Source organism: Ruegeria sp. HKCCA4812 (genome assembly GCF_013034245.1).
Lineage (GTDB): Bacteria > Pseudomonadota > Alphaproteobacteria > Rhodobacterales > Rhodobacteraceae > Ruegeria.
Map to the genome: position 1 here is coordinate 225161 of NZ_WQFQ01000003.1, position 112177 is coordinate 337337.

Annotated in this window: 122 protein-coding genes and 1 riboswitch (2 of these 123 cut by a window edge); of the genes, 54 read left to right on the plus strand and 68 right to left on the minus strand. The window is 58.7% G+C overall.

Annotation, left to right across the window (positions count from 1 at the left end; all coding sequences use genetic code 11):
• The 8 genes from GOW04_RS11395 to GOW04_RS11430 form a co-directional block, all read right to left on the minus strand.
• Positions 1–96: the 5' portion of a hypothetical protein gene (locus GOW04_RS11395; RefSeq protein ID WP_171232623.1), read on the minus strand. The gene continues 240 nt to the left of window position 1, outside the view; 96 of the gene's 336 nt are visible here — the first part of the coding sequence; its start codon is at positions 94–96; its stop codon lies off the left edge, out of view.
• A gap of 47 nt (positions 97–143) precedes the next feature.
• Positions 144–785: a phosphoribosylanthranilate isomerase gene (locus GOW04_RS11400; RefSeq protein WP_171232624.1), complete on the minus strand. Its 642-nt coding sequence runs from the start codon at positions 783–785 to the stop codon at positions 144–146.
• An 11-nt stretch (positions 786–796) separates the two neighbouring features.
• A complete protein-coding gene (locus GOW04_RS11405; protein ID WP_171205601.1) occupies positions 797–1147 on the minus strand; it encodes a lipopolysaccharide assembly protein LapA domain-containing protein in 351 nt (116 codons plus the stop codon).
• A 7-nt stretch (positions 1148–1154) separates the two neighbouring features.
• On the minus strand, positions 1155–1439 hold the full coding sequence (gene ihfB, locus GOW04_RS11410; RefSeq protein WP_050603110.1) for an integration host factor subunit beta: 285 nt from the start codon (positions 1437–1439) through the stop codon (positions 1155–1157).
• 270 nt (positions 1440–1709) lie between these two features.
• Positions 1710–3386 (minus strand): 30S ribosomal protein S1, encoded by a 1677-nt coding sequence (gene rpsA / locus GOW04_RS11415; protein ID WP_068337749.1) that lies wholly within the window; start codon positions 3384–3386, stop codon positions 1710–1712.
• A gap of 279 nt (positions 3387–3665) precedes the next feature.
• A complete protein-coding gene (locus GOW04_RS11420) occupies positions 3666–3935 on the minus strand; it encodes a DUF6525 family protein (RefSeq protein ID WP_371814395.1) in 270 nt (89 codons plus the stop codon).
• A 128-nt stretch (positions 3936–4063) separates the two neighbouring features.
• Positions 4064–5749 carry a tryptophan halogenase family protein gene (locus tag GOW04_RS11425; RefSeq protein WP_171232626.1) on the minus strand — a complete coding sequence of 562 codons (1686 nt, stop codon included), beginning with the start codon at positions 5747–5749 and terminating at the stop codon, positions 4064–4066.
• Positions 5750–5955: 206 nt separating this feature from the next.
• Positions 5956–6492 (minus strand): hypothetical protein, encoded by a 537-nt coding sequence (locus tag GOW04_RS11430; protein ID WP_171232627.1) that lies wholly within the window; start codon positions 6490–6492, stop codon positions 5956–5958.
• Between the two features lie 217 nt (positions 6493–6709).
• Here GOW04_RS11430 and GOW04_RS11435 point away from each other — a divergent pair, with 217 nt between their 5' ends.
• Positions 6710–7186: a YHS domain-containing (seleno)protein gene (locus GOW04_RS11435; protein WP_152457172.1), complete on the plus strand. Its 477-nt coding sequence runs from the start codon at positions 6710–6712 to the stop codon at positions 7184–7186.
• A gap of 21 nt (positions 7187–7207) precedes the next feature.
• Here the strand turns inward: GOW04_RS11435 and cmk are convergent, their stop codons facing one another.
• The 10 genes from cmk to miaB all read right to left on the minus strand — a co-directional run bounded on the left by cmk (position 7208) and on the right by miaB (position 17695).
• Entirely contained in the window at positions 7208–7825 is a 618-nt protein-coding gene (cmk, locus tag GOW04_RS11440; RefSeq protein WP_171232628.1) for a (d)CMP kinase, read from the minus strand.
• The gene (gene aroA / locus GOW04_RS11445) at positions 7822–9168 is read right to left on the minus strand and encodes a 3-phosphoshikimate 1-carboxyvinyltransferase (protein WP_171205597.1); all 1347 of its coding nucleotides are present in this window, start codon (positions 9166–9168) and stop codon (positions 7822–7824) included. The genes cmk and aroA overlap by 4 nt, the downstream gene beginning before the upstream one ends.
• A gap of 68 nt (positions 9169–9236) precedes the next feature.
• Positions 9237–9947: a tRNA (guanosine(46)-N7)-methyltransferase TrmB gene (gene trmB / locus GOW04_RS11450; RefSeq protein WP_171117401.1), complete on the minus strand. Its 711-nt coding sequence runs from the start codon at positions 9945–9947 to the stop codon at positions 9237–9239.
• Positions 9948–10044: 97 nt separating this feature from the next.
• Positions 10045–11226: a methionine adenosyltransferase gene (gene metK / locus GOW04_RS11455; RefSeq protein WP_171229546.1), complete on the minus strand. Its 1182-nt coding sequence runs from the start codon at positions 11224–11226 to the stop codon at positions 10045–10047.
• A gap of 5 nt (positions 11227–11231) precedes the next feature.
• Positions 11232–11281, minus strand: a riboswitch (SAM-SAH riboswitch).
• 41 nt (positions 11282–11322) lie between these two features.
• Positions 11323–12798: an apolipoprotein N-acyltransferase gene (lnt, locus tag GOW04_RS11460; protein ID WP_254430127.1), complete on the minus strand. Its 1476-nt coding sequence runs from the start codon at positions 12796–12798 to the stop codon at positions 11323–11325.
• Positions 12799–12824: 26 nt separating this feature from the next.
• Positions 12825–13712: a hemolysin family protein gene (locus tag GOW04_RS11465; protein WP_171232630.1), complete on the minus strand. Its 888-nt coding sequence runs from the start codon at positions 13710–13712 to the stop codon at positions 12825–12827.
• Between the two features lie 36 nt (positions 13713–13748).
• Positions 13749–14243: an rRNA maturation RNase YbeY gene (gene ybeY, locus GOW04_RS11470; RefSeq protein ID WP_171117393.1), complete on the minus strand. Its 495-nt coding sequence runs from the start codon at positions 14241–14243 to the stop codon at positions 13749–13751.
• A 36-nt stretch (positions 14244–14279) separates the two neighbouring features.
• The gene (locus GOW04_RS11475) at positions 14280–15302 is read right to left on the minus strand and encodes a PhoH family protein (RefSeq protein ID WP_171232631.1); all 1023 of its coding nucleotides are present in this window, start codon (positions 15300–15302) and stop codon (positions 14280–14282) included.
• Positions 15303–15438: 136 nt separating this feature from the next.
• Positions 15439–16203, minus strand: a complete 765-nt coding sequence (locus GOW04_RS11480; RefSeq protein ID WP_371814396.1) for an outer membrane protein — start codon at positions 16201–16203, stop codon at positions 15439–15441.
• Between the two features lie 172 nt (positions 16204–16375).
• Positions 16376–17695, minus strand: coding sequence for a tRNA (N6-isopentenyl adenosine(37)-C2)-methylthiotransferase MiaB (miaB, locus tag GOW04_RS11485; protein ID WP_171232632.1), 1320 nt, complete (start codon positions 17693–17695; stop codon positions 16376–16378).
• 123 nt (positions 17696–17818) lie between these two features.
• Here miaB and GOW04_RS11490 point away from each other — a divergent pair, with 123 nt between their 5' ends.
• The gene (locus GOW04_RS11490; RefSeq protein WP_171232633.1) at positions 17819–18682 is read left to right on the plus strand and encodes a hypothetical protein; all 864 of its coding nucleotides are present in this window, start codon (positions 17819–17821) and stop codon (positions 18680–18682) included.
• Here GOW04_RS11490 and GOW04_RS11495 read toward each other — a convergent pair.
• Positions 18665–19486 (minus strand): phytanoyl-CoA dioxygenase family protein, encoded by an 822-nt coding sequence (locus GOW04_RS11495; protein WP_171232634.1) that lies wholly within the window; start codon positions 19484–19486, stop codon positions 18665–18667. The genes GOW04_RS11490 and GOW04_RS11495 overlap by 18 nt on opposite strands.
• 84 nt (positions 19487–19570) lie before the next feature.
• Between GOW04_RS11495 and GOW04_RS11500 the strand changes: the two genes are divergently transcribed.
• Positions 19571–20467: a LysR substrate-binding domain-containing protein gene (locus tag GOW04_RS11500; RefSeq protein ID WP_171232635.1), complete on the plus strand. Its 897-nt coding sequence runs from the start codon at positions 19571–19573 to the stop codon at positions 20465–20467.
• A 6-nt stretch (positions 20468–20473) separates the two neighbouring features.
• Here the strand turns inward: GOW04_RS11500 and irrA are convergent, their stop codons facing one another.
• Positions 20474–20890, minus strand: a complete 417-nt coding sequence (gene irrA / locus GOW04_RS11505; RefSeq protein ID WP_171232636.1) for an iron response transcriptional regulator IrrA — start codon at positions 20888–20890, stop codon at positions 20474–20476.
• Between the two features lie 186 nt (positions 20891–21076).
• Here irrA and fabA point away from each other — a divergent pair, with 186 nt between their 5' ends.
• The 3 genes from fabA to GOW04_RS11520 are packed head-to-tail and all read left to right on the plus strand — an operon-like array spanning position 21077 to position 23644.
• The gene (gene fabA, locus GOW04_RS11510; RefSeq protein WP_152457158.1) at positions 21077–21586 is read left to right on the plus strand and encodes a bifunctional 3-hydroxydecanoyl-ACP dehydratase/trans-2-decenoyl-ACP isomerase; all 510 of its coding nucleotides are present in this window, start codon (positions 21077–21079) and stop codon (positions 21584–21586) included.
• Positions 21587–21617: 31 nt separating this feature from the next.
• Positions 21618–22847, plus strand: a complete 1230-nt coding sequence (gene fabB, locus GOW04_RS11515) for a beta-ketoacyl-ACP synthase I (protein ID WP_171117367.1) — start codon at positions 21618–21620, stop codon at positions 22845–22847.
• 5 nt (positions 22848–22852) lie between these two features.
• Positions 22853–23644 (plus strand): enoyl-ACP reductase, encoded by a 792-nt coding sequence (locus GOW04_RS11520; protein WP_171117365.1) that lies wholly within the window; start codon positions 22853–22855, stop codon positions 23642–23644.
• Positions 23645–23915: 271 nt separating this feature from the next.
• Here the strand turns inward: GOW04_RS11520 and GOW04_RS11525 are convergent, their stop codons facing one another.
• Complete coding sequence (locus tag GOW04_RS11525; protein ID WP_171117363.1) at positions 23916–24344, minus strand: peptidylprolyl isomerase; 429 nt, start codon at positions 24342–24344, stop codon at positions 23916–23918.
• Positions 24345–24470: 126 nt separating this feature from the next.
• Here GOW04_RS11525 and GOW04_RS11530 point away from each other — a divergent pair, with 126 nt between their 5' ends.
• The 9 genes from GOW04_RS11530 to GOW04_RS11570 all read left to right on the plus strand — a co-directional run bounded on the left by GOW04_RS11530 (position 24471) and on the right by GOW04_RS11570 (position 32660).
• Complete coding sequence (locus tag GOW04_RS11530) at positions 24471–25157, plus strand: haloacid dehalogenase type II (RefSeq protein WP_171232637.1); 687 nt, start codon at positions 24471–24473, stop codon at positions 25155–25157.
• Complete coding sequence (locus GOW04_RS11535; RefSeq protein WP_171232638.1) at positions 25157–25987, plus strand: alpha/beta fold hydrolase; 831 nt, start codon at positions 25157–25159, stop codon at positions 25985–25987. Before GOW04_RS11530 ends, GOW04_RS11535 begins: the two co-directional genes overlap by 1 nt.
• Positions 25984–26958 (plus strand): threonine/serine dehydratase, encoded by a 975-nt coding sequence (locus GOW04_RS11540; RefSeq protein WP_171232639.1) that lies wholly within the window; start codon positions 25984–25986, stop codon positions 26956–26958. The genes GOW04_RS11535 and GOW04_RS11540 overlap by 4 nt, the downstream gene beginning before the upstream one ends.
• A 59-nt stretch (positions 26959–27017) precedes the next feature.
• Positions 27018–27806 (plus strand): 3-oxoadipate enol-lactonase, encoded by a 789-nt coding sequence (gene pcaD / locus GOW04_RS11545; RefSeq protein WP_171232760.1) that lies wholly within the window; start codon positions 27018–27020, stop codon positions 27804–27806.
• A 12-nt stretch (positions 27807–27818) separates the two neighbouring features.
• Positions 27819–28532, plus strand: a complete 714-nt coding sequence (locus tag GOW04_RS11550; RefSeq protein ID WP_171232640.1) for an alpha/beta fold hydrolase — start codon at positions 27819–27821, stop codon at positions 28530–28532.
• Between the two features lie 100 nt (positions 28533–28632).
• A complete protein-coding gene (locus GOW04_RS11555) occupies positions 28633–29832 on the plus strand; it encodes a TCR/Tet family MFS transporter (protein WP_171232641.1) in 1200 nt (399 codons plus the stop codon).
• A gap of 82 nt (positions 29833–29914) precedes the next feature.
• Positions 29915–31009, plus strand: coding sequence for a Zn-dependent alcohol dehydrogenase (locus tag GOW04_RS11560; protein ID WP_171232642.1), 1095 nt, complete (start codon positions 29915–29917; stop codon positions 31007–31009).
• A 19-nt stretch (positions 31010–31028) separates the two neighbouring features.
• Complete coding sequence (locus tag GOW04_RS11565; protein WP_171232643.1) at positions 31029–32261, plus strand: mandelate racemase/muconate lactonizing enzyme family protein; 1233 nt, start codon at positions 31029–31031, stop codon at positions 32259–32261.
• A 111-nt stretch (positions 32262–32372) separates the two neighbouring features.
• Positions 32373–32660, plus strand: coding sequence for a helix-turn-helix transcriptional regulator (locus tag GOW04_RS11570; protein WP_170345119.1), 288 nt, complete (start codon positions 32373–32375; stop codon positions 32658–32660).
• A 3-nt stretch (positions 32661–32663) separates the two neighbouring features.
• On the opposite strand, the gene GOW04_RS11575 is transcribed toward GOW04_RS11570, so the two are convergent.
• Positions 32664–35660, minus strand: coding sequence for a cyclic nucleotide-binding domain-containing protein (locus tag GOW04_RS11575; RefSeq protein ID WP_171232761.1), 2997 nt, complete (start codon positions 35658–35660; stop codon positions 32664–32666).
• 244 nt (positions 35661–35904) lie between these two features.
• On the opposite strand from GOW04_RS11575, the gene GOW04_RS11580 reads away from it, so the two are divergent.
• Positions 35905–36267, plus strand: a complete 363-nt coding sequence (locus GOW04_RS11580) for a DUF3307 domain-containing protein (protein ID WP_371814399.1) — start codon at positions 35905–35907, stop codon at positions 36265–36267.
• Between the two features lie 5 nt (positions 36268–36272).
• Here the strand turns inward: GOW04_RS11580 and GOW04_RS11585 are convergent, their stop codons facing one another.
• The 7 genes from GOW04_RS11585 to GOW04_RS11615 form a co-directional block, all read right to left on the minus strand.
• Positions 36273–37004, minus strand: a complete 732-nt coding sequence (locus tag GOW04_RS11585; RefSeq protein ID WP_171232645.1) for a hypothetical protein — start codon at positions 37002–37004, stop codon at positions 36273–36275.
• A 56-nt stretch (positions 37005–37060) separates the two neighbouring features.
• Positions 37061–38365 carry an FAD-binding oxidoreductase gene (locus tag GOW04_RS11590; RefSeq protein WP_171232646.1) on the minus strand — a complete coding sequence of 435 codons (1305 nt, stop codon included), beginning with the start codon at positions 38363–38365 and terminating at the stop codon, positions 37061–37063.
• Entirely contained in the window at positions 38362–39036 is a 675-nt protein-coding gene (locus GOW04_RS11595; protein WP_152457143.1) for a TetR/AcrR family transcriptional regulator, read from the minus strand. The genes GOW04_RS11590 and GOW04_RS11595 overlap by 4 nt, the downstream gene beginning before the upstream one ends.
• Positions 39037–40581, minus strand: coding sequence for a trimethylamine methyltransferase family protein (locus GOW04_RS11600; RefSeq protein ID WP_171232647.1), 1545 nt, complete (start codon positions 40579–40581; stop codon positions 39037–39039).
• Between the two features lie 2 nt (positions 40582–40583).
• Complete coding sequence (locus GOW04_RS11605) at positions 40584–42986, minus strand: FAD-dependent oxidoreductase (RefSeq protein WP_171232648.1); 2403 nt, start codon at positions 42984–42986, stop codon at positions 40584–40586.
• Positions 42987–43097: 111 nt separating this feature from the next.
• On the minus strand, positions 43098–43727 hold the full coding sequence (locus GOW04_RS11610; RefSeq protein WP_171232649.1) for a glutathione S-transferase family protein: 630 nt from the start codon (positions 43725–43727) through the stop codon (positions 43098–43100).
• A gap of 18 nt (positions 43728–43745) precedes the next feature.
• A complete protein-coding gene (locus GOW04_RS11615; RefSeq protein ID WP_171232650.1) occupies positions 43746–44267 on the minus strand; it encodes a class I SAM-dependent methyltransferase in 522 nt (173 codons plus the stop codon).
• Between the two features lie 209 nt (positions 44268–44476).
• Here GOW04_RS11615 and GOW04_RS11620 point away from each other — a divergent pair, with 209 nt between their 5' ends.
• From GOW04_RS11620 to GOW04_RS11640, 5 genes are read left to right on the plus strand one after another with little or no spacing between them, the layout of a single operon-like run.
• A complete protein-coding gene (locus GOW04_RS11620; RefSeq protein WP_171117332.1) occupies positions 44477–46249 on the plus strand; it encodes an ABC transporter ATP-binding protein in 1773 nt (590 codons plus the stop codon).
• Positions 46242–48155 carry an ABC transporter substrate-binding protein gene (locus GOW04_RS11625; protein WP_171232651.1) on the plus strand — a complete coding sequence of 638 codons (1914 nt, stop codon included), beginning with the start codon at positions 46242–46244 and terminating at the stop codon, positions 48153–48155. Before GOW04_RS11620 ends, GOW04_RS11625 begins: the two co-directional genes overlap by 8 nt.
• Before the next feature lie 14 nt (positions 48156–48169).
• Entirely contained in the window at positions 48170–49198 is a 1029-nt protein-coding gene (locus tag GOW04_RS11630) for an ABC transporter permease (RefSeq protein ID WP_171232652.1), read from the plus strand.
• Entirely contained in the window at positions 49195–50349 is a 1155-nt protein-coding gene (locus GOW04_RS11635; RefSeq protein WP_171232653.1) for an ABC transporter permease, read from the plus strand. The genes GOW04_RS11630 and GOW04_RS11635 overlap by 4 nt, the downstream gene beginning before the upstream one ends.
• The gene (locus GOW04_RS11640; protein ID WP_171232654.1) at positions 50346–51701 is read left to right on the plus strand and encodes a CoA transferase; all 1356 of its coding nucleotides are present in this window, start codon (positions 50346–50348) and stop codon (positions 51699–51701) included. Before GOW04_RS11635 ends, GOW04_RS11640 begins: the two co-directional genes overlap by 4 nt.
• 23 nt (positions 51702–51724) lie before the next feature.
• On the opposite strand, the gene GOW04_RS11645 is transcribed toward GOW04_RS11640, so the two are convergent.
• The gene (locus GOW04_RS11645) at positions 51725–54100 is read right to left on the minus strand and encodes a mechanosensitive ion channel family protein (RefSeq protein ID WP_171232655.1); all 2376 of its coding nucleotides are present in this window, start codon (positions 54098–54100) and stop codon (positions 51725–51727) included.
• 386 nt (positions 54101–54486) lie between these two features.
• On the opposite strand from GOW04_RS11645, the gene GOW04_RS11650 reads away from it, so the two are divergent.
• From GOW04_RS11650 to GOW04_RS11680, 7 genes are read left to right on the plus strand one after another with little or no spacing between them, the layout of a single operon-like run.
• Positions 54487–55701: a glycosyltransferase family protein gene (locus tag GOW04_RS11650; RefSeq protein WP_171232656.1), complete on the plus strand. Its 1215-nt coding sequence runs from the start codon at positions 54487–54489 to the stop codon at positions 55699–55701.
• A complete protein-coding gene (locus GOW04_RS11655; protein WP_171232657.1) occupies positions 55698–56945 on the plus strand; it encodes a glycosyltransferase family 4 protein in 1248 nt (415 codons plus the stop codon). Before GOW04_RS11650 ends, GOW04_RS11655 begins: the two co-directional genes overlap by 4 nt.
• A complete protein-coding gene (locus tag GOW04_RS11660) occupies positions 56945–58021 on the plus strand; it encodes a glycosyltransferase family 4 protein (RefSeq protein WP_171232658.1) in 1077 nt (358 codons plus the stop codon). The genes GOW04_RS11655 and GOW04_RS11660 overlap by 1 nt, the downstream gene beginning before the upstream one ends.
• Positions 58018–58602: a histidine phosphatase family protein gene (locus GOW04_RS11665; RefSeq protein ID WP_171232659.1), complete on the plus strand. Its 585-nt coding sequence runs from the start codon at positions 58018–58020 to the stop codon at positions 58600–58602. Before GOW04_RS11660 ends, GOW04_RS11665 begins: the two co-directional genes overlap by 4 nt.
• A complete protein-coding gene (locus GOW04_RS11670) occupies positions 58599–59741 on the plus strand; it encodes a glycosyltransferase family protein (RefSeq protein ID WP_171232660.1) in 1143 nt (380 codons plus the stop codon). Before GOW04_RS11665 ends, GOW04_RS11670 begins: the two co-directional genes overlap by 4 nt.
• The gene (locus tag GOW04_RS11675; protein ID WP_171232661.1) at positions 59738–60493 is read left to right on the plus strand and encodes a polysaccharide deacetylase family protein; all 756 of its coding nucleotides are present in this window, start codon (positions 59738–59740) and stop codon (positions 60491–60493) included. The genes GOW04_RS11670 and GOW04_RS11675 overlap by 4 nt, the downstream gene beginning before the upstream one ends.
• A gap of 10 nt (positions 60494–60503) precedes the next feature.
• Positions 60504–60980 (plus strand): class I SAM-dependent methyltransferase, encoded by a 477-nt coding sequence (locus GOW04_RS11680; protein ID WP_152457128.1) that lies wholly within the window; start codon positions 60504–60506, stop codon positions 60978–60980.
• On the opposite strand, the gene GOW04_RS11685 is transcribed toward GOW04_RS11680, so the two are convergent.
• Positions 60981–62123 carry an alpha-D-ribose 1-methylphosphonate 5-triphosphate diphosphatase gene (locus tag GOW04_RS11685; protein WP_171232762.1) on the minus strand — a complete coding sequence of 381 codons (1143 nt, stop codon included), beginning with the start codon at positions 62121–62123 and terminating at the stop codon, positions 60981–60983.
• 52 nt (positions 62124–62175) lie between these two features.
• Here GOW04_RS11685 and GOW04_RS11690 point away from each other — a divergent pair, with 52 nt between their 5' ends.
• Positions 62176–62859: a DUF1045 domain-containing protein gene (locus tag GOW04_RS11690; RefSeq protein WP_171232662.1), complete on the plus strand. Its 684-nt coding sequence runs from the start codon at positions 62176–62178 to the stop codon at positions 62857–62859.
• Here GOW04_RS11690 and phnN read toward each other — a convergent pair.
• Genes phnN through phnG form a run of 8 tightly spaced genes read right to left on the minus strand, consistent with a single transcriptional unit; the run spans position 62841 to position 68434 of the window.
• Positions 62841–63389, minus strand: coding sequence for a phosphonate metabolism protein/1,5-bisphosphokinase (PRPP-forming) PhnN (gene phnN / locus GOW04_RS11695; RefSeq protein ID WP_171232663.1), 549 nt, complete (start codon positions 63387–63389; stop codon positions 62841–62843). The genes GOW04_RS11690 and phnN overlap by 19 nt on opposite strands.
• Entirely contained in the window at positions 63386–64069 is a 684-nt protein-coding gene (gene phnL, locus GOW04_RS11700; RefSeq protein WP_152457124.1) for a phosphonate C-P lyase system protein PhnL, read from the minus strand. The genes phnN and phnL overlap by 4 nt, the downstream gene beginning before the upstream one ends.
• Before the next feature lie 22 nt (positions 64070–64091).
• Complete coding sequence (phnK, locus tag GOW04_RS11705) at positions 64092–64862, minus strand: phosphonate C-P lyase system protein PhnK (protein ID WP_171232664.1); 771 nt, start codon at positions 64860–64862, stop codon at positions 64092–64094.
• A complete protein-coding gene (locus GOW04_RS11710; protein ID WP_171117299.1) occupies positions 64859–65719 on the minus strand; it encodes an alpha-D-ribose 1-methylphosphonate 5-phosphate C-P-lyase PhnJ in 861 nt (286 codons plus the stop codon). Before GOW04_RS11710 ends, phnK begins: the two co-directional genes overlap by 4 nt.
• Complete coding sequence (locus tag GOW04_RS11715; protein ID WP_171232665.1) at positions 65716–66312, minus strand: HAD family phosphatase; 597 nt, start codon at positions 66310–66312, stop codon at positions 65716–65718. Before GOW04_RS11715 ends, GOW04_RS11710 begins: the two co-directional genes overlap by 4 nt.
• Positions 66309–67397 (minus strand): carbon-phosphorus lyase complex subunit PhnI, encoded by a 1089-nt coding sequence (locus GOW04_RS11720; RefSeq protein ID WP_171117295.1) that lies wholly within the window; start codon positions 67395–67397, stop codon positions 66309–66311. The genes GOW04_RS11715 and GOW04_RS11720 overlap by 4 nt, the downstream gene beginning before the upstream one ends.
• 3 nt (positions 67398–67400) lie before the next feature.
• Positions 67401–67976, minus strand: coding sequence for a phosphonate C-P lyase system protein PhnH (phnH, locus tag GOW04_RS11725; protein WP_171232666.1), 576 nt, complete (start codon positions 67974–67976; stop codon positions 67401–67403).
• On the minus strand, positions 67976–68434 hold the full coding sequence (gene phnG / locus GOW04_RS11730; RefSeq protein WP_171232667.1) for a phosphonate C-P lyase system protein PhnG: 459 nt from the start codon (positions 68432–68434) through the stop codon (positions 67976–67978). The genes phnH and phnG overlap by 1 nt, the downstream gene beginning before the upstream one ends.
• 103 nt (positions 68435–68537) lie before the next feature.
• On the opposite strand from phnG, the gene phnF reads away from it, so the two are divergent.
• Positions 68538–69248, plus strand: coding sequence for a phosphonate metabolism transcriptional regulator PhnF (gene phnF, locus GOW04_RS11735; RefSeq protein ID WP_171232668.1), 711 nt, complete (start codon positions 68538–68540; stop codon positions 69246–69248).
• Positions 69249–69417: 169 nt separating this feature from the next.
• Positions 69418–70107: a ribulose-phosphate 3-epimerase gene (rpe, locus tag GOW04_RS11740; protein WP_171232669.1), complete on the plus strand. Its 690-nt coding sequence runs from the start codon at positions 69418–69420 to the stop codon at positions 70105–70107.
• 332 nt (positions 70108–70439) lie between these two features.
• On the opposite strand, the gene GOW04_RS11745 is transcribed toward rpe, so the two are convergent.
• From GOW04_RS11745 to GOW04_RS11760, 4 genes are all read right to left on the minus strand, one after another.
• Positions 70440–71387 carry an aldo/keto reductase gene (locus GOW04_RS11745; protein ID WP_171232670.1) on the minus strand — a complete coding sequence of 316 codons (948 nt, stop codon included), beginning with the start codon at positions 71385–71387 and terminating at the stop codon, positions 70440–70442.
• Between the two features lie 177 nt (positions 71388–71564).
• Entirely contained in the window at positions 71565–72740 is a 1176-nt protein-coding gene (gene tuf, locus GOW04_RS11750) for an elongation factor Tu (RefSeq protein WP_152457114.1), read from the minus strand.
• 115 nt (positions 72741–72855) lie between these two features.
• On the minus strand, positions 72856–73446 hold the full coding sequence (locus tag GOW04_RS11755) for a hypothetical protein (RefSeq protein WP_171232671.1): 591 nt from the start codon (positions 73444–73446) through the stop codon (positions 72856–72858).
• Positions 73447–73542: 96 nt separating this feature from the next.
• Positions 73543–75891, minus strand: a complete 2349-nt coding sequence (locus tag GOW04_RS11760; RefSeq protein WP_171232672.1) for a DNA topoisomerase IV subunit A — start codon at positions 75889–75891, stop codon at positions 73543–73545.
• A 203-nt stretch (positions 75892–76094) separates the two neighbouring features.
• Here GOW04_RS11760 and GOW04_RS11765 point away from each other — a divergent pair, with 203 nt between their 5' ends.
• The 6 genes from GOW04_RS11765 to GOW04_RS11790 all read left to right on the plus strand — a co-directional run bounded on the left by GOW04_RS11765 (position 76095) and on the right by GOW04_RS11790 (position 80354).
• Positions 76095–76724, plus strand: coding sequence for an SH3 domain-containing protein (locus GOW04_RS11765; RefSeq protein ID WP_253282630.1), 630 nt, complete (start codon positions 76095–76097; stop codon positions 76722–76724).
• 69 nt (positions 76725–76793) lie between these two features.
• The gene (locus tag GOW04_RS11770; protein ID WP_171232673.1) at positions 76794–77621 is read left to right on the plus strand and encodes an SDR family NAD(P)-dependent oxidoreductase; all 828 of its coding nucleotides are present in this window, start codon (positions 76794–76796) and stop codon (positions 77619–77621) included.
• A 77-nt stretch (positions 77622–77698) separates the two neighbouring features.
• Positions 77699–77902: a twin transmembrane helix small protein gene (locus tag GOW04_RS11775; RefSeq protein WP_152457110.1), complete on the plus strand. Its 204-nt coding sequence runs from the start codon at positions 77699–77701 to the stop codon at positions 77900–77902.
• On the plus strand, positions 77903–78475 hold the full coding sequence (locus GOW04_RS11780; RefSeq protein WP_171120232.1) for a cob(I)yrinic acid a,c-diamide adenosyltransferase: 573 nt from the start codon (positions 77903–77905) through the stop codon (positions 78473–78475).
• A 191-nt stretch (positions 78476–78666) separates the two neighbouring features.
• Positions 78667–79425, plus strand: a complete 759-nt coding sequence (locus tag GOW04_RS11785) for an electron transfer flavoprotein subunit beta/FixA family protein (protein WP_171232674.1) — start codon at positions 78667–78669, stop codon at positions 79423–79425.
• On the plus strand, positions 79425–80354 hold the full coding sequence (locus GOW04_RS11790) for an electron transfer flavoprotein subunit alpha/FixB family protein (RefSeq protein WP_152457107.1): 930 nt from the start codon (positions 79425–79427) through the stop codon (positions 80352–80354). The genes GOW04_RS11785 and GOW04_RS11790 overlap by 1 nt, the downstream gene beginning before the upstream one ends.
• 50 nt (positions 80355–80404) lie before the next feature.
• Here the strand turns inward: GOW04_RS11790 and GOW04_RS11795 are convergent, their stop codons facing one another.
• Positions 80405–81208: a DUF6473 family protein gene (locus GOW04_RS11795; RefSeq protein ID WP_254430128.1), complete on the minus strand. Its 804-nt coding sequence runs from the start codon at positions 81206–81208 to the stop codon at positions 80405–80407.
• Positions 81209–81371: 163 nt separating this feature from the next.
• On the opposite strand from GOW04_RS11795, the gene GOW04_RS11800 reads away from it, so the two are divergent.
• On the plus strand, positions 81372–82247 hold the full coding sequence (locus tag GOW04_RS11800) for a 3-hydroxybutyryl-CoA dehydrogenase (RefSeq protein ID WP_152457106.1): 876 nt from the start codon (positions 81372–81374) through the stop codon (positions 82245–82247).
• A 73-nt stretch (positions 82248–82320) separates the two neighbouring features.
• On the opposite strand, the gene GOW04_RS11805 is transcribed toward GOW04_RS11800, so the two are convergent.
• Genes GOW04_RS11805 through GOW04_RS11840 form a run of 8 tightly spaced genes read right to left on the minus strand, consistent with a single transcriptional unit; the run spans position 82321 to position 88088 of the window.
• Positions 82321–83220 carry a lysophospholipid acyltransferase family protein gene (locus tag GOW04_RS11805; protein WP_171120236.1) on the minus strand — a complete coding sequence of 300 codons (900 nt, stop codon included), beginning with the start codon at positions 83218–83220 and terminating at the stop codon, positions 82321–82323.
• 39 nt (positions 83221–83259) lie between these two features.
• The gene (locus tag GOW04_RS11810; RefSeq protein ID WP_152457104.1) at positions 83260–83529 is read right to left on the minus strand and encodes an HPr family phosphocarrier protein; all 270 of its coding nucleotides are present in this window, start codon (positions 83527–83529) and stop codon (positions 83260–83262) included.
• Positions 83530–83545: 16 nt separating this feature from the next.
• The gene (locus tag GOW04_RS11815; RefSeq protein ID WP_152457103.1) at positions 83546–83938 is read right to left on the minus strand and encodes a PTS sugar transporter subunit IIA; all 393 of its coding nucleotides are present in this window, start codon (positions 83936–83938) and stop codon (positions 83546–83548) included.
• Positions 83935–84816, minus strand: a complete 882-nt coding sequence (rapZ, locus tag GOW04_RS11820; RefSeq protein WP_152457102.1) for an RNase adapter RapZ — start codon at positions 84814–84816, stop codon at positions 83935–83937. Before rapZ ends, GOW04_RS11815 begins: the two co-directional genes overlap by 4 nt.
• Positions 84813–85283: an HPr kinase/phosphorylase gene (locus GOW04_RS11825; protein ID WP_171232675.1), complete on the minus strand. Its 471-nt coding sequence runs from the start codon at positions 85281–85283 to the stop codon at positions 84813–84815. The genes rapZ and GOW04_RS11825 overlap by 4 nt, the downstream gene beginning before the upstream one ends.
• Positions 85284–85287: 4 nt before the next feature.
• A complete protein-coding gene (locus GOW04_RS11830; protein ID WP_152457100.1) occupies positions 85288–87006 on the minus strand; it encodes a sensor histidine kinase in 1719 nt (572 codons plus the stop codon).
• Positions 87007–87038: 32 nt separating this feature from the next.
• Positions 87039–87743, minus strand: coding sequence for a response regulator transcription factor (locus GOW04_RS11835; RefSeq protein ID WP_171169148.1), 705 nt, complete (start codon positions 87741–87743; stop codon positions 87039–87041).
• Between the two features lie 21 nt (positions 87744–87764).
• A complete protein-coding gene (locus tag GOW04_RS11840) occupies positions 87765–88088 on the minus strand; it encodes a hypothetical protein (protein WP_171169149.1) in 324 nt (107 codons plus the stop codon).
• Here GOW04_RS11840 and GOW04_RS11845 point away from each other — a divergent pair.
• From GOW04_RS11845 to GOW04_RS11855, 3 genes are all read left to right on the plus strand, one after another.
• Positions 88087–89685 (plus strand): phosphoenolpyruvate carboxykinase, encoded by a 1599-nt coding sequence (locus GOW04_RS11845; protein ID WP_152457097.1) that lies wholly within the window; start codon positions 88087–88089, stop codon positions 89683–89685. The genes GOW04_RS11840 and GOW04_RS11845 overlap by 2 nt on opposite strands.
• 358 nt (positions 89686–90043) lie before the next feature.
• Positions 90044–90334: a hypothetical protein gene (locus GOW04_RS11850; RefSeq protein WP_152457096.1), complete on the plus strand. Its 291-nt coding sequence runs from the start codon at positions 90044–90046 to the stop codon at positions 90332–90334.
• A 24-nt stretch (positions 90335–90358) separates the two neighbouring features.
• Positions 90359–90913 carry a hypothetical protein gene (locus tag GOW04_RS11855; RefSeq protein ID WP_371814397.1) on the plus strand — a complete coding sequence of 185 codons (555 nt, stop codon included), beginning with the start codon at positions 90359–90361 and terminating at the stop codon, positions 90911–90913.
• A 4-nt stretch (positions 90914–90917) separates the two neighbouring features.
• On the opposite strand, the gene GOW04_RS11860 is transcribed toward GOW04_RS11855, so the two are convergent.
• Positions 90918–91682 (minus strand): sulfite exporter TauE/SafE family protein, encoded by a 765-nt coding sequence (locus tag GOW04_RS11860; RefSeq protein ID WP_152457095.1) that lies wholly within the window; start codon positions 91680–91682, stop codon positions 90918–90920.
• Between the two features lie 144 nt (positions 91683–91826).
• Here GOW04_RS11860 and GOW04_RS11865 point away from each other — a divergent pair, with 144 nt between their 5' ends.
• From GOW04_RS11865 to GOW04_RS11875, 3 genes are all read left to right on the plus strand, one after another.
• A complete protein-coding gene (locus tag GOW04_RS11865) occupies positions 91827–93518 on the plus strand; it encodes an acyl-CoA dehydrogenase family protein (protein ID WP_171232676.1) in 1692 nt (563 codons plus the stop codon).
• Between the two features lie 249 nt (positions 93519–93767).
• Positions 93768–94322 (plus strand): hypothetical protein, encoded by a 555-nt coding sequence (locus GOW04_RS11870; protein ID WP_171232677.1) that lies wholly within the window; start codon positions 93768–93770, stop codon positions 94320–94322.
• A gap of 40 nt (positions 94323–94362) precedes the next feature.
• Positions 94363–94755, plus strand: coding sequence for an META domain-containing protein (locus GOW04_RS11875; protein ID WP_171232678.1), 393 nt, complete (start codon positions 94363–94365; stop codon positions 94753–94755).
• Here the strand turns inward: GOW04_RS11875 and recO are convergent.
• On the minus strand, positions 94739–95464 hold the full coding sequence (gene recO / locus GOW04_RS11880; protein WP_171205770.1) for a DNA repair protein RecO: 726 nt from the start codon (positions 95462–95464) through the stop codon (positions 94739–94741). The genes GOW04_RS11875 and recO overlap by 17 nt on opposite strands.
• Positions 95465–95658: 194 nt before the next feature.
• Here recO and GOW04_RS11885 point away from each other — a divergent pair, with 194 nt between their 5' ends.
• Complete coding sequence (locus GOW04_RS11885) at positions 95659–95910, plus strand: hypothetical protein (RefSeq protein ID WP_152457090.1); 252 nt, start codon at positions 95659–95661, stop codon at positions 95908–95910.
• Positions 95911–96268: 358 nt separating this feature from the next.
• Positions 96269–96589 (plus strand): VOC family protein, encoded by a 321-nt coding sequence (locus GOW04_RS11890; protein ID WP_254430129.1) that lies wholly within the window; start codon positions 96269–96271, stop codon positions 96587–96589.
• Between the two features lie 56 nt (positions 96590–96645).
• Here GOW04_RS11890 and GOW04_RS11895 read toward each other — a convergent pair whose 3' ends face one another.
• The 3 genes from GOW04_RS11895 to era all read right to left on the minus strand — a co-directional run bounded on the left by GOW04_RS11895 (position 96646) and on the right by era (position 98314).
• A complete protein-coding gene (locus GOW04_RS11895) occupies positions 96646–96969 on the minus strand; it encodes a SemiSWEET transporter (RefSeq protein ID WP_152457088.1) in 324 nt (107 codons plus the stop codon).
• A 110-nt stretch (positions 96970–97079) separates the two neighbouring features.
• Entirely contained in the window at positions 97080–97409 is a 330-nt protein-coding gene (locus tag GOW04_RS11900; protein ID WP_152457087.1) for a DUF1491 family protein, read from the minus strand.
• Complete coding sequence (gene era / locus GOW04_RS11905; RefSeq protein ID WP_152457086.1) at positions 97406–98314, minus strand: GTPase Era; 909 nt, start codon at positions 98312–98314, stop codon at positions 97406–97408. The genes GOW04_RS11900 and era overlap by 4 nt, the downstream gene beginning before the upstream one ends.
• Positions 98315–98473: 159 nt before the next feature.
• Between era and GOW04_RS11910 the strand changes: the two genes are divergently transcribed.
• On the plus strand, positions 98474–99856 hold the full coding sequence (locus GOW04_RS11910) for a multicopper oxidase family protein (protein WP_171232679.1): 1383 nt from the start codon (positions 98474–98476) through the stop codon (positions 99854–99856).
• Between the two features lie 2 nt (positions 99857–99858).
• On the opposite strand, the gene GOW04_RS11915 is transcribed toward GOW04_RS11910, so the two are convergent.
• The 11 genes from GOW04_RS11915 to folK all read right to left on the minus strand — a co-directional run bounded on the left by GOW04_RS11915 (position 99859) and on the right by folK (position 108115).
• Positions 99859–100377, minus strand: coding sequence for a GNAT family N-acetyltransferase (locus tag GOW04_RS11915; RefSeq protein WP_171232680.1), 519 nt, complete (start codon positions 100375–100377; stop codon positions 99859–99861).
• Positions 100378–100381: 4 nt separating this feature from the next.
• Entirely contained in the window at positions 100382–101074 is a 693-nt protein-coding gene (gene rnc / locus GOW04_RS11920) for a ribonuclease III (protein ID WP_152457083.1), read from the minus strand.
• Positions 101071–101910, minus strand: coding sequence for a signal peptidase I (gene lepB / locus GOW04_RS11925; protein ID WP_171232681.1), 840 nt, complete (start codon positions 101908–101910; stop codon positions 101071–101073). The genes rnc and lepB overlap by 4 nt, the downstream gene beginning before the upstream one ends.
• Before the next feature lie 60 nt (positions 101911–101970).
• The gene (gene acpS, locus GOW04_RS11930) at positions 101971–102390 is read right to left on the minus strand and encodes a holo-ACP synthase (protein ID WP_171120258.1); all 420 of its coding nucleotides are present in this window, start codon (positions 102388–102390) and stop codon (positions 101971–101973) included.
• Between the two features lie 4 nt (positions 102391–102394).
• A complete protein-coding gene (locus tag GOW04_RS11935; protein ID WP_171232682.1) occupies positions 102395–102865 on the minus strand; it encodes a hypothetical protein in 471 nt (156 codons plus the stop codon).
• Entirely contained in the window at positions 102865–103488 is a 624-nt protein-coding gene (locus tag GOW04_RS11940) for a LysE family translocator (protein WP_171232683.1), read from the minus strand. Before GOW04_RS11940 ends, GOW04_RS11935 begins: the two co-directional genes overlap by 1 nt.
• The gene (locus tag GOW04_RS11945; protein ID WP_171232684.1) at positions 103485–104231 is read right to left on the minus strand and encodes a pyridoxine 5'-phosphate synthase; all 747 of its coding nucleotides are present in this window, start codon (positions 104229–104231) and stop codon (positions 103485–103487) included. The genes GOW04_RS11940 and GOW04_RS11945 overlap by 4 nt, the downstream gene beginning before the upstream one ends.
• Positions 104224–104922 carry a DUF2062 domain-containing protein gene (locus tag GOW04_RS11950; protein ID WP_171120266.1) on the minus strand — a complete coding sequence of 233 codons (699 nt, stop codon included), beginning with the start codon at positions 104920–104922 and terminating at the stop codon, positions 104224–104226. The genes GOW04_RS11945 and GOW04_RS11950 overlap by 8 nt, the downstream gene beginning before the upstream one ends.
• 16 nt (positions 104923–104938) lie before the next feature.
• On the minus strand, positions 104939–107071 hold the full coding sequence (locus GOW04_RS11955) for a bifunctional (p)ppGpp synthetase/guanosine-3',5'-bis(diphosphate) 3'-pyrophosphohydrolase (RefSeq protein ID WP_117869872.1): 2133 nt from the start codon (positions 107069–107071) through the stop codon (positions 104939–104941).
• Between the two features lie 26 nt (positions 107072–107097).
• Positions 107098–107451, minus strand: coding sequence for a DNA-directed RNA polymerase subunit omega (gene rpoZ, locus GOW04_RS11960; RefSeq protein WP_117869873.1), 354 nt, complete (start codon positions 107449–107451; stop codon positions 107098–107100).
• 94 nt (positions 107452–107545) lie between these two features.
• Positions 107546–108115 (minus strand): 2-amino-4-hydroxy-6-hydroxymethyldihydropteridine diphosphokinase, encoded by a 570-nt coding sequence (folK, locus tag GOW04_RS11965; protein ID WP_171120268.1) that lies wholly within the window; start codon positions 108113–108115, stop codon positions 107546–107548.
• A gap of 141 nt (positions 108116–108256) precedes the next feature.
• On the opposite strand from folK, the gene GOW04_RS11970 reads away from it, so the two are divergent.
• The 7 genes from GOW04_RS11970 to GOW04_RS12000 form a co-directional block, all read left to right on the plus strand.
• Positions 108257–108832 carry an NYN domain-containing protein gene (locus GOW04_RS11970; protein WP_117869875.1) on the plus strand — a complete coding sequence of 192 codons (576 nt, stop codon included), beginning with the start codon at positions 108257–108259 and terminating at the stop codon, positions 108830–108832.
• A gap of 190 nt (positions 108833–109022) precedes the next feature.
• Positions 109023–109973 (plus strand): 4-hydroxy-3-methylbut-2-enyl diphosphate reductase, encoded by a 951-nt coding sequence (gene ispH, locus GOW04_RS11975; RefSeq protein WP_152457074.1) that lies wholly within the window; start codon positions 109023–109025, stop codon positions 109971–109973.
• Complete coding sequence (locus GOW04_RS11980; protein WP_152457073.1) at positions 109970–110422, plus strand: DUF3429 domain-containing protein; 453 nt, start codon at positions 109970–109972, stop codon at positions 110420–110422. Before ispH ends, GOW04_RS11980 begins: the two co-directional genes overlap by 4 nt.
• On the plus strand, positions 110419–111006 hold the full coding sequence (locus GOW04_RS11985) for a class I SAM-dependent methyltransferase (RefSeq protein WP_171232685.1): 588 nt from the start codon (positions 110419–110421) through the stop codon (positions 111004–111006). The genes GOW04_RS11980 and GOW04_RS11985 overlap by 4 nt, the downstream gene beginning before the upstream one ends.
• Entirely contained in the window at positions 110999–111466 is a 468-nt protein-coding gene (rnhA, locus tag GOW04_RS11990; RefSeq protein WP_171232686.1) for a ribonuclease HI, read from the plus strand. The genes GOW04_RS11985 and rnhA overlap by 8 nt, the downstream gene beginning before the upstream one ends.
• Complete coding sequence (locus tag GOW04_RS11995; protein WP_152457070.1) at positions 111463–112086, plus strand: trimeric intracellular cation channel family protein; 624 nt, start codon at positions 111463–111465, stop codon at positions 112084–112086. Before rnhA ends, GOW04_RS11995 begins: the two co-directional genes overlap by 4 nt.
• Positions 112087–112151: 65 nt before the next feature.
• Positions 112152–112177: the 5' end (the start) of an alpha/beta hydrolase gene (locus GOW04_RS12000; protein WP_171232687.1), read on the plus strand. 577 nt of this gene lie beyond the right edge of the window; only the first 26 of its 603 coding nucleotides appear in the window; it begins with the start codon at positions 112152–112154; its stop codon lies off the right edge, out of view.

The following is a 112177-nucleotide window of genomic DNA, read 5'->3' on the forward strand; positions in this document are numbered from 1 at the left end:
GCCTTGCGCCTGCCGACAGGCCTGTCCCGCGCGCCAGAAAAACTCCGGCGCATGGTACCAATGTTTCAAGGAAACGCCCCCGATTGCTGCGAGCATGCTCAACCCCTCTGTTTCGAGGGATACGCAGCAAGATCTTTATCAGATCACCTGAGAGCCGATGCAAAGTCGCGGATCAGGGCCGCATCTTTCACGCCCGGCGCGCTTTCGACACCGGATGACACATCCACCTGCCGGGCACCTGTCATCCGGACAGCTTCGGCAACGTTCAGGGGTGTCAGGCCTCCGGCCAGCATCCAGGGTCGCCGCCAGTATTTCCGTCCGGCCAACAGCCGCCAGTCAAAGGCCAACCCGTTGCCGCCCGGCAATTCAGCCTCTCTGGGCGGTTTCGCATCGATCAGCAGTTGATCGGCCACCTCCGAGTAAAGATCGATGGCCGCCAGATCCTCGGCCTCGGCCACTCCTATGGCTTTCATCACCGGCAAACCAAATCGCTCGCGAATTCCGGAAACCCGTTCGGGCAATTCCTTGCCATGCAGTTGAAGCATATCAAGCGGTACAGTCGAAACGATGCCGTCCAATTCTTCGTCAGTGGCATTCACCACCAAAGCCACCTTGGCAACGCCAACCGGGACCAGATGCGCCAGTTCTGCGGCCCGCGAAACATCCAGATTGCGTGGCGATTTCGGAAAGAAAACGAACCCAACATAGCCTGCCCCGGCGTCTGCCGCAGCGCGCACGTGATCCGGTGCGGTCAGACCGCAGATTTTGAACCGAACATCAGGCATATCGGTCAGGCTCAGCTCGCCTCATCGAGAATGGCAAGCACGTCGTCCTTGCCTTCGTTTTGCTTTTTCTTGAGTTTCTTGACTTCGCGCTCAAGCTTGCGCACTTCGGTTTTCTTCACGGTCGCGTCGCGGCGGTGCTTGTGTTCCCGCAGCCATTCCCACAGGAAACCAATAACCAATCCTGCTGCAACACCCCCTAAAACCACCATAAACAGCGGCAGTGACGCGCTGAGGTTAAAACCCAGAAGCTCGGCCAGAGCATCCGGCATCAGTTTCAGTTCAACGGACTGAACATTGGCAAGAGACACGGAAATCAGGATGATCCCGAGAGCCGCCAGAAAAGCATATCGAAGGTAACGCATCATGGTGTCAGGCTTTACCGTTCAATCGATCCCTGAGCAACTTGCCAGTTTTGAAAAACGGTACACATTTTTCTTCGACCTGCACTGTCTCGCCCGTGCGCGGGTTGCGCCCAACACGCGCGTCGCGTTTTTTCACGGAAAAGGCACCAAAGCCCCGCAGTTCGACACGGTCACCGCGCGCCATGGCGTCTGTGACTTCTTCGAATACGGTGTTCACGATCCGCTCGACATCACGCTGATAGAGATGCGGGTTTTCGTCAGCGATTTTCTGAATCAATTCTGAACGGATCATGCGTGATACCCTCCCAGGCAGCCGGTGTGACAGGTCTACTGTTTTGACAGTATAGGAAAAAACCCGGAAGGGGGGAACGGATACTCTGAGTTTTGAGGCTTTATTTTGCCACATTCTCGCGCGAAATTTTATCTGTCAGGCCAATTTCCACACTTAATGCGCGATCAATCCCCATATTAACCCTGCGGTTCGGAACATATTGATTCGCAACAAAAACGGCCCCGCACTGTCGTGCGGAGCCGAAATTCATGCTTGGGATACTACCTTGGCTCAGTCGCCGGATTTCAACGCCGCACCCAGGATATCGCCCAGCGATGCGCCCGAATCGGAAGAACCGTACTGTTCCACGGCCTCTTTCTCTTCGGCGATCTCGCGCGCCTTGATCGACAGGCCCAGACGACGGGTCTTGCTGTCGACGTTGGTGACGCGGACGTCGACCTTGTCACCGACCGAGAAACGCTCGGGGCGCTGTTCGGCACGATCACGCGACAGATCCGAACGACGGATGAACGACTTCATGCCTTCGTATTCGACCTCGATGCCGCCATCTTCGATCGCGGTGACTTCGACGGTGATCACCGAGCCACGCTTCACGCCGCCCACGGCTTCGGCGAACTTGTCACCGCCCAGGGCTTTGATCGACAGCGAGATACGCTCTTTTTCGACGTCAACTTCCGAGACAACCGCCTGAACGACATCGCCCTTGCGGTAGTTCTGGATCGCATCCTCGCCACGCTCGTCCCAAGACAGGTCGGACAGGTGAACCATACCGTCGATGTCGCCTTCGAGGCCAATGAACAGACCGAATTCGGTGATGTTCTTGACTTCGCCTTCCACCTCGGTGCCCTCGGGGTGGGTTTCTGCAAACACTTCCCACGGGTTGCGCTGAGTCTGCTTCAGGCCCAGAGACACGCGACGCTTGGCGCCGTCGATTTCCAGAACCATGACGTCGACTTCCTGGCTGGTCGAAACGATCTTGCCGGGGTGGACGTTTTTCTTGGTCCAGGACATCTCGGACACGTGCACCAGACCTTCGACACCGGCTTCCAGCTCGACGAACGCGCCGTAGTCGGTGATGTTGGTAACGCGACCCTGATGGACCGAGCCCAGCGGGTACTTGGCAGCAACCAGATCCCACGGATCTTCCTGCAGCTGCTTCATGCCCAGGCTGATGCGGTGGGTCTCTTTGTTGATCTTGATGACCTGAACCTTGATGGTTTCGCCGATCGTCAGGATCTCGGATGGGTGGTTCACACGGCGCCATGCCATGTCGGTGACGTGCAGCAGGCCGTCAACGCCGCCCAGGTCAACGAATGCACCGTACTCAGTGATGTTCTTGACAACACCCTCGACGGTCTGACCTTCGGACAGGTTGCCGATGACTTCGGCGCGCTGTTCGGCACGCGATTCTTCCAGGATGGCGCGGCGCGAAACAACGATGTTGCCACGGCGGCGGTCCATTTTCAGGATCTGGAACGGCTGCTTCAGACCCATCAGCGGGCCGGCGTCGCGCACGGGGCGAACGTCAACCTGCGAGCCGGGCAGGAACGCAACTGCGCCACCCAGATCGACGGTGAAACCACCTTTGACGCGACCAAAGATTGCACCTTCGACGCGCTGGTCGTCGGCATATGCTTTTTCCAGACGGTCCCATGCCTCTTCACGGCGGGCCATCTCGCGCGAGATGACGGCTTCGCCACGGGCGTTTTCTGCGGCACGCAGGTAAACTTCGACCTCGTCACCAACAGCGATTTCAGGGGCTTCGCCGGGATTTGCGAATTCTTTCAGATCAACGCGGCCTTCCATTTTGTAGCCTACGTCGATGATGGCTTGGCCGGCTTCGATCGCCAGAACCTTGCCTTTGACAACAGACCCCTCTTCGGGTGTGTCCATTTCGAAGCTTTCATTCAGGAGGGCTTCGAATTCCTCCATGGATGCGTTAGCCATGTGGCGTTGTTTTCCTTTACAATACGTTTTTGCTGGCCGAGCGGTTGTCTCCGCCGGTCTTGTTTCATGATGTCTTCAGGCGTGATCCGGTGCGCCCCTGAGCAAACAAACACAAAGGGCCGAGGTAACTCGGCCCTGCTCAGAAACGTCATCCGGACGTTGACCGCCCTTGTATCGACAGCGCGCGTATAGGCGGATTCCCCGGTATGTGCAAGGGCAAAGCCCATATTTTCAAGGTTTGGCGGCTCTGTACCCAGGCGCGTTGCCGGTTTTGAAGGTTCAAACCCCGGCATCGCGCCGCAGCATGGCCTGCTCAATTGCGTCCAGTCGCATCAACGCTGCGGATGGGTTGCGCGCACCTCCGGCCCGGTTCCAGATTTTTTGCGCAGAAACGGGGCTCCACGGCAAGCTTGCCGAGGCCAACCACAGGCGAAGCCCTGACGGCAGAGAGTCGTAGACCTGCATAGGCGCCGCCTGTCGTCTCCGACGTTTGAGGGTGCTCCGCAAGTTCCGACCCCTTGTTTGCCCTTGTTTCTTCTGTTGTAGCAATACGGTCGCCTTTCGCTAAGTATATGTGATTACATTACATATTGATAAAACAGTTGGAAGTAAAAAAGACGGGGAAATTGCGCCCCGCCTTTCCTGCAAACATTCCCTGCGCGACGGGCAGGAAGCAGTCAGAACAGTTGCAGATCCTTTTTGCCGCTTTGGATTTCAGCAAAGTTCGGCATGTTCTCGATGACAACAGGGGCTGGCGCCGTGCCCGGCATCGCCACTGTAGGCTTCATTGCCGCCGCCATTCCAAAGGCAGGTTGATCAAGTTCCCCCCGGATATCGCGCAACAGTGTTTTGTGATCCGGCATGGATTTAACGATCTTCGCCAGATCCATTTTCGCGTTCTTCATACCCTGGAACCAAATCGGTTTCTTCAACGGTCGAAGACGATCACGGATGCCTGAACCATAGCCCGTATCATAAACCTGTTTGCCCAAAAGAACGGTCTGATAAACGCGGCTGTCAAACAAAGTGGCGAACTCGATATCGTGGTCCATCGGCAGGCGATACTGCCACAAGTCAAGATTTTCGGCCAACCGATCCGGTATCTTCATCTCGGTGCGCGCATCGATCCAGTATTGGTCATCGGTACGGTTGCCCAACCGATAGTGCAAACAGATGAATTCCAGAACCTCATTATAGAGCTTGTCCATCTGTCGATTGTATCTGTCCCTCAGCGAAGGCTCGATGTCTCGCGTGGGCAAATGCTCGGCGAACCAGCGTATCGCATGGTCAATCATATGGATCGCCGTGCTTTCCAGCGGTTCAATGAACCCGCCGGACAGGCCTATGGCCACGCAATTCTTGACCCAGGCATTGCGCACGCGACCGACGCGCATCGGGATCACGCGCGGTGTCAAACCTTTGCCGCTGTCACCCAGCCACTCAAGGTATTCGTCCGCTGCCTGATCATCCGTGCGGTGTGCCGACGAATAGACATATCCTGTGCCCACACGGTTAAAAAGCGGCACGCGCCACGTCCAACCTGCACCCAAGGCAGTGGATCTGGTGGCGCTTTCGATCTTGTCAGGATCCGGATGCTCGATCTGCAACGCCATGGCCCGATCATTGGGCAGGTAGTCAGAGTAATCCAAAAATGGCTCGCCAAGTGCCTTGTTGATGATCAGCCCACGGAACCCGGTGCAATCCACGACCATCTCAATGTCATGGCGGCCTTTTGCCTCGAGCATGAGATGACTGACATTGCCCTGTTCATCCAGTTCAACCGTTTGCACCTCATCCCGGATATGCTCCACTCCGCGCTTCGTGCAGACCTTGGTCAGCATGCCTGCAAACTTTACGGCATCCAGATGATAGGCATAACCAAACCGTTGTTCGAATTCCGGCTGCCCCAACTGACGCGCGCCCTTACACAAACGGGCCAGATCATCATGCGGCGATATGGACTGCGTGAAATCCCTGTCGCCATTGCCGAAGCGCAGGAAATACTCGGCGGCCTCCAGCCCCTCAAGCATCTGGCCGTGCGCAAAGGGGTTCATGTAGTCGATGCGATTGCCCTTGGCGTCATTGTTCCAATTGCAGAACTTCACACCCAGCTTGAAGGACGCGTTGGTCTCGCGGAAGAAACTCCGCTCTGAAATACCCGCCTGACGCAGCGTGACAGGCATCCGCGGAACCGTGGCTTCACCCACCCCCACGGTCGAGATGTTCGGGCTTTCGATCAGGCAGATTTGCGGTCGATCCTTGGGCGCTGACGTGCGGGAAAACACCATGTCCAGGATCAGCGCGGTCATCCATCCAGCCGTACCGCCACCCACGATGGTGATTTTGTTCAAACGATTGTTCATGTAGTTTTGTCCCTGTTGGCTTGGGAATTTTTTGCTGCGCCCCTGCTTTTTTGCGGGTTGTGTCGCAGCTTTCCCTTTTCGCTGGGAAGAAACTATAACAGCTTTCCTGAATCCATCTAGGGTCTATGACGCACCGGCCTGAAGGCCCGTCCGTGCAACGTCGGCCAATCAGCTGGCGTCACGCCAGTCCCATATTCACGATGCAGTCAGATCTCTTCGCCTTTCTTCAGCAGTTCCTCAATCAACTCACGTTGCAGATCGGTGCTGTCGCCGCCTCCGAACTCTGCCGCGCCGCCGGAATACAGGGTGCCATATGTCCTGGCGATGTTCACAGTCTGGGCCAGCCCCGAGATCAGCTGGTCTTTTTCCAAAAGGGACAATGGGTGGATAAACGCAGCCCACAAGGTGCCATTGGCAATCGCATAACGGGCATCCAGCGTGCTGTCGAAATTGGCCTGCATCATTCGGATCAAGTCTTCCTCCGACAGCGCATCGGCGCTGCGGATCGGGACCATGGCCCGCATCCGATCCGCATTGGTGTCGGTGATGACCAAGACCTCCACCCCTGCAATCGTCAATTGAAACCCGGGGCCGCTCGGCTCTGCTTCGGGGTCAAGCGCGAAAAGAATGTTGCCCAGCCGTTCATACGTCATCGGCGGCTCGGCTTCGGGTGGGTTTTGCACGGGCTCTTGCGCGGCAAGGCTTCGGGCAATGAAAACAAGGATGAGGGCTAATCGGATCATGATGGCACTCCTGCGGGCATTCTTTCAGCATAGGTACGCAAAACCACACTGACCAAACAAAGCTTGGTGAACGCACCTTCTGGACATTCAGATACTTGTACGATCTGCAATATCTGATGGCCTATCTGCGATTACACGTCCAGCTTTCATCCCCTAACTATGTTTCACCGGTCGACGATCCGATCGACCCGAACCCAGAACCAAGAGGAAACGTGTAATGAAAACTATCGTCTTCACCGCCCTGGCAGCCGCCATCGCCCTGTCCACTCCGGCATTTGCCGCGGACGAAATCAACGTGTCGAACGGCATCTCGGCCGCAGGTGCCCCGCTTGCCGCACATGGGGTCGATCTGGTTGCTTTGGTCAATGATGGTAATCCGGTCGAAGGCTTCGCCACCCACTCGGCGACCTATGATGGCGCATCCTATTACTTCACCACAGCCGCCAACCTCGAGGCGTTCGAAGCAAACCCGGAGGCCTACCTGCCGCAGCATGGTGGGTTCTGTTCATTCGGCGTATCGGTCGGCAAGAAGTTCGACGGAGACCCGGATCAGTACCTGGTCGCAGATGGAAAACTGTACCTGTTCCTGAACGCCGAAACCCGCGCGGCCTTCCTGAAGGACGTTCCCGCCACCGCAAAAACAGCGGACGAACAGTGGGCAAACATCAAGAGCATCGCCGTAGGCGAGCTTTAAACTCCGCCCCTGCCTGCGACGTCAGCGCGTCGCGGGCAGTTTTACGCTTATGATTTCAAGCGCTTTGGCCAATGCAGCCTCGATACTGAGGTCTGTCGTGTCCAGTTGCACTGCATCCTCAGCTGGCTTCATCGGCGCAGCGCTGCGCTCTGCGTCGCGGGCATCCCGCTCTTTGACATCTGCCAGAACCTGTTCGCGCGTCACGTCAGCACCTTTTGCACTAAGCTCCAGAAACCGGCGTTCGGCTCGCACCTCCGGACTGGCCGTTACAAACAGCTTCACCTCGGCATTGGGACAAATCACCGTCCCGATGTCGCGCCCGTCCAAAACGGCTCCGCCCGACCTTCGGGCAAAGGCGCGCTGAAAATCCACCAAGGCGGCGCGAACCTCGGGGATCACCGCCACTTTGGATGCGGCCTTCGCGATTTCAGCCGTGCGCAGATCACCCTGCTCAAGCTCTTCGGCGGTCAGGGCCTGCGCTGCTTCAAGCGCGCCAAACCCTTCAAGAGTACGCCGCCCAACGGCGCGATACAGCAAGCCGGTGTCCAGATGCGCGAACCCGAAATGCGCCGCAACGGCCTTGGAGATCGTGCCCTTGCCCGCAGCCGCAGGTCCGTCAATGGCGACAGTGAAGCTCACCTGCGCTCTACCTTTGCACCAAGCAACGCCATCAACGGTTCAAAAATCGGGAAGGATGTCGCGATCGGACTACCATCATCCACGCTTACCGGGTTCTGCGCGCCCATGCCCATCACCATGAAGGACATGGCAATGCGGTGATCCAGGAAGCTTTCGCACGTCCCGCCGCCCGGAACCTTGCCGATACCCAACCCTTCGACCGACCACCAGTCGTCACCCTCGTTGACCGTGACGCCGTTGGCGCGCAGACCGCGTGCCATGGCATCGATGCGGTCGCTTTCCTTCACCCGGAGTTCCTTCACTCCGCCCATCATCGTGGTGCCCGTGGCGTTTGCGGCAACCACGGACAAAACGGGGTATTCGTCGATCATCGAGGCCGCGCGTTCAGGCGGTACGTCAATACCCTTCATGTCTGGCGAGTATTTCGCGCGCAGATCGGCAACCGGCTCGCCGCCCTCTTCGCGCTCGTTTTCATAGGTCAGGTCGGCGCCCATCTCGCGCAGCGTCGTGAACAGGCCCGCGCGCGTGGGGTTCAGGCCGATACCCGGCACCAGAACGTCCGAACCGGGCGTGATCAGCGCCGCGCAAACCGGGAAGGCCGCGCTGGACGGGTCGCGTGGAACGGCGATGACTTGCGGCTTCAATTCCGGGCGCCCCGTCAAAGTGATGACCCGGCCTTCAACAGTGTCTTCCACGGTAATTTCGGCACCGAAACCGGACAACATCCGCTCGGAATGATCGCGCGTCGCCTCTTTCTCGATAACCACGGTTTTACCGGGGGCATTCAGCCCCGCCAGCAGAACGGCGGATTTCACCTGGGCCGAGGGCACCGGAACTTCGTACCGGACCGGAGTCGGGTCCGACGCACCGACGATCGTCATGGGCAAACGCCCCCCCGAGCGGCCCACGGCCTGCGCCCCAAACAGCGCAAGCGGATCCGTTACCCGCGCCATGGGGCGCTTGTTCAGGCTGGCATCACCAGTAAAGGTTGCCGTAATCGGCGAGGTCGCCATGGCACCCATGATCAGCCGGACTCCGGTGCCGGAATTGCCGCAGTCAATCACCTGATCCGGTTCGGCAAACCCGCCGACGCCCACGCCATGCACCGTCCATTCGCCGCCGCCATGATCTGTGACTTCGGCCCCGAAGGCCCGCATTGCCTTTGCGGTGTCCAAGACGTCCTCACCTTCGAGCAACCCCGAGATCCTGGTCTCGCCCACAGCCATCGCGCCAAGGATCAACGACCGGTGCGAAATCGACTTGTCGCCCGGCACCTCTGCCGTGCCGGTCAGCGGGCCGCAGGGATGCGAAGTCATCGGGATGGGCGTTCCGTGTCCGGACATGGGGGCTCCTTTTGCGCTATCAGTGCTCAAGCCGATTAGCGAATTGGCACCGGTTGGTCCAGCGGCAATCAGTCATTGCGGCGGAAGGTCAGGTAGTGGGGCGTGCGACCTTCACGCAAGGCTTTCTGCTCGTAGCGTGTGGAAATCCAGTCGTCCCACGGCTCGCGCCAATCTGCGGGGCGCTCGGCCAGCCACTCGAACCCGGCGCGGGGGACTTCCTCGAGAGTCTGCCGCACATAGTCGGGGATGTCCGTGGCGACCCGGAAGATCGATCCGGGCTTCAAGACCTTTGCCAACGGTTCAAGATGTTCCGGTGTCACGAAACGGCGACGATGATGCCGGGTTTTGGGCCACGGGTCAGGATACAGAAGGAAGGCGCGCGATATGCTGGCCTCTGGCAGAACGTCGAACAGGTCTCGGGCATCGCCGGGATGCACGGCAAGGTTATCAACCCCCGCCTGCCGAATTTTGCCCAGCAGCATGGCAACGCCGTTGATATAGGGCTCGGCCCCGATGATGCCGATGTCGGGGTTGCTTTGCGCCTGATGAACCAGATGCTCGCCGCCGCCAAAGCCGACTTCCAGCCAGACCGGCTTGCCGCCGAACAACTTGTTCAGGTCCAACGGCCTGCGTTCGGGGTTTGTATCCCAATCCACCGCACCGGGCGACAAAGCCGCCAGATCTTCGTTCAGATAGGTCTTTTGGCTGGGCTTCAGGGTCTTGCCCTTGAAGCGGCCATAGAAGTTTCTGCGCGGGCGTTGTGGGGTCTCGGTGCTCATGGCGGTCGCCATACTGCGCGCCAGAGAACGTTGCAAGGGCGCGCGGTACGCACAAGGAAAAAGCGCGCCCTGGAAGGCGCGCTTTGTGTTGTTCAGATCAGACTGCGGATTTCAACGCATCGACCAGATCGGTGCGCTCCCAGCTGAAACCCCCATCATCGCTCGGCTGGCGACCAAAGTGGCCGTAAGCAGCTGTGCGCTGATAGATCGGTTTGTTCAGTTGCAGATGCTGGCGAATGCCGCGCGGTGTCAGATCCATGACCTCACCCACAGCTTTTTCGATAACCGCATCCGCCAATTGGCCGGTTCCGTGCGTGTCGGCATAGATCGACAGCGGCTTGGACACGCCAATCGCGTAGCTCAGCTGAATCGTGCAGCGTTCGGCCATGCCGGCCGCCACGACGTTTTTGGCCAGATAGCGTGCTGCGTATGCTGCCGAGCGGTCAACCTTGGTCGGGTCTTTGCCCGAGAACGCGCCGCCGCCATGAGGGGCCGCACCGCCATAGGTATCCACGATGATCTTGCGCCCGGTCAGGCCCGCGTCACCATCCGGTCCGCCGATAACGAACTTTCCGGTCGGGTTGACGTGCCATTCGGTTTCGGCCGACAGCCAGCCGTCAGGCAGGGTTTCGCGGATATAAGGCTCGACGATGGCGCGGATATCATCCGAAGACAACGCTTCATCCAGATGCTGCGTAGACAGAACGATCGAGCTGACGCCGACCGGCTTGCCGTCGCGATAAACGACTGACAGCTGCGACTTTGCGTCGGGGCCCAAAGCAGGTTCGGTACCATTCTTGCGTACTTCCGCCAGTCGCCGCAGGATAGCGTGCGAATACTGGATCGGTGCGGGCATCAGCGCCGGAGTTTCAGTCGTGGCATAACCGAACATGATGCCCTGGTCGCCGGCACCCTCGTCCTTGTCATCCGCAGCATCAACGCCCTGAGCGATATGGGCGGATTGTTCGTGCAGCAGATTGGTTACTTCGACGGTTTCGTGGTGAAACTTGTCCTGCTCGTAACCGATGTCTTTGACACAGTCGCGGGCGATCTGTTCGATGCGTCCCATGTAATCGTGCAGCTTGTCTTGATCAGACAGACCTACTTCGCCACCGATCACAACCCGGTTGGTCGTGGCGAAGGTTTCGCAGGCCACACGGGCTTCTGGTTCTTCATTGAGAAATGCATCAAGGACAGCATCCGAGATGCGGTCACAGACCTTGTCGGGATGCCCTTCGGAAACGGATTCCGAAGTAAATGTATAGTTCTGTCGGGACATAAATGCGCTCCATTAGGGGTTTCTCCGCCACGCCAGGAAGCCGTTGTGACAGGTCACAGACGCATACGCTCGCTTAAAGATGGGGTCAATCTCTAATTATTTGGTCAGGCGACGGATGTTGAACCACGCCAATGCAGTAAGAAACAATAGCAGTCCAAGAACAGGGCTGTCCCCGATGCGGGAATAAACTGTTGGCTGATGTGGCTGCGGCAGGATCGCATCCACATATCCCGCCTTGCCCAGCGCCAATGCGGCCGTGACCTGACCCAATGGGTCAATCATGGCCGATATGCCGGTATTGGCCGAACGGATCATCGGCAGACCCTGTTCAATTGCCCTCATCCGGGCCTGTGCCAGATGCTGAAACGGTCCCGAACGCGTTCCGAACCACGCGTCATTGGTGATCTGCAACAGAAAGTCCGCCCGACCCGCCGCCCCGTTCACATCCTGCGGGAACACGGCTTCGTAACAGATCAGAGGCAGCGCCTTTCCCAATTTGCCAAGGCCTAAGAGCTCGGGCCCCGGCCCTGCGCTGAATCCATGCCCCGTTGTGGCCGCCATCCCATAAATCCCAAAACGGCCCATCAACTCGCCAAAAGGCACATATTCTCCAAACGGGGCCAGATGGTGTTTGTCATACAGACCGCCCTGCTGCCCGGCTTCATCCAGATAGACCATCGAGTTGAAAATCCTCGGGCCGTCTCCGCGCTGGATCCCCAAAACCACGGGCGTCCCCTGAGCGGCATCCGCAATGGCCGTCAAATACGATTGCGCGCTGCCCAGCCAGGCTGGAACTGCGGTCTCGGGCCAGACGATCAGGTCCGGTCTGGGCAAAGCGGCGGAATATTCAATCTGACGGGCAAAGAACAAGGGCGCATATGCCGGGTCCCACTTTTGGTGCTGCGGCGCGTTGGGCTGAACAACACGAACTGTGTGCGGGCCTTCCTGCACTATTGGCCGCATCGACGCATAGCCAACTGCCAGCGCCGCCGCCGCAGATGTAAATCCCAGTGGACGGAGCAGTGCCCGCAAGCGTCTTTCCTGAATCAGTGCCGCCCCTATCGGAAACGCCACGGCAAATGTCAGCGCATTCAGGCCATACGGCCCTACCAGAGACAGCAATTGCGCCACGGGCGTATTCACCCAGATTTGCGCCACTCCGCCCCAGGGGAACCCGGTCAGCACGTATCCCCGTGCCAGTTCAGCCAGCGACAGCGTCGCGATCAGCAAAACGCTTTGCTGCATGGCGGTCGCGCCAACATGCCGCGCCAGTCGAAACGCAACCGCCCAGAACAAGGCGAGCCCGCCGGCCATAAACACCAGCGCAAACGGTGCCATCCAGGCGTGGCGCTCTGCATCCACCTGGAAGGGCTCGATGATCCAGCTGAGCGCATGGGCAAAATAGCCGGTGGCGAAGAACCAGCCGATCCACCCCGCGCGAGCACGAGTTTCACTGGCGAGGAACACCGGAACGATCAAAACCAGTGCAACAACAGTAGCGCCCCAATACCCATGCGGTGCCTGACCAAAAGCGCCGAAGGCGCCCAGTGCGGCGGCGGCAAACAATCTCAACGATAACGGCCAGCCCCTGACAGGCGTCATGCAGAGACGTCCGGCAGCATGACGCGCAACCGTTTGATGCGTCGCGGGTCGGCTTCAATCACTTCGAATTCCGGCCCTTCCGGATGGATCACGACCTCACCCCGTGCCGGAACACGCCCGGACAGCATGAACACCAGCCCCCCCAGCGTGTCGATGTCTTCTTCATCCACATCCTCGTGGCTGGTCAAGGATCTGCCGATCTCGGCTTCGAAGTCCTCAAGCGGCACACGTGCCTGCACAACGTAACAGCCCGGCTTTTCCTGCACCCAAAGCTGATCTTCGTCTGCATCGTGTTCGTCCGCGATCTCACCCACGACCTGCTCGATCAAGTCTTCGATCGTCAGCAGCCCGTCGACGCCGCCATACTCATCAATCACCAACGCCATATGGCGACGTTCGGTCTGCATCTTGGTCAGCAGGACACCGATCGGCATTGAAGGCGGCACAAACAAAAGCGTGCGCAACATGGATTTCAGGTCAAACTTGTCGGCACCGCCATTGAAACCATGGGTCAGTGCGAAATCCTTGAGGTGAACGAAGCCCAACGGCGTATCCAGCGTTCCTTCATAGACCGGGATTCTGGACAACCCACTGTCCCGGAACACGTCAGCCAGTTCATCCTTGGTGATGGTAGAAGGAACCGCGATGATCTCGGCCGTTGGAATGGCCACGTCTTCGACGCGCATCCGGCGCAGGTTCATCATCCCGTGAGGCCGAGCGGCCGCTGCGCTCTGCCCATTCATCCCCGGGTTTTGCTGAGTCTCATGACCCGAAAACGCGTCGAAAATGCGGGAAATAAACCCGCTTTTCTCTTCTGTATCATTGCCGCTGTCCTGAGGTTGCGCGCTTTGCGCCGCCCTAGAACTGCCGTCTGTTTCGCCCATTACCTTGTTCCAACTGATCGGGTCACATGACCCACCTTATACCTTATATGGGTCATCGATACCCAATTTGCCAAGTATCTCGACCTCAATCCCTTCCATCAAAGCGGCATCGGGGTCACGAATGTGATCATATCCCAGCAAATGCAACGTTCCGTGAACAAGCAAATGGATGACGTGATCATCAATGTCCTTGCCCGCCTCATCCGCCTCACGCGCGCAGGTGTCGAAGGAGATCGCAATATCGCCCAAAGGAATTTCACCGGTGAAATCCGGCTTTGGCGGATGCGGCGCTTGCCCGGATTCGTCCGGGGCCAAGTCTTCTGCCGGCCAGCTCAGAACATTGGTGGCGGCTGGTTTGCCGCGAAACTCGGCGTTCAGCTCCGAAATGCGCGCATCATCGCATCCCAGAACGCTGATCTCGCAAAGCTCAGGGTCCAGTTCCGCATGGGACAGGACGGCGGATATCGCTTGCCGCGACAAAGCTTCAAGCCCTTGCCACCGGTCGTCTTCGACAGTGAGTTCCAGATTCATCTTATCGCACAACAGCCCTGTGAATGAGCCTTGCAATCAACTGGTTTCGCGGCCCGCATCCGCCTCATACGCTTCGATGATCGCGGCCACAAGCGGGTGGCGAACCACGTCCTTGGACGTGAAATAGTTGAAACTGATGTTGGGGATCGTTTTCAACAGTCTTTCGGCATCCTGCAAACCCGACTGAACGCCGCGTGGCAAATCCACCTGAGACCTGTCGCCGGTGATTACCATACGGCTGCCTTCGCCCAGACGAGTCAGGAACATCTTCATCTGCATGGTCGTGGCGTTCTGTGCCTCGTCCAGCACCACAAAAGCATTGGCCAACGTGCGTCCACGCATGAACGCCAGCGGCGCTATTTCGATTCGCTTTTCCTCGATCAGCTTGGCCAGCTGCTTGCCGGGCAGAAAATCGTTCAGCGCGTCGTACAGCGGCTGCATGTAGGGGTCGACCTTGTCCTTCATGTCACCGGGCAGATAGCCCAGTTTTTCACCCGCCTCGACCGCCGGACGGCTGAGGATGATTCGATCCACATGCCCGCCAATGAACATCGACACGCCCACCGCGACAGCCAGATAGGTTTTCCCCGTGCCAGCAGGCCCAATGCCAAATGCAAGCTCATTTTGAAACAGTGACTGCACATAAGCTTTCTGGGCGTCCGTGCGCGGTTCCACCAGTTTCTTGCGGGTTTTGATCTCGACTGAACCGCCCTTGAACATTTCCAACTGATCGCCGTCGCGGCTGCCGGTCCCCTGTTCCGAACTACCCATCCGCAGTTCTCGGTCCACGTCCGCGGCCTCAACCTCGCGCCCTCCTTCCAATCGCGTATAAAGCGATTGCAGCACCTCAATCGCCTGCTTCTGGGCGTCTTCATCGCCCATCACGACAAGCTGATTGCCGCGGCGCACGATCTGGACGGAAAGCTTGCTTTCGATGTCGGTCAGATTGCGGTCGTATTCGCCGCACAGGTCAATCAACAATCGGTTGTCGGGAAACTCTAAAAACGCCTCGCGTTGGGGCATTTCGTCTTGCGGTGGGGTCAGGGCACCGATGGCCAATCCGTTCTCCTGTCTTGGCAGTTCTCCCCGAGCGTAGACAACAAATCTTGGTGGGCGCAAGCCACAGTTTCAAAAATAAGCCCACGGATGACAAAAGCGCCGATCATACAAAAGAAAAAAGCCTGTCAGACGCGCATCAGAACGTATAGTTCAGCCCGAATCTCAAGCCGCCGTATTTCGGTGTGGACTTCGTGGAAAAGCCCGAACCGAATTGAACGTCTTCGGATTTGAACTGAACGTATTCGTATTCGCCGGTGACCGACCAATTGTCTGTCAGCTTGTGTTCGGCACCGATGCTTGCGGTATATCCGCCCCGCCGATCCGACAACGCAAAATTCTGTGTCGAAGTCCCCGTTGCGATATTGTTGGTTGTCTCAACATCCCCCCACAAGTAACCGACACTGAAAAAGTACAGAACCCGACCGTTTCGACTTGTCAGGCCGCTTCGGTACCTGAGGGACAAAACGTCAGAAACCTCTGTCCCACCCTGAACATCGGCACCAGAGATCTGGGTTCTGACACTATCGTCCAAGGATCCGAAATCATAACTGACTTCAAAACCATAAACGAAATCACGCCCCCACCTTGAAGGCAGAACACCACGCCAGCCACCACGAAAGCCACCGTATGCGCCGGATACGTTCAGGTCGCCAATATCAAACAGCCCGGCGGGCGTTCTCAGACCAAATCGATCGTCCCAGCCAGATGCGTAGCCGCCAGCAATCCCCAGGTAAAATGCACTGACGTCACTGCTGAACTTCTTGGGGCTGATAACGACAGGATCGGTTGTCGTGCCCTTCAGGTCTCCGGCAATCGTCGCGCTGGCAAAAAAAGTGACAACCGAGGCCAAAGGCAAGGTTTTCACTAGGCTCAGGGTCCTGAAGCTGTTCAAGATTGGCACTCGTACCTCCATCACTCCGATCTCGGGATCGGCGAATAATCGTTTTTTTGACGCAAAAACGGCGCCTGAAAAAACATGGCTCCTCTCCGAGCATAGTTCCAAGCAATAAATCAAGGGTAAATTTTCGAAACAAACACCAACTATGGTGTCTGAACGGCGGAATCTTACCGACTCAGAGCAGCTCACCCGCCAAAGAATTGGCGCCCGAGTCGGTGATCCGGACCTCTTTCAGATCACCAACGGCAATCCCGGTGCCCTTCACGTGCACCGAATGCAGATACTCGGATTTTCCGACCATCTGGCCCGGCAGGCGGCCCGGTTTTTCAAACAAAACGCGGACTGTACGACCGACCATACCGTCCTGAATTTCCCTTTGGTGTCTTGTGATAAGGGCCTGAAGGCGCTGCAATCGATCATCCGCCGCAGCCGGATCAACCTGAGCCCGTTCGGCCGCCGGTGTTCCCGGGCGTGTGGAATACTTGAAGGAATAGGCGTAGCCGTATTTGACCTCTTCAACCAAATCCATCGTTGCCTGAAAATCCTCTTCGGTTTCTTCGGGGAAGCCGACGATGAAATCCCCTGACATCACGATATCCGGGCGCGCCGCACGAATGCGTTCGATCAGGCGCAGATAGCTTTCTGCCGTGTGGCTGCGATTCATTCGCTTGAGGATACGGTCCGAGCCCGACTGAACCGGCAGGTGCAGATACGGCATCAGTTTCTCACAGCTGCCATGTGCCTCGATCAGGTCGTCGGCCATGTCATTGGGGTGCGACGTGGTGAAACGAATACGTTCCAGCCCGTCAACCTTGTTCAGTTCCCAGATCAGCCCTGCCAGGGTCATGTCTCCGTCGGGGCCGGCCCCGTGATAGGCGTTCACGTTCTGGCCCAACAGCGTGATCTCGCGCACGCCGCGTTCAACCAGATCATGGGCTTCGCGGATGATGCGATCCGCGGGGCGGCTGACTTCGGCCCCACGCGTATAAGGCACCACGCAGAAGGCGCAGAACTTGTCGCACCCTTCCTGAACGGTCAGAAACGCCGTCGGGCCGCGTTTGGCCTTGGGACGGTTTTTCAGTTTTTCGAACTTGTCTTCCTCGGGGAAATCGGTGTCCAGCGCCTTTTCGCCCGCACGGGTCTTGGCCTCCATCTCGGGCAGACGGTGATAGCTTTGCGGACCGACGACCAGATCGACCAGCGGCTGGCGGCGCATGATTTCTTCACCTTCGGCCTGCGCAACACAGCCTGCCACACCGATCTTCAGGTCAGGCTTTTCGGCCTTCAGACCCTTGAAGCGACCGAGTTCCGAATACACTTTCTCAGCCGCTTTTTCGCGGATGTGACAAGTGTTCAGCAGAATCATGTCGGCATCGTCAGGCGTTTTGGTTTCGACATAGCCCTGCCCGCCCAGCGCCTCGGACATGCGTTCACTGTCATAGACGTTCATCTGACAGCCATAAGTCTTGATAAACAGCTTCTTCGGTTCGGACATGGGACGGGCCTTTGCATTCGCTGGATCGGCGTCATCTATACGCTTCGAACGCCGCTTGCAATGCGGGCGCAATTACCCGAATTTGGCAGGACTTTCCAGCAAGGCCGGACCAAAAAGCACCCGATGACGTACGATTCCCTCGACCATTTCCTGAAATCGGGACAGGCCGCACTGTCCAAAGGCCCCGTAGCATTGATTTTTGCCGAGGACGACGTTGAGCTGGCCAGCTCGCTGCACCATCATCTAAGGCTCGGCTTCAAATCCGTGATCGTCTTTGCCCCGGACGAGTTTCACCTGACAGAGGACCTGTCCGCCAAGGTGCATCGGATCAATTTGAAAAGTGTTCCCCGGCTGGTCGTGTTCGAAACCATAAACAGGATCATTCAGGCCGCACCCGGCATCTGGATGTATTATTGCTACAACGCCGAATACCTGTTCTTTCCCTACTGCGAAACGCGCAGCGTGGGCGAGATGCTTGTCTTTCATGGTGAAGAGCGTCGCAATGCGATGCTCAGCTATGTCATTGACCTGTACGCCGAGGATCTGACCACACATCCCAATGGAGTGGCCCCCGATCAGGCCATGTTCGACAGTGTTGGCTATTATTCCCATACCCGCCACGACCCAAGCGGCCAACCGCTGGACCGTCAGGTGGATCTTTCCGGTGGGTTGCGATGGCGGTTCGAGGACCACATTCCCTACGAACGTCGCAGGATCGACCGCATCGCATTGTTCAAAGCGCAAAAAAACCTGGTGCTGAAACCCGATCACACCTTCAACGAACCGGAATACAATACCTATTCCTGCCCCTGGCATCACAACCTGACGGCAGCCATTTGTTCCTTCCGTGCCGCGAAGGCTCTGAAATCCAATGCGGGGTCAACCTTTGACATCCGAAGCTTTCGCTGGCGCAACTCGGTGCCGTTTGAATGGCAGTCCCGCCAGCTGCTGGATCTCGGGCTGATCGAATCAGGTCAGTGGTTCTGAGCCGGCCTGGCGCTGCAACAAGATCGGAAACCAGTCCTCGCGCAGGCGCTGTCCCGGCGTCATGTCATGACCGGGAAACGGGGGCGAGGTTCGGCCGGGGCGCTCTACATACCGGGCATCGTCGCCCACCAGCCGCAGTGAAAAGGCGCGGCGACGGCTGTCCGACTGGTTTCCGCGCGCACCGTGCAGCGTGCGATAGTTGAAAGCGACGGCATCGCCGGGCTCCATCTCGAATTCGACGATCTTCATACCTTCGGCATCCGGATCCGGCACAGGGATGTACTGACCTTCATCCGGGAAATAGCCGTCCTCGGAAACCCATCGGGTCGGCAGAACTTCTTTCTCCCATCGGTGCGACCCGGCGACACACCGCAGCGTCGCCTGCCTGACCGGATCAAGCGGAGACCAGAAGCTGATCGTCTGCTGACCCTCGACGAAATAATATGGGCCGTCCTGATGCCACGGTGTCGCCATCGACGTACCGGGTTCCTTGACCAGCACGTGATCGTGAAACATCTGAACGCGTCTCGATTGCATCAGATCCGCGGCAACCTCAGCTGCGGGAGACGTCTCGATCACGTCGCGGAACTGCGGAATCCGAGTCCAATTGCAGTAATCATCAAAGAAACGACCTGTTTCACCCGCCTTCTTGTTTTCCGAGGCATAGGGACCGGGATCGGCCATATTCACGGCCACACCATCGCGCAGTTGATCCACGTGATCCGCAAACAGCCCCTTGACCAGTACGACACCGTCGGCCTGATAAGTGTCGATCATCTGCTGAGAAACAAGAGGGTGTGGCATCGGAAGCTCCTGAAGTTTTTTTTGTTTTTGCCCGGAACAATGTATTCTGTTCAAATCATATCTTTCGAAGTTATTATTAAGCTCATGTTATATATTTCGCTGCGCCAATATGAATATATCTGTGCAGTCGGGCGTCACGGCAGTTTGTCGGCGGCAGCCCAGCATCTCAATGTTTCGCAACCGGCCTTGTCCACTGCGCTGACGCGTGTTGAAGCCCATTTGGGGTATCCGCTGTTCGTTCGCCGCCGAGGCGCAGCCATGGCACTGACACCTCAGGGACGTACGTTCATAGACCAAGCCGAGGTCTTGCTGAAAAATGCTGCGCGAATCGAAACGTCCGTTACCTCTGCGCCGGGCACCTCCAGGCTGAGATTGGGCTGCTTTACGGACCTGGCCCCCTTCCTTTTGGCCCCGGCCCTGCAACTTCTCCGCGACACGTTCACCGATATCAACCTTACATACGTGGCCGGGTCTTTCGAAGGGCTGCTGAATGGATTGATGGATGGCCAGATTGACATTGCAATCACATACGATCTGACCATGGATGCGGGGTTCGCCCGTACAAAGCTGTTCGACAGCAGGCCGAAGGCGTTGATGTCCCCGGATCATCCATTGGCGACAACCACGGAAGCCACCCTTGCAGCGCTGGAAGGTTATCCGTTGATTCTGTCTTCGGAAGGATTGTCAGCCCAACACATTCTCGGCCTGTTCCGGCAAAACGGGCTGCGCCCTACCGTCGCGCACCGGGCCGCATCCCTTGAGATTCAACGCAGCCTTGCCGCCCATGGTGAGGGAATCGGGATCAGCTATACCAGCCCACCCAGCAGCGTCAGCTATGACAACAAGCATCTGGTCAGCGTACCGATTGCCAATCCGGACACAGCAGAATCCGTCGTTCTGGCACGGCACGGCACAGGGCCCTCTGACACGGTCATAGAAAAGGCCGAACGTGTTTTGGTGGCCGGGCTGACAGGCGTTTAAGGTCTGTTACTTCTTGCGCAAGCGAATGACGACATCGACAGATGCGATTTCGACACCTTCCGGCGCCTCGGGAAGGCGCTGAATGACCAGCTGATCCGACGGCGCATCACTTAGCCTTGCGTCGTCTTCCCAGTAAAAATGGGGATGATCATGCGTGTTCGTGTCGAAATAGCTTTTCGATCCGTCCACTGTGATTTCTTGCAGCACACCCGCATCGCAAAAAGCGCGCAGAGTGTTGTAGACCGTTGCCAGAGACACCGCATCCCCGTTCGCCTTTGCCGAGTCAAAAAGGCTTTCTGCGGTGACATGGCGATGGCGGCCGTCGCCCACCAGAAGTTCGGCCAGCGCCACGCGCTGACGCGTAGGTCGCAAGCCCGCATTCACCAGCCAACCTGTTGCGATTTCGCGGCTCTGAGGTGTCATTGATCCGATACCCGTTATTGCTGCCTTTATATATAGGGGCGCATCACCGGCAATTACAAATGAAATTCATTCGCAAGATAAGAACCAACACAACATGATGTGGCGCGCCGCTCTTGCAGGACCTTGCAAACGGGTGTTAGACGAAGCCAGATGTAAAGACAGACCCCCGGCAGGAAAGGTGGCAGAATGGCCCAGTTCCCTAGCAGTTTTGACAAAGATGATCTGCTGAAATGCGCTCGCGGTGAGTTATTTGGCCCCGGCAACGCACAATTGCCCGCCCCACCGATGCTGATGATGGACCGGATCACCGACATCTCTGCCGATGGCGGTCTGCACGGCAAGGGCCATGTGCTGGCCGAATTCGACATCACACCCGACCTTTGGTTTTTTGAGTGCCACTTTCCGGGCAACCCGATCATGCCGGGCTGTCTGGGGCTGGACGGGCTTTGGCAACTGACCGGTTTCAACCTTGGCTGGCGTGGATGGCAGGGGCGCGGCATGGCCGTTGGCGTCGGCGAAGTAAAGCTGACCGGCATGGTGCGCCCGGACCGCAAGATGCTGACGTATAAAATCGATTTCAAAAAAGCGATTCAAACGCGCCGCCTGACAATGGGTGTGGCGGATGGCATTGTCGAAGCCGATGGCGAGATGATTTATGATGTCAAGGACATGAAGGTCGTTCTGTCCGAGGCCTGAGCCTGAACGGTCTGAAACAAGGAGTGCGCACATGCGTCGAGTAGTCGTCACCGGTCTGGGGGTTGTGTCCTCGATCGGGAACAATGCCGAAGAGGTTCTGACCTCGCTCAAAGCAGGTAAATCCGGGATCGTGGCCAGCGAACAGATGGCGGAACATGGTTTTCGCAGCCAGATCGCGGGAACGCTCAAGATCGACGTGGCCCAGCATGTGGACAAGCGCACATTGCGCTTCATGGGTCCAGGGGCGGCCTATGCACATATCGCCATGAGCCAGGCGATTGCCGATTCCGGGCTAACCGAAGACCAGATCGTTAATCCACGCACCGGGTTGGTTGCGGGCTCTGGCGGACCATCGACCAGCGCGATGCTGACGGCGCATCAGACCGTTCTGAAGACGGGCGCGACCAAGCGCATCGGGCCGTTTGCCGTGCCGAAATGCATGTGCTCGACGATCTCGGCCAATCTGGCGACGGCGTTCAAGATTAAGGGCATCAACTATTCGATCACGTCGGCCTGCTCGACCTCGCTGCATTGCATCGGCAACGCGGCAGAACAGATCATGCTTGGCAAGCAGGACGTCATGTTCGCCGGCGGCGGTGAAGAACTGGACTGGACGCTTTCCTGCCTGTTCGATGCAATGGGCGCGATGTCGTCGAAATATAATGACACACCCGATAAAGCCTCGCGCGCGTTCGACGAAAACCGCGATGGTTTCGTGATTTCGGGCGGTGGTGGAATCGTTGTTCTGGAAGAGCTGGACCACGCCCTGGCCCGCGGCGCCAAGATTTATGCTGAAGTTACGGGTTATGCCGCAACTTCAGACGGCCACGACATGGTTGCTCCTTCAGGTGAGGGCGGCGAGCGCGCGATGAGACTTGCTCTGAGTACCCTGCCCGAGGGGCGCAAGGTCGGCTATATCAATGCTCACGGCACCTCGACCCCCGTCGGCGATGTGGGTGAGGTAGAGGCGGTGCGCCGAATCTTTGGCGAAGGCAACGTACCCCCCATCTCCTCGACAAAGTCGATGACAGGACACGCTCAGGGCGCGGCGGGCGCGCTTGAGACGATTTTCTGCCTGCTGATGCTGGAAAATGATTTCATTACACCATCGATCAATGTCGACACGCTTGCCGAAGGCATTCAGCCCGGTGAAATTGCAACTCAAGTGGTTGAAAACGCAGGACTGGACAGTGTCATGACCAACAGCTTCGGCTTTGGTGGCACGAACGGGTCCATGGTTCTTTCAAAGTATAACGGGTGAAAGTAATGTCGGATCTTCTCAAAGGTAAACGCGGCCTGATCATGGGCGTGGCCAATGACCGCTCGATTGCGTGGGGCATTGCCAAGGCCATGCACGAGGCTGGCGCCGAACTGGCATTCACCTATCAGGGCGAGGCATTCGGAAAACGGCTGGAGCCGCTGGCTCAGAGCCTGGGCAGCGATTTCATGGTCGATGCGGATGTCACCGACGACGAGTCGCTGGATCGCGCTTTTGGCGAGCTGGCCGAACGTTGGCCCACCATAGATTTCCTGGTCCATGCTATCGCCTATTCGGATAAGTCCGAGTTGACAGGTCGGTTCCTGAATACCACACGGGCGAATTTCAAGCATTCGATGGATGTTTCGGCCTATTCCTTCATCGAGGTCGCGCGTCGCGCCTATCCGATGATGAAAGACAATGGCGGTTCCCTGTTGACCCTGACTTATCAGGGTTCCAACCGGGTTGTGCCCAACTACAACGTGATGGGTGTCGCAAAGGCTGCGCTGGAATCAGCAACGCGCTATCTGGCCAACGATCTTGGCCCCGATGGCATCCGCGTGAATGCGATTTCCCCGGGGCCGATGAGAACCCTTGCCGGTGCAGCCATCGGCGGCGCACGCAAGACCTACAAATTCTGCGATCAGAATGCACCGATGCGCTCTAACGCCACACTTGAAGCTGTCGGCGGAACGGCTGTGTACCTGACGTCAGATGCCGGTGCCTGCACGACGGGTGAGATCATCCGCGTTGACGGTGGTTTCCACGTTCTGGGCATGCCTCAACCCGAATCCATGTGACCATATCTTTCCCTGCCGTTGCCCAGATTTTACCATCATTTAGCGGCAGGTAATCGATATGAGCAAACTTGACCAGATCATTGCAAATAATGCACGCGTCACGCAAAGCAGGCGAAAACCCGGCTTTCTCAGCCAACGGGCTAGGGTGCTATTGCTTACGTTGACTTCGCTGCTGCTGGTATTTGTCTTCTTTACGCAGCCACAGGTGCGGGCCGCGTTTCACGCTCTGATAGGGTGAGATCCGGGCCGGACATCCGGCCCGAACCATGTCTCAGTTGACTGAAACGACTTCGATCTCGAAAACCAGATCCTGCCCTGCCAGCGGATGATTTGCATCCAGGGTAACGGTGGCGTCGTTTGAATCCACAACCGTTACAGGCACGGCCTGACCTTCTGGCGTTTGCATCTGCAACTGTGTCCCTGGATCCAGGGGGATGTCGTCTGGAATGCCTTCACGGGGAATTTCCTGACGCATCGCCGGGTTGATCGGGCCGTAGGCGTCGGTGCAGGCAATCTCGACCCGCGTCTTGTCCCCGGTGGACAGGCCCGGCATGGCACGGTCCAGACCCGGGATGATCTGGCCCGACCCGACCACGAATTCCAGCGGATCACGCCCGTCCGAGCTGTCAAAGACTTTGCCGTCCAGCAACGTCCCGGTGTAGTGGATGCGAACCGTGTCGCCTTGTTTGATTTCGGTCATCGTGGCCTCCGGCCGTTCCAAGGGGTTAAGCGGCCAACCCTATAGGTTGACACAATGTTGTAAACCCTCGGCTCTTTCACCCCCTGCGCCGATGTGCCAACCTGCGCGCAATCAAAGGAGGATCATATGGCGATCACGACCTGTGTGTTCGACGCCTACGGAACATTGTTCGATGTTGCCGCGGCTGCCCGACAGGCGGCAGACGAGCCGGGTTTCGAAGCCCTGAAAGACAAATGGACCACCGTTGCGGGGCATTGGCGTCTGAAACAACTGCAATACACATGGCTGCGCGCCGTGGCGGATGCGCATGCGGATTTCTGGGACGTCACCCAGGACGGGCTGGATTGGGCTCTGGAGGCCACAGGCCTGCAAGGCAACCCGGAACTGCGCCAACGTCTGCTTGATCTCTATTGGGAATTGCAGGCCTATCCCGAAGTTCCGGCCATGCTGAAAGCCCTCAAGGATGGTGGGCTGCACACGGCGATCCTGTCCAACGGGTCGCCCCCCATGCTGGACGGAGCCGTAAAGTCCGCCGGAATCGGCGATGTATTGGATAATGTTCTGTCGGTCGAAAGCGTCGGCATCTTCAAACCCCACGCCCGTGTCTATGATCTGGTGCAAGACAGGTTTGGCTGCGCACGCGATGAGGTCTTGTTCGTCAGTTCGAACGGCTGGGACGCTGCCGGGGCCAGCGGGTACGGTTTTGTGACCGCATGGGTCAATCGGATTGGTGAACCCATGGATCGCCTTCCCTGGACACCTGCGCATGTGCTGTCCGATCTGACCTCGATTCCCAAGCTGGCAGGTCTCTGATGTCAGAATTCATGACAACGGACGGCAGGCGCATCTATTTCGAAGAGGCTGGCACCGGCACGCCGCTTTTGTGTCTGGCCGGTCTGACCCGAAACAGCCGCGACTTTTCGTTTTTTGCGCCACATGCCTCGGGCCTGCGCATGATCGCCATGGATTACAGGGGGCGCGGGCGTTCGGAATACGACCCCGATTTCATGAACTACAATATCTTCCGCGAATCCCATGACGCGATTGAGCTGCTCGATCATCTGGGGATCGCCAAAGCAGTCATTCTGGGAACATCGCGCGGCGGGCTGATCGCCATGGCGCTGGCCGCAAGCCACTCCGAACGTCTGGCCGCCGTAATTCTGAATGACGTGGGGCCGGTTATCGAGCCGTCAGGTATCGCCAAGATAATGGCCTACGTGGGGGCGCAGCCCACGGCCAAAACCTATGATGAAGCCGCCGCCGAATTGAAACACGTAATGGAGCCGCAATTTCCCGGTGTTCCACTGGAAACCTGGCGCAAACAGGCAGAATTTCAGTATGAAATGCGCAAGGATGGGCTGAAGTTGCGATATGATCCAGCCTTGCGCAAGGCGCTTCTTGAACAAGCTGCAAGCGGGGCAGCCCCTGATCTATGGGTGTTCTTCGAAGCCTTGCGCGACATTCCCACCGGTGTGATCCGGGGCGCGAATTCCGATGTTCTGGGCGTGGCCACTCTGGCCGAGATGCGGCACCGACACCCGGGCCTGATCTCGGTCGAGGTACCGGATCGTGGGCATGTTCCTTTCCTGAACGAACCCCAATCACTGGACCTGATACAGAAGGTATTGAAGAACGCCGCATGAGCACATTTGAGATGATCGAAGCCGCCGCAGAACGGCTGAAAGGACACGTTCGCGAAACGCCGATCCTGTCGTCGCCCTTTCTCGACACGCTTGCGGGCCGCCGGATTTGGGTCAAACCGGAATGCCTGCAACATACCGGCAGTTTCAAGTTTCGCGGCGCGTGGTCGGCCATTTCGGCGCTGGATGAGGGCATACGCCAGCGTGGAGTGATCGCATATTCATCGGGCAACCATGCGCAAGGAGTTGCGATGGCCGCCGCGAAGCACGGGATTGCCTCGGTCATTGTCATGCCGTCGGACGCGCCGCAACTCAAGATCGACAACACCCGCGCGCTGGGCGGCGAAGTCGTTTTGTACGATCGTGCGAATGAAAGACGGGAGGAAATAGGCGAAGCCATCGCTGCCGAACGTGGTCTGACCCTGATCCGCCCCTATGACGAACCGCAGGTCATCGCGGGGCAAGGCACAACCGGGCTGGAAATCGCCAGGCAGGCCGCGGAAATTGGGGTTTCGCAGGCGGATGTTCTGATCTGTTGCGGCGGCGGAGGTTTGATCTCGGGCATTGCGCTGGCGCTGGAGAAACACGCGCCGAATTTGCGGGCGCGCCCCTGTGAGCCGGAAGGGTTCGACGACGTCAAACGATCCTTGGCGTCAGGTCGCATTCAAAACAACAATGCGGCGTCGGGTAACATATGCGATGCGATCCTGACACCGCAGCCCGGCGACATCACCTTTCCGATCCTTCACCGTCTTTGCGGCCCCGGACTTTCTGTCACCGAAGACGAGGCATTGCAGGCCATGGCATATGCCTTTCTGCGCCTTAAAATCGTGTTGGAACCCGGCGGCGCCGTAGCCCTGGCCGCGGCCCTTTTCCGGGGCGACGAGATCGAAGGCGACGACGTGATCGTCGTCACATCGGGCGGGAATGTCGATCCGGGAATATTTGCTAAGGCGTTGGAATTCCTGACCTGACATGGGTGCGAAAGCTGTGCAAATTGCATCAGGACCGCATGACGACAAGGACCTTTGTCATGATGATCGCTGATCTGGGCGACGTGAAACTGAACTATCGCATCGACGGCCCCACGGACGGTGCACCCATTGTGTTTGCCAATTCCCTGGGAACCGACCTGCATCTTTGGGACGCGGTGCTGCCATACATGCCCGACGGGCTGCGCGTCATCCGGTATGACAAACGTGGGCACGGGCAATCCTCGGTGCTCCCTGCACCCTATTCGATGGGCGCTTTGGTGCGGGATGCCGAGGCGCTGCTGGATCACCTTCAGGTTCGCGATTGCGTCTTTGTCGGCCTCTCGATTGGCGGGATGATCGCGCAGGGGCTGGCGGTCAAACGCATGGACCAGATTCGTGCGCTGGTGCTGTCGAACACCGCTGCCAAGATCGCCACGCCTTCGATCTGGCAAGAGCGTATTCAGGCGGTGCGAAAGGGCGGGATCGAGACTCTGGCCGATGCCACGATGGAGCGTTGGTTCTCGCGCGAATTCCGCCGCGCCCAAAATCACCTGCCCTGGCGCGATATGATGGTCAGCCAACCAGTCGAAGGGTATCTGGGCTGCTGTGCTGCCATTGCCGGTACCGACTTTTATACCCCCACAAGCGGCCTGCGCCTGCCCACGCTTGGGATTGCGGGCAGCGAAGACGGATCGACCCCGCCCGATCTAGTGCGGGAAACGATTGATCTTGTTCCCGGATCCCGATTTCGGCTGATCCGCCGCGCAGGACATTTGCCTTGCGTTGAGAATCCCGCGGAATACGCAGAGATCCTGACCGGATTTCTGACCGAAATCGGACATGTCTGAAGGAGAATGACAATGGCGTCCTTCCTGTTGGTCCATGGCTCGTGTCACGGCGCCTGGTGCTGGCGCGACCTGATCCCCGCTTTGGAAGCCCTGGGCCATACCGCCCGCGCCATCGACATGCCCAGCCATGGTGCAGACCCCACGCCGGTGGCCGACGTCACGCTGGACATTTGCCGCGATGCCATTTTGAACGCCTGTACACCCGATACGATCGTCGTCGGCCATTCCTGGGCTGGCTTTCCGATCAGCGCAGCGGCCGAGGCGCGCCCGGATGCGATGCGCGCTTTGATTTACCTGTGTGCCTATGTCCCCCGGGATGGTCTTTCGATGGCGGAAATGCGTAGGCGCGGGCCGCGGCAAACCATTGCGCACGCAGTGGAAAAATCTGCGGACGGGCTTTCCTATACCGTGTCCGTGGATGCGATCCCACAGCTGTTTTATCACGATTGCCCGGACGACGTCCTGCCATACGCATACGCGCGCCTGTGTCCGCAAGCCATCCTGCCACAAGAAACACCGCTGCCTATCGGCCCACGCTTTGCCAAAGTTCCCAAGGCCTATATCCGAACAACCGACGACCACACGATACCGACCGAGTACCAGGCAGACATGAGCGCCTGCGTCCCCGAAAACCTTCGACGTACAATCGACAGCTCGCATTCGCCGTTTTTTTCACATCCGCAGGAATTGGCTGAGCTTCTGTCCGAACTGGCGGGCAAACTCTAGCAACCTGCCGCAACGACATGGGGTGTCCGGCGGAACTGTCTCTTTCCTCATTCGTCGTGCATGACTAGGGTGCCGCTCACAACTCATTTGTTCAGGTCCCATGCGTCTGCCGTTTTTCTTCATCCTCGGCATCGTCATGATCGATGCTATGGGCATTGGTCTTGTGATGCCGATCATGCCGCAACTGATTGTCGAGGTTCAGGGCGGCACCCTGGCCAATGCCGCGATCTGGGGCGGTGTGCTGAGCACAGCCTTTGCCGCGATGCAATTCATCTTCGGCCCCATTCTGGGAAACCTTTCCGATGCTTACGGGCGCAGAACGGTATTGCTGGTGTCCTTGTTCGTCATGGCGCTGGACTATGTCGTCATGGCCATGGCGGGCAGCATCTGGCTTTTGCTGGTCGGACGTATCGTCGGCGGCATCACGGCGGCCACCCATTCGACAGCGGCGGCTTTCATGGCCGATGTGTCCGCCCCAAAAGACAAGGCCGCAAATTTCGGCCTTCTGGGCGCGGCATTTGGCGTGGGGTTCGTTCTGGGTCCGGTGATCGGCGGATTGCTAAGCGAATTTGGAACCCGCGCACCGTTCTGGGCTGCTGCGGGTTTGGCGGCGTTGACCTTCTGCATCGGATATTTCGTGATGCCCGAAACGGTGACCGATGAAAACAGGCGTGCCTTCAACCTGCGACGCGCGAACCCGGTGAACTCGCTTCGCGCCATAGCATCATTGCCCGGCATCCAGCCGATGCTGTGGGTCTATTTCCTGTATTCGGTTTCAATTTACGTCTATCCGGCCATCTGGTCCTATTTCACGACCGAGCGCTTCGGTTGGTCCGCGCAGATGATCGGCCTGTCGCTTGGAATCTATGGTATCGGCATGGCCGTCGTGCAAGGCGGTCTGATCCGCCCGGCCATCCGGCTTTTGGGCGAGCGGGCAACAATCATCTATGGCATGATCTTTGAAATCATAAGCTTCGCCATTCTGGCCTTTCTGACCAACGGCCTGATCGCACTGCTTCTCATTCCGATTACCGCCATTGGGGCGGTCATCACGCCCGCCCTTCAGGCGATGATGTCACGGGCCACACCAGACTCTCAGCAAGGTGAATTGCAAGGTGTCCTGACTGCGTTGCATGCGCTTTCGATGGTGATCTCACCGTTGGTGATGACCAGCGTATTCGCGCAGTTCATTCGACCTGACACCCCGCTCTACCTGCCCGGCGCCCCTTTTCTGCTGGCACTCTTGTTGATGCTGGCAGGGTTCCTTCTGTTCAGACGGTCCCGGCCTGTCGTAGCGTAACAACGACACGCAAATGGCGGTTTCTGCCTTGCGAGCCGCCTTTTCCCGCGCCACCGTGAACCCAACGGGAGTGAGGGACAGCATGCAAAAAATCAAAGCCGCAGTCTGCCGGGCATTTGGCGAGCCACTGGTGATCGAAGACGTTCATCTGGCCCCCCCTGGCACGGGCGAGGTCGAGGTGACACTGGATGCCGTGGCCATCTGCCATTCGGACATTTCCTATGCCGAAGGCGCATGGGGAGGGTTCCTGCCAGCCGTTTATGGGCACGAAGCCGCAGGCGTGATCACAGCAGTCGGAGAGGCGGCCGGGGATTTCAAGGTCGGCGACCCTGTGGTGGTGACCCTGATCCGCGCCTGCGGGTCTTGCCCTGCCTGCGCAGGCGGGCAACCGACAATTTGCGAAACACCCTACGACACTGTCAAAGGTCCATTGAAAACAGGCGATGGCGGCCCGCTTGAACAAGCGATGGCATGCGGGGCCTTTGCCGAAAAGGTCGTGGTAAGCCACCGCCAGATCGTCAAAATCCCGGATGACCTGCCCAAGGAACTGGCCAGCTTGCTGTCCTGCGGTGTGATCACCGGGGTCGGCGCTGCGGTGAATGCGGCAGGCGTGCGCCCCGGCCAGGACGTGGTGGTCATTGGGGCAGGCGGTGTCGGCCTGAACGCAATTCAAGGCGCGCGGATTGCAGGCGCCCGGCGGATCGTGGCCGTGGACATGACCGAAGAAAAGCTTGAGATCGCCAAAGAGTTCGGCGCAACCCACGGCGTCCTTGCCAGCTTGGATCAACCTTGGAAAGCCGCATACAGGGCGCTGGGGGGGCGCGGTGCCGATGCCGTTCTGATCACTGTCGGCGCGGTTCCCGCTTATGATCAGGCTCCGCGTTATCTTGGGCGCGGCGGCAAGGCGATCATGATCGGGATGCCACATTCCGGTGACATGGCCAGCTATGAACCTGTTGTATTGGCAGCCCTGGGCCAGGGTATCGTCGGGTCGAAAATGGGCGACGTGGTCATTCAGCGCGACATACCATGGATGGTGGACCTGTATAAGCAGGGGCGGCTGAAACTGGACGAGCTGATCTCGGGCCGCTGGTCTCTGGATCAGATCAACGAGGCCATCGCCGACACCAAAACCGGATCGGCCAAGCGAAATGTGATCCTGTTCGACAGGACCTGACCCACCGAAAGGATTTGGGATGAAACTTCAGGATCTCGACGTCATCGTCACCGCCCCGCCCGCACCTGGCTGGGGAGGGCGATACTGGATACTTGTCAAAGTGACGACCGATACCGGCATCACGGGATGGGGTGAATGTTATGCCTCGTCCGTAGGCCCCGAAGCGATGCGTCATGTCATTCAGGACGTGTTCGACCGGCATATGTTGGGAGAAAACCCCGAAAACATTGAACTCATGTTCCGCCGCGCCTATTCCAGCGGCTTTACGCAGCGCCCGGACCTGACGGTGATGGGCGCATTCTCGGGGTTGGAAATCGCCTGTTGGGACATTCTGGGCAAAGATCGCGACAGGCCGGTGCATGCGCTGCTGGGCGGCAGGATGAATGACCGGATCCGGGCCTATACTTACCTTTACCCCCTGCCCCAGCACAACCTGAACGATTTCTGGACCTCTGCCGAACAGGCCGGTGAAACGGCGGCGGAAATGGTAAGCCGTGGCTACACCGCCGTGAAATTCGACCCCGCAGGCCCCTATACCATCCGCGGCGGGCACATGCCCGCGATGCGCGACATTTCCATATCCGTCGCCTTCTGCAAGGCGATCCGCGAGGCCGTGGGGGACAGGGCCGATCTGCTGTTCGGCACCCATGGCCAGTTCAACACAGCCGGTGCAATTCGGCTGGGGCAGGCGTTGGAACCATTCCAACCCCTGTGGTTCGAGGAACCTACGCCGCCGGACAATATCGAAGACATGGCCCGCGTCGCGCGCAATGTACGCATTCCGGTTGCCACCGGAGAACGGATGACCACAAAGGCCGAATTCGGAGCCGTCCTGCGCGCCGGAGCCGCCGAAATCCTGCAACCGGCCCTGGGACGCGCAGGCGGAATATGGGAGATGAAGAAAGTCGCCGCCATGGCCGAGGTCTTCAACGCGCAGATGGCGCCGCACCTGTATGCCGGCCCGGTGGAATGGGCCGCCAATATTCATCTGGCGGCGTCCATTCCCAACCTGCTGCTTCTGGAAACCATCGAAACACCTTTCCACGATCAACTGATCAAGGGCTCGATCCGGGTCGAGAATGGCTTTGTCGCCGCCCCGGATGCTCCGGGCCTTGGGATCGATGTCGATGAAGACCTGGCCCGCGCGCACCCATATGACGGAGACGGTTTGCATCTGCAAATGCAGGAAGACCCATGCGATTACGTTGAAGGCAACGCTTTTCAAGGGGGCGCCCCGGCAACCGAGGGGTGACAATATCAATGGCCTTGATGCATATTGGCAGCACAAACGCGATATGACGGTCTGAAAGTGGCACTTAACGAAACCGAACCTCAGGAACACCCAACAGACGCTCTGCCGGACATGAAAGACAATGCTGCACGCGCGGCTGCATTTCTTAAAACACTGGCGCACGAGGGGCGTCTGATGATCTTGTGCCATCTTGGTGGTGGTGAAAAATCCGTTGGCCAACTTGAAGAGCTGCTTCAGCTGCGGCAGGCCGCAGTCAGCCAGATGCTGGCGCGCCTGCGCGAGGAAGAGTTGGTCTCGACGCGTCGGGAAGGCAAAACGATCTATTATTCATTGCGCGACGGCGCCACGGAAAAAGTGATCCGTCTGCTTTATGATTTGTTCTGCAACACGGACTGCTGATCGCTAATTGGACACATAGCCGGCGATCACCTGCAACAGCTTGAATGCGGTCGCCGCGTCGTTTTCCACAACGGCAAGGAATTCTTCTTCACCGATCCGCAAGCAGGAAAGCTTGGTTTCCGCCACCATGCTCAGCGCACGCGGTTCTTTTCTGATCAGGCCCAACTCTCCGACCAAAGCACCAGGCCCGACTTTGGTGATCAATTGGTCAGGCCCCTGTTCTTGCGGCAGGTACAGACCTGCTTCGCCCTCCAGCACCACATAGGCACCGTCGGTGGGTTGGTCATCTTTCAAGAACACCACCTGCCCTGGCTCGGCATCAAACCAGCGCGCACCAAAGGCCAGCAGGCGCAGCTGCCGCCGATCCAGACCCGAAAACAACGGGGTTTGTTCCAGAGCGCGCAGTTTCCGCGTCAAATCCGCCGATGCTGCACTGTCTTCCTCCACCTCCACAGGCCCTCCGTCCGAGACCACACGACCTTGCCGGATTTCCACATACATGTCGAATGCACCGGGGTTTTCGAACTGATCATTCAGATAGACAACAGTGGTGTCCGGCAGCAGTTCACGAAGCCGTTTATAGACAGCAACCTGCGTTTTCATGTCGTAGCTGGCCAGCGCATTTTCCAGAATCAGGATGTCAGGTTTCTTGATCGTCGCACGGGTAAAGGCCAAGGGTTCGGCAAATACCGCCGGAAGATTCTGACCGCCCAAAGCAACCTGCACATCATAGATCAGCTCTGTGACCAATGGGTGCGCGCCGTTTTCAGCCAACACATCGACAATCACCTTGCGGGCTTCGTCCGAACGGGAACCGCCAATCTGGCTGACTTTTCCGAACAGCGCATTTTCCATGACCGTCAATCCGGGCGCAAAGACGTTCGGATCCAATGGAACGAAGACGTCTTGCAAACGCTCCATCAGTTTCTCGGAATGGCTGTGCCGGAGTTCAAGGATGCGATCCTTCAGTTCATCCGTGAACGCAGGTCCGATCTGTTCGGCAGAGATCACAAATGGCACCGCCAACATGTTGGCAAGCTGTTCGTCATCCAGCCCGTCCGAACCTTCTTTGCGGGTCTGGTCCACCAGATCCACTGCAATTTCATAGGTTTTTGCATCAAGACCAAGCTTTTGGAACAACGGGTGGTCGGTTCCATCGATCCCGAAGATCTGGCGCAGCATGTCGATCACATCGCGGGTCAACGCGATCAATGTCTCGTCCAGCCCCAGTTCACGCAACTGTCCGAGAAAGACCTTTTGCTGCGCAAGCAAAGCTTGTGTCACAGGAACACGTGGCGTTGCGAAAAGCAGATTTTCAGCCACAGGCAGAGCCGCGTTATAGGTGTTCCGGTCGAAGACAAGCGCCTGTTGTTCCAGCCCGGCCTCCCGAACGGCCTGCTGCACGACCGGGCGCAGCTCGATCAGTTTCTTTGCCAGTTCACAATGCTCGGCCGCATCGAAACTTTGTTCGGCGCCCCGTTGGAACAGCGCTGCGCCAAACCCCATTCCATCAATCAACTGCAACCACCAGGCACGCAGTTCTGCGGCGTCCTGAAAGCCGGCCAGAGTTGGGTCCAGCCATTCCGCCCTGAACGGATCGGCACTGTTGCCCGCCCTCAGAGTTTCAAGAAAATCCGGATCGTCCGGCGGGTCAGTCAGCGGTTTGAACCGCATCGGCATCATCACGTTGTCGCCCAGCGTACCCTGAAACATGACAGGGCGTGATGTGACATACCCGATACGCGCGGCGACAACCGCCTGATGCACCTCGGCCAGTTTCAGATCCCCGATCCGAACCTGGCCAGCACTTGGACGTATTTCCCGTGTCAGCAATTCGCCGATGGCGCGTCGATCTTCCTCGCTGGGGGCGGCGATCCCAATTGTCTTTCCGGCAGGAAAACTGAGGTCCAGATCATCAAGCACCTGATTGCCATCCATGTCGCGCACCGAAACGTGATCCAGCACGATGTCGCCGTTCAGGTGGGGCCACTCGGAAGGCTCACCTTCAAACAAGGTTTCATCATGCATTCCGGCCGGGGCAAAACGGTCAATGACCACATCCCAGCGCAGCGACATGTCCTGGGTCTGGTTGTAATAGGTCAGCAGTTCCTTCCAAGGTGAGCTGAGATCCTTGTACGCAGCCAATGCGGCAACCAGCGCCCCCAGCGAAACCGAGCCCTGAAGCACCAACAGACCACCAACCAGATAGAACATGAACGGTGTAAGCTGCGAGATGAAGTTGTTCAGGAATTTCATGAAAAACTTCTTTTGATAGATCTCGAAACGGATGCCGAACAGGCGTCCCAATTGCTCTGAGATCATCGACCGGCGAAAACGCCAGCCGCCATTGGTCCGCAGGGTGGACGCGCCCGCTGCGTTCTCGCCGATCTGCGCCGCCAGAACCCGAACCTCCTGAATGCGTTTTTTGTTCAGCAGGTTGATCTGGCGTTGCAGCTTGGGGATCAACCAGGCCTGCAAGGGTATCAGCGCCACCGCGGCCAGCCCGAACCAGACACTTTGCAGGAACAGGAAGGAAAGTATGGTGATCATTTGGCCGGCCTGAAGAACCGGCTGGCTGATCGCATCGCCCATCAGGCCGCCCATCGGCTCGCTTTCGGCGGTGATCATTGACACCATTTCACCTTGGCTGACACGCTCGAAATAGGGTTGAGGAAAGCGCAGCGCCCGGCTGATCAACTGATAGCGAAAGCGCCGCAGCATCCGTTCACTCAGCACGCCCTTCATGGTATTGATGCGCATTTTCATCAGGCCGTGGCACAGCACGGCCGCCAGAAAGGCAAAGCACAGAACAACCAGAAAGTTGGTCTGCGACATGGAATAGCCCCAGATCGTCACCTCAGAGGTGGACGACCCGATCGCGTCATTGATTATTCGTTTTGGCAACTCAAGTGTGAGGTACAGCAAAGGAAACAGCGTCGCCGTCACGGCCAGCAGGATCAGCTGTTCGCGCTTGGAGTATTTCCAGATAAAGCGGAAAATTGTGCGTTCTATGGAACCTGCCCCTGCTGCTGACCTTCGACGTGGATTAAACGCAATGCATGCAATTTCAACAGCATGAATCAAATATCATCCAGACAGGATAAGCAAATTTTTCCCTTTTGGAAAATTTCTTGACCGAATGTGAACTAGTTCATTTACGCGTGCCCGTTTTATTGCCTAATGTTGGCGTCAGAACGATATCGGGAGGGTTCTTTTGACTGCCAGTATTGGCGCAGTGTTTCTTATGCTTTGTCTTTTGTTGATCAAGCATATGTTCGCTGACTACTACCTCCAGACACCGAAGATGCTTTCCGGTCGGGGTGAGTATCTTCACTTGGGACGCGCGCAACATGCCGCTGTGCATGTTGTGGGTTCTGTCGTCGTTTTTTTGGTGTTCGGCGCGCCGTTGTCTTTTATTCTGATTGTCGGGGCGCTGGAATGGTTCATCCATTTCAATATCGATTTCATCAAGGCCAGCTATTCAGACAAAAAGCGACTTGAGCCAACGCAACCCGCTTTTTGGCGCGCTGCAGGTTTGGATCAGTTGATGCACAACTTAACTTATGTTGCGATGGTTTGGGCCTGGGTTACCTTCGCCGCCGCTTGACGGTGTCAGGCCGCGTTCTCCGATACGGCAAGCCGATAGGCCCTTAGCCACATCCGATCCAATGCGTCAATCGCAGCAGGGTCGAACCGGTGTTCAACTTCCCAATACCGACCAGAGGCTACATAATATCCAAGATCATCTTCCATTCGCTGCACACTGTGCATGGCTACAATATCGGGAAGCGGCGCGGCCGTCAGGTCAGATATGTTGACGGATGGAAACACCAGCCGGCTTGGCGCGCTGGACAACCGTACGGTTCTGCACCCCTGAGCGGCTGCAAAAAGACCCAGTCGAGCGGCCTTCGCTTCAAGCGAACGCAGTGTCACGTCCTCTCGCAAAGGGTCCGCAGTGCCATTTCCGTAAAAATGTGTTCGTCCCGATCCTGAATACATCATGTCGCAACCGGAAAAAGCCAGAACATCCGGCTTCAGGGCTGACAAAGCCCAATAGCCTGCCGTGAAAGCCATCGTTCCGCCGGCATAGACGAACCCGCCATAGTCATTCTGTCTTGGGACGTATTCGTCGGCAGTGACTATGTGTTGAGTGCCAAAAACTTTTCCAGGGCGGCGCTCTGCCGGGAAGTCTTCGGGGTGGATCAGGTAATCCCAGTCTTCTCGGACGCGCCACGCGTTGTTGATGGCGACGATATGCGTGAAAGGCGCGCGCGACCATGCCCGCGCCTCCAGCGCCGATGGGGCGCTGCCAAGGATCAATACGGTTGTCTTTCGGTCGGTCATGTCAGGGCCGGGCTTGTTGACAGCCACACACGACATAGACCGTTTGCGAAACGCGGCTAGCCCAGAACCGAGAAACTGCTTTCCTCATTGATCGGGCGTTTGCGCGAGTAGAAGCCCACGTCGATTGTCCGCTTGATATATGGCAATTCGAACTGCAACGGTTTCGCGTCGTGATCGGCGCCACCTTCACAGTAATCGATCAGTGACGCCATCATCTTGCCCGCAATCGGCGCATTCTTGTACTGGTTTCCGCTTGAACCACAGGCCATGTAGAACCCCGGCAGGCTGGACTTGTCATAGATCGGAATCCAGTCGGTAGACGCATCATACAGGTCAACCACACCCCGCGTTTTTGATGGAATGCCAAGGCTGGGCACACGCTGCGCATACCGCATGGCCTGCGTGGTCCATTGATCGGTGAATTCACGATTGTAGTTCACATCGTCCTCGCACCACTGATGCGGATCACATTCCGGATCCTCAGATCCGACAAGGATGTGATTGCCGTGTTCCGGGCGGCAATAGCAGGCAATGTCACTGTCCGAAACGATGGTTCCGTCGTGTTCAAAATCGAACCCTTCAGGGGCTGGAACGTGCACGACCTCTTGCCGCAAGGGCCGGGTTTTGATGGTCATATCGTCCAGAACGCCGGCCATCTTGTTGATGATGGACGAACCAGGTCCTGCCACATTGACCACAACCTTGGCGTGGATTTCCTCGCCCGAGGCCAGCTTGACGCCGGAAACGCGCCCGCCCTCGGTCAGGATTTCCGTGACTTCAGCGCCGGTACGCACCTCTGCCCCATGCAGTTTCGCGGCATCCATCAGGTTCTGGGCCGACAGGGCCGGGTCGGTGACATAACCCGCCTGAGGCCAGTACACACCGCCCGTCATTCTGCGCCCGTTGGGTTGGCCGAATTCAGGGTCGTCCATTCGTCGTGCGGGAGCAAAGCTGTCCAGCGAATAGACCGGCAAGCGTTCCAGCACTTTTTCACCTGACCATTCCTCGAACGGGCAATCCAGCTCGGACGAATTGCGCATGTGCTTTTCCAGCATCCCGTTCGCCTCGGTTTTCATGACCAGACAGCCGGTTTCGCGGAACTGCGCAAGGTTGGCGTCTTCCGGCAAGCCAAGATACTCGGCCCAGTCGCGCCAGTAGTGGTAGCCTTCCCAGGCAAACGCGGTTCCATCGAATGTGGAATAATGCATCCGGATAATTGCGCACGACCCCGCGGTAGAACCGTGCCCGACCTGAGAATTCCGGTCCAACGACAGTGTTTTCCACCCCGCCTTGGACATCTCGAACGCAATAGCCGCGCCGATCACGCCGGTTCCGATGATGATTGCGTCTGGTTGGCTCATGTCTGGTTTCCTTTCCAAAAGCGCAGGGAATACGCGCTGAATTCTTCAACTTCCTCGGGTTTCGGCTCGACGCCTGTGAAGGCGTAGAGGTAATGCGGCACCATCGACAGCCGCATCTCGATAGGTTCGTTCAATTGCGCCAGATCATAACCGATCTGCATGTAATACAGCACGCGCGCCCGGGTTTCGGCTTCGATCTCGGAATAGCCGTAGCGGGCAAACATGGCGTGCAGCGCTTCCAGCCTGCGGGCGTCCGACTGGTCCAGCATACGCCGCACCTTGCCTGATTTTCGCGCCCAGTCACGTACCGCAAAATCCAGCGCCGTATCGAACAAATCGGTGTTCACCACGCACCGATGAACGTTGCAGACGGCCGCCGTTATCGTCTCGGCCGGTGCTTCGGCCTGTGCGACCAAGGCGGCGGTGTTGGTGGCCTGCCAGCGCGCCAGCAATGCATCCAGCAACTCTTGCCGGGATTTGAAGTACCAATAGAACGACGACCGCGATACTGCCATCCGTTCGGCCAGGTTCAGGACCTTGATCTGGTCCACCCCGTCCGAAATCAGCACATCCATCGCCACGTTCAGCCAGTCGTCGCGCGTGACCTTGATGTTGCCGATCAATGGTTCGGCCTCGGGGTCATCGCGATGAAGGATCGGTTTCGGGCTCATTCAACTCTCCGGTGGGGCACCGCCCTCGGCGGTACGACGGGCAATGAACTCATGTAAATCACCTATCCGATCATTGTCGACAGCGGGCGTCTGAAAGTCGTTCAGAATGCCTTTCCAAACATCCGTTGCTCGATGGTTCGCGTCCACCGACCCGCGTTCGGCCCAGGTGCCGAAATTGGCGTAGTCATGGACATGCGGTTGATAGAACTCAGTATTATAGCGCTCCATCGTCTGGCTTGATGCAAAGAAGTGGCCACTGGGTTCAACCTCACTCAATGCAGTTTCAAACCCGATCTCGGACTGCCCTGCCTGCGCGCCCGCGCACAGTTCGGCGACCATGTTCAGCACTTCTGCATCGCAGACCAGCTTTTCGAAGGAAACCGTCAACCCGCCTTCCAACCAGCCTGCGGAGTGGATGATCACCGTTGCGCCGGCCATAAGGCATCCCCAAAGGCCAAACTGGTTCTCGTTTGCGGCCTGCACGTCGTTGGTGTTTGACGCCGATCCGGCAGCCGACCGCCAGGGCAAACCAAGATGCCGCGCCAGTTGGCCCGCAGCCAGTGATGCCTGAAAGTGCGACGGTGTCCCAAAGGCGGGCGCGCCGGACTTCATGTCCACGTTACTGGTGAACGTGCCATAACAGACTGGAGCACCAGGATTGGCAAGTTGGGTCAAAGTCAGCGCGGCAAGGGCCTCGGCATGGGACAAGGTGATCGCCCCGGCCACGGTGATCGGTGCCATCGCGCCCATCAGGGTAAAGGGTGTGATGATCGACATCTGACCGTGGCGGGCAAAGTCGATCAGACCTTGCGCCATCGGGATATCCAATGTGCGCGGGCTGTTAGTGTTGATGATCGTATAGCAATGCGCATGGCCCCGGAACGCATCATCCGAAAGACCGCGTGCCGTGGTCAGCATCTCAAAACAGTCCATCACCTGCGGGGTTCCACGCGAAAAGAAAAACGGAAACTTGTCCGTCAGTTCCATCTGGGCCCGAGTCGTGAAGTAATGACGCAGATGGGTGGGCACATCCTGCGGCTCGACCTGCGGCGAGATCATCTGGAACACGTCGAAATGATGGGTGAGCTTCAGAAACTCCAGATAATCCTGACCCGTCGCCGGGCGCCGACCACGTTCAAGGTCGGTTGCGTTCGGCGCGCCGGCTCCGGGTTGAAACACCAGCGAGTCCAGTTCGAGAGTAAAATCACGACGCCGCGAGCCGGCGCGACAGGCGATGGATTTGGGCGCTGACGCGACTGCGGCTTCAACCATCTCGCGCCCGATAAACACCATCTCAGTGTCTTCATCCACCCGCGCGCCGCCCTGTTTGAACAGTTTCCGCGCCTCGGGCAGCAGGGTCTTTACCCCCAACTCTTCCAGTGTCCGCAAGGCGGTGTCATGCATATCCGCGATCTGATCGGCCGGGAACACTTCCATCTGTGGGAAAGGGTTCCTGAGCTGGCGATAGTTCACATCGCGACCGGGCTGCGGGGCGGCTTCAGCCCCCCGCCCCCGCCGTCGGCGCCCGCGCTCTGCAGCAGTCATGATCAGCCTCGCATCGCTTTGCCTTCGGGGTCATAAGGTGACGGCGCGATCACACGCGCCGGACGTTCAACCCCCACCACGTGAACGGACAGTTCCGTGCCCGGTTCCGCCTTGTCCCGATCGATCAGGGCCATCGCCAGTGACTTGCCGGTGTAGTGCCCGTAGCCGCCCGAGGTTACGAACCCAACGCGTTCGCCATTGGCCCAGACCGGTTCGTATCCGCTGGCATCTGCGTCCAGAGCATCGATTTCCAATGTCGCCTGAATTTGCGCGGGGCCGTTGCCGTCACGTTCGGCAAGCGCGCCCACCTTTCCAACAAAGTCCTTGTCCCAGTCGATCCAGCGATCCATTCCGGTCATGCCCGGTGTATAGGCTTGCGTGAATTCCGCCGACCAGATGCCAAAGCTTTTTTCAAGCCGTGTTGACAGCATCGCGTTGAAGCCGCATTCGCGGATGCCTTGCTCGGCCCCCGCTTCCAGCAGGATGCGGCGCAGCTTGATATGGTCGCCATAGCGGCAGTTGATCTCGTACCCTTTTTCTCCGGTCACCGACATGCGGGCGACGCGGGCGCGCACGAGGCCGATATCGAAATCGCCGCACCCCATGAACTTCAAGCCCGAGATATCCTGTTCCGCCAGTTTTTCCACAACCGCCTGTGACTTCGGCCCGACCACGGCAAAGCCGCAATATTCCTCGCCCAAATCACAGATATTGACGCCATCCATCATGTGATCGTCGAACCAGCGCATATGCCAGGCTCGCAGGTAATAGCTGCCCATGATCCACCAGGTCCCGTCGCCCCAGTTCAGCACCGTCAAATCGCCCTTCAGCCGCCCATCCTCACCCAACATCGGGGCCAGTTTCGCACGACACGGGCCGGGGAGCTTGGAGGCCATTACCATATCCAGCCAGGCTTCTGCGTTCGGACCGGAAACCTCGAACCGAGAAAAGCCCGAAATATCCAGCAAGCCCGCACCTTCGCGGATCACTTTGCATTCCTCGGCCACGATGTCATGCGCGTTCGAACGCTTGAGCGTCGGCGTTTCCTCGAACCCTTTCGGCGCGAAGTAAAGCGGCACTTCAAGATCCCAGCTGACGCCCCATTTGCACCCTGCCTCGGTCATCGCATCATGCGCCGGTGCCATTTTCAGCGGCCGTCCGGCGGGCAGTTGCTCGTTCGGATAGGTCATCACGAAGCGGCGGGAATAGAACTGCCCGGTCGTCTCGCGGATATAGCGTTTGTTCTGGGCATAGTCGCCATAGCGCGCCACATCCATCGGCCAGGCATCTGCCTCGGGCTCGCCATGGATCATCCATTCGGCCAACGTCTTGCCGACGCCGCCGCCTTGCAAGAACCCGGCCATCACCGCGCAGGCGGTCCAATAGCCCCGCTTGCCCGGCACCGGACCGACCAGAGGGTTGCCGTCGGGCGAGAAGGTGAACGCGCCGTTCACCCATGTCTTGATGCCCACGTTCTGGATCGCCGGATAGCGTTCGAACCCCAGCGTCAGTTCGTTTTCGATACGGTCCAGCTGCTCCTGGAACAGCTCTTCGCCATAATTCCACGGCGCGCCGTCCATGGCCCAGTGTTCGTGATCGACCTCGTAGATGCCCACCAGAACGCCCTTCTGGTCCTGCCGCATATAGGTGAAGCCCTCAAGATCCACGGTCATCGGCATCTCGAAATCAGCCGCTGCGACCTCGGGCACCGTGTCGGTGATCAGGTAATGGTGTTTCAGCGGAGAAACCGGTAGTTCGACCCCTGCCATGCGCCCCACCTGCTTGGCCCACAGGCCGGCGGCGTTGACCACATGTTCGCAAGTGATCGTGCCCCTGTCGGTCACCACCTGCCAGCCATCCGCCGTCTGGATCAGTTCCTCGACCTTGGTTTCTTCATAGTATTCCGCCCCGCGCTTTTTCGCGGCTGTGGCATAGGCCTGCACGGTGCCTGTGGTGTCGATATAGCCTTCGCGGTCGGCCCACATCGCGCCCAGAATGCCGTCGGTGGACATGATCGGGCAGCGTTTCTGCGCCTCTTGAGGGCTCAGCAGTTCACAGTCATCAATGCCGATGGACTGGAAGATGCGGTAATTGGCCTGCAACCACTCCCACCGCTCGGGGGTTCCCGCCAGCGTCAGACCACCGGTCATGTGCAGGCCGATTTTCTGGCCTGATTCCTTCTCGATCTCGCTGAGCAGATCAATCGTATAGGCCTGCAAAGACGCCATGTTCGGATCGGCATTCAAAGCATGAATGCCTCCCGCTGCGTGCCAGGACGACCCAGACGCCAGCCGCCGCCGCTCCAACATGACGACATCCGACCAGCCAAACTTGGCCAGGTGATACAGAACCGAGGCCCCGACAACGCCTCCTCCAATGACCACGACGCGATATTGGGATTTCATCCCGACCTCCCCTGAACAGAATCTGAGGAGACGCTAGTGGTACTGTTCACATCTGTCTAGACATTTCTGTACAGTGCCGATCACAACGCAACACGGCACGGTTCGGTAGGTTTACAGACTTGCGCTTGGACGAGATTGGATGGCTCGAAACCACGCCAGGGTGGCCGCGTTGTCTTCCGGGATACGCATCTTGATGACGCGGGCGAAATCGACAAAAACGAAAGCCGAGATATCCGCCAGGGAAAACACGTCACCGGCCACAAAAGGGCTTTTCGTCAGACGTGATTCCAGCATTTCAAAGAAGGATGCCACACGCTCGCGCCCGCGCTTTGCAAGTTCGGGAATCTGCGCATGATTGGAAGGGCCCGGAATGGCGCGATCCTTGAAGGCGGGATGTCCATTGCGCAAAGCCTCGGCAATCGGTGCCCCGCCCTGATGTTCGACGATCGCGTTCCACATCAGAACCAAACCTTTTTCCTCGGGGGTTCGGCCCATCAAAGGCGGTTCGGGAAACTGTGCCTCCAGAAAAGCTGCAACGCCCAGATTTTCTGTCAGAACGGTTCCGTCATCCGTTACCAGAACCGGGATCGTGGCCCGAGGGTTCACGGCGCGAAAGGCTTCGCTCAACTGTTCACCTTTCGCAATCGAGACCTCACGCGTTTCGATATCCAATCCTTTTTCGGCAATGAACATCCGCGCACGACGGGGGTTTGGAGCAGTGGAGCAATCGTAAAAAATCATGCCGTTACTCCTTTTCGGTCAGCGGCGATATATGAAACAGCGCCCTTCGACGGCGCCTTCGGGCAACGGCATCTCGGTCAGCCCTTCGAAATACATCCGATCACTTGAGACCATCAGCCCGCCCGGAGCAAGCAAAGGCTCGATGAGCGGAGATACAAACCGCGCGAATTTGTCATTCTTTTCGCGATTGTGCCCGCCAAGATCCGCGTGGATCAGGCTGGCTGACGCACCGAACCGTTCAACCGATGCAGGCAGGGTATCCCGGACGTCGCCCAGAATCACGCGATCTTCGGGCGGGGTCGAGTCGGGGTGCGAAGCCACCGCGCGTTCGAACACATAGACCGGGCGGCCATCCATGTGCTGCACAAGATGGTGATACGTACGCCCGTTGCCCAAACCCAATTCGAACACCGGACCTGTCATGCCCGCAGTTTGCCGGATTGCGTAATCCAGACAAGCGCGCTGTGACACCATGCGATCGATGAACAGATCCAGACGGCTTTGATTCTCGGACACCGGAAAATATCTCCTTGATACCATTCGAGAGCATAAATGCGCCCGATGCCGTCCTTGATGGCAAAATCTCAAGACTTTGTGTAGCGACGAAGCCCGTAGATTCACGATTTCGCGACATTTCGGCCCAAGAACGGGTTTGACTAGACGGGCGGAACCGCGCGACACTGAACAAAAAATCACGGGGAGTTGAAGTAACCGATGTCATCGAACGGTCAAACGGGTGGAAAACCCGCATGAGCGCGTTGTTGTCCGTAAGAGACCTCAGCATCGGCTTTGGTACGGGCAATTCCGTGGTCACGGATGTGAACTTCGATGTCCAAGCCGGACAGACGCTTGCCCTGGTCGGTGAATCGGGATCGGGAAAAACAATCACATGCCGCGCCGCCTTACGTATCTTGCCCCGCACGGCGCAGATTCGAAGCGGCACGATTACCTTGAACGATTCCAAGGGCATGTGCGAGCTCACCACGGTTTCCGAACGTGAGCTGCGCGACATCCGCGGCAATCGGGTTTCAATGATCTTTCAGGAGCCCATGAGATCGCTGTCCCCGCTGCACAAGATCGGCAATCAGGTCAGCGAGGTTTTGTGGTTGCATCGTGGGCTTTCCGAGTCCGCGGCACGCAAAAAGGTCCTGACGCAGTTCGAACGCGTCGGGTTCCCTGATCCACAGCGTGCCTATGACTCCTACCCTTTCGAGTTGTCCGGCGGTATGCGCCAACGCGCCATGATCGCCATGGCCATGGTGTCCAAACCCGAATTGCTGATCGCGGACGAACCGACCACCGCACTGGATGTGACCACGCAGGCGCAGGTTCTGGGCCTGATCAAGGAATTGCAGCGTGAAACCGGCATGGCGCTCATTCTGGTGACTCATGATCTGGGTGTCGTCGCCAACATGGCCGAGCAGGTCGTCGTCATGCACAAGGGACGTATCATGGAGGCCGGCCCCGCCGCCCCGATCCTGACCGCGCCCGCACACCCGTATACCAAGCAGCTGTTTGATGCCGCGCCGGAAATACCGGATCAGGACGCGGTGGGTATACCGATGCCCGACACAGATCTGATCCTGCAGATGAAGGATGTGTCCAAGACCTACACAATGCGGTCCAGCAAAGGATGGCAATCCGACAAAGCAATCTATGCCTGCCGAGGAGTCGACCTGAACCTGGCGCGCGGCAAGACTTTGGCAATTGTCGGTGAAAGCGGATCGGGAAAGACAACGGCGGCCCGCATCGCCTTGGGGGCTGAATTGCCCGACCCCGGTGGTGAAGTCCTGTTTCGTACCGCCCCCGATGCCGACCCGATCACGGTGCACAACATGACCCGAGCCCAGCGCACAGCGTTTCAGCGCAAGGCACAGATGGTTTTTCAGGACCCTTACAGTTCGCTCAGCCCCCGGATGCGCATTCAGGACGCCATGACCGAACCACTGGAAATCCACCGCATCGGCACAACAGCCGAACAGCGGGACAAGGCCGCCGAGATGTTGCAGCGCGTCGGCCTGACGGGTGATATGCTCAAACGCTATCCGCACGCGTTTTCCGGAGGGCAGCGACAGCGCCTTTCAGTGGCGCGGGCCATGATGCTGGACCCGCAGTTGATCGTGTGCGACGAACCGACCTCGGCATTGGACGTGTCTGTTCAGGAACAAATCCTGACCTTGCTGGAAAACCTGCAAGACAGCCTGAACCTGTCCTACCTGTTCATCTCACATGATCTGGCCGTTGTCGCACGGATCGCTGACGAAGTTGCTGTCATGAGGCGGGGTCTGATCGTCGAACAGGCACCGCCCGAAACTCTTTTCTACAATCCGCGCCATCCATACACCAAGGCGCTGATTGCCGCTCAACCCGAACCCGACATCAATCGCCCGATTGACCTTCAATTGGTTTCTCTGGGTGCCGGCGCGCCGGACAGTTGGGATGAAGCCTTTCGTTTCTCGGACACCGTGATACCCTCACTGGTGGAATTGGAACCGGGCCATAAGGTACGTTGCCATGTTTAATACCATTCGCCCTCTGCTGCTGGCTGCTATGCTGGCGTTTTCAGGGATCCTGCCCGCGGCGGCAGATACAATCCCAACACCTCAGGAAAGCGCCTTCTGGAGCGCCGAGGTTGAAAGCGGCAATCTTCCGCCAGTGCAGGAGCGTTTGCCCAAGGACCCTCTGATTGTGGATCTGGCCGCAAAAGGAAGAGAATTCGGGAAACCGGGTGGCACTCTGCGCACCATGGTCACGCGATCCAAAGATATCCGGCAGATGGTTGTCTATGGCTATGCAAGGTTGGTTGGGTTCAACCAAGATTACGAATTGGTACCCGACCTGCTGGCCTCGTATGAAAACGAGGGCAATCGCAAATTTACCCTGAAACTGCGCGAAGGGCACAAGTGGTCGGACGGCTCACCCTTTACCTCGGAAGACTTCCGCTATTGGTGGGAAGACGTCGCCAACAACGAGTTGCTCAGCCCGTCAGGCCCACCCGATTTTCTGATCGTCGAAGGTAAATTGCCCACGGTCACGTTTCCCGATGAGACCACCGTGATCTTCGAATGGGACGACCCGAACCCGAACTTCCTGCAATCTCTGGCACAAGCACGACCGCCGTTTATTTACCGGCCGGCCGCGTTTCTGAAACAGTATCACGAGAAATACGCGGACGCGGAAGAGCTTGCCTTTCAGGTTGAAGATGCCCGGGTCAAAAGCTGGGCGGCGCTGCACAACAAGCTGGATAATCTTTACAAGTTCGACAACCACGAACTTCCCACGTTGCAGCCATGGCTGAACGCCAGTTCGGGCAAGAAAATCCGTCACAACTTTGTGCGCAACCCCTATTATCACCGGATCGACAGCAAGGGGGTGCAACTTCCCTATATTGACGTGGTCGAGATGGAGATCGTCGCCCCCGGTCTTGTTGCGGCCAAGACCAACGCCGGTGAAAGCGACCTGCAAGGCCGTGGCCTTGCCTTCCGAGACGCGTCGATCCTCAAGAAAGGCGAAGCACAAGGCGGATACAAAACGCTGTTGTGGAAAACCGGCGTGGCCTCGCAGATCGCGATCTACCCGAACCTGAACTTTTCTGATGATGTCTGGCGCGATGTACTGAGGGACGTTCGCGTGCGGCGCGCCTTGTCGTTGGCCATCGACCGGCAGACCATCAACCAGGCGCTTTACTTCAAACTCGCACACCCCGCCGCGAACTCGGTTCTTCCCGCCTCACCCTTCTACAGTGAAGAAAACGCTGCGGCCTGGGCGCAATACGATGTTGATCAGGCCAATGCGCTTTTGGATGAGGCTGGTCTGGATCAGCGCGACAAGAACGGCATTCGCCTGTTGCCTGACGGTCGCCCAATGGAACTGGTAATCGAAACCGCAGGTGAGCGGCAGGAAGTCGAAAACGCGCTTCAGATCGTAACCGATACCTGGCGTGAAATCGGTGTCAAACTGGTCATGCGCCCGCTGGACAGGGACATCCTACGCAACCGCGTGTTCGCGGGCAATTCGATGGCGTCCGTCTGGTTCGGTTGGGATGATGGTATTCCGCAGGCGCATACGTCCCCGGCTTATCTGGCCCCAACAGATCAGGTGTTCCTGGCCTGGCCAAAATGGGGGCAGCACTATCAGACCGGTGGCGAAGTGGGTGAAGCCCCCGACATGCCAGAGGCGCAGCGCCTGATGGAATTGGCGCATGGATGGCAAATCGCCACGACCGATGAAGAACGCGCGGCTGTCTGGACCGAGATGTTGAAAATCCATGCCGATCAGGTCTATGCCATAGGCATCCTGAACGGCGCCCCCCAGCCCATTGTGGTGTCAAACCGCCTGCGAAATGTTCCGGAACAGGCTATGTGGGCCTGGGAACCCGGTGCACATTTCGGCATTCACCGCCCGGACGAGTTCTTTTTCGCCGACTGAGCAGGAGCAGCTAAATGATCATGCTGCGCTACGTGGTGTATCGCTTTTTCACGATGCTGCTGACTTTGTTGGTGGTCTCGGTTCTGGTTTTTGTAATCATCAACCTTCCGCCCGGCGACTATCTGAGCAACCAGATCGCTGAACTTCAGGCCTCGGGCCAGTCGGCAGGTGTCGCAAAGGCAGAGTTCCTGCGCGCTGAATACGCTCTGGACCGTCCGATGTGGGAACAATACCTGATCTGGATGGGATTCTGGCCCGGACCGCACGGGTTTTCGGGGTTGATCCAGGGCAATTACGGGTGGTCCTTTGAATTCGACCGTCCCGTTTCCGAAATCGTCGGTGACACACTCTGGTTGACGGTTGTGGTCAATCTGGCTGCGATCCTGTTTGTTTATGCCGTCGCATTGCCGCTGGGCGTTATCGCCGCCGCTCGGTCCCGGACATGGATCGACTATACCTCGGCCTTCGTGGGGTATCTGGGGCTTGCAACGCCGAACTTTTTGCTGGCGCTGATCCTGTTCTATTATGGCCACCAGTATTTCAACCTGCCGATCGGGGGCTTGATGGATCCGAGTTTCGAAGGCCAGCCGATGAGTTGGGAGAAACTGAAATCCATCCTCGTCCACCTGATCGTACCGACCTTCGTCATCGGCACTTCAGGCGCATCGGCGATGATGCAGCGTCTGCGCGCGAATATGCTGGACGAACTCGGCAAACCCTATGTGGAAACCGCCATCGCGAAGGGCATGGCCCCTTCACGGATGCTGACCAAGTATCCGCTGCGGGTGGCCTTCAACCCCTTTGTCGCCGATATCGGCAACCTACTGCCGTCGATGGTGTCCGGCTCGGTTCTGGTATCGGTCGTTCTGGGCCTGCAAACCATTGGCCCTACTCTGCTGACTGCTTTGAAGACGCAGGATCAATTCCTGTCCGCGTTCATCCTGATGTTCGTCGCCCTGCTGACGCTGATCGGCACGATGATTTCGGATATCCTGCTGGTGATGCTGGATCCGCGCATTCGGTATGAGGGGCGCGAGGCATGACTGATCGTTCTGACAACCGCTATGTCGATGACGCGCCGTTTGATCCGCAGGCCTCGATTCAACAGCTGGAACGCGCCGATCTGGATGCCCCCAACTGGGTTCTTGTCTGGCGCAAGTTCAAAACCCACAAGCTGGGCCTGATCTCAGGCATCTTCCTGCTGTTTTGCTATCTAATGCTGCCCTTTGCCGGGTTTATTGCGCCTTACGGGCCAAATGACCGAAACGGAGAGCACCTGTACGCGCCGCCACAATCGGTAAACTGGTTTCACGAGGGTGAGTTCATCGGCCCACATGTCTATCCGATCGTCGCCGAGGCGGACCTTGAAACCTTCCAATGGAAGTTTGTCCCCGACACAGAAGACCCGCGCCCGATCCGGTTCTTCTGCGAAGGCTCTGAATACAAGCTGGCCGGTTTCATACCGTCGGACACACACCTGTTCTGCCCGCCAGAGGGGACGACGCTGTTCCTGTGGGGATCCGACCGTCTGGGCCGAGACATCTTCAGCCGTATTCTCTATGGCGCGCAACTGTCTTTGACGGTGGGTCTGATCGGTATCTCGGTGTCCTTCTTCCTTGGCATCCTGTTCGGTTCGATGGCCGGCTATTTCGGCGGGCGTATCGACTGGACCATCAACCGCGTCATCGAAATCCTGCGTTCGTTGCCGGAACTGCCGCTGTGGCTGGCCCTTTCCGCCGCCGTGCCTTCGAACTGGAGCCCGGTCGCGGTGTTCTTCATCATTTCGATCATTCTGGGCATCTTAGACTGGCCGGGCCTGGCGCGCTCGGTTCGGGCGAAGTTCCTGTCTTTGCGGGAAGAGGAATATGTCAGAGCCGCCGAGATGATGGGGGCAAGTTCGGGCCGTGTGATCCGCAAGCACCTGCTGCCCAACTTCATGTCGCACCTGATTGCATCGGCCACATTGTCGATCCCTGCCATGATCCTGGGGGAAACGGCGCTCAGTTTTCTTGGCCTCGGCCTGCGCGCACCCGCAGTCAGTTGGGGCGTGATGCTGAATGACGCGCAGAACCTCGCGTCGATCGAGATCTATCCCTGGACGGCAATCCCGATGCTGCCGATCATTGTCGTGGTATTGGCGTTCAACTTCCTTGGTGACGGGCTGCGCGACAGTCTCGACCCCTATCAGCAATGAGTCTTCTTGCCACGCTTCCCGCTGCCGGCAGCTATCACAGGGTCGGTGCCGGTGTTCTGCCAAGCGCCTTTGCCGTTTCCGAATTGGCCACCGCCAGTTTCGCAGCCGTGGGGCGGGAAATGGCCCGGCTGATCCAGGCGATCAACCTGTCCACGAAGGCACCCGAAGTCTCGATCGATCATCGGCTGGCATCTCTGTGGTTCGGCTATTCCTTCAAACCAGAAGGTTGGGACATGCCCAGTTTGTGGGATACGGTCGCGGGCGACTACAAAGCCGCGGATGGCTGGATCAGGCTGCACACAAACCTGCCCCGCCATCGCTCTGCCGCGTTGAAAGTCCTTGGCACCCGGCCAGAGCGTGAAGCCGTGGCAAAAGCTGTCAGGTCTTGGGCGATGTCGGATCTGGAAACGGCGGTTGTTGCCGAAGGTGGGGTGGCCGCTGCCATGCGCAGCCGGACGGAATGGCTTGATCACCCGCAAGGCCGCGCCGTGTCGCGCGACCCTTTGATCGGATGGCAGGGACCGCGCTATGTCAATCTGCGCGACAGACCTCGGGCCACTGCTGATCGGCCTCTGGCCGGGTTGCGGGTGCTGGATCTGACGCGCGTTCTGGCCGGCCCGGTTTCTACCCGAACGCTTGCAGGGTTCGGAGCCGAGGTCTTGCGCATCGACCCACCTGGCTGGGATGAACCGGGGGTGATCCCCGACATATCGCTGGGAAAGCGCTGCGCCTATCTTGATTTGAAATCCGAGACCGGACTTGAACGATTGCATGGGTTGCTGGCTCAGGCGGATGTGTTCGTACACGGGTATCGACCCGGCGCGCTGGAGGCACTGGGTCTGACCCGGGTCAAACGTGACGAGCTGGCTCCGAACCGGATCGAAGTCACGCTGGATGCCTATGGCTGGCAAGGTCCATGGTCGACCCGGCGCGGGTTTGACAGCCTTGTCCAGATGAGCGCGGGTATCGCCCATGCCGGGATGGAGTGGGCGAACGCGGACAAGCCGACCCCGTTGCCGGTTCAAGCTCTGGACCACGCGACCGGCTATCTGATGGCGGCTGCCGTCCTGTCCGCACTGGCCGAGGCCGCATCAGGCAATTCCATCATGCACGCGCATCTCTCTCTGGCGCGCACCGCCGAACTTCTGGCCGTGCTCGGCAAAGACGAAGCACAATCCGCGCCCATCACCCCGGCAACAACGGATTACGGCACGGCGACGGAGGCGTCCGGCTGGGGGCCGGGCCATCGCCTCAACCCTGCGCTGAGGGTCGGCGAAGCGACGATGCGCTGGGATTTGCCTGCGTCGAAACTGGGCAGTTCGGAACCTGTCTGGCCGCTCGACGCCAACTGACCATCCGGTACGCAGCCGCGCCCCTATCGATCATCGCCCCCAGGGCCGATATCGTCCAGGTAGTCCTCATCGATCGCGGCCTGCACCGCGCCTGTTACCGCCTCACGCTGTTTCGGCGTCAGGTCATCGGCCTCTTTGCCGTCCGCCAACCTCACGGTGACTTCGCGATGCGCGAATTTGATGCCTTCCCGCGCGAACAATTCGCGAATTTCCTGATAGACCTTCTTGCGCACCAGCCACTGATCGCCCGGTTTGGTCATGAACTTGACCCGGATGATCATTGCTGAATCCTGCATCTCGATCACGCCCTGGGACTTCAGCGGCTGTATGAAGTTTTCGCCGATCACAGGATCGCTCAGCAACTCCTGTCCCAGCTTCTTGATCAGCTTTCGCACCTTTTCCACATCAGTGTCATAGGTCACGCGCAGCGGCAGTTTCATGATCACCCAGTCCCGGGAATAGTTCGTCAGAACCTTGATTTCGCCAAAAGGAATCGTGTTCAGCGCGCCAAGATGGTGACGCAGCTGGAAGGACCGGACCGAGATTTTCTCGACCGTTCCCTTGACGTCTCCGATATCGATGTACTCACCCTTCCGAAAGGCATCATCCATCAGGAAAAACGCCCCGGAAAAGATGTCTCGCACCAGTGTTTGAGATCCGAAACCGACAGCCAGACCAACCACACCGGCACCGGCAAACAGCGGGCTGACATTGATACCAAGTTCCATGAGAACGATCAGCATGATGGTCACGACCACAACGGCCAGAATTGCGCCGCGGAACAATGGCAGCAGCGTCGCCAGCCGGCTTTGCCCGCCTTCCCCGCCCTCATCGCCCAGTTCGGCCTCGGTGCCATCATCGACTTCTTCCGCTATCTTGCTGTCGATCCAGATGCGAAAGAAATGAAACAGGATGTAGCCGATGAAAATGATGACCATTACATCCAGCACGCGTGCAACCGGCAGGTCCTCGCTCCAGTCCGCATCGGGATACCAAATCACCACAAGGGCATAGACACCAATCACAAAGGCCAGAATTCCGGCCACCCGGCGCGCCAGATCCTCATAGGTCAGAAGATACTGTTTGCGCTGTTCTGCCTCGGGCGTTTCCACGGGCTCGGCATCCGCTTCGGCAGCGGCGGTTTCTTCGTTTATCTCGTTGATCTTGCGCGAACGGTCAAAATACCGCTCCAGCACGTAGTTCATCGCACCATAGGCAACGACGACGGACATGAAGATCATATAGCTGCTTGCGATCAGCGGCAGCGGCGTTGGGTTCTCCAGTGCAAGATCAACCGCCAGACGGAACCAGCTGAACACGACATAGACGATCAGTGCAGGTGCCCAGCCGAAGGATACGAACCGCAACAACCACGAGACCTGATCCGGCGCTCTTCCGCCCCGGATGGCATTTGAAATAGCCCGGGCATTGAACAGGATCATCAGAATATTGCCGAAAGCGCCCACCATTGTCAGACAGCCATAGACCATGGCGTAGACGTTGTAGTTCAGCCCGAAATCCGCAACCCAAGTCGAAAACAGAACAACCGTGATGTCATAGGTCGCGAGTGCCGAAGCCCACAGATACAGCCGCTTGGCGTCCCGGTCCGAGAACGGTGGCAGCCGGTATTGACTCAGGTAAGGTGACAATACCATCCGCCAAAGATCGGACACCGTGCGCGACAGGAAGAACGCCGTGAAGATCGCCGTGACCGTGAACTGGATCGAGATATCGTCCGCTTCGCCAAAAAACAGGTATCCGACGATCAGGGCCATGAGCATGGCAAATATCGTCGCTCCGATCCCCATCAGGAACCGGAACAGAAGGAAGGGCATCTTTTCTCGGTAACCCTGCGGTTCATCCTTGATCCGCGCCACGACCCAGCGGCGCGCGATGCGTTTCCCGTATATCTCGATAGACAGCCAGCGCCCCAACAACAGGAACAGAATGTTCCAGCCCAGAACTTCCACATAGGTCTGAATGCGACCGTCCGGACTGGTCTGGCGCAGGATATACTTCACTTCGAACACCGAATACGGCAGCGCCTCAAGCCGTGATTGCATGGACTCACGGAATTTCGAGAACCGCTCCTGCGCCTTCATCAGCTGCGATCCCTCACCCATGGGATTGCTCGAATCGCCCGCTGCATCATCCGCGCCCGCATCCGTGCCGCCGGCTGTTGTCACAACCTGCCCGGCACTGTCGATGACGATCACACTGGCCCCGGCTTCGCTGGCGGCGCGAATTGCGGCAGCCAGATCGCTTTCCGGCGAGGACGCAGACGAACTGTCCGCGTTGTATCCCGGAATCAAGGATGTTTGCGCTGAAACGCTGACCGGAAACGCCAGTACAAAAGCCCACAAAGCCAGAAGTGTAGCGGCCAGAAAGGTATGTTTCATGGGGTTTTGCATCCAGTTTTTCCGATAGCGGTCAGATTACAGAAGGGTTTCAGACAGTTCAAACGCTCGGGCGCACCCTGCTCAATATCGTGTCCGGGCGTGTTCTTGGCGCACTGCCTGATTCCGGATGTTTTCAATCTGGCGAAAATTGAATATGAACGGGATCTGTAGGCCCTGCCCCTTTGCCAGTTCACCGGTTCTTTTGCGATCCCTCTCAAGCCTTGGTGCGACATGACGCGAAACCGTCAATATGCTGTTGCCAAATCGCAATGCTTGGAACATTTGCGGAAGAGCAATTCCTCCTTTGGCAAGTGTGACGGGGATATATACAGTAACGCTTGCAAACGCGCGGATTTCGAACCGGGATCAAGAAGACAGGCAACACTATGAGCCTAGGCAAAACCAATTCCAAACCGGGCCGCGCACCGCGTATCCTGTTTTACAGTCACGACACGTTCGGGCTGGGCCATCTTCGCCGGTCTCGGGCTTTGGCGGCCGCGATCACGCAGGCGGACCAAAGCGCATCCGCGCTGATCCTGACGGGATCACCCGTGGCCGGACGGTTTACCTTTCCCCGTCGCGTTGACCACGTGCGCCTGCCCGGTGTCACCAAACGCGCAGACGGGTCTTATGCTGCACGCACCATCGGGATGGGCATCGAAGAAGTGACCGAATTGCGGTCGGGTCTGATTCAAACCGCTGTTCAGCAGTTCGACCCTGATGTGCTGATCGTCGACAAGGAACCGACGGGGTTCCGGGGTGAGCTGCTGCCGACACTGAACCACCTGCAAAAGAACTGCGGAACCAAAATGGTGCTTGGGTTGCGCGATGTTCTGGATGAACCCGAAGTCCTGGCCGCCGAGTGGGCGCGCAAGGAAGCGGTTGAAGCCACCGAACGGTTTTATCACGAAATCTGGGTTTACGGCTTGCAGTCGATTTACGACCCGACAAGAGGGTTGCCGCTGAGTGCCGCGGCACAATCCCGCATCCACTGGACGGGATATCTGCGCCGCGATCTTGGTCCGGTCGGCGAGCCTCCGCAACAACCCTATATCCTGATCACGCCCGGCGGTGGCGGCGACGGCAAGGCGATGGTCAACCTCGTCCTGTCTGCCTATGAAAAGGATCCAAACCTGTCGCCGCGGGCGGTTTTGGTCTATGGCCCCTTCCTGTCCGGTGAGTTGCGCGAAGATTTCGAAACCCGCGTTGCCGCATTGAACGGTCGCGTCACCGCCGTTGGGTTCGAATCCCAGATCGAAACGCTGTTTGCAGGGGCCGAAGGCGTCGTCTGCATGGGCGGCTACAACACGTTCTGCGAGGTTCTTTCCTTTGACAAACGCGCTGTCATCGTCCCGCGCACCACGCCCCGTCTGGAACAGTGGATAAGGGCCTCGCGCGCAGAAGGGCTGGGCCTTGTCCGAATGCTGGATGAAAACCGGGATGGCCTGACGCCGGACGCGATGATCCGCGCCATTCGGGAACTGCCGCACCAGTCCCTGCCGTCGCAGGCGATACAAAGCGGATTGCTGGACGGGCTGGACTATGTCACCGACCGCATCGAAAGCCTGCTGACCTGGGAACAGGAACGAGCCACCGGATGACCTCAGATTCTCCTCGATTGGCGGTTGTGGTCAAAGGCTGGCCACGACTGTCCGAAACGTTCATTGCGCAGGAACTTGTCGCCTTGCAGGAGGCCGGGCATCGCTTTGACATCTGGTCTTTACGGCACCCGACCGATACGAAACGCCATCCCTTGCACGACCGGTTCACAGGACAGGTCCGATACCTGCCCGAGTATCTTCATGACGAACCCAAACGGGTCTGGGCGGCACGGGCCCTTGCCCAAACGCTTTCCGGTTACGACAGGGCCTATAGGATCTGGCGTCAGGACTTGAAGCGCGACCCGACACCCAATCGCATCCGACGGTTTGGGCAAGCCTGCGTTCTGGCCGCGGAATTGCCTGCCCGGACGCAAGGGTTGTACGCTCACTTCATGCACACGCCGTCATCCGTTGCCCGTTACGCCGCCATCATGCGTGGATTGCCGTGGAGTTTTTCGGCTCATGCCAAGGATATCTGGACGTCGCCGGATTGGGAAAAACGTGAAAAGCTGCAAGCCGCATCCTACGGGGCCACGTTTGGTGCCACCTGCACAGCCATCGGAGCGGAACATCTGCGCAGCCTGGCCGATGACCCCAAGCGCGTGGACCTGATCTATCACGGTTTGGACCTGTCTCGCTTTCCCAAGCCTCCGACGCGAAAGTTGCGTGCTGTGAATGATCCTTTTCACATGATTTCCGTCGGGCGGCTGGTCGAGAAGAAAGGCTTCGATCGTCTGATCGCGGCTTTTGCATTGCTGCCCGATGACCTGAACTGGCACTGGACCCATATCGGCGGCGGCGCATTGGGTGACGCATTGCGGGCACAGGCGAACGCAGCCGGCATTGCGAACCGGATCACCTGGAAAGGGGCTTGCGACCAGCCCGAGGTCATCGCAGCAATGCGTGATGCCGACCTGTTCGTTCTGCCCAGCCGTATCGCAAAGGACGGAGACCGCGACGGGTTGCCGAATGTTTTGATGGAGGCCGCGTCTCAGCTGTTGCCAATCCTGTCGACACCGGTCTCGGCGATCCCCGAGTTTATCGAAACCGGAACACATGGGGTTCTGTCCGATGACGCCCCCTCTGCACTTGCGGAAGCCGTGGAACGTTTGTCAGCCAATCCGCAGCAAGCGTCACAGATGGCGCATGCGGCGTATGATCGCCTGATCGCCGAGTTCCGGATGGCCCCCGGCATCGCACGGCTGTCGGAACACCTCAACTCCATGTGCATGGAAAACGCGTAATGGCGCGGGTCGCGTTTTATGCCCCGATGAAATCTCCTGACAGCCCGAAACCTTCGGGCGACCGTGAAATGGCCCGGAATCTGATGCAGGCGCTGACCGCCGAGGGTGATACGGTCGATCTGGCGACCGACTTGCGCATTTATGACAAAAACGGCGACGAAGACCTGCAACAAGCCCTGAGGCGCGCGGCAGAAGATGAAGCGAAGCGACTTGTCTCTGACATGCCATCAGATACCGATTTGTGGGTGACCTACCACAATTATTACAAGGCACCTGACCTGCTGGGTCCTTGGGTTTGCAAGGCGCGTGGCATTCCCTATGTGCAACTGGAAAGCACCCGCGCATCCAGTCGGTTAAACGGGCCGTGGGCTGAGTTCGCCAAGGCGGCGCATCAGGCCTGCGATGCAGCGGATGTGATCTTTTATCATACAGCCAACGACCTGATCACTTTGGAGCGGGATCGCTTTGGCGATCAGGCTTTGGTCGAATTGCCTCCGTTTCTGCCGATCTCGGAACTGCCTCCGGCCGCCACAGGTGGCGCACCCATGCTGACCGTCGGCATGATGCGGCATGGGGACAAGCTGGCGTCCTATCAAATATTGTCCGAGGCCCTGGCGCATTTGACCGGGGACTGGCACCTGAACATCGCGGGAGACGGCCCGGCGCGCAGGCAGGTTGAGGCGCTGATGGCGCCGTTCGGACAGCGGGTGCGTTTTCTGGGTCAGCTTGACCGGGAAGAACTGCAACGCGTCTATCAACAATCATCTCTGCTTGCATGGCCCGGAGTGAACGAAGCTTACGGCATGATTTACCTCGAGGCGCAGGCTGCGGGATTGCCTGTGGTCGCTCAGGATCGGCCCGGCGTACGCGATGTTCTGTCCCCGGCGGCCTATCCATCCGTCGAAAGTGGCGCCAGGGGATTTGCGGATGGCATGCAGGTCTTTTTGTCGGATTCCACGCTGCGCCACACTCTGGGCGCTGCGGCACGCAACTACGTGGCAGAGCGCCACCTGATGCCACAGGCGACCGAGCGCTTGTGGGCAACCCTCCGCCCCCTGCTGAAGGACGTATCATGACCCGGCTTGCACTGCTCCGACACGGGCACACCCATTGGAACCGAGCGGGACGGATCCAAGGGCGCAGCGACATACCGCTGGACGATGACGCCCGAGCCGAATTGGCGGGCTATGGATTGCCACAGGACTGGGCCGAGGCTGACATCTGGTCCAGCCCCCTGCACCGCGCCAGTGAGACGGCGCAAATCGTGACCGGTCGCGACCCGAACACCTCGGACGCGTTGACCGAGATGAACTGGGGCGATTGGGAAGGTCAGCGCGGGATCGACCTGATCGCGGACACATCCAGCGGATATCGTCATATCGAGCATTGGGGCTGGGATTTCCGTCCACCAAACGGGGAAAGCCCGGCCGAGGTTCGGGACAGGCTTCGCCCCTGGCTGTCCGCGCTGCGGCAGGATACGATCGCGGTCTGTCATATCGGTATCATGCGGGTCATTCTGGCTTGGGCATGGGGTTGGAATTTCGAAGGACCTGCCCCCTTTAAGATCAAACGCAATCGGCTGTATATCGTCGACATGAAGACCATGACCGCCGACGCCGACCCCGTTCGCCTGATCAAATACGAGGCCCCGGAATGAAGGTGATGATCATCGTCACGCACCTGTTGGGCACCGGGCATCTCAGCCGGGCGCTGACATTGGGGCGGGCCTTTCGGGATGATGGCCACGACGTCATGGTCGTGACGGGTGGCATGCCCGCGCCGCAATTGGACAGCACGGGCATGACTCTGTTCGGCTTGCCGCCGCTCAGATCAGACGGAACCAACTTCACCCGTTTGCTGACCGAAAGCGGCGACGAGGCTGACGCGACCTATCACGCCAAGCGCGAGGCCGCCCTGGTGCAGGCGGTGAAAAGCTTCCAGCCGCAGATCCTGATCACCGAGCTTTACCCCTTTGGTCGCCGATCACTGTCGGCCGAGTTCGATGCGGCCCTGAATGCAGCAAGCGCTTTGCCTGAGCGTCCCGTCATTCTCGGATCGGTCCGCGACATTCTGGCTCCGCCCTCCAAACCCGCCAAGGCCGAGCGCACGGATGAAATCGTGTCTCGGTATTATGACGGCATTCTGGTTCATTCCACCGAAAGCGTTACGCCCCTGTCGGTCAGCTGGCCGGTGTCGGACCGATTGGCCAAGCGACTTCACTACACCGGCTTTGTGGCGCCTGCATTGCCCCAACCTCACCCCGACGCGGCGGGCCAGAATGAAATCCTGGTCAGCGCTGGCGGCGGATCCGTCGGGCAACCGATCTTTCGCGCGGCCATCGAGGCCGCCAGAAAGATGCCCAACAGGCGCTGGCGCCTGCTGATCGGTGGAACGGATGCAAAGGCTCGGATCGCGGAATTGTCCCGGATGGCCGAAGGTGCTTCGGTTGTTCTGGAACCGGTGCGGCCGGATTTCCGCCAGATGCTGCCCCTGGCAGCGGCATCGGTAAGCATGTGCGGCTACAACACTGCCATGGATATCCTTCAAAGTGGCACCCCCGCCGTGTTTGTGCCTTTCGACGACGGCAAAGAGGTGGAACAAGGGCTGCGCGGGCGAAGCCTGTCCGATCTGCCCGCAATCGAAGTTCTGGAAAGCAGAGCATTGAGCGGGGCGACATTGGCTCGGGCGGTGGAGCGTGTCGTGGCCGACGGCCCGCGTGTACAACAGGATTTGGGTTTTGACGGGGCCATCCAATCTGTCCACATCGCCAAGCGCCTGCTGGAGCAGCGCACATGAACCCCGACTGGCGCCCACTTGACGTCGAGTTGAACCATTGGCGTGCCGAAAGCTTGCCCTTGCCTGTGTGGTGGCGCGATGATGATGCCATTGCGCCAACACCGCAATTGGACCGCCTTTCCGAGCTGGCCGACAAACTGGGCCTGCCCGTGCATCTGGCCGTCATTCCACGCGACGCGACGCCCGCGCTGGCGGAATACGTTGCCGCGCGCGCGTCTCTTGTTCCGGTCGTACACGGGTGGGCGCATACAAACCATGCGCCCCGCGGCGAGAAGAAGGCCGAGTTTCGGCTCGACCGTCCGCTGGACGTGATGGTGACGGATGCGCAGGCCGGGATGGCGCGCCTTCGGTCCCTGTTTGGTGACAATATGCGACAGATGTTCGTGCCCCCCTGGAATCGCATTGCACCCGAGATGGCCAAGCAGTTGCCAAAGCTGGGATACCGCATCCTGTCCACCGCAACGCCCCGCAAATCACGTCTGGCCGCACCGGGGCTTGAGCAGATCAATACCCACCTTGATCCGATCGACTGGCGCGGGTCGCGTGGCTTGATCTCACCCGACGCCCTGATCGCGCAGACTGCTGGTCTTCTGCGAGACCGACGCGAAGGCCGTTCAGACAACACCGAGCCCTTCGGCATATTGACCCATCATCTGGTCCATGATCAGGACATCTGGACCTTTACCGAGGCCCTGTTGCGCAAATTGCTGAGCGGGCCCGCCACAGCCTGGGTCGCGCCAGAGAACGAATGAGGACATCACCATGAGCCGATTGGATTCCATGCTGCGCCGACTGACGGCCCAACGTGACGGACTGAACTGGGCGGCCGAGCGGATCAGTGGCCAGCCGGGGGATGTGCTGGATATGGGCCTGGGCAATGGCCGCACCTATGACCACCTGCGTGAAATCCTGCCAGAGCGCCGGATCTGGGTGATGGACCGGGTCCTGCAATGCCATCCGGACAGCACCCCCCCGGCCGAGGATTTCCTGCAAGGTGAGGCTGAACCGATGCTGCTCAGACTGGCGGCCGACGGGCATAGGATCGCGCTGGCGCATTACGATTTCGGACGCGGCATCAAGCACGAGGACGTCGCCGAAGCAGAGCGTCTCAGCCCGCTGATCGCGAAAGTCATGCAGCCCGGAGGGTTGTTGATTTCAGGTCAGCCCCTGGTCGGCTTTGCCCAGATCCAGGGGCCCAAGACAATCGCCCCGGACCGTTACCTGTTCTACACGGCCTGATCACGCCACGCGTCGACCGCGTACCCAGACCGAACTCGGGACGGGTACACCCGCGCGCATCCGGAAGCGGATGACATCGGCGCGGGCGTCGGCGCGCAACTCGCCCCGCTCCTCCAACCCTGCGGCCCGAGCCGGGGCCAGCGTTACCGTCTTCATCCCCCGCGCCATGTCGCCCCAGATCTCGCCCAGCCTAACCGCCGAAAACAACAAGGCCGACGGCACATAATCCGAAGACAGGATGTCCAGATACCCAAGCTGGGCCAGCTCGTGGGCAGCAACATTGCCAGAATGCGATCCCCCACGGATTATGTTCGGCGCACCCATCATGATCTTAATGTCGTTTTCGTGGCAGGCGCGTGCCGCTTCGACGGTCGTGGGGAACTCGGCCAGACGGATGCCGTGACCTGCGGACACTTTCACCTGATCTTCCGTCGTGTCGTCATGGCTGGCCAATACTGCTCCGAAACGGCAGGCCGCCTTGACAGCTTCGGCCTCGTGCAGATCGCCATTGCGATCTCGAAGCCCTTTCAGTTGCGTCACATGCTGAAAGTACATGTCATCGTCCATGGCATATTTGGCTTTCAGATAGGTTTCCAGCTTGTTCATATCTCGAAACTGACGCTGTCCGGGTGTGTGATCCATTATGGACACAAGCCCAACCCTGTCTTCCGGCCCAAATTCGCTCAGCTCTTCAACCAGAGTTTCCGAACACACCTCGGCCCGCAAGTGCAGAAAGTGGCTGATCTTGAGCGCATCCTGTTCGCGCAGATCCCATAACTTCTGCGACAGGCCGCGGGCGTATTTCCCATACCGCCGCGCGCCCGACGGGATCGATCCAACCCGCATGGCATCGAACACTGTCGTGATCCCGGCGCCGGCCAATTCCGCATCATGCGCAAGAATTGCAGCGGCATGGGGCCAGTTCACCTGTGGGCGCGGTTGAATGTGACGTTCAAGGTTGTCGGTGTGCAACTCGACAAGCCCTGGGCTGACATAGTCGCCTTCGCAATCTATCGCGCCCGCGGGAACCCTGTTTCCGGTGTCGATTTCAGCGATGGCCTCACCCACTATCCGGACACTGCCGGTTACGGTTTCATTCGGCAATACAAGCGTGGCATTGGCAAGGATCAAGTCTTCTGTCATCTGAACTTCACGCATGTTGAGACCGAGGAAGGCTACGCAAAAGGAGGCCGATATGACATTCACGCGATACGCGATCTATTTTGCGCCGCCCGCGGGAAAGGAATGGACGAAATTTGCAACCAGCTGGCTGGGTTGGGATATCGAGGCGGGAAAGCCGGTTGCCCATCCGATTGTCGAAGGCATCGACGTTGCCGCCGTCACGGAGGTGCCGCGCAAGTACGGGCTGCACGCGACGCTGAAGCCACCGTTCAGACTGCGCGACGGCAAAACATTCGAAGCCCTGCAAGAGGCGTGCAGCTCGCTCGCCTCCCGCCAACCACCTGTGTCGCTGGATGGCCTCGAGATCGCCCGGTTTGGGCGTTTTCTGGCCCTGCGTCCGCTGGGTGAGATCCAGGCGCTGAATGCGCTTTCCGCGGCCTGTGTTCGGGAATTGGACTGTTTTCGTGCGCCCACCTCTGGGGCCGAACTGGCCCGCCGCCGCGCCGCCGGGTTGACCCCAGAGCAAGACGCCAACCTGGCTCAGTGGGGCTATCCTTACGTACTGGACGCATTCCGCTTTCACATCACGCTGAGCGGCAAGCTGGACAAACCAACCCTGAGAGCAACTCGGAACGCGCTGCAAACCCGTCTGGTCCCATTGCTGCCGCAGCCCTTCCAGATCACGGATCTGGCCCTTACGGGCGAGGCTGAGGACGGGCGCTTCCACCTTATCCATCGCTACTGGCTTTCCGGTTGAAGGTGCGACAGGATTTCGGCAACCGTATCTTCCATCGCACCGGAGTTGTCGATTTCCAGGACCTGGTTCAAACCGTTGGGCAAAGACGTTTGGGCCCGGTCCAGACGCCGCGTCTGTTCCGCCTTGCTTTCCCGCCCTCTTAAGGACAAGCGTTCGGACAGAACCTCGGGCTTTGCCGTCAGGGAAATCACGATCAGATCACCAAACACCTCCTGCGCCTCAAGCAACACCGTTCGTGACAGGTTGACCAAAACGGCCTCGGCCACCTGCCGCTGCCGCGTGATCGTCTTCGGCACACCGTAATACAGCCCATGCGCATGCCAACTCAGCGCAAACGCGCCATCCCGTTCCATCCGCTGAAATGTTTCGGCCGAGACGCGGTCGAAATCTTCGCCGTCTTCGCCTTCGGGACGGGTAATCACCCGCCGCAGCCTCTGAACACCCGGCGTCCGGGCCACCAGCGCGTTCATTACGCTGTCCTTTCCGACCCCCGAAGGACCCACGACCGCTATGACCGGAGCAAGCGTCATGCAGCCATCCCCGGCGTGAAGTCCGAGACATCGACCTCGCGGTCACAGACCCGTTCGCGCGCGTCGAGATCGTGAAAAATCCCGACAATCGTCACGCCATTGTTCTTGGCCTCTTCGATCAGGGACAAAACGGTTTCCCGGTTCTGCGCATCCAGGCTTGCGGTCGGTTCATCCAACAGCATTGCCGGATATTCATGCGCAAAGCCCCGCGCAATGTTCACTCTCTGCTTTTCGCCGCCCGAGAAGGTCGTCGGGCTGAGGGTCCACAGACGTTCGGGAATATTCAGCCGTTTCAGCAACCCGGCTGCCCTGTCCATTGCCACTTGCCTGTCACAGCCCACGGCCAGCAGCGGCTCTGCCACAACGTCCAACGCCGACACCCGAGGCACGACCCGCAGGAACTGGCTGACATAGCCCAAGGTGTCACGACGCAGCAACAAGATCTGCCGCGGTTCAGCCCTGGCCACGTCCAACCCTGCGACCAGCACCTGACCAGTGGCCGCCAGATAGTTGCCGTAGATCACACGCATCAGCGTGGATTTGCCTGCACCCGACGGCCCGGTCAGGGCGACGCACTCACCCGGCTCCACTTTCAGAGACGCGCCTTTCACCACCGGGATCGTGGCGCCGCCCTGATTGTGCAGGGTGAAGCTCTTGCTGACGTCAACAAGTTCAATCATCGCTTCATCCTTCCCCAAAGCCTCAAACCTGCAAAACGCTGGACACCAGCAACTGCGTATAGGCATGTTGCGGGTCGTCCAGTACCTGATCCGTCAACCCGGCCTCGACCACGCGACCGCTTTTCATCACCATCAACCGATCCGCCAACAGACGCACCACGGCAAGATCATGGGTGACGATGATCGCACTCAACCTCATCTCACGCACGAGTCCGCGCAACAAATCCAGCAAACGCGCCTGCACCGACACATCCAGACCACCGGTCGGTTCGTCCATGAACACCAGCCGAGGACCTGTCACCAGATTGCGCGCGATCTGCAAACGTTGCTGCATCCCGCCCGAAAACGCGCTGGGGCGGTCATCGACGCGGCTCTCGTCAATCTCTACCCGGCCCAGCCAGTCAATGGCCTTGCCCCGAATGCTGCCATAGTGGCGTCCGCCGACGGCCATCAGCCGCTCGCCAATGTTGCCTCCGGCGCTGACAGACATCCGCAACCCGTCGCGCGCGTGTTGATGGACAAAGGCCCAGTCGGTGCGGCTCAGCATCCGGCGCTCTGGCTCGGACATTGTGACCGTATCGACCGGGCCGTCTGCACAGGTATCAAAGATCACATGCCCGGCATCCGGCTTCAGAAGGCCGCCCATACAGTTGAGCAAGGTCGACTTGCCCGACCCACTTTCACCAACGATTCCCATCACTTCTCCGGGGGAGAGATCAAAATTCACATCCGCGCATCCGATCCGGCGGCCATAGCTTTTTTCAATGCCTTTGACTTGCAACAGAGGGGTCATTGCGCGTTCCCTTCGGCCAATCGACCTGCATGGCCCGCCTCGCGGCGTGACCGGCAGTAATCCGTGTCGGAACAGACAAACATCCGGTTGCCCGCGTCATCCGTGATGACCTCATCCAGATAGCTGTCTTCGGCCCCGCACAGGTCGCAGGGATGATCGGCCTTGGTGGCCTCGAACGGGTAGTCCTCGAAATCGAGGCTCACGACTTTGGTATGCGGCGGCACCGCATAAATCCGCTGCTCGCGCCCGGCGCCAAACAGCTGGATCGCGTCCATCTCAAGCTTTGGATTGTCGAATTTCGGAATTGGGGACGGGTCCATGACATAGCGTCCAGCCACGTTCACCGGATAGGCATAAGCGGTCGAAATCGCCCCGTGCTGGCTGATATCCTCGTACAATTTCACATGCATCAGCCCGTATTCCTCAAGACTGTGCATCTTGCGCGTCTCGGTCTCGCGCGGTTCCAGAAAGCGCAGAGGTTCCGGAATCGGCACCTGATAAACGATGATCTGGTCTTCGCGCAACTTCGCCTCGGGGATGCGGTGGCGGGTCTGAATGATTGTGGCCTGTTCCGTCTTTTCCGTGGTGGCGACCCCTGCGGTGTTTTCAAAGAACTTGCGAATGGATACGGCGTTGGTCGTGTCGTCTGCGCCCTGATCGATCACCTTGAACGTATCCTCGGGCGTCAACGTCGCGGCTGAAACCTGTACGCCCCCGGTACCCCAGCCATAGGGCATCGGCATCTCGCGGCTGGCAAACGGCACCTGATACCCCGGTATGGCCAGGCCCTTGAGGATCGCCCGCCGGATCATTCGCTTGGTTTGTTCGTCCAGATAGGCGAAATTGTACGCGCTCATAAGCAGCCTCTTTCTGAAAGAGCGCGTTCAAGCGCGTGCGGCGCGGTGAAGTGGATCCCATCCATGCCCACCGCACGCGCGCCTTCGACATTGTGCGGCCCGTCATCGATGAAAATGCAGTTCTCGGGTGAAAGCCCGGCCCGCTTGCACAGCAGATGGAAAATCTCTGGCTGAGGCTTCAAAAGCTTCTCCTGCCCCGACACGACGGTGACACCAAACACTTCGCCCAATTCGGGATGTGCCCCCACGCCGACAGGCCAGGTTTCCGCTGACCAATTGGTGATCGCGTGAACCGGAGTGCCTTTCTCTTTCAGGCGGTAAAGCAGGCGCCAGCTTCCCTCGATCTTTTGCGGAACGGTTCTGGCATAACGTTCAACGTAAACACTGAGGCGCTGCCGATCTTCCGCATTTTCCAGTTCAGCGGCCAGATCGGCGAACATCTCTCCTCCATCGGCCCGCAGGTTGCGTTCGGGGAAATTGATGCGCGCCAGGAACTCTGCCACCGCCTCGCGGCTGCCCATCTCCTCCAGCCATGCCAGATGCGGATCCCATTTGACCAGCACGTTTCCGATATCAAAAACGACGGCTTTCATTCCATGGCCTCCTCTGACATGCGCTCTTCGGCCTTTCGACGCAGTTTGCGGACCAGTTCCAGCTCGGACTGGAAATCGACGTAATGCGGCAGCTTGATATGTTCGAGAAAGCCGGTGGCCTGAATGTTGTCCGCATGGCTCAGGACAAATTCTTCATCCTGCGCGGGCGCACCCACGTTGTCTTCACCCAACTCTTCCCACCGTAAGGCCCTATCGACCAGCGCCATCGCGATGGATTTTCGTTCAGACTGGCCAAAGACCAGCCCATATCCCCGCGTGAACTGCGGCGGTTCCGTTTTCGAACCGGTGAACTGGTTCACCGTTTCACATTCGGTCAGCTCGACCTCGCCAATGTCGATGGCAAAGCCCAACTCGGGGATGTCCAGCTCAACCACGACCTTGCCGATACGCAATTCTCCGACAAAGGCGTGGTTGCGGGCGTAACCGCGCTGGGTCGAATAAGCCATGCCCAGCACAAAGCCCTCATCCCCACGAGTCAGCGACTGAAGGCGCACCGGGCGGGTGGACGGGAACTCCATCGGTTCACGGGTCAGATCGCCCGGAACGTCATCGCGGGCAGGTTCATCCTGAATGATACCCTCGCCTTTCAGGAATGCGGTAATATGTGGCATCGGTTCCAGCCGCACAGGGCCTTCAGGCGCCTTTGGAACTTCGCCCTCGGCCGCCAGCTTGAAATCCAGCAATCGGTGGGTGTAGTCGAAGGTTGGCCCCAGAACCTGACCACCGGGGGCATCTTTGAACGTGGCCGAGATCCGGCGATCACAGGCCATGTCGCCGGTTTTGACGGGGTTGGAACAGCCGAAACGAGGCAGGGTCGTGCGGTAAGCGCGGACGAGGAAAATCGCCTCGATCAGATCGCCGCGCGCCTGTTTGATCGCGAGCGCAGCAAGGTCGGGATCGTATAACGACCCCTCGGCCATGACCCGGTTCACCGCAAGGCTCAACTGTTCACGGATCTGCGCGAGGCTTAGTTCCGCGACATCTGTCGCACCGCGGCGTTCTTCGGCAAGCCACGCATGGGCGTTTTCGATGGCTTTTTCGCCCCCTTTGACAGCGACATACATGGCTTACCCCCTGGATTTGATTTGCGTGCTACGCGGCAGAGCCGCGACCGCCTCACCGCAGGTGAAGAAAAAATCACACCCCAAAGGGTAAAGCAGCGCATTGTTCTGAAGAGCCGGAACATCCGGCAGAGAAAGCCGCGCCGTGTCCCGGATACCGGGGCCGCTCAGAACCGCTCCGTTCTGCTCCAGGCGCCTGCATTCCACAACAAGCGTCGCGGACCGGTCCGGGTATTCCGGCGTCCCGATACGATAGGTGTTTAGCGGCGCCAGTGCATCCCACGTACCAAGGGCAAAATCAGCCTCTTCCGCCGCCACCATCGGTGCACCCGTGTGAAAGGTCAGCCATTCGCGCACCATATCGGTGTCGGCTTCACCCGCCAGATGAACGTTTGTCTCGGCGTCGCAAAGCGTCAGGAGCAGCGCGCCGGCCGCAACGGACAAGGGCGCAGGTGGTTCACAGCCAGTCAGGGCGCGGATTTCACCCGGACGCGCCATGACAGTCATGGCCGCGCGGAATGCATGTGCCGCGTCGAAAGGTGCGTCTTGAAAGCCCCCCGAGAACCGCATTTGATCAGGCATCAATCTTCCCCCCGAGCCAGCGTGAAAAACTCGACCTTGGTGGCCGCTGCCTTTGCGGCGCGCGCTGTCTTGATCGACTGCATTTGCAGCCTCAGCGGATCAAGCAGCCGTTCCTGCAAATCATCAGCAGCGGCCGTCTGCATCATCGCATCAATCAATGCCGCCGCTTCTGCCTTGGATTTCGACCTGCCCTGAACATATCCGTGACCGACCGTACCATCCTGCAACACGACCGAGCAGCGCGTAACGGTCATTTCGCCCAGGTTGAACAAAGCGCCGGTTCCTCCGATGCGGCCAAGCACCATGACACCACCCACTTCGGGCCCGCGCAGCCATTCGAAACTCGGGCAGTCCTGAATGCCGTCCCACAGCGTCATCAGGGCGGTGTCCGGCGCGCGCGCCAGCAGACCCATCCATTCCTTCCGTGCCTTGATCCCGATTTCCGTCTGGTTTGCCATCAAAGCCTCTTGGACAGGTTGTCCACATGAACTATACAACTAGACAAATATTAACTGACAGGTTGTTAAAACGCAATCTGCGACCGTTTGAAGGTTTGGTGAAATGAGCAAAACGCCGATCTGGAAAAGTATTGCCCTGCGCCTGACCTCGGACATTGCCGAGGGGCGCTATCAAACCGGAGATCGCCTGCCGACCGAAGCCCAGCTGGCCGCCACCTATGGCGTCAACCGCCACACGGTACGGCGCGCTTTGGCTGACATGTCTGATCAGGGTCTGGTTCACGCTCGGCGCGGTGCGGGCGTTTTTGTTGCGGCACGGCCAACAGATTATCCGATCGGCAAAAGGGTGCGCTATCACAAGAACATCTCGGCCAGCGGCAAGATACCGGGCAAGAAAATCCTGGCTTTGACCACGCGCGTCGCCGATGAAGCCGAAGCCGAAGCTCTGGGCCTGAACAAGGGTGATCCAGTGCACGTCTATGACGGATTGTCCCTGGCGGATGGGCAGCCCATAGCCCTGTTTCAGAGCGTTTTCCCGGCGGAACGGTTTCCTGAAATCTTGCAGACATTGACCGAAACCCAATCCGTCACCAAAGCGCTGCAAGCCTGCGGCGTCAGGGATTACGTCCGCGTGTCGACTCGCCTGACCGCGCGCGGGGCGACCGCAACGCAGGCGCTGCAACTTCAATTGTCTGAAGGTGCTCCTGTTCTCTTCTCGGTCGGCATCAATGCCGACCCGGATGGACGGCCAGTCGAGTACGGCCGCACGGTTTTCGCGGGTGAGCGTGTAACGCTGACCCTGAACGAGGCATAAGCCAACAAAGGTTCTCAGCCGCATCCGACCGCCGGTCCCACGTCTCAGCCCATTGGGTCATATGCCACGCGGTGAGAGTTTTGTGGCAACACATCGTTTGCGGGGGCTATCCATCCCACCGGCTCAGGGGTATACGCATCCGCGACTCTTCAGCTGATACGAGGCCACCATGAGCTTTGACCGCACCATCAAGATCGCGCCGTCTATCCTGTCCGCCGATTTCGCCAATTTCGGACAGGAAATTCAGGCCATCGAAGCGCAGGGCGCCGACTGGGTTCATGTTGACGTGATGGATGGCCATTTCGTTCCAAACCTGACCTTTGGCCCTCCAGCCGTGAAAGCCTTTCGCCCGCATGTGAAAACGGTGATGGACGTTCACCTGATGATCACGCCGGTCGATCCCTACATCCAGGCCTATGCCGATGCCGGAGCGGACATTCTGACCGCACATGTCGAGGCTGGCCCTCATACCCATCGCACCTTGCAGGCCATTCGCGGCGCCGGAATGAAAGCCGGCGTTGCCCTGAACCCCGGCACCCCTGCCGAAGCGGTCGAGCATCTGATGGACCTCACGGATCTGGTTTGCGTGATGACCGTGAACCCCGGCTTTGGGGGCCAGAAATTCATCGACATGACCGGCAAGGTCAAAAAACTGCGTCAGATGATCGGTGATCGTCCGGTGCATATCGAGATTGACGGTGGCGTCGACCCGAAAACCGCTCCGCTTGTGGCAGCGGCAGGTGCGGATGTGCTGGTGGCCGGTTCCGCGGTGTTCAAGGGCGGATCGGTTTCAACCCCACAGATCTACGGAGACAACATCCGTGCCGTCCGGGCAGCTGCTGAATCAGCGCTGTCCTGATTTGCAATCACCGGCGGCTGTTAGCAAGACTGTCAGCCGCCGGTATGTATCGCAGCCCTTGTCAAACAAGGACTTAAGCCCGCGCGGAACACGCCCAAATAAGGCGCTCTGCCCGTTTCCTTGACATTGCGGTTGAGAGGATGACAGACGCGCATCACCACCCTTCATCAAACCCAATTGGCGGGAAACATCCCACCTTGACGTTCTTGTTGAGAACCCGCGTGTATTGGTGAGGTTCGCAGGACTTGGCAGGGGGCGAAATGCGACCAGGACCCCAATACGGTTTGTAAAATGGGTGATGAGCCACCGCGCAACGTAAAAACCGATAGACCCTACCCAATTTCAGGATCGTTTTGGGATTGACCCAGTTCCGCCAACTCGCTCCAAACCGCATCCGGAATAGCCCAGTTGGCCCATTCGAATGTTTGGTCCACATGTTGCGGCCATGTCGCCCCGCAGATTGTTGAAGCAATGTCTGCGTTCTTGACGGAGAACTGCAACGCAAGCGCCCCCAACGGTACATCGTAACGAGAACAGATACTCTCAACTGCACGAACCGGGCCCAGAACGGCTTCGGTCGCCTGCTGATAGACGTAATAATGATGAGCAGAACTTCCCTTGGCCAGAATTCCTCCGGAATAGGGCGCCGCATTCAGAACCGCCACACCTTTGGACCGCGCAAGCTCGATCATTGGAGCGGAGTTCACGTTGACCACCGTATGCCTGTTGTGTGTCAGAAGGACGTCAAACTCGCGATCACGCAGCATCGGCATCAGGACGTCAATCCGGCCGCCTGCAAGCCCCACTGCCTTCGCCAGACCTTCTTCCTTGATCCGGAACAGCTCATCAAGTGCACCGCCGGTGCCGGTCACTTCCGAAATATCTGCAGCGTATTCGGGGTCATGTAGATGGAGAATATCCACCTGTTCCACCCCGAGGGCCTGAAGACTTGCTTCAAGTGACCTTCGCGCTTGTGTCGCATCAAACCTGTTGCTCTCCATGTCCCGGTCCAGTTTCGTGGACAGAACCCGGCCTTCAGGCCACCCCCCCAGTTCACGAATGACTTGCCCGATACGCTCTTCACTTCGACCCATCGCGTAACCACGCGCTGTGTCAATGAAGCCATCCGGGCGCTGGAGAATTGCCCATATTGTGTCCAGCGCACGGACTTCGTCTACCTCGTACCCATATATCTGAGGTATGCTTCCCAGGCCTGTTGAACCGAACCCTATTTGCGGCAGCCTGACTCCAGTCCGGCCGATTTCAACATGCTTGGTCATCCCACCATCCTCCCGTACAGGACATTTCTGACTGCAATTTTGTCGAGGGTCGCCGTTCAACGCAAGCTTGGCGTATTGGCGTGCTATCTCGAAATCGAGGGAAGCATGGCATTTGAATCCTAACAAAAAGGGCGCCCCGCGGGGCGCCCTTTCCGTCTGATCATTCGCTTGCGCGAATTACTCGATGATCTTCGACACAACGCCGGCGCCGACGGTGCGGCCGCCTTCGCGGATGGCGAAACGCAGGCCGTTTTCCATCGCGATCGGCGCGATCAGCTCAACGCCGAACGACACGTTGTCGCCGGGCATGACCATCTCGGTGCCTTCGGCCAGGGTCACGGTGCCGGTCACGTCCGTGGTCCGGAAGTAGAACTGCGGACGGTAGTTCGCGAAGAACGGGGTGTGACGACCGCCTTCTTCCTTGGTCAGGATATAGGCTTCGGCTTCGAACTTGGTGTGCGGGGTCACCGAACCCGGCTTGCACAGAACCTGGCCACGCTCAACGCCGTCACGGTCAACACCACGCAGCAGCGCGCCGATGTTGTCGCCCGCTTCACCGCGGTCCAGCAGCTTGCGGAACATTTCAACGCCGGTGCAGGTGGTCTTGGTGGTGTCGCGGATGCCGACGATTTCAATCTCGTCACCAACGTTGATCACGCCACGCTCGACACGACCGGTCACAACGGTACCACGGCCCGAGATCGAGAACACGTCTTCGATCGGCATCAGGAACGGCTGGTCAACCGCACGCTCGGGGGTGTCGATATACTCATCAACAGCCGCCATCAGCTCGCGGATCTTGTTCTCGCCGATTTCCGGGTTGTTGCCTTCCATCGCCGCCAGAGCCGAACCTGCGATGATCGGGATATCGTCGCCGGGGTAGTCGTAGCTGGACAGCAGTTCGCGAACTTCCATCTCAACCAGTTCCAGCAGCTCTTCGTCGTCAACCTGGTCAACTTTGTTCAGGAACACGACCATCTTCGGGATGCCAACCTGGCGGCCCAGCAGGATGTGCTCACGCGTCTGCGGCATCGGGCCGTCAGCGGCGTTCACAACCAGGATCGCGCCGTCCATCTGCGCCGCACCGGTGATCATGTTCTTGACGTAGTCGGCGTGGCCGGGGCAGTCGACATGCGCATAGTGGCGGTTGTCGGTCTCGTATTCCACGTGGGCGGTCGAGATGGTGATGCCGCGCGCTTTTTCTTCCGGCGCACCGTCAATCTGGTCATACGCTTTGAAGTCACCGAAATACTTGGTGATTGCTGCGGTCAGCGTGGTCTTGCCGTGGTCAACGTGGCCAATCGTGCCGATGTTGACGTGCGGTTTTGTACGCTCAAACTTTTCCTTTGCCATTCCTCAGGCGCCCTTTTGCGATTTGGGGGACCCTTGGTCCCGTGGTTACATCTGCGCGCGCGAGATATTTGGTTCAAAGGGGAAAATCAAGCACATCCTGAGGGAAATGCGCCGATCACGTTGGATTTTGCGTGACCTCGACGGATTCCAGAGGCTGGATCAGGTCCGGCCTTTTGTCGAACCAGCCATTTTCCTTGTGCTCTTCAGCCAACCATTCCTCGACCCGGTCGGCTATTTTGAGGGCCAGACCGCTCATCTGTTCCTCTTTTGTGCGCTCATGCCCTGATCCTTTGAGGGCACTTCCGCCGGTGGTGTCTTCCAGCACCTGAAATTGCTTACCCTTGGCCAGAAACTCTTTTTTCTTCACGTCATAGACGTTGACCAACACAATCGCAGTGCTTTTAGGGTTGTAGATCACAGGGATCCCCGGCGGGGCCAGCATGTAACCCTCAAGGCTGATGCCAAGGTCATATTCCTGTGTGCCTTCGTAACGCCCTAAACGAATATCAACCGCGTTCTGGATCGCCTTCGTCCATTCGTCAGGTGTGGCGTCCCGCGATACAGGTCCCTGAACGGCCTTGTCCGCAAAGGCATAATTCACACGAAGCTTGAATTCTCCTAGGGATTCAGGCGGCTCATACACCTGTGTCTGTGTGCAAGCGGCCATCAGGGCCAGTCCGGTGATCAGCGTCAGAATGCGCAACATGTCTCGTCTCGATAGGCCTGTTTTTTGTTGATCTAGCGCACCGATACGGGTTGTGCAAAGCCGTATCGGCGGAAATTCACCCGCGAAGCAGCGCGATCACGAAAACTTATAGTCGCGCGGGAAGCCATAGGGCGGTTTTTTCCCGACACTGGCCCGTTTTGCCAGCCATTGCGTCATATCCGCCTCATGTCGGGTCTTGTCGCCGCCCATGGACCATTTCAGGCCTTCTTCCCAGTTGAAGGTCGTTACATCCGACAATCCGCCATCCAGCTCGAGCGTTCCCTGCCGGCCGCGTGCCATATTGTACTTTTGCAAACGCACGCCTTTTCCGCGCGTCATCTCAGGCAGCTCCTGGGTTGGGAAAACCAGGAACTTGCCGTTTTGCGACACCACGGCGACGTGGTCTCCGTTAATCGGCTTACAGATCATCGCGGTCTCGTCACCCTTGACGTTCAGCACCTGTTTGCCGTTGCGCGTCTGCGCCAGCACGTCATCTTCCGGCACCATAAAGCCGTTGCCCGCGTCCGAGGCCACCAGCAGCTTGCGCCCAGGCTTGTGGATCAGAATGTCGATGATCTGCGCCTCGTTGGGCAGATCCACCATCAGGCGCAAAGGCTCGCCCATGCCGCGCCCGCCGGGCAGGTTGGCTGCGCTGACAGTATAGAATCGGCCATTCGAGGCAAAGACCAGCAACCGGTCGGTCGTTTCCGCGTGGAAGATGAAACGCGGGCCGTCGCCGTCCTTGAACTTCAACTCACGCTTCAGGTCGATATGGCCGGTCATGGCGCGAATCCAACCCATCTGCGAGCAGACGACCGTAATCGGTTCCTTGTCGATCATCGCCTCAAGCGGCACTTCTTCGATTTGACCCGCTTCGGCAAACCGGGTGCGGCGTGCGCCGCCTTCGTAGTCTTTGCCAAAGGTCTTCTTCGTCTCTTTCAACTGCTCGGCAATCTTGGCCCATTGCAGGGCAGGATCAGCCAGCAGATCTTCGAGTTCGGCGCGCTCTTCCATCAGCGCGTCGCGTTCGCGAACCAGCTCCATCTCTTCCAGACGGCGCAAGGAGCGCAGGCGCATGTTGAGGATGGCGTCGACCTGGACTTCCGACAGCTCGCCCTCGCCCGGCTTGGGCGAGACATAGTCGGCCTCACTGGTCGCCCGGACATGGTCGATGCCCCAATCCTCGCGCATCAGCGCGGCTTTGGGGTCGTCGTCATAGCGGATGATGTCGATCACACGGTCGAGGTTCAGGAAGGCGACGATAAAGCCTTCGAGCACTTCCAACCGGTGGTCGATCTTGGCCATGCGGTGACGCGAGCGGCGCAGCAGCACCTCTTGCCGGTGATCGAGGAAGGCGCGCAGCACTTCCTTCATTGAACAGACCTTGGGTGTCACCCCGTCGATCAGCACGTTCATGTTCAGGCTGAACCGCACCTCGAGGTCCGAGTTGCGGTATAACATGCCCATCAGCACCTCGGGGTCCACGTTTTTCGAACGCGGTTCGAGGATCAGACGGATATCGTCGGCGGATTCGTCGCGCACATCTGCGAGGATCGGGACTTTCTTGGTCTGGATCAGTTCCGCGATCTTTTCGATCAGTTTGGATTTCTGAACCTGATAGGGAATCTCGGTGACCACGATCTGCCACTGGCCGCGCCCCAGATCCTCGACCTCGAACTTGCAGCGCAGCCGGAACGAGCCGCGCCCGGTGCGATAAGCCTGGGCGATGTTCTCGGGTGGTTCGACGATCACGCCACCGGTCGGAAAATCCGGGCCGGGGACATAGTTCAGCAACGTATCATCCCGCGCGTCCGGCGTTTTGATCAGATGCAGGCAGGCGTCGCAAAGCTCCGAGATGTTGTGCGGCGGGATGTTCGTGGCCATGCCGACTGCGATACCGCTGGCGCCGTTGGCCAAAAGATTCGGAAACTGCGCAGGCAGCACCACAGGTTCAGTCAGCGTGCCATCATAGTTGTCGCGGAAATCCACGGCGTCTTCGTTCAGACCTTCCAGCAGCGCCTCGGCCACGATGGTCATCCGCGCCTCGGTATATCGCGAGGCCGCCGGGTTGTCGCCGTCGATATTCCCGAAATTCCCCTGCCCGTCGACCAGCGGGTAACGCACGTTGAAGTCCTGCGCCAGGCGCGCCATTGCGTCGTAAATCGCGGCGTCGCCATGCGGGTGGTAATTGCCCATCACGTCGCCGGAAATCTTGGCGGACTTGCGAAAACCTCCGGTTGCGCTGAGTCGCAGCTCTCTCATCGCATAGAGGATTCGCCGGTGCACCGGCTTCAATCCGTCCCGCGCGTCCGGCAGGGCGCGGTGCATGATGGTGGACAGCGCATAGGTCAGGTAACGCTCGCCTATCGCGCGGCGCAGCGGTTCTGCAACCTCACCCCCGTGGTTGGGGGCCTCCATGTTGGGGTCGTCGATCGTATCGTTCATATATGATGTGATACGACGCAAGAACGCCTTGGTAAAGCAAGCAACGCGTATTTTACTGGGGACAAGTCGGGCTTTTTGCAACAGGGGGAGGCAAGTCGGTGTTTTCCCCGAATTTTCGACTCTGCCCTTCTATTATGCTACCATTCCAACAATTGAATGATTGCTGCCTATTTTGTTGTTACGATTGAATTGGGGGATGCGCCATGACGCGCCTTGTACTTGTTACTTTCGCCGCACTCGGCTGGACTTTTTACGTGATGAGCGGAGGTCCTGACTTTGAGCCGCGAGGTGTCCGCACAGCGGAGCCCGAGCGTGTTGCCATTGCCCCGAAACCTTCAAGGCCGGCTATCGAATCCGCGCCCGCCGAAACTCTGGTCGCGCGTGCTGCGGTAAAGCCTCCGGCGCCAGTCGCTCCGGTCACTGAACCCGTCGCCGAACTGGACGAAGCAGAAACCAAGGCGCTGTTGTCGCAAGTCGCAGCTGGCCTGAAAGCAAACCCCTCACTGTTCGCTGACGAAAACGTCACTCTGACCCTTGCGTCGCTGGAACAGGGTCTGGCCTCTCTCGAACAGGTCACCACCGACGCCGAGCTGCCAACGGTTGAACTGCCCGCCCCTGTCGAGGCCGCCAAGGATATCCGTGAAATTTCGGGAACCCGCGTGAACCTGCGTGATGGGCCGGGGACGATCTATCCGATCATCGGCAAAGCCAGGATCGGCCAGCAGGTTGAGGTATTCGGGGATTCAGGTACCGGCTGGTTGCGCCTGCGCGTGTTGCCGGGGCAACAGGTTGGGTGGATTTCGGCATCACTCGTCCGGAAAACAACGAACTGACATCGAAGTGTCATTGCCCTGCCGCAAACCCCGCCATAGCTATGGGCGGGGATCAGGCTCGGAAGGCATATGCAGAAATCGATTCTTATCACGGGATGCTCGTCAGGCATCGGTCTGGACGCGGCACACGGTATGCGTGCAAGAGGCTGGCGCGTTTTTGCATCCTGCCGCCAGCAACGCGACTGTGATCGCCTACGCGCACAAGGCTTTGAAAGCCCCAGAATCGACTACACTGATGCAGACAGCATTACATCGGGTTTGTCCCACGTTCTCGAGGCTACAGGCGGCTCGCTGGATGCCCTTTTCAACAATGGCGCACATGGCTTGCCCGGCGCGGTTGAGGATGTTCCGACGGATGGCCTGCGCCATATATTTGAGACCAATGTCTTTGGTTGGCACGAGCTGACCCGACAGGTCATTCCCGTCATGCGGGAACAGGGTCATGGCCGGATTGTGCAGTGTTCCTCGGTTCTGGGGCTTGTCGCCTTCCCGTGGCGCGGCGCGTATGTCGCCACAAAATACGCGATCGAAGGGCTGACCGACACGCTGCGGCTGGAACTTCGGGATACCGACATTCACATCGTCTTGATCGAGCCCGGCCCCATCACCTCAAAACTCCGGGAAAAGGCGATCCCATTGTTCGAGAAATACATCGACTGGGAAAACTCGGCCATTCGGGAGAAGTATGAAGGCTCACTGCTGAAGCGCCTTTATGAAAGCAGTGGGCCAGACCGATTTGAACTGCCCGCCTCTGCCGTCACGGACAAGCTGGCCCATGCGGTCGAGGCCCGACGCCCCAAACCACGTTACTATGTGACCACTCCGACATATATCGCCGGGATACTGCGCCGCATTCTGCCTACAAACGCCTCTGATCGAATCCTTTCGGATATCTGAGACGATATTTCCCGTTCGCTTTTCGACGCCCTGACGCTAGATGGGTGGTAATCGAAAAAACCGGACGGTGACTTCAAATGGACCTTGTGATGGTCATTCTGCTTCTGGCTATGGCGGCAGTTGTCGTAGTGCTGGCCTTAGGCATCGCGAATTTTGGCAAAGGCGGCATGGAAGCGGCCAAGAAAAGCAACAAGATGATGCGCCTGCGCATCCTCTTTCAGTTCATCGCCGTGTTGCTGATCGTGCTTTTCGTGTATCTGCGCGGACAGGGAGTTCAATAAATGGTCGTACTCAACAAAATCTACACACGCACTGGCGATGACGGGAAAACCGCCCTAGGCAACGGAGAGCGCGTGGCAAAATATTCGGGCCGCGTCGCAGCCTATGGCACCGTGGACGAACTGAACGCTTTTGTCGGCGTGGCACGGACCGAGGCCGAAGGTGATGTCGAAACCGCGCTGTCGCGCATTCAAAATGACCTGTTCGATCTGGGTGCCGACTTCTGTCGCCCCGACATGGAAAAAGACGCCGAGGCCGATTATCCCCCCCTGCGTATCGTGCCTGCCCAGATCGACCGGCTGGAAGCCGAGATCGACGCAATGAACGTGACGCTGGAACCTCTGCGCAGCTTCATCCTGCCCGGTGGCTCGCGTCTGGCAGCACATCTGCACGTTTGCCGGACCGTTTCGCGTCGGGCGGAACGGCTTGCGGTCGAGCTGACGAATATGGAGCCCGTCAACGACGTGGCGGTCAAATACCTCAACCGTCTCAGCGATTGGTTCTTTGTTGCAGCACGCTGCGCAAACGCAAACGGCAAAGACGACGTGTTGTGGGTTCCGGGCGCGAACCGCTGATCGCGAAATACAGAGTCGCGGGTAATATTCTTTCGCCTCTTGGCAAAAAAATTGCAAAACGCGACGTCCCGACGCCATGACGTGACGATTTTGCTCTGTTGTGCCACTGCGGCAGGCGCTATCTAGTCGGTCGAGAGCATTGGTGGAGTCGCCTGCGCGGCTTACCGTTTTTTTGAGGAGAAAGCGCTACAATGAAGGTACTGGTGCCTGTCAAACGCGTGATTGACTACAATGTGAAGGTCCGCGTGAAAGCGGACGGTAGCGGTGTTGATCTCGCCAATGTCAAAATGTCGATGAACCCGTTCGACGAAATTGCAGTAGAGGAAGCGATCCGCCTGAAAGAAGCCGGCAAGGCCGACGAAGTCGTTGCTGTTTCGATCGGCGTAAAGCAGGCGCAGGAAACCTTGCGCACCGCGCTGGCCATGGGTGCCGACCGCGCAATCCTGGTTGTGGCGACTGACGATGTACACACCGATATCGAGCCTCTGGCGGTTGCCAAGATCCTGGCCAAAGTGGTCGAGGAAGAGAAGCCCGGCATTGTTCTGGCAGGCAAGCAGGCGATCGACAACGACATGAACGCCACCGGCCAGATGCTGTCGGCGCTGCTGGGCTGGTCCCAGGGCACCTTTGCGTCCGAGCTGGACATCGAAGGCGACACCGCCAAGGTCACCCGCGAGGTCGATGGCGGATTGCAGACCATCAGCGTCAAGATGCCCGCCATCATCACCGTGGACCTGCGCCTGAACGAGCCTCGCTATGCCTCGCTGCCCAACATCATGAAGGCGAAGAAAAAGCCGCTGGATGAGAAAACCGCCGCCGATTACGGCGTCGACGTCACCCCGCGTCTGGAAATCGTCAAGACCGAAGAGCCGCCGGCACGCGCGGCGGGCATCATCGTGGGCTCGGTTGACGAGCTGGTCGAGAAACTCAAAGAAGCGGGGGCTGTGTAATGGCTGTACTTCTGCTTGCCGAAGTGAACAACGGCGAACTGGCGATGGATGCGACCGCAAAGGCCGTGACCGCCGCGAAAGTGCTGGGTGACGTAACCGTTCTGGCCGCAGGCGGGTCTGCCGCTGCTGCCGGTGAGGCCGCGGCCAAGATCGACGGTGTCTCCAAGGTGCTGGTCGCCGAAGACCCGTCGCTGGGCCACCGCCTGGCGGAATCGACCGCAGCCCTGATCGTGGGCCTGGCCGATGGCTACGAGCACATCGTGGCACCGGCTACCACCGACGCCAAGAACGTGATGCCCCGCGTTGCAGCCCTGCTGGACGTGATGGTGATCTCGGATGCCTCCGGCGTGGTTGACGGCTCGACCTTCGAGCGCCCGATCTACGCGGGCAACGCGATCCAGACCGTTAAGTCGAACGACGCAAAGAAGGTCGTCACCATCCGGACCGCCAGCTTTGATGCGGCCGGCGAAGGCGGTTCGGCCGCGGTTGAGACCGTGTCGGTCGGCGAAAACCCCGGCCTGTCCGAATGGGTCGAGGACAAGGTGGCGGAAAGCGACCGTCCCGAGCTGACCTCGGCCGGCGTCGTTGTTTCGGGCGGCCGTGGTGTCGGCTCGGAAGAAGACTTCAAGCTGATCGAAACCCTGGCCGACAAGCTGGGTGCGGCGGTTGGTGCGTCGCGTGCGGCCGTTGACTCCGGCTATGCGCCGAACGACTGGCAGGTGGGTCAGACCGGCAAGGTTGTTGCCCCGGATCTGTATGTCGCCGTCGGCATCTCGGGCGCGATCCAGCACCTGGCCGGCATGAAGGACTCGAAGGTCATCGTGGCGATCAACAAAGACGAAGAGGCGCCGATCTTTCAGGTCGCCGATTTCGGCCTGGTCGCAGACCTGTTCCAGGCGGTACCGGAACTGACTGAAAAGCTCGGCTGAACCGGATATCCGGATTGATCCGCAAAGGCCCGCCAACAGGCGGGCCTTTTTCAGTTCAGGTTCCGCAAGGCGATCAGCAGGTGTTCGGCAATTTCTCGATGCGCGGACGGGCCGATCATATGTTCCGCAATCGGCTGCTGAAGCGTTCCGAACATAACATCTTCGAGAGAATCTGATTGAGCGGATACAGGCACCGAAACCTCGACGACATCAGCGCATAGCGGGCGCAGTTGTTCGATCATGGCGGCGTCGGGCACGATATGGTCGACATGCGATCCGGTTTGCCGCTGCACATGCAGCCAAAGCAGTACCACGCCGGGTTCGATCCGTTCTATCAAGTCCCCGGTGGCGCGTATCCAGACCTCTCGCAGTTCCTGCGCTACGACTTCGAAACGGGCGTCTTCTGTTGCACTCAGCTGCTCCAACAAATGGCGCACAAAATGGATTTCCGTGAAGTCAACATCCGGGTACAGCCTCAGCAAGTCCGCGGTGGGTTCTAGGAACCGATCGTTGCGACGCGGGTGTACGCGGTAAAACCGGTTCGATTGGCGCAGAAGATCGGGCACCTGCAACACGCATAGGTCTGACTGATTGGCCAGATTCAACACCCCGGGATCAGTGGACAACGCTTCGATTCCGCAAAACAGGCTGCCGAAGTTGACGCATGGCTTTCCCAATCGCTTCTCAAGCACGGCAGGAAACGGGTAATCGACGAATCTGCCGAAAGTTTCCTCTCCTCCCAGACAGGCCACATAGGGCTGATCCAACGTGCCGGGTGGACCCCGGAACCAAAGTTTCGAATTGGCATACTGGCAGGTGGACTCCCTACCGCTGTTTGTCTGATGAAAGCTCATATCAAGCCCCCCGTTTTCTCACCCGGTGCCATCTTGTGGTCATAGATATTGAGATTTTCCTAATGCGCGCATTTGAAGCGAAATTGACCGCCTTGATCCTCTTGCCGCCTGCCCCGGTCTGCCGATACTGTCGCGGTATCCTACAGGGCAAAGGCAGCTGAACATGGAAGTTAAATCGGTCGGGGTGATTGGCGCGGGGCAAATGGGCAACGGCATTGCCCATGTTATGGCGTTGGCGGGATACGACGTCTTGCTGAACGATGTCAGCCAGGATGCTCTGGAAAACGCCATTGCCACGATCGAAGGTAACCTGGCGCGGCAGGCGTCGCGTGGCAAAATCACCGACGAGGCGATGAAGGCTGCGCTGAAACGGATTACGACCACTCTTGATCTGCCGAAACTAGGTCAAACCGATCTGGTTATCGAGGCAGCAACCGAGCGGGAAACGATTAAGCAGGCGATTTTCGAGGACCTCCAACCGCACCTGCTGCCGCATACGATTCTGACGTCAAATACATCCTCGATTTCCATCACCCGCCTGGCAAGCCGCACGGATCGGCCCGAACGGTTCATGGGTTTTCATTTCATGAACCCTGTCCCTGTTATGCAATTGGTGGAATTGATCCGCGGCATCGCCACGGACGAAGAAACCTTCAACGCCTGCAAAGCGGTGGTGGATCGGTTGGGCAAAACGGCGGCCAGCGCCGAGGACTTCCCGGCCTTTATCGTGAACCGGATCCTGATGCCCATGATCAACGAGGCGGTCTACACACTCTATGAAGGTGTGGGGAACGTTCAATCCATCGACCAGTCCATGAAACTTGGGGCGAATCATCCCATGGGCCCGTTGGAATTGGCGGATTTCATCGGGTTGGATACCTGTCTGGCGATCATGAACGTGCTGCATGACGGGTTGGCTGATACCAAATATCGTCCCTGTCCTCTCCTGACGAAATATGTCGAGGCCGGGTGGCTGGGGCGCAAGACCGAGCGCGGTTTTTATGATTACCGAGGCGAAGTTCCGGTACCGACACGCTGAGGGGGCCGGCCCCCTCGCCCGGACTTTGTCCGGGCTCACCCCCGGGATATTTTTGGCCAGATGAAGACGCGGATCAGGTCTGTTCCGACTTGCCCAAAGACATGGTGTGATTTCTGAGCCAGGCCATGAAACCGCGCGGGTCGCGCTCCAGCAGCTCCATATCGTGGTCCGAAATCGGTTCGCCGATCACCGGCGACTGGGGTTTGTTGCAGGATCGGACGATCTCATGCAGCAACAGTCCCTGCCGTAGAATTGCAGAGACACGGTTGGCGATCTGATACCAGCGTGAATTGCAGCCCGGAAAGAAAATCGGGACCACACGCGCGCCGGAACGGCGGATCATCTTGGCAGTGAACACGTTCCATTCCCGCTCGATCGCAGGCCCGAACCAATCATCCGAGGACATCACAACACCGGATGGGAACAGCGCCACAACGCCGCCGTTTTTGAGATGCTCCATAGCTTTGCCGCGCATTTCCAGCATCTTGGCCTGCGCCTCGGGGTCGTGGGGAAACGGAACCGGAATCATGAATGACGTGGCCGCTTCGTCCAGACCCGTCAGAACTGAACGGGTCAGGATGCGGTAATCGCTGCGTACCCGGCCGATCAGTTCCGCCAGAATCATGCCATCGACCATACCGTGCGGGTGGTTGGCGACGACGACAACCGGGCCGGTCTTGGGAATGCGGTCAATCTGTTCCTGCGGTGTGGTCAGGTCGATTCCCATAGTCTTGAGGGCACCGCCCCAGAACCGCTGGCCGCGATAGTATTCGTTCTTTTTTTCGAACTTGTTGACCATGCGCAAAATGGTCAGCTTGCCTGTGCACCACTCGATGGCCCGAATGGCGGTCGCTGTCCAGGCATCGTCGAATGAATTCGCATAGGTCAGCGTTCTACGGTCGTAGATCTCACCCTGATCTGTGGTCCCATCCACCACCGGGTTTGTCTTGGTCTCGTGCGTCGTTTCCGCCAATTCCTGGTCTTCCCGTTCTTCCTGTCCCGGCGGGGTGGCTTAGAACCCCTCTCCGAACTTGTCGTTCACAAGCGTTTCCAGAGCTTCTGCCAATGCCTCAGCATCCGGCCCGGACGTCTCGACGTCAATAGTTGTTCCGCGCGATGCTGCCAACATCAAAAGGCCCATGATGCTGTCGCCTGATGCAGAAAGTCCGTCTTTTGACACCTCAGCATGTGCATCAAACCCCTCTACAACCTCAACCAGCTTTGCCGAGGCGCGTGCATGCAGGCCCTTTTCATTGATAATTTTCAGGCTTCGGCTCGTCATATTCAATAATCCGTTTTTAATCCAATGTCACATTCTGCGCATTGATGTACTTCCGTCCAGCCTCCATTGCCTGACGGACGGCATCACCAATGGGCAAGTGGCGACTTTTGGCCAATTTGATCAGCATCGGCAGGTTTGCCCCATACAGAATACGCCGGTCCTGAGGCGCGCAGGCACGCAGGCTGAGATTCGAGGGGCTTCCGCCAAAGAGGTCGGTGACAACAACGACACCATCGCCGGTGTCCACTTCGTCAGCGGCACGGCAGATTTCGGCCTGTTTTTCGTCCCGGTCATGGTCAGCCTCGATCGCGACCGCCACGAGGCTGGCCTGTGGTCCGACCACGTGTTGTGTGGCGGCCAGGTATTCCTGAGCCAACCCACCATGTGCAACGATCACAATTCCGATCAATCCGACCTCACATTCAACGACCGACGTTCCATCTCGCGATGCCTAATTGCCACCTGCTGCCCATCTTCCGCAAGGGCCTTTGCAACGGCCTCTGCCAGGGCAACTGATCTGTGCTGGCCCCCTGTGCACCCAAACGCCACGGAAAGATGCGCTTTGCCCTCGGCCCGAAAGGCCGGCAGCAACAGGGTCAGCAAGTCCAGCACACGTTCAAAAAACGGTAAGTAGTTAGCGTCTGACTGCACATAGTGCGCAACGTCAGGGTTTCGACCATCCGCTGCGCGAAATTCCGGGCGCCAGTATGGATTCGCCAGAAACCTGCAATCGAACACCATGTCCAATCCGCGCGGCAGACCGCGTTTGTAAGAAAAGGATTCGATGGAAACCGCCAGATGCCGCCCGCCTTGCGGGGCGAACCAGTTCTCGACCTCTTCCCGCAGCTGATGCACGTTCAGAAGGCTGGTGTCGATCAGTGTATCCGCAATCTCACGTATCGGCGCCAGCAGCTCTTTTTCGCGCTGAACGCCGGTTTCCGGGCTGGCATTCTTGGCGACGGGATGCCGCCTTCGGGTTTCCGAAAACCTGCGCACCAGAACATCATCACTGCAATCCAGATACAGAACCGTCAGATCGACCTGCGCTAAGCGGCCCAGCTTTTCAGCCAATTCTATGAAACCGATCGTCGAGAAATCCCGGTTGCGGGCATCTATACCCAATGCCATCGGACGGTCGCTGTCAGCACTGTCGAGCAAGCGCGACAAAAGACCCATCGGCAGATTGTCGATGGCTTCAAAGCCCAGATCTTCCAGCACATGAATGGCCGTGGATCTTCCTGCCCCGGAGGGCCCCGTGACAAGTACGATCCGCCTTTGTGATGTCATGTATTCGGCCATTCCGGGTTTACGCGCCCATTTCCTAGAAGCTGCATCATCGCTACAGCCAAGTTGGGCACGCCCGCGCCCCGAAGCAAGGGAACAGTTTGCCTCAGCACGGAAACCGTCAAAGGGTCGGGCAGACGCTCGGGCTCTGGCTGATCCAGATCCACAACGTAACCCAGCGGAACCGGACCACTGGGTTCGGCTTTGATCAAACCAATTTGGCGCGCCTCGATCAAACCGCGGATCTGCGATACGGTCGAAGCGATCACCCGATTCTGCCGCATCTCTAGATTGACGCGGTCATCGGCGACCAATTTCGCGCCGAACGCCATCATTTGCAACGCCAGCCCGGACTTCCCTGTGCCGGACGCACCGATGATCAAAAGCCCGCGTCCGGCAACCGAAACGCAGGAGGCATGAACACAGGCGCTGTCCTGATCTTTCGCGAGTGACAACGAATCAATATGCATGGATTTAGACGGGCAACCCCACGACAAAGCGGGCACCCAGCGGATCCGATGTGATATCGGCCTCTGTCGGGCGGATGTTCTCAGCCCAGATCACCCCGCCATGGGCTTCGACAATCTGCTTGGAGATCGCCAAGCCGAGGCCAGAATTATTGCCGAAATGTTCCGCCGGACGCTGCGAGTAGAAACGCTTGAACACTTTGGTAAGCGCCTGTTCGGGAATCCCCGGGCCGGTGTCTTCGACAACAACCAGCACGCGGTTGTCCCGCTGCCGGACCCAGACGCGAATTGCGTCATTTTCTTCGCAGAACGAAATCGCGTTGGTGATCAGATTGACAAAGACCTGCGCAAGACGCGCTTCCAGCCCGTTGATCACAATTGGCTCAGAGGGCAGATCCGTAATGTAATCGATGCCCTTGGAGCGCGCATCCTCACCCAGATACTGGCCGAGATTGCCCAGCAGCTTGAGCAGGTCAAAGGGCTGCTCTTCTTCCTTGACCAGTTCCGCATCCAGACGCGACGCATTTGATATGTCGCTGACCAGCCGGTCCAGACGCCGTACGTCATGCTCGATCACGTCCAGCAGCTTGTCGCGCTGATCCTCGCGCTTGACCATCCGCAGCGTTCCCACGGCGGATTGCAGGCTGGCCAGCGGGTTTTTGATTTCATGGGCGACATCGGCGGCAAACTGTTCGTTTGCGTCGATCCGGTTGTAGAGCGCGGTCACCATACCCCGCAAAGCGCGGCTGAGGCGTCCGATTTCATCAGGACGGGCGCTGAGGTCGGGAATGCGGATACGCCCGGGATTGACACCCGTGCCCCGGTCTTTGCCCATCTCTGCCGCGGATGCCAGATCGGCCAGCGGGTTGGCAATGGTCGAGGCCAGGACAAGGCTGAGGCCCACGGAAACCAGCAGCGCCACGACAAACATCTGAAGAATGCGCTCCTGCTCGCGGCGGGCAAGCGCGTCGATTTCACCAGCCGGGCCGGTAATCGCCACCGCGCCGGCGGGTACATCCTGATAAAGAATTGGTGCCGCAGCCACGATGACCGTCTCACCCGCGCCATCCTGTACCGCCTGCACCTGACTTTGACCGGCAATCGCTTGTGGAATAATGGTCTGAACACGCTGCGCCAACGTCGGTGCTTCGGTTTCAGTCGACCAGTTGAGCAGGTTTGACAAACCCGTCCAAACGGCATTCAGCGTGTCGCTGATCACCGTACTGCCGGTCTGCATCTCGGCCTCGGATTGCAGAAGAACCGGCATGTCAGAGGCTTGCGGGGCACCACGTGTCCAGCCGATCAGCGTGCCACTGGCGTCATAAACAAAAACCTCGCCCCCTTCGGGCAAGGTGAGGCCAGACAGGGTATCCTTGACGTCCAGGTTCCCGGCATTCTGCCCGGATTGCTGTGCGCCCTGACGCAACTGGGTTTCAAAAACGTTGCTGACAAGTTGCGCATCGCCCAGCAGATTGCGGGCGGTCTGCTGAACCTTCTCTTTTCGCGAGTCGTCCAGATACAACAACCCGGTGACCAGGATCACCAGAGCGATCAGGTTGAACGTGATGATTTTGCGCGCCAGGGGTGAACCGCGCAGCGAAAACAGGTTTCTCCGCGATCGCTTTTCCCTCAGCTCCGCTGACTCGGGGTCCTGGGGAATGACCCAGTCATCCCCAAGAACGACGTCACCGTCGCGCAATTCGCTGGCTTGTTCGGTGTCGCGCACGAGACCCCATTACCTCTTGCAGGCGGCCGCGCCTATTCTTCGTTGTACCGGTAACCGATACCATACAAGGTCTCAATCGCCGAGAACTCGGGATCAGCCGCACGCATCTTTTTCCGCAGACGCTTTATGTGGCTGTCGATCGTCCGATCATCCACATAGACCTGATCATCATAGGCGACATCCATCAACTGGTCGCGGCTTTTGACGAATCCCGGACGTTGGGCCAGGGCCTGAAGCAGCAGGAACTCGGTCACGGTCAGGGACACATCATTGCCTTTCCAGCTGACCGCATGGCGCAGCGGATCCATCCTCAGGTCGCCGCGTTCCATGACTTTGGTGTCATTGCTGTTGGATGCGACCGCATCGCCGCTTGTCGCCTCTTGGCGGCGCAGCAAAGCCCGAATGCGTTCGACCAGCAAACGCTGCGAAAAAGGCTTCTTTACATAGTCATCCGCGCCCATGCGCAGGCCCAGTACTTCGTCGATCTCATCGTCTTTCGAGGTCAGGAAGATCACCGGCATCTGCGTCTTCTGACGCAGCCGTTGCAACAGATCCATGCCGTCCATCCGCGGCATCTTAATATCCAGAACAGCCATGTCCGGCAGTTTCTTGTTGAACGCATCCAACGCGGCCTGGCCATCATTATATGTTTCAACCTCGAAACCTTCGGCTTCGAGGGTCATGGATACAGACGTAAGAATGTTTCTATCGTCATCCACAAGTGCAATCTTTGACATCGGGCTCACCCCTATTCCTGCTCACTCGCGCAATAATTCGCTTATTTGTAAGGCATTGTTGGCGGTTTTAAGACGCCGAATCAATCCGTAACTGCGAATCATGCCTTTGTTGCGGCAGGTCTGCGGCAAATTTGCCTTGATGCCCGCAAAAATCTGCCCGCTTTTCCGACATTGAATTTCTGATGGCGCTAAACCCGAACTTGGTTGCGCTAACTGCGTCAAACCCGCCTGTTCATGCCATGAACGACCGTGATAAGACGCGCTCAGCCGCCGGTTTTCCCGGCTCACTGCCCCAAAGGCGCAACGGCCAACGACCTTCGCGCCGCCACAGGAGAAGACACACATGACATCTGGACGGGTTAACCCGCAATTCCGCCTCGAAGATCAGGGCATCGAGGGTCTGGGCAATGTCTATTACAACTTCATGGAACCGGCGCTGATCGAAGAGGCGCTAAAGCGCGGCGAAGGCACACTTGGCAATGGTGGAGCGTTCCTAGTTACCACAGGAAAGTTCACCGGCCGGTCGCCCAAGGACAAACACGTGGTCAAGACCGACAGCGTTGCCGAAACCATCTGGTGGGAAAACAATGCCGAAATGAGCCCGGAGGGCTTTGACGCACTGTACGAAGACATGCTGGCCCACATGAAGGGCCGCGATTATTTTGTGCAGGACCTCGTCGGTGGCGCGGACCCGGCTTACGCAATCAATGTACGAATGATTACCGAACTGGCATGGCACAACTTGTTCATCCGCCACCTGCTGCGTCGCCCGGACCGCGAAGACCTGGATGAGTTCACGGCCGATTTCACCGTCATCAACTGCCCCAGCTTTCAGGCCGACCCGGCAAAGCACGGTTGCCGCAGCGAGACCGTGATTGCAATGAATTTCGACCGCAAACTGATCCTGATCGGCGGCACTGAATATGCCGGTGAAAACAAGAAGTCCGTTTTCACCCTGCTGAACTACATGCTTCCTGAAAAAGGCGTGATGCCGATGCATTGTTCGGCCAACCATGCTGTTGGCAACCCGGTCGATACGGCCGTGTTCTTTGGCCTGTCCGGCACCGGAAAGACCACCTTGTCCGCCGATCCTTCGCGCATACTGATCGGGGATGACGAGCACGGCTGGTCCGATCGCGGCACCTTCAACTTCGAAGGCGGTTGCTATGCCAAGACCATCAACCTGAATGCCGAGGCAGAGCCGGAAATCTATGCCACCACTTCGAAGTTCGGAACCGTGATCGAAAACATGGTCTTCGACCCCGAAACCAAGGAACTGGATTTCGACGATGACTCTCTGACCGCCAACATGCGCTGCGCCTATCCGCTCGAGTATATCTCGAACGCATCCAAAAGCGCATTGGGTGGTCACCCGAAGAATATCATCATGCTGACCTGCGATGCATTTGGCGTTCTGCCACCGATCGCGCGGCTGACGCCGGCCCAGGCCATGTATCACTTCCTGTCGGGTTTCACGTCAAAAGTGGCCGGGACCGAACGCGGCATCACCGAGCCGCAGCCGACATTCTCGACCTGTTTCGGCGCGCCGTTCATGCCCCGTCGCCCTGAGGAATACGGCAACCTGTTGCGGGACAAGATCGCCCAGCACGGCGCGACCTGCTGGCTTGTGAACACCGGCTGGACCGGCGGCGCCTATGGCGTGGGCAGCCGGATGCCGATCCGCGCGACACGCGCCTTGCTGACCGCCGCTCTGGAAGGGTCTCTGCGCGACGCCGAGTTCCGCAAGGATGCAAATTTCGGCTTTGACGTTCCGGTCTCGGTGCCGGGGGTTGCCGAAGTTCTGCTGGACCCGCGCCGTACCTGGGACGATCAGGCAGCCTTCGACAAACAGGCCGAAAAACTGGTGCAGATGTTTGCCGAGAACTTTGAACAATATCTGCCCTTCATCGACGACGACATCAAAGCCGTCGCAATTGGATAAGACAGGAAGAGGGGCCACAGCGCCCCTTTTTTATTTCGCCCACTGTACTTCTTGCTAAGGTTGTTTGTCGCAAAAAGCACATACAATTGCGTTGTTTCAAAATGCAATTTGCGCTAGCCCTGATAGTCGCTAAGACGAAAAAACCCGGCACTTCTGCGCCGGGCACTGACTGAAATTAGATTGGGGGTCGCTCATATGCGCACACTCACAACGCTGGATTGAGCAACCTAATCAGTCACCTAGTCTAAGCGAGAGGGGATGAGTGTCAATACGAGACTTGCTGACTTGCGCGTCATTCAGCATGGCTCAAACAGTCGCAATTAGGCGGCAAATGGCACGGCAAACGATAGGTAACATTATGACTGAGATCTCGAAACTCACCGAACTGCGCAAGCTGATGCAAAGCATGGAGCGTACATTAGGCTTGGAGAAACTATCTCCGGTTGAACGCGACATCTACTATGCCGCCGAAGAGCTTTCCAAGTCCGATCAGGAAGTGCGCACATTCGGTTTGATCGAGCACACGTTGGTTCAAAGTGTTTCGCGCCCAACATTCTTTCGCGCGCTGAAATCGCTGGTCGAAAAAGGCTATCTTTCTCAAAGCGGCAGCGCCAACCGGGGACGGTACATCGTTCATGCACCCAAATGATGCGATCCACCCGCGCAAGAAGCCGTGATAACTTTGCGCGGGTGGGCTACTGAAACGCTTTTGGCCTCTTTGGCCTATGTGCTGGCGTCGTTCCTTACATTCGCCGTCCTGATGCCGTTGCAGAACGTGTTTTTCCCGGAATACCCAAGCCGCGCGAGCCTGTTGTTTCTGCCGCATGGCGTGCGGGTTCTGACAGCCTGGCTGTTGGGGTGGCGCGCCGTTTTCGCATTATTGCCCGGCGTGTTCATCGTTTTTGCCTATTTGGGTGGAACGGATGTGTTCCTGCCCAGCCGCCTGATGGCCATGGCGATTGCGGTTCTGACGGTCCCGACCGTGTTTTATCTTCTGAAGGCAATCGGGTGGGATCTGTTTCCCCGTCCGGATCGCAAACCCTGTTGGATATGTGTGATGGGCGTCGGAATCGTAACGTCCTTCCTTGTCTCCGGGTTGACCAACCTGGCTTTTGGCAGCGCGACGGTGGAATATATCGCATTCCTGATCGGCGATATCTCGGGTCTGTTCTTCCTAATGCTAGGCCTGTATTTTGCTTTCCGGTTTGCCGACAAGCGCTCGGGCTGACGCGTTACCCCACCAAACCGCGTCGAAGCAGGTTCAGGCCCGCAATCAGCAAAACGAACAAGGTCGCTTTGCGAAAACTTGCCTGATCAATACGGTCCTGCAGCTTCATGCCTATCCACATCCCGGCCAGGGCCGGAACGATCAGGGCTGCCGAAAACTCAAGTGTTTCTGCGTACAGAATGCCTGATCCAAGATGTGCGACCAGCAACAAAACCGCCCCCAAACCGTAGATTACGCCCTGAATTCGAATCTGTTCGGTCTTGGGGGTGTTCAGCGCCGTCAGATAGGCAACTGTCGGAGGCCCCCAAACTCCTGACATGCCGCCGACAAACCCCGCCACGCCACCTACCACAGCCTCGACTGCGGTCGAGGGTTGGTTCAGCGCCATTCTGAACCCCAGAACTTGTAACAGCGCAAAAACTGACACAAAGCCGCCCATCAGAACCAGAAAGACAGACCCCGGGATCAATGCGACCAACTGTGCGCTGAGCAGCAGAAGAAGACCGCCAACAACAAGGAAAACCCGAAAGCGCCGAATCGAGGCGATCGCGGCGACACGGCCACCGCGTAGGGCCTGCAGCCCATTGGTCACCAGCGTCGGCAGAATAAGTCCCGCCAGGGTCAGATCCGGCGGCAGAAATGAATTCAACCCCGACACCAAAATCATGGGCATCGCGAAACCAACCATGCCTTTGACCCATCCAGAGGCAAACGCGATTGCCATAGCCAACAGCAGTTCCTGCGGGGAAAGAATGGAAAACAGGGTCATGTCCCCTAGATATCATCTGGATTTTCTTCTGCATTGCAAAAATGTTGGGGTAATATTTGAACTTTTTCGTAGCGTAATAAGTATTTTTGTTGCGCTGCACGTGCAGCATGATATGACCAGACGACCGAGGAAAGGACGCGATTCATGGCCCACGACGGACAGGATATGACCGAGATGACAACTGCTGCAGTTTTGCCCGATCTTCTGAACTTAACCCGGGCTGCCGTACCTGCGGTAGCAGCCGTTTTTGAAAAAGCCCGTGAATCGGTGCGCGGCATGGTCTCGGCGGATGGCCGTATCTCTGGTGCTTTGATCGAGGCAAACCAGACCGCCGCGCATGGATTGGCATGGCTGGCCACGTACAACCAGTCGCTGCAACAGATGCAGCGCTGGGCCGAAGCACTTCAGGCCGAAGGCAAGTTCGGCGAACTGGAGCAGTTGCTGCACCAGATCGCCTTTGGCGAGTACCTGCATCAGGTCGCTGGTGGCATCCCGATGAACCAGGGCGAGGTCGTGCGCCTTCAGGATATGGGCCTCGGCTGGGATGCGCTGTCGGGCTTTCAATCGTCCGAAGTACAGACCTTGATGGCGCAGGCAAATTCACAAGCCGCACGCAGCCGTTTGGTCGAGCTGATGCAGGATCAGGCCGGCGCCACCATGTTCGGCGCGTCGGGCCTGGACGAAGAACTGGAAATGATCCGCGACCAGTTCCGCCGCTATGCGCAGGAAAAGGTCGAACCGTACGCCCATGAATGGCACCTCAAGGATGAGCTGATCCCGCTGGAAATCATCGAAGAACTGGCGGAAATGGGCGTTTTCGGGCTGACCATCCCGGAAGAGTTTGGCGGTTTCGGCCTGTCAAAAGCCTCTATGTGTGTTGTGTCCGAAGAACTGTCGCGTGGCTATATCGGCGTGGGCTCGCTGGGCACCCGTTCGGAAATCGCGGCCGAGTTGATCATCGCCGGCGGCACGGACGAGCAAAAGGCCAACTGGCTGCCAAAACTGGCCAGCGCCGAAATTCTGCCGACCGCTGTCTTCACTGAACCCAACACCGGTTCGGATCTTGGCAGCCTGCGTACCCGTGCCGTGAAGGACGAGAACGGTGATTACCAGATCACCGGCAACAAAACCTGGATCACCCACGCCGCGCGGACCCATGTCATGACCTTGCTGGCGCGGACCGATCCCGACAGCACAGATCACCGCGGCCTGTCCATGTTCCTGGCGGAAAAGACACCGGGCACGGACGACAATCCCTTCCCCACCCCCGGCATGACCGGGGGTGAGATCGAGGTTCTGGGCTATCGCGGCATGAAGGAATACGAGCTGGGCTTTGACGGCTTCCACGTCAAGGGTGAAAACCTGCTGGGCGGTGAAGAAGGCAAGGGTTTCAAACAGCTGATGGAAACCTTTGAAAGTGCCCGCATCCAGACCGCCGCGCGCGCCATCGGCGTGGCGCAAAGCGCGCTGGATATCGCCATGCAATATGCCATCGACCGCAAGCAATTCGGCAAATCGCTGATCAACTTCCCGCGTGTCTCGGGCAAGCTGGCAATGATGGCGGTCGAGATCATGATCGCGCGCCAGCTGACCTATTTCAGCGCGTGGGAAAAAGACCACGGCCAACGCTGTGATCTTGAGGCGGGCATGGCCAAGCTGCTGGGCGCCCGTGTGGCCTGGGCAGCCGCCGATAACGGGCTGCAAATCCACGGCGGGAACGGCTTTGCACTGGAATACAAGATCAGCCGCGTTCTGTGCGACGCGCGCATTCTCAACATTTTTGAAGGGGCGGCCGAGATTCAGGCACAGGTCATCGCACGACGTCTGCTCGGGTGACCGGAACCGGCGCCCGTTTCCCCAACTGACCCGGCCATTGCGCCGGGTCTTTTTCTTGGTTTTTGAGGTTTTGTACGCCTCCTACCCACGGACCTTCCGTTTTGTACGGACCATTTTTGCATCTCTGACCGGCAGGGCAACGGCGAACCGTGTCCGCAGCAATCCAAACTTCCCCTTTGATCCCGGCCCATTCGCCGTTAGAGCGTCAGATTGACCCGACCGAAACCCGATCAGCACCTGGTACATCGCATGACCCGATCCTTCTTTGCACTTTGCGCCACTCTGGCGGTGCTCGTTCTTGCGGGCTGCACCACCCCTGCGCCAACGGCCGATCAGAGCGATGTCGAAGCGCTTGCCCAGTCGATCCGAATGCTCGGGCCGGATGTCGATCCGGTCGAGGCTCAGAGGGCGGCCGCCATCGCCTATTCCTACTCGCAGCAGTTGGCGCGGGATTGGAATGTCACCGACCCCGCCATCATCCACAACGCCAAGGTCATCAACGGGTTCCGCGAAAAGGGGCTGTGCAACGATTGGGCAGAAGCCATGACCAAGCGGCTGCGGCAGGAAAACTTCCGAACATTGGATCTGCACTGGGCCACGTCGCCGCCGACATCTTTTCGCATCATCCACCATTCGGCATTGATCAGCGCCAAGGGGGATTCGATGTATGACGGCATCATCCTTGACCCCTGGCGCAACAGTGGCGCGTTGTTCTGGGCGCCGGTGCGTGAAGATACGCGCTATAACTGGAAACCCCGGCAGGAAGTGCGTGCACTACTGCTGAACGGGTCTCTTCCCTACTGATCCGGTTCCAACGACATCCCCTATGCGCTAAGACCCAGCCATGACTCGCCTGATCCTGACCCTGCCCTTGATGGCACTGTTCCAATGCGAGAAGGACGAAACCGTCGCCGCCTATGGTGCGGCGGACCAGACCTGGGTTCTGAGGGAGATCGATGGTCAGCCCTATGAGGCGAGCGCTCTGCTGCGGTTTCCCGAAGAAGGCAGGATTACCGGGAACGCTCCGTGCAACAGCTATGACGGAACACTCAACGCGCCCTACCCGTGGTTTGAGGTTCAGAACCTCAACGCGACGCGCGCCGCCTGCGCGGGGCTCGAAGCGGAAGGGTTCTACTTTGCCGCCCTCATGGCCATGACCCAATCCGAGGTGTCAGGCAATGTGCTGATCCTGCGCAATGAGGACGGGCACGAGATGGTGTTCACAGCCGCCGAGTGACCTGATCCACGAACCGAGCCCGCGCTTCGGGCAGCGGATTATGCCCTAAAGACGGAGCAACGCGGTGCTCCAGAAAATATCCGGTCGTGCGCAGGGCCTCTGCGACCTCGACATCGGGCGCAGCGCCTTCACCTCGCAGACAAGGCGGCAGGGGCAACAGCTTGTCCGCCCATTCCCCGGCGCCATTGGCGCTGACGGAACGGCCTGTTTTGGGGGATACATAGATCAATCCTTCGGTCACACCGGTCACGGCGCAGGCTGTCAGATCAAGGCCAAAGCCAAGTTCATCAAGCAACGCGAGCTCCCATCGCAGATAGGCCAGAGGCCAGACTTCATCCTGCCCCAACAGATCCATCAACTGTTCCGTCCGGGAATAAAGCGCGGGGTGTGGTTCCCGTTCGGGCAGACAAAAGGACAACAGCGAAACGACCGCGTTCAGCCCGGACAGTGCCAGCCGCCCTGAAAACGCGGCTGCCGCGCGGGACCGCAGGGGTTCGACCTGAAAGGTGCCGATATGTTCTTCCAGCCGCGCGCGCCACAGCACGTCCAGTTGCGCCCCAGGTTGCAGGATCGGCGCGATCTTGCGGCTGGTCCCGCCGCGCACCACACCGGCGTGGCGCCCGTGGCCTTCGGTAAAGACCTCGATGATCGCCGCTGTTTCACCATGGCGGCGTAATGTCAGGAGTATTCCGTGATCGCGCCAGTCCAAAACCTGACCCTGTTGCTGGTTTGGTTGGTTCGCAGAAAATCCCAAGCGACGTTTGCACGCAAGAGCGGAAGTGCTTCAACCCCTTTTCAGCGCGCGTTCTTTTCCGAAGCCGCCATAGTTTTGTGACTTCGCGCCACCCGGCTTGTACGCGTTTTTACGACCCCCAACTGCGCTTCAACAGAAGGGGCCGCACCATGATCGATGACGAACCGAAACCCGCCACATACTACGACGAACGCGAAATCTGGACACCGGACCCAACGGCGGCAGACATGCAGGTCTATGAGACGTTTGCGTCGACCGTCGTCGAACTTGTGCAGGTGCTGGATGACAACAAGCCGATGTTGTCGAGGGATGTCTACGCACGCTTTTCTGCGTCTCTCCTGCACCTGTCCAGGGTGTTGGGCGAGTACGAAGACGGGTGGAACGGCGGACATGGCGCGTGATCCCAAGACATGCATAGACTGAAGGGCAGAGCATCGGCTTTTCATTGCAACGGTCCGGCACGATATAGCGACCAGACCTGACCACGGTGGATTCCGTTGTGCCTCAACATGAACCCGCCGCCATTCTTCAGATCACCAATGTGCCCCGCCAGAACGCGCCTGCTGCCCCTTGGCCGATGGAAACCCCGTCTGTCGTCCGGGGTGTCGCCAACTGCGGGCAAAAGAATGCGTTGCTTTAATCCCGTTCAGGCCATAATGTTCTTCTTATGTTCTACAGCGGGATTCCCAAAATGTCTCTTAATTACGTCATGATCGGTTCCACGACGTTGCCAAGGCACGCAGCTATTACGACGCGGTTATGCCCCGGATCGGCGGAAAGGTCGTCGCCGAGTATATGCCGCATGCTGTATGCTATGAGCTGCGCGGTGGCGGATGCATATGGGGCGCGACACCCTTCGACAAAAAAGACGCGACAATCGGCAACGGAAACATGGTTGGCCTGCTGTGCCAAAGCACAGAAGAAGTGCGTGATGCGCACGCGGCCGCGCTTGCAAATGGCGGAACAAACGAAGGTGATCCGGGGGACCGCCCCCAATATGGCCCAAACTTTTTTGGTGCCTACGCACGCGACCCTGACGGGAACAAGATGAGCTTTGTCTATTTTGGCGACGCGGATTGATGGCCCCACGCATCGTCTGCGACCGCGAACAAGAAAGACCCAAGCCAGCGTAAAGTTCAGAACGTCACACCCGCATGAACCAGAATTCCTATGACCATCAGCAGGTTCAGCACCATCGAGATACCGTTGCCCACATAGATGGGCAACTTGCCCACCACCAGACCATACGCAAACCACAGGAAGGACAGCCCGGCATAAAGCGACCAGGACAGAAGCGACTGACCAGTAGCGTGTTCTGAATGGGTAAAGTAGAGCTTGACCAGTTGCGGAAGCGTGGCAAAAGGACCAACAACCCCGACAAAGACCATGAAGCTTTCGAACCGCTGCATCCAGTGGCCGAGTTCCGATTTTTCCAGTTTCTCAGCAAGCGTTTCAGCCACGAAAGCACCTCTTGGTTGCGCCTGTCCACAGGGCAAGCCAGCCCTGCCAGTGTAATTGCCGGGGTAAAATAGTCATTTTGGTCTCTGCGTCAAAGACCCTTCAGTACTGGTCACTCAAGCCCTTCTTCGCCCAGCAGGTGCCGCCCCTGCCGGTCTTCGACCTCGATCACCCAGAGGTCGGGGTCAAAGCTGCGTTGGCGCTGGATGGCTTGGTCCACGTCACCTTCAAGACCGGACGAGAGTTCGACCCATTTCCGTTCGCCACTCATCAGATCAAAGCTGCGTTGGAAGGCAACGGCCTGCCCGTCCAGTGTGTTCAGCTTGACCAGAACTGCGCCTGCGGTGTCATCGCCATGGGCCACCACATAGGCCGGGATATCCTGAAATCGCAGCCGCGCCAAATAGGCGTGAACCCAGAATTCCGCCGTCAGCCGCGTCATGCGTTTCCGTCTTTGAAATCCAGCCCCATTTCCGAATACCGCTCGGATTCTTCCAGCCAATTGGGCCGGACCTTCACTTGCAGGAACAGGTGAATCCTGCGGTCGAGGAACTCTTCCAGCTCGGCGCGCGCGGCCTGGCTGACGGCTTTGATCGTCTCACCCTTTTTGCCAAGCACGATGCCTTTGTGGCCGTCACGCATGACATAGATGACCTGATCAATCTTGGCAGAGCCGTCTTTGCGCTCTTCCCAGTTTTCGGTCTCGACGGTCAGTTGATAGGGCAATTCCTGATGCAGGCGCAGGGTCAGCTTCTCGCGCGTCATTTCGGCGGCGATCATGCGCAGGGGCAGATCGGCGATCTGGTCTTCGGGATACAACCACGGGCCTTCAGGCAGTTCAGAGGCCAGCCACTTGCGCAGGTCCTCGACGCCGTGTCCCTTTTCAGCAGAGATCATGAAGGTTTCGGCAAACGGGTAGCGTGCGTTCAGGTCACTGGTCAGCGCCAGCAGCTTCTCGGACGGCACCTTGTCGATCTTGTTGATGGCCAACGCGATCGTGCGGCCTTGCCCGATCTCTTCGAGACCTTCGAGGATGCGCTCGACGCCTTCAGTAATGCCACGATGCGCCTCGACCATAAGCACAACGATGTCGGCATCCGCGGCCCCGCCCCATGCGGCGGCGACCATGGCGCGATCCAAGCGGCGGCGGGGTTTGAACAGCCCCGGCGTGTCGACGAAAACCAGCTGCGCGTCGCCCTCCATCGCCACGCCACGGATACGCGCGCGGGTGGTCTGCACCTTATGCGTCACGATCGACACCTTGGCCCCGACCATGTGGTTCAGCAGGGTGGACTTGCCCGCATTGGGCTCTCCGATCAGGGCAATAAATCCGGCGCGTGTGGTCATGAGTCTGGCGATCCTGTTTGCAGGTGCGCACCCCTATAGCAGAAAGGTCCGGCGGACCAGAGGGATTTGTCGCATTGCAGCCTTGCGCTTGAGGTGTCAGATGGACGCGGACGCCCAGCCAATCCCAGCCCGGCATCAGATCCGTTCAGTGAGGTTCTCATGAAACGTCGCGAGTTTCTTCTTGGAAGCAGCGCCGCCGCCGGTGCTCTGGGTTTGGGAGGGTTGTCTCTGGCGGCCAGCGATCCCGTTCGGGAACTGGTGGTGCAACCTGCCAGCTATCGGTTGCGCGGTCAGCTGACCACGGGGATGGTCAGCCTGTCACCGGATGCGCCGCCGCCGGTTCTTTACGGGCGCCAGGGCGAAACACTGCGTCTGACGGTGCGCAATACCCTGCCCGATTATACTGCGATGCATTGGCACGGGCTGCGTATCCGAAACGAAATGGACGGTGTGCCCTATCTGACCCAGATGCCCATCGGCGAGAACGAAAGCTTTTCCTATGAACTCACGCCGCCGGATGCAGGCACGTATTGGTATCATCCCCATTGCATGACGATGGACCAGATGGCCCATGGGCTGACCGGTGTGATGGTGATTGCCGAACCGGAAGACCCGGGATTCGACAGCGAACAGGTGATCAATCTACGGGATTTCCGGTTGGACGAAGACGACGCGTTTCTGCCGGCCTATACTGCCCGCGGCGCGGCGCGGGCCGGCACGTTCGGCAACGTGCAGACCGCCAATTGGCGGAGCGAGGCAGTATATGACCACGCCGCGGGCAGCCTGGTGCGCGTACGGGTGGTCAACACGGACACGACCCGTATCTACAACTTGCATCCCGAAGGGGCCGAGACCCGTATCATCGCATGGGACGGACATCCGGTAGAAACAGACGTAACACGGCCCACAGCAGCCCAGCCGCTCTTGCTGGCCCCGGGTCAAAGGGTGGATTTGGCCGTTCGGATGCCGGACGACGAAGGGCAATCAGCCCTGCTGTTGGCAAAGTTTCCCGGACAGAAGCACCGTGCCATGGTCCGGTTGCGGGCCACGGGACACTCCATCGCGCGTGATCTGCGAGAGCTGCGCCCATTGCAGGCAAACCCTGTCCCGCGCCCTGATCTTGATCAGGCCGAGTTGCATGAGTTCGTGTTCGGCTGGACCCCGGAAGGCGGCGCCCCGAATGACGGGTTCTGCGGGTCTTTGGGCTATAGTTTCTGGTCGATCAACCGCACGCCCTGGCCGGGCGATGCGGCGCAGGGAACCGGACCGCTGGCCGTTCTGCAACGGGGCAAGAGCTATGTTCTGCGACTGCGCAATGAATCGCCCAATCTACACCCGATCCACCTGCACGGGCTGGCCTTCGTTCCGCTGACGTCGAACCTGCGCAAACTGCCACCGTTGCTGTCCGATACCATGCTTTTGTTCAAAGACGAGACCGTCGACATCGCGCTGGTCGCGGACAATCCCGGCGACTGGGCGTTTCATTGCCACGTGATCGAACACCAGAAAACCGGGCTGACCGGGTTCATCCGGGTGATTTGACACTAGCCCAGTGGTGGCAGGTTCAACGCCAGAACGTGGTTCGGATAGGTTTGGTCCGCGATACGGAAATCCGTGACGCCGACCTGACGGAAGCCTTTGGACAGGTAGAAATCGATGGCCGGAGCGTTTTCGGAATTGGTCGTCAGCCAAATTTCGGTGCGGCCTTTGTTGCGGCAATGGTCAATGGCCACCTGCAACAAAGCTGACCCGATGCCCTTTCCGTGGTGACGCGGCTGCACGTAAAAGGTCACGATCTCAAGATCGGACAGCCCGTCGATCGGGGCGGGACGGCCCTCTGCCAACCGAATGTACCCATCTATGCCATCGCGGTTTTCCGAAACAATCAGAAGGTCCTTGCCTTCTTCAAGCAGCGCTTCGAACCGTGCAGTGGTGAACTCGGACAGTGCAAACTCGGCGAAGAAGGCGCTCACGCCATGGCGCAGATAGGTGCTGATCCAGACTTCGATCGACAGCGCCGCCAGGCTGGCGGCGTCCGATTCCCGGGCTGGTCTGAGCCGCATGTACCTAGGAAGACCCGGCCGGGCTGAGCTGTTCCAGCAGAGCTTTTGCCGCAGCCTGTTCGGCCTGACGTTTGGATCCTGCGGTGGCTTGCGCCTCGGTGCCGTCCTGAAGACGGGCCGCAATGGTGAATATCGGGGCGTGGTCTGGGCCACTGCGTTTAACTTCGACGTATGAGGGCGGCTTTTGCCCACGCGCCTGCGCCCATTCCTGCAAAGAGGTCTTGGCGTCACGCGCATCTGCCTCGACCTTGTGGATGCGGTCCCCCCAAAGCGCCAGGATGACATCGCGGGCAGCCTCGAACCCGGCATCCCGATAGATGGCGGCGATCACGGCCTCCATCGCGTCGCCCAGCAGCGCTTGCTTGCGACGGCCACCGGACAGCATCTCGGACCGGCCGAGTTTCAACACCGCGCCCAGATCAATCTGACGGGCTACATCAGCGCAGGCCTCTTTGCGGACCAGTGCATTGAACCGTGGGGCCAACTGACCCTCGGACGCCTTTTTGTCGGCCTCAAGCAGCGCAGTGGCCATGACCAGGCCCAGAACGCGGTCTCCCAGAAACTCCAGCCGCTGATTGTCGGGTCGGGTGGACGAAGACACCGAGCCATGGGTCAGCGCGCGCACCAGCAGTTCGGGGTTTTTGAACTCATACCCCAATCGCCGCTGGAACGCCTTTATTTCAGCCGAGAGCTTCAATTGACCGCCTTGAAGAACCGATCACTGCGCCATGTCCAGAAGAACAGCATCGAACGACCTGCGGACGAGAACATGATCCGGTCGGCACGACCGATCAGGTTTTCGTAAGGCACGTATCCGACACCACCGGCAGATTGCGGCAGACGGCTGTCGCTGGAATTGTCACGGTTGTCACCCATGAAGAAATAATGGCCCTCGGGCACGGTATAGATGCCGGTATTGTCCGATGCCTGGTTGCCGATGTTCAACACGTCATAGGACACACCGTTGGGCAGGGTTTCGATCAGGCGCGACTTTTCACAGGTGCCGCCTATTCCAACAGGGCCGTTTTCACAGCGGGGGCGCAGGCGCTGCGGGCCTTGCGGTTCGGCAATTTCGGTAAACACGCCGTCGGGCTGCTGAAGAACCGGAGTGCCATTGAGGATGATCTGGCCATTGCGGACCTGGATCCGGTCGCCCGGCAACCCAATCAGGCGCTTGATATAATCACGTCCGGTGACCGGATGGCGAAAGACAATGACATCGCCACGTTCGGGATCACCGCCCCAGATACGGGTATTGTCTTCGCCCTGCATCCAGCCACAGATGTCTTCGGCATCCACGTTCAGGCCGACGCTTGGGATGATCAGGCTGGGGCAGGATGCGTAGGAATAGCCATAGGCCATCTTGTTGACGAAGAGGAAATCGCCGATCAGCAGCGTCTGCTTCATCGAGCCCGAGGGGATCCAGAACGGTTGAAAGAAGAGGGTGCGGAACACGCCGGCAATCAGCAGCGCGTAGACGATGGTCTTGATCGTCTCCCAGACGGGATTTCCGGTTTTGGCGTCCTCGGCCATTCTGCTCGCTCCAGTTCTTTGCTTGGCTTCGCTGCTACATGCGGGGGGGATGGGGGCAAGTCAAGGCTGCGCGGCCTGATCTTGAACCGGACGCGCCTCGATCACCACAAAAGCCTGCGCCCAGGGGTGATCATCGGTCAGGGTGACGTGGATGATCGCCTCGTGCCCGTCGGGGGTCATTTCCTTGAGGCGCTCGGCGGCCCAGCCGGTCACGTGCATCACCGGTTGGCCGGTGCGCAGATTGGTGACGGCCATATCCTTCCACGCGATGCCCATGCGCAGACCGGTGCCCAGCGCCTTGGAGCAGGCCTCTTTCGCGGCCCAGCGCTTGGCATAGGTTCCGGCCGTATCGGCGCGGCGTTCGGCCTTGCGCTGTTCGGTGTCGGTGAAGACACGATTGCGGAAGCGGTCGCCGAACCGGTCGAGCGTGCCCTGGATGCGGTCGATGTTTGCGAGGTCTGTGCCGATGCCGAGGATCATTTTCTCAGTTTCTTTTTTCGCCAATAAGCGTTTGCTTTATTTGTATAGCTTGCCCCAACACAGCACGACAAATAGCTGTGGCAACCCCTGCCCAGAAAAGTAAAAAGACGTTTCTCAGGATCAGGTCCCAGAAGTCAATTCTATGCCAATGCCCAAATCCGTAAACCAATACTGAGATTTGAGCAGCCCATAAAACCGACAATGACAGACCAACCATGTAAGTGGCGTTGTACCACAGCGTAGCGTTTGGAGTCGCTTGAGTAAGCCGCTTAGACCATGGAAGAGTTTGGACCAACGATGCCATAATAACGGGGAATACCAAGGCATCGAGAGGAAAGAAAAAAACACCTTTCAGGCCCAGTTTTTCTTCGGCAAAGCCTGAGCCTCCCGACGACACAAGAAAAATCATGAACAACGCCACGTATCCAACCCGGTTAAAAAACAAGGTTTTCTGTTCGGGTGTCCAAAGTTTCATCACCCCAACCGCACCGTGAGGATCTTGTAACTCGCCACCCCGAAGAACCCGGCAAAGGCGAAATCGAACCAGCGGCGGGCGCGGCGGTAGGTTCGGACCATGCGTTCGGATGAAAACAGGAAGGCATAGCCGATAAAGATCATCAACGATCCCGCATAGAGCATGGCGAAATAGCCCAGCAGCATCGACAGGCTGGCATCATTGGGCGCGACGATGGCATAGATCGAGCCCCAGCTGAGGATCGCCTTGGGGTTGGTCAGGTGAATGGCCGCGCCTTTGGCAAAGATGGTCGGCAGCGCGCCCGTGACCGGTTTGCCCAAAGCGACCTCGTCCGAGGTCATCGCGCGGCGCAAGGCCTTCAGCGCCAGCCAACCCAGATAGGCCACACCGACATAACGGATCACCTCGAACACCCAGACATTGGCCAGCATGATCGCCGACAAGCCAAGCGCTGCGGCAATGCCCCAGGCGGCGGACCCGGCACAGATGCCCAGCGCAAAGACCAGACCGGCACGGCGGCCTTCGTTCATGGCGGTTCCTGCAATGCCCATCGTGGCAGGCCCCGGAGAGCCCCCAGCCATCAGCCAGGCCAGCCAGATGGCGACAAAGCCGGGCGTGATCACGCGCGCGCCTCGTCCATCAGGCGACGCATTTCATGAATGGCCGGGGTCAGGCCCAGAAAAATCGCCTCGCCAATCAGGAAATGACCGATATTCAGCTCTTTGACTTCTGGGAAGGCGGCAACCGGTTTTACGGTGTCATAGGTCAGGCCATGGCCCGCATGAACCTCAAGCCCCAGCGAATGGGCGAAAGAGGACATCTGGCGCAGCGATTCAAGCTCGCGTTCGGCATCTTCCATGCGGCCTTCGGCATGGGCATCGCAATAGGCGCCGGTGTGCAGCTCAATCACTTCGGCACCGATGCGATGCGCGGCCTCGATCTGACGCTGATCGGCGGCGATGAAGATCGAAACGCGACAGCCGACATCACGCAGAGGGGCGATGAAATGCGCCAGCTTGTTTTCCTCGCGCGCGACTTCAAGACCGCCCTCGGTGGTGCGCTCCTCGCGCTTTTCGGGAACGATGCAGACCGCGTGCGGTTTGTGGCGCAAGGCGATCTGCTGCATCTCGGGCGTCGCGGCCATCTCAAAGTTCAGCGGCACCGACAGAACTTCCATCAGCCCGTCGATATCGGCGTCCGAGATATGGCGTCGATCTTCGCGCAGATGCGCGGTGATGCCATCCGCGCCCGCTTCTTCCGCCAGTTTGGCAGCGCGCAGCGGATCCGGATAGTCCCCGCCCCGCGCATTGCGCACCGTGGCCACGTGATCGATGTTCACACCCAGACGCAGATGGTTCTCAGACATCACTCGATTCCTTTTGCATGTTCTTGCCCGAGCCTAGAGGCTCTGCCGAAGAAACGGCAGCCGAATCTTCGGCCAAACGCTTGATTTCCTCGAACTTCGCCTTGATCTTGGCGCGGCGGCGCTGCTGATACGTCAAGATCAGCGGCAGGCTGAGGTAATAGCAGATCACCCCCGCAACGACGCCCGGAATGATCCCACCGATCATGTAGGGATAGAAGACGTCATCGTAGAACTGCGACAGCCCGTGCCAGTCGGCCACGCGATCCGTAAACAACGCCAGAAAATTGTTCTTGAGATCCCCCATGGCGCTGGCGAATTTGCCCATCAGCCCTTGTGTGTCGCCTTCTTCGTATTCGGTGCCCAGCAGGAAATGCCCGGTCTGAAGGCAGATCACCCCGATCGGAACATAAGTGAGCGGGTTGCCGAAAAACGTGCCGCTGAGCGCGGCCAGAATGTTTCCCTTGATCAGCCGGGCACCGATGGCGGCGACAAGAAAATGCAACCCGTAAAACGGCGTAAAGGCGGCAAACACCCCTGCCCCGATGCCGCGCGCGATCCGGTCAGGGGTATCCGGCAAGCGCCGGACGCGGTGTTTCACGTAATGGAAGGCGCGGGTCCATCCGCCACGCGGATAGACGAAATCCGATGCGATCTGGACTGGAGAGCGTCGGTCTCGGCGCTTGAATACCACCCGTGATCACCCCTTCTCAGCCAGCCGCAACCGAAGTTTTGACCTGATCCCGATACCGTTCGACCGCAGCAACATCGCTTTCCGCCTCCAGCATCAGCATGAGTGAATGAAGCTGTTCAAGGTCGCGCAGTTCGACATTGATCAGAAGGCGGTAAAAATCCGGTTTGCGGTCAACAAACTCGAGGTTCGAGATATTGGCCTTTTTCTCGCCGATCAATGTGCAAATACGCCCCAGAACCCCGGCATCGTTGCCAATGGTCAGATCCAGCGTCGCGCCATAGACGGCCGGGTGCGTGCCCGAATGCCAGTGCAGATCGACCCACCGGTCAGGTTCGCCTTCGAACTCGCTGAGCCGATCGCAATCGATGGCATGCACGACCACGCCCTTGCCCCGATAGGTGATACCGACGATACGTTCCCCCGGCAGCGGCTGACAGCAGGGGGCCCGGTCGAACTTCTGCCCCGGCTCTAGGCCAATCACCGCACGGCGCAGCGGAATGGCGTCGCCGTCGTCCTTGGCAAGTTCGGGATAGACGGCCTGAACCACCTCATGCGCAGTCAGTTCGGCACTGCCAAGGCGGGCCAGCAGCTCGTGCCGATCTTTCAGGCGCAGGTGTTTTGCCGCGGTATCGAGTGCTTTGTCGGTCGCCTTGCGGCCCACATGCTCGAACCCGGAACGGGCCAGTTCTTTGCCCAGCTTGATGAATCGTTCCCGATCCACCTCGCGCAGGGCGCGGCGAATGGCGGTACGGGCCTTGCCGGTGACTGCAATCTCCAGCCACGTGACCTGTGGCGTCTGACCATCGGCGGTAATGATGTCCACGGACTGGCCATTTTTGAGCCGCGTCCAGAGCGGAACGCGGATACCATCAACCTTGGCCCCGACACAGGCATGACCGATCCGGGTGTGAATGGCATAGGCAAAATCGATCGGCGTCGCGCCACGCGGCAGCTTCACCACGTCGCCCTTGGGGGTGAAACAGAACACCTGGTCCGAATACATCTCGAGCTTGACGGCCTCGAGGAAGTCTTCGTGATCTTCCTCGTTGTCGAACTGCTCGGTCAGATTGGAAATCCATTTGGCCGGGTCGACGGCGAACGGGTTCTCGGTGCGCACACCGTCGCGATAGGACCAATGCGCCGCGACCCCGGTTTCGGCCACGTCGTGCATCTGGCGGGTGCGGATCTGGACCTCGACCCGTTTACCGTCCCGGCCCGACACCGTGGTGTGGATCGAGCGGTAACCGTTCGATTTGGGCTGGCTGATATAGTCCTTGAAGCGCCCCGGCACCGCGCGCCAGCGCTGGTGGATGGCCCCCAGGGTTCGATAGCAGTCTTCTTCGGTCTGCGTGATGATGCGGAACCCATAGATGTCTGACAGGCGCGAGAAGCCCTGATCCTTTTCCTGCATCTTGCGCCAGATCGAATAGGGTTTCTTGGCGCGGCCGAACACCTCGGCCTCGATCCCGGCCTTTTCCAACTCGTGCCGCATGTCGCCGGTGATGCGATGGATCACGTCGCCGGTCTCGCGTTGCAGGGTAATAAAGCGGCGGATGATCGACTGGCGGCCTTCAGGGTTGAGGACACGGAAAGCCAGGTCTTCAAGTTCCTCACGCATCCACTGCATACCCATCCGGCCCGCAAGCGGTGCGTAGATATCCATCGTCTCGCGGGCCTTGACGATCTGTTTTTCGGGACGCATCGCCTTGATCGTGCGCATGTTGTGCAAACGGTCGGCCAGCTTGACCAGAATCACGCGCAGGTCCTTGGACATGGCCATGAACAGCTTGCGGAAGTTCTCGGCCTGCTTGGTCTCGCGGCTGGACAGTTGCAGATTGGTCAGCTTGGTGACGCCGTCGACCAGTTTGGCGACTTCATCCCCAAAAAGTTCAGCCACTTTGCCATAGTTGGCCTTGGTGTCTTCGATCGTGTCGTGAAGCAGCGCCGTGATGATGGTCGCATCATCCAGACGCTGTTCGGTCAGGATGGCGGCAACGGCAACGGGATGGGTGAAATAGGGCTCGCCGGAATGGCGGAACTGCCCTTCGTGCATCTGCTGGCCAAATTCATAGGCCAGCGCAATGCGGTCAGCATTCGTCTTGGGATTGTAGTTGCGGACCAGCGCAATCAGATCGTCAGCAGAAATCATCCGGTCCGCACCTTCGTCTTCAGGGCTTACCCCTGCCCTTGAGCCTCCATCAGAGCGCGCAGGAGCTTCTCTTCCGACATGTCGTCCATGGCGGGTTTGTCCGTTTCGGCACCCATCAGCAGCGCCATCTGATCTTCTTCGGGCTCGTCAACCTCGATCTGGGTCTGGTTGGCCTCAATCAGGCGCTCGCGCAATTCGTCCGCGCTTTGGGTTTCGTCGGCGATCTCACGCAGAGACACGACAGGGTTTTTGTCGTTGTCGCGGTCAACGGTAATCGCTGCACCGGCGGAAATCTCACGCGCCCGATGGGCGGCGAGCATCACCAGCTCGAACCGGTTTGGAACCTTGTCTACGCAATCTTCAACCGTCACGCGGGCCATTGGGCGCTCTCCGTTTCTGAATCCATGTCAGGAAGGGGTTTATCTAAGCGCGAATCCGCGCCTTGACAAGCAGGAAATGCTGCATTTGCACGGATCACAACGCCGTGACCGCCGCAACCTCTGCCGCGGGAAGGGTCTGGATCATCTCGCAGACCGTGCGACCCAGAACCGGATGGCGCCAGTCGGGCACGATATCGGCCATCGGCACGAGGACAAAGGCGCGATCCTGAAGGCGCGGATGCGGCAAGATCAACTGATCCGGTGCCTCTTGCCTTTGCGCGTCGGTCGGCAGGGTCAGCCAGCGATCAAACGTGGCGCGATCCGGCAGGACCTGATCTTCGAAACAGACCAGATCCAGATCCAGCGTCCGCATCCCCCAGCGCTGCACCCGTTCGCGCCCGAATTCCTGCTCCACCTCGTGCAGCACCTGCAACAGCTGTGAAGGAGACCTCTCGGTTGCAATCAGCGCCGCGGCATTCACATAGTCCGGGCCGGCCCCGGCGGGAAAGCACGGCGTTGCAAAAAAACGACTGACGGAGCGAATCACCACATCGTGACGCGATAACGCGTCAAGCGCGTTCTGAAGTGTTACAGCGGGACCATTTCCTCTCAAATCGAGATTTGCGCCCAGCGCAACAACGGCATTTGGCATGGATTTGCTCATGTGATACCCTACATTCGACCCATTGCATACTTGCGATAATCGACAGAAGTTCTAATTATAGGCGTACCAGAGCGCGTCATTTTATCACTCACTCACTCACGTAACGCGGCACGCACTGGATTATACCGGAAGGGAATATTTATGTTTTATAAAGACGAACGGCTAGCGCTGTTCATCGACGGCTCGAATCTTTATGCTGCGGCAAAAGCACTCGGTTTCGACATTGACTACAAACTTCTGCGGCAGGAATTCATGCGCCGCGGCAAGCTTCTTCGGGCCTTCTACTATACAGCGCTGCTGGAAAACGACGAGTATTCGCCGATCCGTCCATTGGTTGACTGGCTGCATTACAACGGCTTCACCATGGTCACGAAACCGGCCAAGGAATACACCGACAGCATGGGGCGTCGGAAAGTCAAAGGAAATATGGATATCGAACTTACCGTCGATGCCATGGAACTGGCGCCGCGCGTCGATCATATCGTGCTGTTCTCGGGTGATGGGGATTTCCGCCCGTTGATCGCCAGCCTGCAACGGCAGGGCGTGCGCGTATCGGTGGTTTCGACCATTCGCAGCCAACCGCCGATGATCTCGGATGAACTGCGCCGCCAGGCCGACAATTTCATCGAGCTGGAGGATTTGCGCGATGTCATCGGTCGCCCGCCGCGTGAAATGCCGACGGAGCATCGCAGCGTCGCTGTTGCCAGCAACAGCTGACAAGACGACAGGCCTGTCATGATGGGGAAAAATCGCGCGGTCAGGACATCGGTCCTGGCCGCGCTTCTTTAACAAGGTACAGGTGCTTAAACATCACCCGATTAGCAACGATTCGTGTCAGATGAATGACGATGTCCTGTCTGGACCAAGGCCGGGAAAAGACTTACCTGTGCCTCAAGGAGACAGCCTGATGAAAAAGCCGCCACTGACACTTTACCTTGCCGCCCCGCGCGGGTTCTGCGCCGGTGTGGACCGTGCCATCAAAATCGTTGAGATGGCTTTGCAGAAATGGGGCCCACCGGTCTATGTGCGCCACGAGATCGTGCACAACAAATTCGTGGTCGACGGCCTTCGCGCCAAAGGGGCCGTTTTCGTCGAGGAATTGCAGGAATGCCCCGATGACCGCCCGGTGATCTTTTCCGCCCACGGGGTGCCGAAATCCGTTCCCGCCGAGGCTGCCCAGCGCGAGATGATCTATGTGGACGCCACCTGTCCTCTGGTTTCCAAGGTGCATGTCGAGGCGCAGCGCCACGCGGACGCGGGGTTGCAGATGATCATGATCGGCCACAAAGGCCATCCCGAAACCGTGGGCACCATGGGGCAGTTGCCCGAGGGCGATGTGCTGCTGGTCGAGACCGTGGACGACGTGGCCACGGTGCAGGTGCGTGACCCGGATAAGCTGGCCTTTGTCACCCAAACCACCCTTTCGGTCGATGACACCAAGGATATCATCGCCGCCCTTCAAGCCCGATTCCCGGCCATTGTCGGACCGCACAAGGAAGATATCTGTTATGCCACCACCAACCGGCAGGAAGCGGTGAAAGCCGTGGCCCCCAAGGCGGATGCCTTGCTGGTTGTGGGCGCGCCGAACTCATCGAACTCGCGCCGCCTTGTCGAGGTTGCCTCGCGCGAGGGGTGCCAGTACGCGCAGCTGGTCCAGCGCGCAACCGAGATTGACTGGCGCGCGCTCGAGGGGATCTCGACCGTGGCTGTCACCGCAGGCGCGTCGGCCCCGGAGGTTCTGGTAAACGAGGTGATCGAAGCGTTCAGCGCGCATTATGATGTCACCGTCGAGCCGGTCGAAACCGCCGTTGAAAACGTCGAGTTCAAAGTCCCCCGCGTGTTGAGGCAACCGGCGTGAACGGAGTGCCGAAAGCGCCTCTCTATCTGGGGCTGGCGGGACTGATCCCGTTTGTCTGGGGCGCCCTGACCTATCTGAACAGCGACCTGAATGCCTGGGGCGCGCAAACCTTTGGCCCACGTTTCGTGGGGCCTTATGTGCAACTGTTCTATGGATCGGTCATCCTCAGCTTCATGTCCGGTGTTCTCTGGGGTTTTGCCACCAAGACATCGGGCAGCAAAGCGGCCCTGTGTTATCTGTTGTCGGTTCTGCCCGCGCTTTGGGCCTTTGCCATGACAGGCGGCGGGCCGGTCAATGCGGGCACCAATCTGATGTATGGGTTCGCTGGTTTGTTGTTGCTGGATGCCCTGTTTTCCTACTGGCGCCTGACACCGGTCTGGTGGATGCGGTTGCGCATCCTGCTGACCGCGGTCGTATTGGCCAGTCTTGCAGTCGGAGTGTACCTGTGACCGATGAACGCACGATCAACGCCTATACAACCAAGGTGGCCGAATATCTGAAGATCCCTCTGCCGCACGAGCAGCTTGAGGCCCGTCAGGCTTTTGCCGATGCGGTCGGCGCAGGCGGCTATGTACTGGATTTGGGGTCCGGGCCGGGGTCAGACAGCGGGTTCCTGATGCGTCAAGGGCTGAAGGTTCGCGCGCTGGATGCCACGCCAGCCTTTGTCGAACATGCGCGGGAAAACGGTGTGGATGCTTATCTGGGTACGTTCGATGACGTCACTGAGACGGCCGAATATGACGGCGTTTACGCCAGCTTTTCCCTGCTGCACGCGCCGCGCGCCGATTTCCAGCGACATCTGACTGCGATCCACAGGGCTCTGAAACCCGGTGGACAGCTGTTTCTGGGGATGAAGCTGGGCACTGGTGAACATCGGGATGATCTGGATCGTTACTATTCCTATTACACAGAGGCCGAGATCGAGGAGGCCTTGAACAAGGCCGGGTTCACGATTGACCGCGCAATCCATGGCATGGGCAAAGGCCTGGCCGGATCGTATGATGGATATATCCTGGTGTTCGCTCATGCCTGAACTGTTTGCTTATACGGATGGTGCCTGTTCCGGAAACCCCGGCCCCGGAGGCTGGGGCGTGCTGCTGCGCGCGATGGACGGGGACAGGGTTCTGAAAGAGCGTGAGCTGAACGGGGGCGAGGCCGAGACGACCAACAACCGGATGGAATTGCTGGCCGCCATCAGCGCGCTTGAAGCGCTGGAGCGACCGTCGAAGATTACCGTCGTCACCGACAGCGCCTATGTGAAGAACGGCGTCACCGGCTGGATTTTCGGTTGGAAACGCAACGGCTGGAAAACCTCGAACAAGAAACCGGTCAAGAATGTCGATCTTTGGCAGCGTCTGGATGAGGCGCAGGAACGGCATGATGTGACATGGGAATGGGTCAAGGGCCACGCAGGCCACCCCGAGAATGAAAAAGCTGATGAGCTGGCCCGGGCCGGAATGGCGCCGTTCAAACCGAAAAAGGCACAGGCGTGACCGCGCTGACGCTGCTGGACTATGCCTCGGTTCTGATCTTCGCGTTGACGGGGGCACTGGTGGCCAGCCGTGCCCAGCTGGATCTGGTGGGATTTGCCTTCATGGCCTGCCTGACGGCCGTAGGTGGCGGCACTGTACGAGACCTTTTGCTGGACCGTCACCCGATCTTTTGGGTCGGGCAGCCGGATTACATCCTGATCGCAGTCGCGGCGTCGGTCCTGGTGTTCTTTACCGCACATCTGGTGGAAAGCCGCTATAACTGGTTGGTCTGGCTGGACAGTTTTGCACTGTCAGTGGCTGTCGCGGCCGGAACCGGCGCGGCGTTGTCGCTGGATCAGTCCGGGGTCATTGTCGTTTTGATGGGTGTGACAACCGGATGCCTGGGCGGGTTGATGCGCGATGTGGTCTGCAACGAAGTGCCGCTGGTGCTGAAACAAGGTGAGCTCTATGTGTCCTGCGCCTTTACAGGTGCCCTGACTGCAGTTCTGGCTGCCAGATTGGGGGCAGAGCCTGCGTTTTCTCTGGCGCTCTGCGCCTTGGTGTGCTGGGCGTTGCGCGCCGGGTCGTTGATGTTTGGCTGGCAATTGCCGGTCTACAAAAGCCGGCCGCCGCGCAACTGAGCCTGACAGTGGACGCCAAAGCGGCATGCTGTTACCCCTTTTGAAAGCACAGCCCGGAGGCCAACGTGACACATAGACTTGCATCCATCAC

Bases quoted from the DNA above. Each gene is read 5' to 3' on its own strand.
- phnL (WP_152457124.1), bottom strand. From the start codon at position 64,069: ATGATTGAACTTGTTGACGTCAGCAAGAGCTTCACCCTGCACAATCAG.
- GOW04_RS11780 (WP_171120232.1), top strand. From the start codon at position 77,903: ATGGTCGTACTCAACAAAATCTACACACGCACTGGCGATGACGGGAAA.
- GOW04_RS11870 (WP_171232677.1), top strand. From the start codon at position 93,768: ATGACCCGATCCTTCTTTGCACTTTGCGCCACTCTGGCGGTGCTCGTT.
- GOW04_RS11790 (WP_152457107.1), top strand. From the start codon at position 79,425: ATGGCTGTACTTCTGCTTGCCGAAGTGAACAACGGCGAACTGGCGATG.
- GOW04_RS11625 (WP_171232651.1), top strand. From the start codon at position 46,242: ATGTTTAATACCATTCGCCCTCTGCTGCTGGCTGCTATGCTGGCGTTT.
- GOW04_RS11795 (WP_254430128.1), bottom strand. From the start codon at position 81,208: ATGAGCTTTCATCAGACAAACAGCGGTAGGGAGTCCACCTGCCAGTAT.
- GOW04_RS11720 (WP_171117295.1), bottom strand. From the start codon at position 67,397: ATGTATGTCGCTGTCAAAGGGGGCGAAAAAGCCATCGAAAACGCCCAT.
- GOW04_RS11770 (WP_171232673.1), top strand. From the start codon at position 76,794: ATGCAGAAATCGATTCTTATCACGGGATGCTCGTCAGGCATCGGTCTG.
- GOW04_RS11800 (WP_152457106.1), top strand. From the start codon at position 81,372: ATGGAAGTTAAATCGGTCGGGGTGATTGGCGCGGGGCAAATGGGCAAC.
- irrA (WP_171232636.1), bottom strand. From the start codon at position 20,890: ATGACACCTCAGAGCCGCGAAATCGCAACAGGTTGGCTGGTGAATGCG.
- GOW04_RS11540 (WP_171232639.1), top strand. From the start codon at position 25,984: ATGAGCACATTTGAGATGATCGAAGCCGCCGCAGAACGGCTGAAAGGA.
- phnH (WP_171232666.1), bottom strand. From the start codon at position 67,976: ATGCCTGATCAAATGCGGTTCTCGGGGGGCTTTCAAGACGCACCTTTC.
- GOW04_RS11875 (WP_171232678.1), top strand. From the start codon at position 94,363: ATGACTCGCCTGATCCTGACCCTGCCCTTGATGGCACTGTTCCAATGC.
- GOW04_RS11850 (WP_152457096.1), top strand. From the start codon at position 90,044: ATGACTGAGATCTCGAAACTCACCGAACTGCGCAAGCTGATGCAAAGC.
- era (WP_152457086.1), bottom strand. From the start codon at position 98,314: ATGACCACACGCGCCGGATTTATTGCCCTGATCGGAGAGCCCAATGCG.
- GOW04_RS11910 (WP_171232679.1), top strand. From the start codon at position 98,474: ATGAAACGTCGCGAGTTTCTTCTTGGAAGCAGCGCCGCCGCCGGTGCT.
- GOW04_RS11570 (WP_170345119.1), top strand. From the start codon at position 32,373: ATGAAAGACAATGCTGCACGCGCGGCTGCATTTCTTAAAACACTGGCG.
- GOW04_RS11520 (WP_171117365.1), top strand. From the start codon at position 22,853: ATGTCGGATCTTCTCAAAGGTAAACGCGGCCTGATCATGGGCGTGGCC.
- GOW04_RS11675 (WP_171232661.1), top strand. From the start codon at position 59,738: ATGAACCCCGACTGGCGCCCACTTGACGTCGAGTTGAACCATTGGCGT.
- GOW04_RS11945 (WP_171232684.1), bottom strand. From the start codon at position 104,231: ATGTCTGAGAACCATCTGCGTCTGGGTGTGAACATCGATCACGTGGCC.
- rapZ (WP_152457102.1), bottom strand. From the start codon at position 84,816: ATGACATCACAAAGGCGGATCGTACTTGTCACGGGGCCCTCCGGGGCA.
- phnK (WP_171232664.1), bottom strand. From the start codon at position 64,862: ATGACCCCTCTGTTGCAAGTCAAAGGCATTGAAAAAAGCTATGGCCGC.
- GOW04_RS11635 (WP_171232653.1), top strand. From the start codon at position 49,195: ATGACTGATCGTTCTGACAACCGCTATGTCGATGACGCGCCGTTTGAT.
- GOW04_RS11430 (WP_171232627.1), bottom strand. From the start codon at position 6,492: ATGATCCGATTAGCCCTCATCCTTGTTTTCATTGCCCGAAGCCTTGCC.
- GOW04_RS11745 (WP_171232670.1), bottom strand. From the start codon at position 71,387: ATGACCAAGCATGTTGAAATCGGCCGGACTGGAGTCAGGCTGCCGCAA.
- GOW04_RS11955 (WP_117869872.1), bottom strand. From the start codon at position 107,071: ATGATTTCTGCTGACGATCTGATTGCGCTGGTCCGCAACTACAATCCC.
- miaB (WP_171232632.1), bottom strand. From the start codon at position 17,695: ATGTCCGAACCGAAGAAGCTGTTTATCAAGACTTATGGCTGTCAGATG.
- GOW04_RS11765 (WP_253282630.1), top strand. From the start codon at position 76,095: ATGACGCGCCTTGTACTTGTTACTTTCGCCGCACTCGGCTGGACTTTT.
- fabB (WP_171117367.1), top strand. From the start codon at position 21,618: ATGCGTCGAGTAGTCGTCACCGGTCTGGGGGTTGTGTCCTCGATCGGG.
- GOW04_RS11405 (WP_171205601.1), bottom strand. From the start codon at position 1,147: ATGCGTTACCTTCGATATGCTTTTCTGGCGGCTCTCGGGATCATCCTG.
- ispH (WP_152457074.1), top strand. From the start codon at position 109,023: ATGAAAAAGCCGCCACTGACACTTTACCTTGCCGCCCCGCGCGGGTTC.
- GOW04_RS11680 (WP_152457128.1), top strand. From the start codon at position 60,504: ATGAGCCGATTGGATTCCATGCTGCGCCGACTGACGGCCCAACGTGAC.
- GOW04_RS11490 (WP_171232633.1), top strand. From the start codon at position 17,819: ATGACGTACGATTCCCTCGACCATTTCCTGAAATCGGGACAGGCCGCA.
- tuf (WP_152457114.1), bottom strand. From the start codon at position 72,740: ATGGCAAAGGAAAAGTTTGAGCGTACAAAACCGCACGTCAACATCGGC.
- GOW04_RS11885 (WP_152457090.1), top strand. From the start codon at position 95,659: ATGATCGATGACGAACCGAAACCCGCCACATACTACGACGAACGCGAA.
- GOW04_RS11615 (WP_171232650.1), bottom strand. From the start codon at position 44,267: ATGGTATCAAGGAGATATTTTCCGGTGTCCGAGAATCAAAGCCGTCTG.
- GOW04_RS11640 (WP_171232654.1), top strand. From the start codon at position 50,346: ATGAGTCTTCTTGCCACGCTTCCCGCTGCCGGCAGCTATCACAGGGTC.
- aroA (WP_171205597.1), bottom strand. From the start codon at position 9,168: ATGTCCGGACACGGAACGCCCATCCCGATGACTTCGCATCCCTGCGGC.
- GOW04_RS11495 (WP_171232634.1), bottom strand. From the start codon at position 19,486: ATGCCACACCCTCTTGTTTCTCAGCAGATGATCGACACTTATCAGGCC.
- GOW04_RS11775 (WP_152457110.1), top strand. From the start codon at position 77,699: ATGGACCTTGTGATGGTCATTCTGCTTCTGGCTATGGCGGCAGTTGTC.
- GOW04_RS11860 (WP_152457095.1), bottom strand. From the start codon at position 91,682: ATGACCCTGTTTTCCATTCTTTCCCCGCAGGAACTGCTGTTGGCTATG.
- GOW04_RS11525 (WP_171117363.1), bottom strand. From the start codon at position 24,344: ATGACCGAAATCAAACAAGGCGACACGGTTCGCATCCACTACACCGGG.
- GOW04_RS11630 (WP_171232652.1), top strand. From the start codon at position 48,170: ATGATCATGCTGCGCTACGTGGTGTATCGCTTTTTCACGATGCTGCTG.
- GOW04_RS11400 (WP_171232624.1), bottom strand. From the start codon at position 785: ATGCCTGATGTTCGGTTCAAAATCTGCGGTCTGACCGCACCGGATCAC.
- GOW04_RS11840 (WP_171169149.1), bottom strand. From the start codon at position 88,088: ATGTGTGTCTTCTCCTGTGGCGGCGCGAAGGTCGTTGGCCGTTGCGCC.
- GOW04_RS11935 (WP_171232682.1), bottom strand. From the start codon at position 102,865: ATGAAACTTTGGACACCCGAACAGAAAACCTTGTTTTTTAACCGGGTT.
- rpoZ (WP_117869873.1), bottom strand. From the start codon at position 107,451: ATGGCCCGCGTGACGGTTGAAGATTGCGTAGACAAGGTTCCAAACCGG.
- GOW04_RS11845 (WP_152457097.1), top strand. From the start codon at position 88,087: ATGACATCTGGACGGGTTAACCCGCAATTCCGCCTCGAAGATCAGGGC.
- ybeY (WP_171117393.1), bottom strand. From the start codon at position 14,243: ATGAATCTGGAACTCACTGTCGAAGACGACCGGTGGCAAGGGCTTGAA.
- phnN (WP_171232663.1), bottom strand. From the start codon at position 63,389: ATGACGCTTGCTCCGGTCATAGCGGTCGTGGGTCCTTCGGGGGTCGGA.
- GOW04_RS11785 (WP_171232674.1), top strand. From the start codon at position 78,667: ATGAAGGTACTGGTGCCTGTCAAACGCGTGATTGACTACAATGTGAAG.
- metK (WP_171229546.1), bottom strand. From the start codon at position 11,226: ATGTCCCGACAGAACTATACATTTACTTCGGAATCCGTTTCCGAAGGG.
- phnF (WP_171232668.1), top strand. From the start codon at position 68,538: ATGAGCAAAACGCCGATCTGGAAAAGTATTGCCCTGCGCCTGACCTCG.
- GOW04_RS11590 (WP_171232646.1), bottom strand. From the start codon at position 38,365: ATGAGCCAACCAGACGCAATCATCATCGGAACCGGCGTGATCGGCGCG.
- GOW04_RS11760 (WP_171232672.1), bottom strand. From the start codon at position 75,891: ATGAACGATACGATCGACGACCCCAACATGGAGGCCCCCAACCACGGG.
- GOW04_RS11465 (WP_171232630.1), bottom strand. From the start codon at position 13,712: ATGGGCGAAACAGACGGCAGTTCTAGGGCGGCGCAAAGCGCGCAACCT.
- GOW04_RS11970 (WP_117869875.1), top strand. From the start codon at position 108,257: ATGTTTTATAAAGACGAACGGCTAGCGCTGTTCATCGACGGCTCGAAT.
- GOW04_RS11915 (WP_171232680.1), bottom strand. From the start codon at position 100,377: ATGCGGCTCAGACCAGCCCGGGAATCGGACGCCGCCAGCCTGGCGGCG.
- phnG (WP_171232667.1), bottom strand. From the start codon at position 68,434: ATGGCAAACCAGACGGAAATCGGGATCAAGGCACGGAAGGAATGGATG.
- GOW04_RS11755 (WP_171232671.1), bottom strand. From the start codon at position 73,446: ATGTTGCGCATTCTGACGCTGATCACCGGACTGGCCCTGATGGCCGCT.
- GOW04_RS11535 (WP_171232638.1), top strand. From the start codon at position 25,157: ATGTCAGAATTCATGACAACGGACGGCAGGCGCATCTATTTCGAAGAG.
- GOW04_RS11595 (WP_152457143.1), bottom strand. From the start codon at position 39,036: ATGAGCCCGAAACCGATCCTTCATCGCGATGACCCCGAGGCCGAACCA.
- GOW04_RS11655 (WP_171232657.1), top strand. From the start codon at position 55,698: ATGACCTCAGATTCTCCTCGATTGGCGGTTGTGGTCAAAGGCTGGCCA.
- GOW04_RS11550 (WP_171232640.1), top strand. From the start codon at position 27,819: ATGGCGTCCTTCCTGTTGGTCCATGGCTCGTGTCACGGCGCCTGGTGC.
- GOW04_RS11650 (WP_171232656.1), top strand. From the start codon at position 54,487: ATGAGCCTAGGCAAAACCAATTCCAAACCGGGCCGCGCACCGCGTATC.
- GOW04_RS11555 (WP_171232641.1), top strand. From the start codon at position 28,633: ATGCGTCTGCCGTTTTTCTTCATCCTCGGCATCGTCATGATCGATGCT.
- rpsA (WP_068337749.1), bottom strand. From the start codon at position 3,386: ATGGCTAACGCATCCATGGAGGAATTCGAAGCCCTCCTGAATGAAAGC.
- GOW04_RS11900 (WP_152457087.1), bottom strand. From the start codon at position 97,409: ATGACGCGGCTGACGGCGGAATTCTGGGTTCACGCCTATTTGGCGCGG.
- GOW04_RS11690 (WP_171232662.1), top strand. From the start codon at position 62,176: ATGACATTCACGCGATACGCGATCTATTTTGCGCCGCCCGCGGGAAAG.
- GOW04_RS11710 (WP_171117299.1), bottom strand. From the start codon at position 65,719: ATGAGCGCGTACAATTTCGCCTATCTGGACGAACAAACCAAGCGAATG.
- GOW04_RS11825 (WP_171232675.1), bottom strand. From the start codon at position 85,283: ATGCATATTGATTCGTTGTCACTCGCGAAAGATCAGGACAGCGCCTGT.
- GOW04_RS11715 (WP_171232665.1), bottom strand. From the start codon at position 66,312: ATGAAAGCCGTCGTTTTTGATATCGGAAACGTGCTGGTCAAATGGGAT.
- GOW04_RS11605 (WP_171232648.1), bottom strand. From the start codon at position 42,986: ATGAAATCCCAATATCGCGTCGTGGTCATTGGAGGAGGCGTTGTCGGG.
- GOW04_RS11500 (WP_171232635.1), top strand. From the start codon at position 19,571: ATGTTATATATTTCGCTGCGCCAATATGAATATATCTGTGCAGTCGGG.
- GOW04_RS11425 (WP_171232626.1), bottom strand. From the start codon at position 5,749: ATGAACAATCGTTTGAACAAAATCACCATCGTGGGTGGCGGTACGGCT.
- GOW04_RS11565 (WP_171232643.1), top strand. From the start codon at position 31,029: ATGAAACTTCAGGATCTCGACGTCATCGTCACCGCCCCGCCCGCACCT.
- GOW04_RS11890 (WP_254430129.1), top strand. From the start codon at position 96,269: ATGCCCCGGATCGGCGGAAAGGTCGTCGCCGAGTATATGCCGCATGCT.
- GOW04_RS11835 (WP_171169148.1), bottom strand. From the start codon at position 87,743: ATGTCAAAGATTGCACTTGTGGATGACGATAGAAACATTCTTACGTCT.
- GOW04_RS11865 (WP_171232676.1), top strand. From the start codon at position 91,827: ATGGCCCACGACGGACAGGATATGACCGAGATGACAACTGCTGCAGTT.
- GOW04_RS11670 (WP_171232660.1), top strand. From the start codon at position 58,599: ATGAAGGTGATGATCATCGTCACGCACCTGTTGGGCACCGGGCATCTC.
- fabA (WP_152457158.1), top strand. From the start codon at position 21,077: ATGGCCCAGTTCCCTAGCAGTTTTGACAAAGATGATCTGCTGAAATGC.
- acpS (WP_171120258.1), bottom strand. From the start codon at position 102,390: ATGATCCTCGGCATCGGCACAGACCTCGCAAACATCGACCGCATCCAG.
- GOW04_RS11620 (WP_171117332.1), top strand. From the start codon at position 44,477: ATGAGCGCGTTGTTGTCCGTAAGAGACCTCAGCATCGGCTTTGGTACG.
- lepB (WP_171232681.1), bottom strand. From the start codon at position 101,910: ATGGCCGAGGACGCCAAAACCGGAAATCCCGTCTGGGAGACGATCAAG.
- GOW04_RS11610 (WP_171232649.1), bottom strand. From the start codon at position 43,727: ATGATTTTTTACGATTGCTCCACTGCTCCAAACCCCCGTCGTGCGCGG.
- GOW04_RS11660 (WP_171232658.1), top strand. From the start codon at position 56,945: ATGGCGCGGGTCGCGTTTTATGCCCCGATGAAATCTCCTGACAGCCCG.
- rpe (WP_171232669.1), top strand. From the start codon at position 69,418: ATGAGCTTTGACCGCACCATCAAGATCGCGCCGTCTATCCTGTCCGCC.
- GOW04_RS11665 (WP_171232659.1), top strand. From the start codon at position 58,018: ATGACCCGGCTTGCACTGCTCCGACACGGGCACACCCATTGGAACCGA.
- GOW04_RS11530 (WP_171232637.1), top strand. From the start codon at position 24,471: ATGGCGATCACGACCTGTGTGTTCGACGCCTACGGAACATTGTTCGAT.
- GOW04_RS11810 (WP_152457104.1), bottom strand. From the start codon at position 83,529: ATGACGAGCCGAAGCCTGAAAATTATCAATGAAAAGGGCCTGCATGCA.
- GOW04_RS11600 (WP_171232647.1), bottom strand. From the start codon at position 40,581: ATGACTGCTGCAGAGCGCGGGCGCCGACGGCGGGGGCGGGGGGCTGAA.
- trmB (WP_171117401.1), bottom strand. From the start codon at position 9,947: ATGAGCACCGAGACCCCACAACGCCCGCGCAGAAACTTCTATGGCCGC.
- GOW04_RS11560 (WP_171232642.1), top strand. From the start codon at position 29,915: ATGCAAAAAATCAAAGCCGCAGTCTGCCGGGCATTTGGCGAGCCACTG.
- pcaD (WP_171232760.1), top strand. From the start codon at position 27,018: ATGATGATCGCTGATCTGGGCGACGTGAAACTGAACTATCGCATCGAC.
- GOW04_RS11685 (WP_171232762.1), bottom strand. From the start codon at position 62,123: ATGACAGAAGACTTGATCCTTGCCAATGCCACGCTTGTATTGCCGAAT.
- GOW04_RS11580 (WP_371814399.1), top strand. From the start codon at position 35,905: ATGCTTTGTCTTTTGTTGATCAAGCATATGTTCGCTGACTACTACCTC.
- GOW04_RS11435 (WP_152457172.1), top strand. From the start codon at position 6,710: ATGAAAACTATCGTCTTCACCGCCCTGGCAGCCGCCATCGCCCTGTCC.
- folK (WP_171120268.1), bottom strand. From the start codon at position 108,115: ATGAGCAAATCCATGCCAAATGCCGTTGTTGCGCTGGGCGCAAATCTC.
- GOW04_RS11645 (WP_171232655.1), bottom strand. From the start codon at position 54,100: ATGAAACATACCTTTCTGGCCGCTACACTTCTGGCTTTGTGGGCTTTT.
- GOW04_RS11585 (WP_171232645.1), bottom strand. From the start codon at position 37,004: ATGACCGACCGAAAGACAACCGTATTGATCCTTGGCAGCGCCCCATCG.
- rnhA (WP_171232686.1), top strand. From the start codon at position 110,999: ATGCCTGAACTGTTTGCTTATACGGATGGTGCCTGTTCCGGAAACCCC.
- ihfB (WP_050603110.1), bottom strand. From the start codon at position 1,439: ATGATCCGTTCAGAATTGATTCAGAAAATCGCTGACGAAAACCCGCAT.